This is a genomic window from Streptomyces sp. NBC_01283 (assembly GCF_041435335.1).
Taxonomy (GTDB): domain Bacteria; phylum Actinomycetota; class Actinomycetes; order Streptomycetales; family Streptomycetaceae; genus Streptomyces.
Genome location: NZ_CP108430.1, coordinates 2557332 through 2672674, shown reverse-complemented (window position 1 = coordinate 2672674; position 115343 = coordinate 2557332). Strand labels below are relative to the sequence as shown.

At 70.7% G+C, this 115343-nt stretch carries 99 protein-coding genes, 1 pseudogene and 1 riboswitch (2 of these 101 cut by a window edge); of the genes and pseudogenes, 65 read left to right on the top strand and 35 right to left on the bottom strand.

Annotated features, from left to right (window positions below):
• From OG302_RS12055 to OG302_RS12030, 6 genes are all read left to right on the top strand, one after another.
• Positions 1 to 733 carry the end of a glycogen debranching N-terminal domain-containing protein gene (locus OG302_RS12055; protein ID WP_371526795.1) on the top strand. It extends 1169 nt beyond the left edge of the window, so only the last 733 of its 1902 coding nucleotides appear in the window; its start codon lies beyond the left edge, outside the window; the stop codon is at positions 731 to 733.
• Positions 734 to 872: 139 nt separating this feature from the next.
• Positions 873 to 1634, top strand: coding sequence for an NUDIX domain-containing protein (locus OG302_RS12050; RefSeq protein WP_361843067.1), 762 nt, complete (start codon positions 873 to 875; stop codon positions 1632 to 1634).
• A 202-nt stretch (positions 1635 to 1836) separates the two neighbouring features.
• Positions 1837 to 3741 carry an ATP-binding cassette domain-containing protein gene (locus OG302_RS12045; RefSeq protein WP_371526794.1) on the top strand — a complete coding sequence of 635 codons (1905 nt, stop codon included), beginning with the start codon at positions 1837 to 1839 and terminating at the stop codon, positions 3739 to 3741.
• A gap of 161 nt (positions 3742 to 3902) precedes the next feature.
• Complete coding sequence (locus OG302_RS12040) at positions 3903 to 4790, top strand: FadR/GntR family transcriptional regulator (protein ID WP_361843063.1); 888 nt, start codon at positions 3903 to 3905, stop codon at positions 4788 to 4790.
• A 419-nt stretch (positions 4791 to 5209) separates the two neighbouring features.
• Positions 5210 to 6754 (top strand): RNA polymerase sigma factor, encoded by a 1545-nt coding sequence (locus OG302_RS12035; RefSeq protein ID WP_361843060.1) that lies wholly within the window; start codon positions 5210 to 5212, stop codon positions 6752 to 6754.
• 165 nt (positions 6755 to 6919) lie between these two features.
• Positions 6920 to 7750: a trypsin-like serine protease gene (locus OG302_RS12030; protein ID WP_371526793.1), complete on the top strand. Its 831-nt coding sequence runs from the start codon at positions 6920 to 6922 to the stop codon at positions 7748 to 7750.
• Positions 7751 to 7919: 169 nt separating this feature from the next.
• Here the strand turns inward: OG302_RS12030 and OG302_RS12025 are convergent, their stop codons facing one another.
• A complete protein-coding gene (locus OG302_RS12025; protein WP_351173659.1) occupies positions 7920 to 8147 on the bottom strand; it encodes a hypothetical protein in 228 nt (75 codons plus the stop codon).
• Between the two features lie 439 nt (positions 8148 to 8586).
• Between OG302_RS12025 and OG302_RS12020 the strand changes: the two genes are divergently transcribed.
• The 6 genes from OG302_RS12020 (at position 8587) to OG302_RS11995 (ending at position 15497) form a co-directional block, all read left to right on the top strand.
• Entirely contained in the window at positions 8587 to 10710 is a 2124-nt protein-coding gene (locus tag OG302_RS12020) for a type IIA DNA topoisomerase subunit B (RefSeq protein WP_371526792.1), read from the top strand.
• A 180-nt stretch (positions 10711 to 10890) separates the two neighbouring features.
• A complete protein-coding gene (locus tag OG302_RS12015) occupies positions 10891 to 11403 on the top strand; it encodes a DUF1453 domain-containing protein (protein ID WP_371526791.1) in 513 nt (170 codons plus the stop codon).
• Positions 11400 to 12542, top strand: coding sequence for a sensor histidine kinase (locus tag OG302_RS12010; RefSeq protein ID WP_371526790.1), 1143 nt, complete (start codon positions 11400 to 11402; stop codon positions 12540 to 12542). Before OG302_RS12015 ends, OG302_RS12010 begins: the two co-directional genes overlap by 4 nt.
• Positions 12539 to 13231, top strand: coding sequence for a response regulator (locus OG302_RS12005; protein WP_371526789.1), 693 nt, complete (start codon positions 12539 to 12541; stop codon positions 13229 to 13231). Before OG302_RS12010 ends, OG302_RS12005 begins: the two co-directional genes overlap by 4 nt.
• A gap of 125 nt (positions 13232 to 13356) precedes the next feature.
• Positions 13357 to 13908, top strand: a complete 552-nt coding sequence (locus tag OG302_RS12000) for a DUF485 domain-containing protein (protein WP_371526788.1) — start codon at positions 13357 to 13359, stop codon at positions 13906 to 13908.
• Positions 13905 to 15497 carry a cation acetate symporter gene (locus OG302_RS11995; protein WP_371526787.1) on the top strand — a complete coding sequence of 531 codons (1593 nt, stop codon included), beginning with the start codon at positions 13905 to 13907 and terminating at the stop codon, positions 15495 to 15497. Before OG302_RS12000 ends, OG302_RS11995 begins: the two co-directional genes overlap by 4 nt.
• 60 nt (positions 15498 to 15557) lie before the next feature.
• Here the strand turns inward: OG302_RS11995 and OG302_RS11990 are convergent, their stop codons facing one another.
• Genes OG302_RS11990 through OG302_RS11975 form a run of 4 tightly spaced genes read right to left on the bottom strand, consistent with a single transcriptional unit; the run spans position 15558 to position 20168 of the window.
• Positions 15558 to 16238: a response regulator gene (locus OG302_RS11990; RefSeq protein ID WP_371526786.1), complete on the bottom strand. Its 681-nt coding sequence runs from the start codon at positions 16236 to 16238 to the stop codon at positions 15558 to 15560.
• Positions 16235 to 17893, bottom strand: a complete 1659-nt coding sequence (locus tag OG302_RS11985) for an ATP-binding protein (RefSeq protein ID WP_371526785.1) — start codon at positions 17891 to 17893, stop codon at positions 16235 to 16237. Before OG302_RS11985 ends, OG302_RS11990 begins: the two co-directional genes overlap by 4 nt.
• Positions 17894 to 17920: 27 nt before the next feature.
• Positions 17921 to 18868 carry a sucrase ferredoxin gene (locus OG302_RS11980; RefSeq protein WP_371526784.1) on the bottom strand — a complete coding sequence of 316 codons (948 nt, stop codon included), beginning with the start codon at positions 18866 to 18868 and terminating at the stop codon, positions 17921 to 17923.
• A gap of 37 nt (positions 18869 to 18905) precedes the next feature.
• Complete coding sequence (locus OG302_RS11975) at positions 18906 to 20168, bottom strand: citrate synthase family protein (protein WP_371526783.1); 1263 nt, start codon at positions 20166 to 20168, stop codon at positions 18906 to 18908.
• Between the two features lie 109 nt (positions 20169 to 20277).
• Between OG302_RS11975 and OG302_RS11970 the strand changes: the two genes are divergently transcribed.
• Positions 20278 to 21468, top strand: a complete 1191-nt coding sequence (locus OG302_RS11970) for a citrate synthase/methylcitrate synthase (protein WP_371526782.1) — start codon at positions 20278 to 20280, stop codon at positions 21466 to 21468.
• Between the two features lie 213 nt (positions 21469 to 21681).
• Here the strand turns inward: OG302_RS11970 and OG302_RS11965 are convergent, their stop codons facing one another.
• Positions 21682 to 21918 (bottom strand): hypothetical protein, encoded by a 237-nt coding sequence (locus tag OG302_RS11965; RefSeq protein WP_371526781.1) that lies wholly within the window; start codon positions 21916 to 21918, stop codon positions 21682 to 21684.
• Between the two features lie 94 nt (positions 21919 to 22012).
• Positions 22013 to 22585 carry a DUF6082 family protein gene (locus tag OG302_RS11960; RefSeq protein ID WP_371526780.1) on the bottom strand — a complete coding sequence of 191 codons (573 nt, stop codon included), beginning with the start codon at positions 22583 to 22585 and terminating at the stop codon, positions 22013 to 22015.
• A 349-nt stretch (positions 22586 to 22934) separates the two neighbouring features.
• Here OG302_RS11960 and OG302_RS11955 point away from each other — a divergent pair, with 349 nt between their 5' ends.
• Positions 22935 to 24014 carry a GTP-binding protein gene (locus OG302_RS11955; RefSeq protein ID WP_371526779.1) on the top strand — a complete coding sequence of 360 codons (1080 nt, stop codon included), beginning with the start codon at positions 22935 to 22937 and terminating at the stop codon, positions 24012 to 24014.
• Here the strand turns inward: OG302_RS11955 and OG302_RS11950 are convergent, their stop codons facing one another.
• Entirely contained in the window at positions 24015 to 26468 is a 2454-nt protein-coding gene (locus OG302_RS11950; RefSeq protein WP_371526778.1) for a DNA topoisomerase (ATP-hydrolyzing) subunit A, read from the bottom strand. It lies immediately after the preceding gene.
• Positions 26469 to 26687: 219 nt separating this feature from the next.
• Here OG302_RS11950 and OG302_RS11945 point away from each other — a divergent pair, with 219 nt between their 5' ends.
• The 4 genes from OG302_RS11945 to OG302_RS11930 all read left to right on the top strand — a co-directional run bounded on the left by OG302_RS11945 (position 26688) and on the right by OG302_RS11930 (position 31513).
• Positions 26688 to 28028 (top strand): M16 family metallopeptidase, encoded by a 1341-nt coding sequence (locus OG302_RS11945; RefSeq protein WP_371750100.1) that lies wholly within the window; start codon positions 26688 to 26690, stop codon positions 28026 to 28028.
• Complete coding sequence (locus OG302_RS11940) at positions 28025 to 29410, top strand: M16 family metallopeptidase (RefSeq protein WP_371526777.1); 1386 nt, start codon at positions 28025 to 28027, stop codon at positions 29408 to 29410. Before OG302_RS11945 ends, OG302_RS11940 begins: the two co-directional genes overlap by 4 nt.
• A gap of 197 nt (positions 29411 to 29607) precedes the next feature.
• Positions 29608 to 29771: riboswitch (cyclic di-AMP (ydaO/yuaA leader) on the top strand.
• Between the two features lie 12 nt (positions 29772 to 29783).
• Entirely contained in the window at positions 29784 to 30587 is an 804-nt protein-coding gene (locus OG302_RS11935) for a M23 family metallopeptidase (protein WP_371526776.1), read from the top strand.
• A 233-nt stretch (positions 30588 to 30820) separates the two neighbouring features.
• Positions 30821 to 31513 carry a GntR family transcriptional regulator gene (locus OG302_RS11930; RefSeq protein WP_371526775.1) on the top strand — a complete coding sequence of 231 codons (693 nt, stop codon included), beginning with the start codon at positions 30821 to 30823 and terminating at the stop codon, positions 31511 to 31513.
• A gap of 158 nt (positions 31514 to 31671) precedes the next feature.
• Here OG302_RS11930 and OG302_RS11925 read toward each other — a convergent pair whose 3' ends face one another.
• A complete protein-coding gene (locus tag OG302_RS11925; protein WP_190085156.1) occupies positions 31672 to 31953 on the bottom strand; it encodes an HPr family phosphocarrier protein in 282 nt (93 codons plus the stop codon).
• A 232-nt stretch (positions 31954 to 32185) separates the two neighbouring features.
• Between OG302_RS11925 and OG302_RS11920 the strand changes: the two genes are divergently transcribed.
• Genes OG302_RS11920 through OG302_RS11905 form a run of 4 tightly spaced genes read left to right on the top strand, consistent with a single transcriptional unit; the run spans position 32186 to position 37582 of the window.
• Positions 32186 to 35035, top strand: coding sequence for a GNAT family N-acetyltransferase (locus tag OG302_RS11920; protein ID WP_371526774.1), 2850 nt, complete (start codon positions 32186 to 32188; stop codon positions 35033 to 35035).
• A 42-nt stretch (positions 35036 to 35077) separates the two neighbouring features.
• Complete coding sequence (locus OG302_RS11915) at positions 35078 to 35674, top strand: DUF5998 family protein (protein ID WP_361842999.1); 597 nt, start codon at positions 35078 to 35080, stop codon at positions 35672 to 35674.
• Positions 35674 to 36867, top strand: coding sequence for an alkaline phosphatase family protein (locus OG302_RS11910; RefSeq protein ID WP_371526773.1), 1194 nt, complete (start codon positions 35674 to 35676; stop codon positions 36865 to 36867). The genes OG302_RS11915 and OG302_RS11910 overlap by 1 nt, the downstream gene beginning before the upstream one ends.
• Before the next feature lie 55 nt (positions 36868 to 36922).
• A complete protein-coding gene (locus OG302_RS11905; protein WP_371526772.1) occupies positions 36923 to 37582 on the top strand; it encodes a thymidine kinase in 660 nt (219 codons plus the stop codon).
• A 1-nt stretch (position 37583) separates the two neighbouring features.
• Here the strand turns inward: OG302_RS11905 and OG302_RS11900 are convergent, their stop codons facing one another.
• The gene (locus OG302_RS11900; RefSeq protein ID WP_371526771.1) at positions 37584 to 38390 is read right to left on the bottom strand and encodes a VOC family protein; all 807 of its coding nucleotides are present in this window, start codon (positions 38388 to 38390) and stop codon (positions 37584 to 37586) included.
• 320 nt (positions 38391 to 38710) lie between these two features.
• Between OG302_RS11900 and OG302_RS11895 the strand changes: the two genes are divergently transcribed.
• A complete protein-coding gene (locus OG302_RS11895) occupies positions 38711 to 39565 on the top strand; it encodes a sulfurtransferase (RefSeq protein ID WP_371526770.1) in 855 nt (284 codons plus the stop codon).
• Positions 39566 to 39656: 91 nt separating this feature from the next.
• Here OG302_RS11895 and sepH read toward each other — a convergent pair whose 3' ends face one another.
• Complete coding sequence (sepH, locus tag OG302_RS11890; protein ID WP_371526769.1) at positions 39657 to 40754, bottom strand: septation protein SepH; 1098 nt, start codon at positions 40752 to 40754, stop codon at positions 39657 to 39659.
• A 462-nt stretch (positions 40755 to 41216) separates the two neighbouring features.
• Here sepH and OG302_RS11885 point away from each other — a divergent pair, with 462 nt between their 5' ends.
• A complete protein-coding gene (locus OG302_RS11885; RefSeq protein ID WP_371526768.1) occupies positions 41217 to 42470 on the top strand; it encodes a hypothetical protein in 1254 nt (417 codons plus the stop codon).
• A 41-nt stretch (positions 42471 to 42511) separates the two neighbouring features.
• On the opposite strand, the gene OG302_RS11880 is transcribed toward OG302_RS11885, so the two are convergent.
• Together OG302_RS11880 and OG302_RS11875 are read right to left on the bottom strand one after the other, a co-directional pair.
• Entirely contained in the window at positions 42512 to 43843 is a 1332-nt protein-coding gene (locus OG302_RS11880) for a D-arabinono-1,4-lactone oxidase (protein WP_371526767.1), read from the bottom strand.
• Positions 43791 to 45041 carry an MFS transporter gene (locus OG302_RS11875; RefSeq protein WP_371526766.1) on the bottom strand — a complete coding sequence of 417 codons (1251 nt, stop codon included), beginning with the start codon at positions 45039 to 45041 and terminating at the stop codon, positions 43791 to 43793. The genes OG302_RS11880 and OG302_RS11875 overlap by 53 nt, the downstream gene beginning before the upstream one ends.
• 144 nt (positions 45042 to 45185) lie before the next feature.
• On the opposite strand from OG302_RS11875, the gene OG302_RS11870 reads away from it, so the two are divergent.
• Together OG302_RS11870 and OG302_RS11865 are read left to right on the top strand one after the other, a co-directional pair.
• A complete protein-coding gene (locus OG302_RS11870; protein ID WP_371526765.1) occupies positions 45186 to 46313 on the top strand; it encodes a ferrochelatase in 1128 nt (375 codons plus the stop codon).
• A gap of 29 nt (positions 46314 to 46342) precedes the next feature.
• Positions 46343 to 47155, top strand: coding sequence for an inositol monophosphatase family protein (locus OG302_RS11865; protein WP_371526764.1), 813 nt, complete (start codon positions 46343 to 46345; stop codon positions 47153 to 47155).
• A gap of 78 nt (positions 47156 to 47233) precedes the next feature.
• Here the strand turns inward: OG302_RS11865 and OG302_RS11860 are convergent, their stop codons facing one another.
• The gene (locus tag OG302_RS11860) at positions 47234 to 47407 is read right to left on the bottom strand and encodes a hypothetical protein (protein WP_190082458.1); all 174 of its coding nucleotides are present in this window, start codon (positions 47405 to 47407) and stop codon (positions 47234 to 47236) included.
• A gap of 305 nt (positions 47408 to 47712) precedes the next feature.
• On the opposite strand from OG302_RS11860, the gene OG302_RS11855 reads away from it, so the two are divergent.
• The 4 genes from OG302_RS11855 to OG302_RS11840 all read left to right on the top strand — a co-directional run bounded on the left by OG302_RS11855 (position 47713) and on the right by OG302_RS11840 (position 51259).
• Positions 47713 to 48366: a response regulator transcription factor gene (locus OG302_RS11855; RefSeq protein ID WP_135331070.1), complete on the top strand. Its 654-nt coding sequence runs from the start codon at positions 47713 to 47715 to the stop codon at positions 48364 to 48366.
• Between the two features lie 6 nt (positions 48367 to 48372).
• Positions 48373 to 49605, top strand: coding sequence for a sensor histidine kinase (locus tag OG302_RS11850; protein WP_371526763.1), 1233 nt, complete (start codon positions 48373 to 48375; stop codon positions 49603 to 49605).
• Between the two features lie 393 nt (positions 49606 to 49998).
• On the top strand, positions 49999 to 50295 hold the full coding sequence (locus OG302_RS11845) for a DUF4193 domain-containing protein (RefSeq protein ID WP_055544889.1): 297 nt from the start codon (positions 49999 to 50001) through the stop codon (positions 50293 to 50295).
• A gap of 13 nt (positions 50296 to 50308) precedes the next feature.
• A complete protein-coding gene (locus OG302_RS11840; protein WP_371526762.1) occupies positions 50309 to 51259 on the top strand; it encodes a hypothetical protein in 951 nt (316 codons plus the stop codon).
• A 30-nt stretch (positions 51260 to 51289) separates the two neighbouring features.
• Here OG302_RS11840 and OG302_RS11835 read toward each other — a convergent pair whose 3' ends face one another.
• A complete protein-coding gene (locus tag OG302_RS11835) occupies positions 51290 to 51736 on the bottom strand; it encodes a DUF3093 domain-containing protein (protein ID WP_371526761.1) in 447 nt (148 codons plus the stop codon).
• A 58-nt stretch (positions 51737 to 51794) separates the two neighbouring features.
• Between OG302_RS11835 and OG302_RS11830 the strand changes: the two genes are divergently transcribed.
• The 12 genes from OG302_RS11830 to OG302_RS11775 all read left to right on the top strand — a co-directional run bounded on the left by OG302_RS11830 (position 51795) and on the right by OG302_RS11775 (position 64724).
• Positions 51795 to 52379 (top strand): PaaI family thioesterase, encoded by a 585-nt coding sequence (locus OG302_RS11830; protein WP_361842962.1) that lies wholly within the window; start codon positions 51795 to 51797, stop codon positions 52377 to 52379.
• Positions 52376 to 52912, top strand: coding sequence for a dUTP diphosphatase (gene dut, locus OG302_RS11825; RefSeq protein ID WP_371526760.1), 537 nt, complete (start codon positions 52376 to 52378; stop codon positions 52910 to 52912). Before OG302_RS11830 ends, dut begins: the two co-directional genes overlap by 4 nt.
• Position 52913: 1 nt before the next feature.
• Positions 52914 to 53687, top strand: a complete 774-nt coding sequence (locus OG302_RS11820) for a DUF3710 domain-containing protein (RefSeq protein ID WP_371526759.1) — start codon at positions 52914 to 52916, stop codon at positions 53685 to 53687.
• Positions 53688 to 54018: 331 nt separating this feature from the next.
• Entirely contained in the window at positions 54019 to 54108 is a 90-nt protein-coding gene (gene kdpF / locus OG302_RS11815) for a K(+)-transporting ATPase subunit F (protein ID WP_033264828.1), read from the top strand.
• Between the two features lie 8 nt (positions 54109 to 54116).
• Positions 54117 to 55781, top strand: a complete 1665-nt coding sequence (kdpA, locus tag OG302_RS11810; protein WP_371526758.1) for a potassium-transporting ATPase subunit KdpA — start codon at positions 54117 to 54119, stop codon at positions 55779 to 55781.
• On the top strand, positions 55778 to 57931 hold the full coding sequence (gene kdpB, locus OG302_RS11805) for a potassium-transporting ATPase subunit KdpB (protein ID WP_371526757.1): 2154 nt from the start codon (positions 55778 to 55780) through the stop codon (positions 57929 to 57931). Before kdpA ends, kdpB begins: the two co-directional genes overlap by 4 nt.
• A 24-nt stretch (positions 57932 to 57955) precedes the next feature.
• Positions 57956 to 58636, top strand: coding sequence for a potassium-transporting ATPase subunit C (locus tag OG302_RS11800; protein ID WP_371526756.1), 681 nt, complete (start codon positions 57956 to 57958; stop codon positions 58634 to 58636).
• 199 nt (positions 58637 to 58835) lie between these two features.
• Positions 58836 to 60062 (top strand): alginate lyase family protein, encoded by a 1227-nt coding sequence (locus tag OG302_RS11795; RefSeq protein ID WP_371526755.1) that lies wholly within the window; start codon positions 58836 to 58838, stop codon positions 60060 to 60062.
• 167 nt (positions 60063 to 60229) lie between these two features.
• The gene (locus OG302_RS11790; RefSeq protein ID WP_371526754.1) at positions 60230 to 62776 is read left to right on the top strand and encodes an ATP-binding protein; all 2547 of its coding nucleotides are present in this window, start codon (positions 60230 to 60232) and stop codon (positions 62774 to 62776) included.
• Between the two features lie 44 nt (positions 62777 to 62820).
• On the top strand, positions 62821 to 63504 hold the full coding sequence (locus tag OG302_RS11785) for a response regulator (protein WP_371750099.1): 684 nt from the start codon (positions 62821 to 62823) through the stop codon (positions 63502 to 63504).
• Positions 63505 to 63593: 89 nt separating this feature from the next.
• Positions 63594 to 63992, top strand: coding sequence for an OB-fold nucleic acid binding domain-containing protein (locus OG302_RS11780; protein WP_371526753.1), 399 nt, complete (start codon positions 63594 to 63596; stop codon positions 63990 to 63992).
• Positions 63993 to 63995: 3 nt separating this feature from the next.
• Entirely contained in the window at positions 63996 to 64724 is a 729-nt protein-coding gene (locus OG302_RS11775) for a DUF3159 domain-containing protein (protein ID WP_361842940.1), read from the top strand.
• Positions 64725 to 64808: 84 nt separating this feature from the next.
• Here OG302_RS11775 and OG302_RS11770 read toward each other — a convergent pair whose 3' ends face one another.
• The 4 genes from OG302_RS11770 to OG302_RS11755 all read right to left on the bottom strand — a co-directional run bounded on the left by OG302_RS11770 (position 64809) and on the right by OG302_RS11755 (position 66862).
• Positions 64809 to 65486, bottom strand: a complete 678-nt coding sequence (locus OG302_RS11770; protein WP_361842937.1) for a TrkA family potassium uptake protein — start codon at positions 65484 to 65486, stop codon at positions 64809 to 64811.
• Positions 65486 to 66154 carry a TrkA family potassium uptake protein gene (locus OG302_RS11765; RefSeq protein ID WP_351158081.1) on the bottom strand — a complete coding sequence of 223 codons (669 nt, stop codon included), beginning with the start codon at positions 66152 to 66154 and terminating at the stop codon, positions 65486 to 65488. The genes OG302_RS11770 and OG302_RS11765 overlap by 1 nt, the downstream gene beginning before the upstream one ends.
• Positions 66155 to 66293: 139 nt before the next feature.
• Positions 66294 to 66533: a hypothetical protein gene (locus OG302_RS11760; RefSeq protein ID WP_361842933.1), complete on the bottom strand. Its 240-nt coding sequence runs from the start codon at positions 66531 to 66533 to the stop codon at positions 66294 to 66296.
• Positions 66533 to 66862 (bottom strand): winged helix-turn-helix domain-containing protein, encoded by a 330-nt coding sequence (locus OG302_RS11755; protein ID WP_361842931.1) that lies wholly within the window; start codon positions 66860 to 66862, stop codon positions 66533 to 66535. Before OG302_RS11755 ends, OG302_RS11760 begins: the two co-directional genes overlap by 1 nt.
• Before the next feature lie 195 nt (positions 66863 to 67057).
• Here OG302_RS11755 and OG302_RS11750 point away from each other — a divergent pair, with 195 nt between their 5' ends.
• From OG302_RS11750 to OG302_RS11735, 4 genes are all read left to right on the top strand, one after another.
• On the top strand, positions 67058 to 69334 hold the full coding sequence (locus tag OG302_RS11750) for an MMPL family transporter (protein WP_371526752.1): 2277 nt from the start codon (positions 67058 to 67060) through the stop codon (positions 69332 to 69334).
• A gap of 61 nt (positions 69335 to 69395) precedes the next feature.
• Positions 69396 to 71480, top strand: a complete 2085-nt coding sequence (locus tag OG302_RS11745; RefSeq protein WP_371526751.1) for an APC family permease — start codon at positions 69396 to 69398, stop codon at positions 71478 to 71480.
• 123 nt (positions 71481 to 71603) lie between these two features.
• Positions 71604 to 72971 carry a class I SAM-dependent RNA methyltransferase gene (locus tag OG302_RS11740; protein ID WP_371526750.1) on the top strand — a complete coding sequence of 456 codons (1368 nt, stop codon included), beginning with the start codon at positions 71604 to 71606 and terminating at the stop codon, positions 72969 to 72971.
• Between the two features lie 41 nt (positions 72972 to 73012).
• Entirely contained in the window at positions 73013 to 74197 is a 1185-nt protein-coding gene (locus OG302_RS11735) for a spore photoproduct lyase family protein (RefSeq protein ID WP_371526749.1), read from the top strand.
• Here the strand turns inward: OG302_RS11735 and thrS are convergent.
• The 3 genes and pseudogenes from thrS to OG302_RS11720 form a co-directional block, all read right to left on the bottom strand.
• Positions 74174 to 75442 (bottom strand): annotated as a pseudogene (gene thrS, locus OG302_RS11730) (threonine--tRNA ligase); the annotation flags it as partial. The gene OG302_RS11735 and the pseudogene thrS sit on opposite strands and share 24 nt — an antisense overlap.
• A 243-nt stretch (positions 75443 to 75685) precedes the next feature.
• Positions 75686 to 77509, bottom strand: coding sequence for a discoidin domain-containing protein (locus OG302_RS11725; protein ID WP_371750098.1), 1824 nt, complete (start codon positions 77507 to 77509; stop codon positions 75686 to 75688).
• A 121-nt stretch (positions 77510 to 77630) separates the two neighbouring features.
• Complete coding sequence (locus OG302_RS11720; protein WP_371526748.1) at positions 77631 to 79445, bottom strand: coagulation factor 5/8 type domain-containing protein; 1815 nt, start codon at positions 79443 to 79445, stop codon at positions 77631 to 77633.
• 392 nt (positions 79446 to 79837) lie between these two features.
• Here OG302_RS11720 and OG302_RS11715 point away from each other — a divergent pair, with 392 nt between their 5' ends.
• Positions 79838 to 80890 carry a LacI family DNA-binding transcriptional regulator gene (locus OG302_RS11715; protein WP_371526747.1) on the top strand — a complete coding sequence of 351 codons (1053 nt, stop codon included), beginning with the start codon at positions 79838 to 79840 and terminating at the stop codon, positions 80888 to 80890.
• A gap of 25 nt (positions 80891 to 80915) precedes the next feature.
• On the opposite strand, the gene OG302_RS11710 is transcribed toward OG302_RS11715, so the two are convergent.
• Both OG302_RS11710 and OG302_RS11705 read right to left on the bottom strand, forming a co-directional pair.
• Positions 80916 to 81404 (bottom strand): ATP-binding protein, encoded by a 489-nt coding sequence (locus tag OG302_RS11710; protein WP_371526746.1) that lies wholly within the window; start codon positions 81402 to 81404, stop codon positions 80916 to 80918.
• Between the two features lie 8 nt (positions 81405 to 81412).
• Positions 81413 to 82276, bottom strand: coding sequence for an MEDS domain-containing protein (locus OG302_RS11705; RefSeq protein ID WP_371526745.1), 864 nt, complete (start codon positions 82274 to 82276; stop codon positions 81413 to 81415).
• A 128-nt stretch (positions 82277 to 82404) separates the two neighbouring features.
• On the opposite strand from OG302_RS11705, the gene OG302_RS11700 reads away from it, so the two are divergent.
• Positions 82405 to 83313, top strand: coding sequence for an aminoglycoside phosphotransferase family protein (locus OG302_RS11700; RefSeq protein ID WP_371526744.1), 909 nt, complete (start codon positions 82405 to 82407; stop codon positions 83311 to 83313).
• A 35-nt stretch (positions 83314 to 83348) separates the two neighbouring features.
• On the opposite strand, the gene OG302_RS11695 is transcribed toward OG302_RS11700, so the two are convergent.
• The 4 genes from OG302_RS11695 to OG302_RS11680 all read right to left on the bottom strand — a co-directional run bounded on the left by OG302_RS11695 (position 83349) and on the right by OG302_RS11680 (position 87752).
• The gene (locus OG302_RS11695) at positions 83349 to 85349 is read right to left on the bottom strand and encodes an ABC transporter permease (protein ID WP_371526743.1); all 2001 of its coding nucleotides are present in this window, start codon (positions 85347 to 85349) and stop codon (positions 83349 to 83351) included.
• 176 nt (positions 85350 to 85525) lie between these two features.
• Positions 85526 to 86344, bottom strand: a complete 819-nt coding sequence (gene modA / locus OG302_RS11690) for a molybdate ABC transporter substrate-binding protein (protein ID WP_371526742.1) — start codon at positions 86342 to 86344, stop codon at positions 85526 to 85528.
• Between the two features lie 82 nt (positions 86345 to 86426).
• Complete coding sequence (locus OG302_RS11685; RefSeq protein WP_371526741.1) at positions 86427 to 86834, bottom strand: molybdopterin-binding protein; 408 nt, start codon at positions 86832 to 86834, stop codon at positions 86427 to 86429.
• An 87-nt stretch (positions 86835 to 86921) separates the two neighbouring features.
• Positions 86922 to 87752 (bottom strand): arylamine N-acetyltransferase, encoded by an 831-nt coding sequence (locus OG302_RS11680; RefSeq protein WP_371526740.1) that lies wholly within the window; start codon positions 87750 to 87752, stop codon positions 86922 to 86924.
• 117 nt (positions 87753 to 87869) lie between these two features.
• Here OG302_RS11680 and OG302_RS11675 point away from each other — a divergent pair, with 117 nt between their 5' ends.
• From OG302_RS11675 to OG302_RS11650, 6 genes are all read left to right on the top strand, one after another.
• Positions 87870 to 89024, top strand: coding sequence for an epoxide hydrolase family protein (locus OG302_RS11675; protein ID WP_371526739.1), 1155 nt, complete (start codon positions 87870 to 87872; stop codon positions 89022 to 89024).
• A 138-nt stretch (positions 89025 to 89162) separates the two neighbouring features.
• Positions 89163 to 90401: an enterochelin esterase domain-containing protein gene (locus OG302_RS11670; protein ID WP_371526738.1), complete on the top strand. Its 1239-nt coding sequence runs from the start codon at positions 89163 to 89165 to the stop codon at positions 90399 to 90401.
• Positions 90402 to 90519: 118 nt separating this feature from the next.
• The gene (locus OG302_RS11665; protein ID WP_160507707.1) at positions 90520 to 90900 is read left to right on the top strand and encodes a cell division protein SepF; all 381 of its coding nucleotides are present in this window, start codon (positions 90520 to 90522) and stop codon (positions 90898 to 90900) included.
• A gap of 236 nt (positions 90901 to 91136) precedes the next feature.
• Complete coding sequence (locus tag OG302_RS11660; RefSeq protein WP_371526737.1) at positions 91137 to 92303, top strand: AAA family ATPase; 1167 nt, start codon at positions 91137 to 91139, stop codon at positions 92301 to 92303.
• Positions 92300 to 92623 (top strand): nucleotide pyrophosphohydrolase, encoded by a 324-nt coding sequence (locus OG302_RS11655; RefSeq protein ID WP_371526736.1) that lies wholly within the window; start codon positions 92300 to 92302, stop codon positions 92621 to 92623. Before OG302_RS11660 ends, OG302_RS11655 begins: the two co-directional genes overlap by 4 nt.
• 231 nt (positions 92624 to 92854) lie before the next feature.
• Positions 92855 to 93337 (top strand): DUF6099 family protein, encoded by a 483-nt coding sequence (locus OG302_RS11650; protein ID WP_371750097.1) that lies wholly within the window; start codon positions 92855 to 92857, stop codon positions 93335 to 93337.
• Positions 93338 to 93402: 65 nt separating this feature from the next.
• Here the strand turns inward: OG302_RS11650 and OG302_RS11645 are convergent, their stop codons facing one another.
• Positions 93403 to 93627 (bottom strand): hypothetical protein, encoded by a 225-nt coding sequence (locus OG302_RS11645; protein WP_361842495.1) that lies wholly within the window; start codon positions 93625 to 93627, stop codon positions 93403 to 93405.
• Between the two features lie 363 nt (positions 93628 to 93990).
• Complete coding sequence (locus OG302_RS11640) at positions 93991 to 94914, bottom strand: LLM class F420-dependent oxidoreductase (RefSeq protein ID WP_371526735.1); 924 nt, start codon at positions 94912 to 94914, stop codon at positions 93991 to 93993.
• A gap of 178 nt (positions 94915 to 95092) precedes the next feature.
• Between OG302_RS11640 and OG302_RS11635 the strand changes: the two genes are divergently transcribed.
• The 6 genes from OG302_RS11635 to OG302_RS11610 all read left to right on the top strand — a co-directional run bounded on the left by OG302_RS11635 (position 95093) and on the right by OG302_RS11610 (position 103732).
• Entirely contained in the window at positions 95093 to 95545 is a 453-nt protein-coding gene (locus tag OG302_RS11635; RefSeq protein ID WP_371526734.1) for a cold-shock protein, read from the top strand.
• 123 nt (positions 95546 to 95668) lie between these two features.
• Complete coding sequence (locus OG302_RS11630) at positions 95669 to 97222, top strand: 3' terminal RNA ribose 2'-O-methyltransferase Hen1 (RefSeq protein ID WP_371526733.1); 1554 nt, start codon at positions 95669 to 95671, stop codon at positions 97220 to 97222.
• Positions 97219 to 99789: a polynucleotide kinase-phosphatase gene (locus tag OG302_RS11625; RefSeq protein WP_371526732.1), complete on the top strand. Its 2571-nt coding sequence runs from the start codon at positions 97219 to 97221 to the stop codon at positions 99787 to 99789. Before OG302_RS11630 ends, OG302_RS11625 begins: the two co-directional genes overlap by 4 nt.
• 65 nt (positions 99790 to 99854) lie before the next feature.
• On the top strand, positions 99855 to 101081 hold the full coding sequence (locus OG302_RS11620; RefSeq protein WP_361842509.1) for an arginine deiminase: 1227 nt from the start codon (positions 99855 to 99857) through the stop codon (positions 101079 to 101081).
• A 97-nt stretch (positions 101082 to 101178) separates the two neighbouring features.
• Complete coding sequence (gene argF / locus OG302_RS11615; protein ID WP_371526731.1) at positions 101179 to 102177, top strand: ornithine carbamoyltransferase; 999 nt, start codon at positions 101179 to 101181, stop codon at positions 102175 to 102177.
• Between the two features lie 103 nt (positions 102178 to 102280).
• On the top strand, positions 102281 to 103732 hold the full coding sequence (locus tag OG302_RS11610; RefSeq protein WP_371526730.1) for an amino acid permease: 1452 nt from the start codon (positions 102281 to 102283) through the stop codon (positions 103730 to 103732).
• Here the strand turns inward: OG302_RS11610 and OG302_RS11605 are convergent.
• Complete coding sequence (locus tag OG302_RS11605; protein WP_371526729.1) at positions 103713 to 104129, bottom strand: ATP-binding protein; 417 nt, start codon at positions 104127 to 104129, stop codon at positions 103713 to 103715. The genes OG302_RS11610 and OG302_RS11605 overlap by 20 nt on opposite strands.
• 219 nt (positions 104130 to 104348) lie before the next feature.
• On the opposite strand from OG302_RS11605, the gene OG302_RS11600 reads away from it, so the two are divergent.
• Positions 104349 to 105176: an enoyl-CoA hydratase family protein gene (locus OG302_RS11600; RefSeq protein WP_371526728.1), complete on the top strand. Its 828-nt coding sequence runs from the start codon at positions 104349 to 104351 to the stop codon at positions 105174 to 105176.
• Positions 105161 to 107482, top strand: a complete 2322-nt coding sequence (locus OG302_RS11595) for a bifunctional salicylyl-CoA 5-hydroxylase/oxidoreductase (RefSeq protein WP_371526727.1) — start codon at positions 105161 to 105163, stop codon at positions 107480 to 107482. Before OG302_RS11600 ends, OG302_RS11595 begins: the two co-directional genes overlap by 16 nt.
• Here OG302_RS11595 and OG302_RS11590 read toward each other — a convergent pair.
• A complete protein-coding gene (locus OG302_RS11590; protein WP_371526726.1) occupies positions 107466 to 108287 on the bottom strand; it encodes a PaaX family transcriptional regulator C-terminal domain-containing protein in 822 nt (273 codons plus the stop codon). The two genes, OG302_RS11595 and OG302_RS11590, sit on opposite strands and share 17 nt — an antisense overlap.
• Positions 108288 to 108291: 4 nt before the next feature.
• Positions 108292 to 109932, bottom strand: a complete 1641-nt coding sequence (locus OG302_RS11585) for an AMP-binding protein (RefSeq protein ID WP_371526725.1) — start codon at positions 109930 to 109932, stop codon at positions 108292 to 108294.
• Positions 109933 to 110035: 103 nt separating this feature from the next.
• Here OG302_RS11585 and OG302_RS11580 point away from each other — a divergent pair, with 103 nt between their 5' ends.
• From OG302_RS11580 to OG302_RS11570, 3 genes are read left to right on the top strand one after another with little or no spacing between them, the layout of a single operon-like run.
• Positions 110036 to 111265 (top strand): acyl-CoA dehydrogenase family protein, encoded by a 1230-nt coding sequence (locus OG302_RS11580; RefSeq protein WP_371526724.1) that lies wholly within the window; start codon positions 110036 to 110038, stop codon positions 111263 to 111265.
• Positions 111262 to 111660 (top strand): RidA family protein, encoded by a 399-nt coding sequence (locus OG302_RS11575; protein WP_371526723.1) that lies wholly within the window; start codon positions 111262 to 111264, stop codon positions 111658 to 111660. Before OG302_RS11580 ends, OG302_RS11575 begins: the two co-directional genes overlap by 4 nt.
• 52 nt (positions 111661 to 111712) lie before the next feature.
• Positions 111713 to 112549 carry an alpha/beta fold hydrolase gene (locus OG302_RS11570; protein ID WP_371526722.1) on the top strand — a complete coding sequence of 279 codons (837 nt, stop codon included), beginning with the start codon at positions 111713 to 111715 and terminating at the stop codon, positions 112547 to 112549.
• Between the two features lie 28 nt (positions 112550 to 112577).
• Here the strand turns inward: OG302_RS11570 and OG302_RS11565 are convergent, their stop codons facing one another.
• Together OG302_RS11565 and OG302_RS11560 are read right to left on the bottom strand one after the other, a co-directional pair.
• Positions 112578 to 113945: an FG-GAP repeat domain-containing protein gene (locus OG302_RS11565; RefSeq protein WP_371526721.1), complete on the bottom strand. Its 1368-nt coding sequence runs from the start codon at positions 113943 to 113945 to the stop codon at positions 112578 to 112580.
• Positions 113946 to 114044: 99 nt separating this feature from the next.
• Positions 114045 to 115343 carry the 3' portion of a UDP-N-acetylglucosamine 1-carboxyvinyltransferase gene (locus tag OG302_RS11560; RefSeq protein WP_361842539.1) on the bottom strand. Its footprint extends 231 nt past the window's final position, so the window shows 1299 of its 1530 coding nt (coding positions 232-1530); its start codon lies off the right edge, out of view; its stop codon occupies positions 114045 to 114047.

Below are 115343 nucleotides of genomic sequence, written 5' to 3'. Positions count from 1 at the left end.
GCGGCACTGGGCGGAGCGGCTGCGGGGCGCGTTCCGGGAGGACTTCTGGGTGGAGGACCGGACGGGTGGGCGGCCGGCCGCGGCCTGCCTGGCCGACGGCCGTCCCGTGTCCCACCTCACCGGTGGAGCCGCGCACCTCCTCGACACGGGGTTGCTCGGGTCGGGCGTACTCGCGCCGGGACTGCTGGACAAGGTGCGGACCGAGCAGCTCGCCCGGCTCCTGGGCGGGCCCGACATGGACTCGGGATGGGGGCTGCGGAGCCTGGGCGCCAAGGAAGCCGCGTACAACCCTTACGGCCATCGTGGCGGGGCGGTGCGTGTCCATGAGACGGCGGTCGCCGTCGCGGGTCTGGCCGCCGCGGGCTACGAGAAGGAGGCGAGCGCGCTGCTGCGAGGGGTGCTGGCGGCGGCCGAGGCGTTCGACTGCCGGCTGCCTGAGATGTACGCGGGGGAGCAGCGCACGGAGGGCAGTGCTCCGTTGCCGCATCCCGCTTCCTGCCGCCCGGCGGCCACCGCCGCGGCTGCCGGGGTGCTGCTGCTCACGGCGCTCGCCGGGATCCGGCCCGACGCCCCGTCGGGCACGGTGACGTTGCGTCCCGTTCGCAGCGCGCCCCTGGGGGAGCTTGGGCTGACGGCGCTGCGCGTCGCGGGCGCCCCGTTCTCCGTGCGCGTCAGCAGGCTCGGCCTCGCCATGGTCGAGGAGGCTGCCGAAGGACTGCAGCTGGGGGTGTGACTGCGGAGGGAGGACCTGTGGGGAGGGCAGCACACCTGCGGCGGGTGTGGCTCAAATCCGACGCGGGGCACGGCGAATCCGACCGGGATCGGATGCCTGAGGAGCTGTTTATCGTCAGGCAGACGACTATGATCGCGGCATGTCGCCCTACGACCCGTCGGCCTTCCCGCCCTTTGCTGTCACTGTCGATCTGGTCGTGCTGACCGTGCGTCGCCATGCGCTCTGCGCGCTTGCGGTACGCCGGGGCGAGTCGCCGTTCCAAGGTCGTTGGGCGCTCCCCGGCGGTTTCGTGCGGGACGACGAGGACTTGTCGGCGGCCGCCGCGCGGGAGCTGGTCGAGGAGACGGGGCTGTGCGCCCACGATCCGGACTCTCCGGCGCAGGCGAACGGCGCGCACCTGGAGCAGCTCGCCACGTACGGCGATCCCAAGCGGGATCCTCGGATGCGGGTCGTCAGCGTCGCCCATCTCGCGCTCGCTCCCGACCTCCCCGCGCCGCGGGCCGGCGGTGATGCGAACAGTGCCCGCTGGGCGCCGGTCGAGGCACTGCTCAACCAGGGTGGGTACGGCCGTGAGGGCGAGCAGGCGGCGCCGCTCGCCTTCGACCACACGCAGATCCTGGCGGACGGCGTGGAGCGCGCCCGTTCGAAGATCGAGTACTCGTCGCTGGCGACGGCCTTCTGCCCGCCCGAGTTCACCGTCGGTGAGCTGCGACGGGTATACGAAGCCGTGTGGGGCGTCGTGCTCGATCCGCGCAACTTCCACCGCAAGGTGACCGGCACGCCGGGCTTCCTCGTCCCGACCGGCGGTACCACCACCCGCCAGGGCGGTCGCCCCGCCCAGCTCTTCCGCGCGGGCGGCGCGACCCTGCTCAACCCGCCGATGCTGCGCCCCGAGGTCTGAGAGTCGCACTGCGGGTTGCCCTGCTGGTCACCTGACGGTCTGGTGCCGGTCTGGCCGGGTGAGGGACACCCGCGGCCCACACCCTGACCGAAATGCCGGAAATATAGCGTTATCTTGCAGGAGTACCCACGGGGTTCGTCCGTCCCCGACCCGGCGGACGAACTCTGGCCGCCGAGCGGTCGCACATCCCGCGAGAGAAGCGATGATCCAGGCCATCGGACTGACAAGCAATCCCCGCCAGGAGCTGCCGCCCGCCGTCGACGACGTGTCCTTCGAGGCGCGAACAGGCCGTGTCACGGCGCTGCTCGGCGCGCAGGGCGCCGGCAAGACGACGGCGCTGAGGCTCATGCTCGAAATCCAACAGGGCCGAGGAGTCACCTACTTCCGGGGGCGTCCGCTGCACCGGATCACCCATCCGTCGCGCGAGGTGGGCGTCCTGCTGGGCGAGGTTCCGGGGCACCCCGGCCGCACGGTCCGCGGTCAGCTGCGCATGCTGTGCGCGGCCGCTGGCGTGCCCGTCCAGCGCGCCGACGACGTACTCGAGGTCGTCGGTCTCGTCAGCCTCCGAGATCAGCGGCTCGGCACGCTCTCGCGAGGTATGGACCGCCGTCTCGGGCTGGCCTGCGCGCTGCTCGCCGACCCGCACACGCTCGTCCTCGACGGGCCCGCAGACGGGCTCTCGGCCCGGGAGGGCGGCTGGCTGCACGGGATTCTGCGCGCGCACGCCACCCAGGGCGGGACCGTCCTGTTCTCCACGGCCGACCCCAAGGAGGCCGCGCGGATCGCCGACCGCGTCGTCACGCTGGAAGCGGGCCGGCTGGTGGCCGACCAGGAAGCCGGTGACTTCGCCCGCACCCGGCTGCGCCCCCGGGTCGCGGTGCGCAGTCCGCACGCGGCGCGGCTCGGCACGCTGCTGTCCAAGGAGGCCCGTGCCGGGCAACGCTCCATCGAGGTGGTCAAGGAGGACGGCAACCGGCTCTCGGTGTACGGCAGCACCTGTGCCGACATCGGAGAGACCGCCTTCCGTCACGGAATCCTCGTCCACCAACTTGCCGACGAGATCGGGGACGCGGGGCCTGCGGCAGAGGCTGCTGTGCCCGCTCCCGAGCCTGTCGGCGCAGTGCCTCCGGGTGACGCGGACGGGGGCCCGGCAGGAGACGACTCGACGGCCGGAGCCGAGGCCTCCACCCCGGCAGAGGCTGACCCCGTGCCCGCGCCCAAGAACCTCATTCCGCTCGCCACCACGGACCCGGTCACCGTCACGACTCCGATCGCCGCCGCCCAGCCGGTTCCTGCGGTGCCGTCCCCCTTGCCGCCCCCGATCTGCATCCGGCCTGCCCGTGGCCCCCTACGCCCCCTGCGCTACGAGCTGCGCCGCGCCACCGGTGTCGGCACCGGCTACCTCACCATGGCCGCTGTGCTCGCCGTCTCCGCGGTCCTGTGCGTCTTCCTCGCCAGGAGTGGTCACACGCCTCAGGCTCACCTACTGGCCGCCTGGCCCCAGGAACTCCCCTTGCCGCCCGCGGCGCTTGGCGCCGGACTGCTCGGCGCCCTCGCCTTCGGTGAGGAATTCCGTCATCCCGCCCTGGCTGCCGACCGGGGCACCGTCCCCCGCCGCTTGGGGCTGCTCAGCGCCAAGTTGATCGTCGCGGCCGCCACCGCGCTCCTGCTGTGCCTGCTCGTCATTGCCTCCGACGCCGCGCTCCTGCACCTGGTATACGGAGAAGAGGTCACCAGAGTTCCCGCCGACTGGGTCTCGTTGAGCGCGAGTTGGGTCGCCCTGGTTGCGGGATGCGCCTGGGCGGGGGTGCTCGCCGGCGGAGTCTTCCGGTCCACGACCGCCGGTCTCGCCGCGGTTCTCGCGGTGCCGATCCTCGTCGTACCGCTCGTACAAAAGGCCTTGGAGGGACCGTCTGTGCGATCGGCGGCGGGGCTTCCCGGGAGGTTGCGCGACCTCGCACTGGTGCAGTGGCCGTTCGGTGTCGAGCGATATCTGGCCGGCGGAGTCCGGATGGTCGCCCAACCTGTGGGTAGTGCGCTGATGTTGTCGGTGACCGCTCTGCTCTGCGCATATCTGCTCACAGGGATGCGCGGCAGGGCTCGATAACGACCGTCCGTCGCTTCCGTTCCCGTGCTGCGCACAACTCCCCGGAGAACGCCCATTTCTTTCCGATAAGGCGTCAATTGCGGCGGGGTAAGCGATCACCCTTTCGTGTGCTTTTCACCAAAGACCTCAAGGGACTTGGGAGCCACGCCGACAAAGGTTCCGTGAGTACCCTTGCGCACACCATGATGACCGCCGCCCGCTCCGCAGACTCCGGCCTCGCCGGCCCGGGCGAACTCGACCGCTACCCCTACGCCGAGGCCCCGGGTGCCGACCGCGTCGTCGCGCCCTCGTGGGACAGCGCCGACCAGGACCTCGGCCGCGTGGGACGACGCAGCGCCGGCAGCCGCGGCCGTGGCCTGCACGGCCAACTCGTCCAGCAGCTCGGCCAGATGATCGTCTCCGGCGACCTGGGAGCCGACCGTCCGCTGGTCCCCGAGGAGATCGGCCAGCGTTTCGAGGTCTCCCGCACCGTCGTCCGTGAATCGCTGCGTGTTCTCGAGGCCAAGGGCCTGGTCAGTGCCAGGCCGAATGTGGGCACGCGCGTGCGGCCCGTCAGTGACTGGAACCTGCTGGACCCGGACATCATCGAATGGCGCGCGTTCGGGCCGCAGCGTGACGACCAGCGCCGCGAACTCAGCGAGCTGCGCTGGACGATCGAGCCCCTCGCCGCCCGGCTCGCCGCGGGCCACGGCCGCGAGGAGGTGCAGCAGCGGCTCGCCGACATGGTCGAGATCATGGGCCACGCCCTGAGCCAGGGTGACGGGATCACCTTCTCCCGTGCCGACGCGGAGTTCCACTCGCTGCTCATCCAGCTCGCGAGCAACCGCATGCTGGAGCACCTGTCGGGCATCGTCTCGGCCGCGCTCCAGGTCTCGGGCGGCCCGGTCGTCGGCTGCGACCGCCCCACCGAGGCGTCGCTGGTGCACCACTCGCGCATCGTCGATGCCCTCGGGGCGGGCGACGGACCCGGCGCCGAGGCCGCCATGCGCCAGCTGCTCACCGTCCACCCGGAGGTCGAGCGCGTCGTGCCCGCCCCCCGCGAGCACTGACGGCCGGGCCTGCGTCCGTACGGCCGCCTCATGCGTCTCGCGGCCCCACCTCATCACTCCGTTGGCGCGGTGGCGTCGCCGGGACTCTGTGGGTTCCTCGGGGATCCGGCAGAGTCCCGGCGACGCGGTCGTTGCCGTCCGGAGGGCCCTCAGGGCTCGGGTCTGGACACCTCTGACCGTATCTGGCCGCTTTTGAGCGCTTACGGGGTGTGACTCGGGCCACGTAGATTGGGCGTAACGCTCGTCGGGGCAGCGCGATGACCTAAGAGGTGATAGCCGAGGAGGGAATGCAGCGGTCGTTCGCGACGCTGTACAGCTCCCCGGCCCCGCCTGCGCCGTCGGCCCATCCCCAGTCGTCGGTCGTCGGTCCTGGTCCACAATGGACGGGGCCGGAAGCCGTTTTCCAACGTTCCGAGAGGTTGTTCGTGTCGGCCAGCACATCCCGTACGCTCCCGCCGGAGATCGCCGAATCCGTCTCTGTCATGGCGCTCATCGAGCGGGGAAAGGCTGATGGGCAGATCGCCGGCGATGACGTGCGTCGTGCCTTCGAAGCTGACCAGATTCCGGCCACTCAGTGGAAGAACGTTCTGCGCAGCCTCAACCAGATCCTCGAGGAAGAGGGTGTGACGCTGATGGTCAGTGCCGCGGAGCCGAAACGCCCCCGCAAGAGCGTCGCAGCGAAGAGCCCGGCCAAGCGCACCGCGACCAAGACTGTCGCGGCCAAGACGGTCACGGCTAAGCAGGCCACCGCGACCGCCGCCCCCGAGGCGTCGGCCGTAGACGTCGCAGCTGAGGACGCGCCCGCGAAGAAGGTCGCAGCCAAGAAGACGACGGCCAAGAAGGCCGTCGCCAAGAAGACCGTCGCCAAGAAGGCGACGGCCAAGAAGAGTGCGTCCAAGCAGGACGACGAGATCCTGGACGACGAAGCCACCGAGGAGACGCCCGCCAAGGGCAAGCCCGGTGAGGGCGAGCCCGAGGAAGAGGGCGCAAAGGGCTTCGTACTGTCCGACGAGGACGAGGACGACGCGCCGGCCCAGCAGGTCGCCGCGGCCGGTGCCACCGCCGACCCCGTCAAGGACTACCTGAAGCAGATCGGCAAGGTCCCGCTGCTCAACGCCGAGCAGGAGGTCGAGCTCGCCAAGCGCATCGAGGCCGGCCTGTTCGCCGAGGACAAGCTGGCGAACGCCGACAAGCTCGCCCCCAAGCTCAAGCGCGAGCTGGAGATCATTGCCGAGGACGGGCGCCGCGCCAAGAACCACCTCCTGGAGGCCAACCTCCGCCTGGTGGTCTCCCTGGCCAAGCGCTACACCGGCCGCGGCATGCTCTTCCTGGACCTCATCCAGGAGGGCAACCTCGGTCTGATCCGCGCGGTCGAGAAGTTCGACTACACCAAGGGCTACAAGTTCTCCACGTACGCCACCTGGTGGATCCGGCAGGCGATCACTCGCGCCATGGCCGACCAGGCCCGCACCATCCGTATCCCGGTGCACATGGTCGAGGTCATCAACAAGCTCGCGCGCGTGCAGCGCCAGATGCTCCAGGACCTGGGCCGTGAGCCCACCCCGGAGGAGCTGGCCAAGGAACTCGACATGACCCCGGAGAAGGTCATCGAGGTCCAGAAGTACGGCCGTGAGCCGATCTCCCTCCACACCCCCCTGGGTGAGGACGGCGACAGCGAGTTCGGTGACCTCATCGAGGACTCCGAGGCGGTCGTTCCGGCCGACGCGGTCAGCTTCACGCTCCTCCAGGAGCAGCTGCACTCCGTGCTCGACACCCTGTCCGAGCGTGAGGCGGGCGTGGTCTCCATGCGCTTCGGTCTCACGGACGGCCAGCCGAAGACCCTCGACGAGATCGGCAAGGTCTACGGGGTGACGCGTGAGCGCATCCGCCAGATCGAGTCGAAGACGATGTCGAAGCTGCGTCACCCGTCGCGTTCGCAGGTCCTGCGCGACTACCTCGACTAGTCACCAGCGCTCCACAAGGAAGACCCGAGGCCTCATGCGAGGCCTCGGGTCTTCTGTTTGTCCGATGTGTGTCCGCCCTGACGCGGACGCGCGTGGCGCGGGTGCGGGGTGTGACGTGCTGGATCACTGTGGGTGTTTCACGAGAACCCAGAGTGAGGAGATCGCATGCCTCGTCCTTTCGCTCGCACCTTCACGGCGGCGTTGGCCCTTGTCGCCCCCACGGTGGCGCTGCCGCTGGCCTCTCCGGCCCCCGCGGCGGCCGACAGCATCGTCATCGGGGGCAGTCAGGTCCGGGTGGCCGACAGTCCCTGGGTGGTGGCGCTCTCCAGCCGTGACCGGTTCGGGGGTACGCGTTCGGGTCAGTTCTGCGGAGGAGTGGTGGTCGGCCGCTCGACGGTCCTCACCGCGGCGCACTGCATGGGAGAGGAAGTCCTGGGAGTACGGCTGAGCGAGATGAGTGACCTGAAGGTGATCGTCGGCCGGGACGACCTGGGTACGTCGCAGGGCCGGGAGATCTCGGTGCGCCGGGCGGAGGTCAATCCGGAGTACGACAGCTTCTCGAACTCGGGCGACGTCGCCGTGCTGTCGCTGGCGAGCCCGCTTCCACAGGGCCACGTGCTCCCCATGGCCGGTGCGGGCGACCAGGCGTACGAACCCGGGACGCAGGCCTCGGTCTACGGGTGGGGTGACACGACGGGGTCGGGTGATTACGCGCGGACGTTGCACGCCGCGCAGGTGCGCGTACTGCCCGACGCGACGTGCGAGAAGGCCTACCCGGGCAATTCTGACGGAACGTACGCGGCCGCATCCATGCTGTGCGCGGGGGAACTTCAGGGCGGGCGCGATGCCTGTCAGGGGGACAGCGGTGGTCCGCTCATCGCCCGTGGGCGGCTGATCGGCCTGGTGTCGTGGGGGAGCGGCTGCGGGCGGGCCGGGAGTCCCGGGGTCTACACGCGGATCTCGGGTGTCGCGCAGGACATGCCTCTGCGCGGCTGAAAACACGGGAGTTGTCCGTGAGGGGGGAGGGGGGCGCCGCCAGGGGCCGCCGAGGAGGCGCCTGGGTGCCCGTCTAACGCGAGCGGGCGGCCGTCCCTGGGGTTGGCAGGGACGGCCGCCCGTTCACCGGCCTGGCGTGCGCCGGATGGCTCGTCGTGGGTGCGAGGTGTCAGCGATCCTCGTCAGTGGTCTCCGGGACGGCTGTCAGCCGCTCCGTCTCGTCCTGTATCTCAGCGGCGATCTTCTTGAGTTCCGGCTCGAACTTGCGACCGTGGTGGGCGCAGAAGAGCAGTTCACCGCCGCTCAACAGGACGACGCGCAGGTATGCCTGGGCGCCGCAGCGGTCGCAGCGATCAGCGGCCGTCAGGGGGCTCGCGGGGGTCAGAACAGTAGTCACGTCGCCTCTTCTCTAGCTCGACGAGCTGTCGTACCAGGGTCAACATCCAACCAGGCCGAAAACGTTCCCGCTCGTGGCTTTTCCTCGAAGTTTTTTCCGAGGCGGCTGTCTGCTGCCGGTTGGCGGCGAATGTGCCGTATTACGTCTCTTACGTGTCGTACGGTTTCGCGCTGTCTGTCAGGTCGGTCGTCCGCCGGCTGGGTTGCCGGTTGTTCATGAGGACGTGCCCGGAGCCTAAATGGTTCATGCCTGGAAGGGAACGTGACGTGCGCTTCACTCAATCGAGGGATCGAACAAGCGTGCGGCACTGGACTAGTGTGAGTTGTGACGAGGGTGGCGTTACAACGGCTCTACCAGGCCTCGGTACCCTCTGAGCGGCAACCGAAGCCGGGTCCTTACCCCAAGGGGCCCTTTTGAAATTCAGCGAGGAGCGAACCGCGTGACCGCCGAGACGTCCGTGCCGTCCACAGCATTGCTGACCGGAGCAGACCGGGACGGTTCCAACTACACCGCGCGGCACCTGCTCGTCCTGGAGGGGCTTGAGGCCGTTCGCAAGCGTCCTGGCATGTACATCGGGTCGACGGACAGCCGTGGCCTGCTGCACTGCCTCTGGGAGATCATCGACAACTCCGTCGACGAGGCCTTGGGCGGCTACTGCGACCACATCGAAGTCATCCTCCACGACGACGCCTCCGTAGAGGTCCGGGACAACGGCCGAGGCATCCCGGTGGATGTCGAGCCCAAGACCGGTCTCTCCGGAGTCGAGGTCGTCATGACGAAGCTCCACGCGGGCGGCAAGTTCGGCGGTGGCTCCTACGCTGCCTCCGGCGGCCTGCACGGAGTGGGTGCCTCCGTGGTGAATGCCCTGTCCGCACGCCTCGACGTAGAGGTGGACCGCGCGGGGCACACCCACGCGATCAGCTTCCGTCGCGGTGTCCCCGGCGCCTTCGCCAAGCCCGGCCCCGACGCCGACTTCGACTCGTCGGCCAAGCTGCGCAAGGCCAAGAAGATCCCCAAGACCCGCACCGGCACGCGGGTGCGCTACTGGGCGGACCGCCAGATCTTCCTCAAGGACGCCAAGCTCAACCTGGAGACGCTGCACCAGCGTGCCCGGCAGACCGCGTTCCTGGTGCCGGGCCTGACCATCGTCGTACGCGACGAGTACGGCCTCGGCGACGGCGGCACCAAGGGCGAGGAGTCCTTCCGCTTCGACGGCGGCATCAGCGAGTTCTGTGAGTACCTCGCCCAGGACAAGGCCGTCTGCGACGTCCTGCGCCTCACCGGGCAGGGCAGCTTCAAGGAGACCGTCCCCGTCCTCGACGACCACGGCCAGATGACCCCCACCGAGGTCACCCGTGAGCTCGTCGTGGACGTCGCCATGCGCTGGGGCACGGGCTACGACACGACGCTGCGGTCCTTCGTCAACATCATCGCCACCCCCAAGGGCGGCACCCATGTGTCGGGCTTCGAGCGCTCCCTCACCAAGACGATGAACGAGGTGCTGCGGACCCAGAAGGTGCTCCGCGTCGCCGAGGACGACATCGTCAAGGACGACGCCCTGGAGGGGCTGACCGCGGTCGTCACGGTGCGTCTCGCCGAGCCGCAGTTCGAGGGCCAGACCAAGGAGGTGCTCGGCACCTCCGCGGCCAACCGCATCGTCTCCAACGTCGTCGCCAAGGAGCTCAAGGCGTTCCTGACGTCCACCAAGCGCGACGCCAAGGCTCAGGCGCGCGCCGTGATGGAGAAGGCCGTCGCCGCGGCCCGCACGCGCATCGCGGCCCGGCAGCACAAGGACGCCCAGCGCCGGAAGACGGCCCTGGAGTCCTCCTCGCTGCCCGCGAAGCTCGCCGACTGCCGCAGTGACGACGTGGAGCGCAGCGAGCTTTTCATCGTCGAGGGAGACTCGGCGCTCGGCACCGCCAAGCTGGCGCGGAACTCCGAGTTCCAGGCCCTCCTGCCCATCCGCGGCAAGATTCTCAACGTTCAGAAGGCGTCCGTGACGGACATGCTGAAGAACGCCGAGTGCGGCGCGATCATCCAGGTCATAGGGGCTGGTTCCGGCCGGACCTTCGACATCGACGCGGCGCGCTACGGGAAGATCATTCTTCTTGTCGACGCCGACGTCGACGGCGCTCACATCCGGATCCTGCTGCTCACCCTCTTCCAGCGCTACATGCGTCCGATGGTGGAGGCGGGCCGGGTCTTCGCGGCCGTGCCGCCCCTGCACCGGATCGAGCTGGTGCAGCCGAAGAAGGGCCAGGACAAGTACGTCTACACGTACTCGGACAACGAGCTGCGCGAGACGCTCCTGGAGTACCAGCGCAAGGGGATCCGCTTCAAGGACTCCATCCAGCGCTACAAGGGCCTCGGCGAGATGGACGCGGACCAGCTGGCGGAGACCACCATGGACCCCCGCTACCGCACGCTGCGGCGGGTCAACATCGGCGACCTGGACGCTGCCGAGCAGGTCTTCGATCTGCTGATGGGCAACGACGTCGCGCCCCGCAAGGAATTCATCACGAGCTCGGCGGCGACGCTGGACCGTTCGCGCATCGACGCGTAGCGCTCCCGCGAGGCTGGTGTGTTCCGCTCGCGCGAAACGCACTCCACCCGTGGGTGGAGCCCTTGGCTCCACCCACGTTCCACCCCTGCTCCGATGCCCTGACCAGGTCTTTTCCGTAGCGTCGAAGGTGTCGATCCCCATCGGATCGGCTCCGCTCTTCCTCGCCCCACGGAGGCCGTCATGTCTGGGCTCACCAATGGTCTGGTGGTCTGCGCAGTAGTCGCGCTCGTCATCGTGCGCCAGTTCAAGGCGCAGCAGATCACCGCGGACAGGCGCTGGTGGGTCATACCCGCCGTGCTGGTCTTCATGGCCGTGCGCGAGCCCGACGTGCTGGACCCCCACCACCGGACGGCGGCTGTCGTTCTGCTCGCCGCGGAGCTTCTCGTCGGTCTGGCCATCGGCTTCGGCTGGGCGCGGACCACGCACGTATGGACAGCGCCTGACGGTGCCGTGTGGGGCAAGGGGACCAAGGCCACCGCCATCGTCTGGGGCGCCGGTATCGCGCTGCGGCTCGGCCTGTTCGGCGTCGGCGCGCTGCTAGGGGTGCGGCAGGGCAGTGCCGCGCTGATGCTGGCGCTCGCGGCCACCCTCTTGGTGCGCAGCGGCATGCTGGCGCAGCGGGCCGGCCTGCTCCGCCCGGCGTACGGTGTTGCGGACGCGGCGTACGAGCCGATGCGGAAGGACCCCGTGTGATCTCGGACCGGTGGATGAGATGGCCCTCCCGGGAAGGGCTCACCCGGGAGGGGCAGAGCGTCGCCCGACTGTGGTTCGTCAGGGTCCTGCGGGTGGCGATCGGCGGCAGCCTGCTGTGGAACGCGTTCCATCACGACAGGGGCTGGCGCCTGGCGGCCGGGGTCGGTCTGGTCGTGCTGTGCGGCGGGCTCGTCTGGGCGTTCCTCCGTACGTCCTTCGACCATCGGCTGTGGCCTTCGGTCACTCTGCTGGCCCTCCTGGTGGGGTCGGGGTACGCCGCGCAGCTGGGCGGCTGGAGTGTGCTGGCTCTCGTCCTCTGGTGCGGCGCCGCCTTCCTGGCCCTGGAGCGACTGCCCCTTGTGGTGGCCGCGGGCTGCATGCCTTTGGCGCTGGCCGCGTTCGCGACACATAACGACGACAGCTGGCTCGTCACGGCCCTCATCGTCGTCGGCCTCGCGCTGGCCGGATACACGCTGCGGCTCGATGCCGACGCGCGGGGCAACGCCCATCGGTTGCTCGCCCAGGAGCGGGCCGCCCGCACCGCGGAGGCCGAGACGGCCGCCCTGGCGGAGCGGGCGCGCATCGCCAGGGAGATCCATGACGTGCTCGCGCACAGCCTTTCCGCGCAGCTCGTCCACTTGGAGGCGGCACGTCTGCTGATCGAAGGTGACGCGACGCGCGAGCAGATACTCGACCGGGTGGTGGCGGCGCGCTCCATGGCCCGAGAAGGGCTCGCGGAGACCCGGCAGGCGCTCTCCGCGCTGCGCGGCGAGATGACGCCCGTCGAGGACTTCCTGCGTGAGCTGGTCGTCTCGGACAGGGCTTCGGTGTCCGTGACGGGCTCGCGGCGGGCTCTGCCCGCAGAGGCGTCTCAGGCGGTGCGCCGGGTCGCGCAGGAGGCCCTGACGAATGTCCGCAAACACGCTCCGGGCGCCAAGGTGTTCGTGCGTCTCGCGTACGAAGAGGGGGAAGTGACGCTGGACATACGGGACTCCGGCGGACCGCCGGGCGAACTGGCGGCGTCCGGGGCCGGGTACGGTCTGATCGGCATGCGGGAGCGGGCGGAGCTGCTGGGCGGCTCACTGACGGCCGGGCCTGGCGAGGAGGGGTTCATCGTGACGCTGAAGGTGCCCACATGACGGGGGAGGGCGGCGCCAAGGCGCCGGCGCGGGTGGTCGTGGTCGACGACCAGACGGTGGTGCGCGAGGGCATCGTGATGCTGCTGGGGCTGTTGCCCGGTATCGAGGTCGTGGGCTCCGGGGGCGACGGCGAGGAGGCCGTGCGGCTCGTCGCGGAACTCGCCCCGGATGTCGTCCTGATGGACCTGCGCATGCCGCGGGTGGACGGTGCGGAGGCCACCCGCCGGATCCGCGCCGAGTACCCAGGGACGCAGGTCGTCGTGCTGACCACGTTCGCGGACGACGACTCGCTCTTCCCCGCGCTGAGAGCCGGTGCGCGCGGCTATCTCACCAAGGACGCCGGTGGGGACGAGATCGTGCGCGCCGTCGAGGACGTGCTCTCGGGCGACGCGGGCCTCTCGCCCCGGATCCAGCGGCGGTTGCTGGAGCGGCTGTCGGAGCCCGAGCAGCCCGCACCCGCACCGGAGCCGCCCGACGGCCTCACCACGCGCGAGACCGAAGTGCTGGTCCTGATCGCCGAAGGGATGACGAACCAGGAGATCGCCCGCGCGATGCAGGTCTCCACCGCGACGGTGAAGACACACATCAACAATCTCTTCGCCAAGACGGGCCTCAAGGACCGTGCGCAGGCGGTCCGTTACGCCTATGGCCACGGGCTCGCCAAGCCGCCGACGGTCAGGCCCGGCTGAGTGGGGTCTTCGATGCGGCCCTTCACCTGATGGGGTGAAGAGCAGAGAGAGAAGAGTCAGGGATCTTCCCGATCTGTCCATCCTTGGGCACGCGGCCGAACAAGGCTGCGGACAAGGAGAGTTCGGTGGAGAAGCACGACGGGCGCGATGCGGGGCAGGCGCGGACCGGTGATCCGAGGGATCCCTGGTACGACGCGCTTGCGTCCGGCTGGGGCGAGTTGGACGGCACGGGTGCGCCGGCGCCCGTGGCGCCGCCCCGAGCCGCGCCGGAGCGGCTCGCGACCGCGGCCGACATCTATCTGGAGGTCCAGCGCAGTGCTGCCTTCCAGGAGGTGCGCGGCCGGTACCGGCGGTTCGTCGTCCCCGGGGTGGCGCTCTTCTTCACCTGGTACGTCGCGTATGTGGTGACGGCGACGACGGCACCGGGGCTGATGGCGCGGCCCGTCGCCGGAGCCGTGAACGTCGCCATGCTCGCCGGGCTCGGACAGTTCCTCACGACTTTCCTGCTGACCTGGGCGTATGCCCGGCACGCCCGACTCAGGAGGGATCACGCGGCGCTCGATCTGCGGTGGGCCGTGTTCGAGCAGAAGCGCGAACAGGACCAGAGAAGGGTCCTCGCGCAACGGGAACACGACCGGCGGGGCGAGCAGGAGCCTGCCCGGGGGAGTGAGCGATGACCGCGGACCACCAGACGCTCGCACTGCTGCTCTTCGGCGTGTTCGTGGCCGTCACGCTCGCCATCACGACATGGGTGAGCCGGAACCGACACGGCTCGGCGGAGGAGTTCTATGCCGGCGGGCGGCTCTTCTCGCCCATGGAGAATGGATTCGCCATCGCGGGCGACTACATGTCGGCCGCCTCCTTCCTCGGCATCTCCGGACTGATCGCGCTCTTCGGGTACGACGGGCTGCTCTACTCGGTGGGCTTCCTCGTCGCCTGGCTGGTCGTGCTGTTCCTGGTGGCCGAACTGGTGCGCAACTGCGGCCGGTTCACGCTCGCCGATGTCGTCGCCTCCCGGATGAGGGAGCGGCCCGTGCGTATCGCGGCGGGAACTTCCTCCGTGACCGTGTCCGTTCTCTATCTGGTGGCGCAGATGGTGGGGGCGGGCTCACTGGTGGCGCTGTTGCTCGGCGGGACGAGCGGGGCGGCGCAGGCCTGGACGGTCATCGGCGTCGGCGCGCTCATGGTCATCTATGTGTCGTTGGGAGGGATGCGAGCCACCACCTGGATCCAGATCGTCAAGGCGGTCCTGCTGATGTGCGGTGCGATCGCGCTGACCGTGCTCGTGCTGGTGCGTTTCCACGGCGACTTCGACCACTTGCTGCGGACCGCGGCCGACCGCAGCGGACACGGCAGCAAGTTCCTCGCGCCCGGACTGAAGTACGGCGGTGACTGGACCTCGCGCCTGGACTTCATCAGCCTCGGGCTCGCGCTCGTCCTCGGCACGGCCGGGCTGCCGCACATCCTCTCCCGCTTCTACACGGTGCCGACCGCGCGGGCCGCCCGCCGCTCCGTCGTCTGGTCCATCGGTCTCATCGGCAGCTTCTACCTGATGACGATCGTGCTCGGCTTCGGCGCCGCCGCGATCGTGGGCTCCGACGCCGTACGGGGATCGAATGCCGCGGGGAACACGGCAGTTCCCCTGCTCGCGCTCGATCTGGGCGGCGGCGCGGACTCCACAGGCGGAACGGTTCTTTTTGCGGTCGTCGCCGCGATCGCCTTCGCCACGATCCTCGCCGTCGTCGCCGGGATCACGCTCGCCTCCTCGGCGTCCGTGGCCCACGACCTGTACGCGTCGCTGCGGCGCAAGCACGCGAAGCCGCGCAGCGAGGTGGCGGTGGCACGCCTCGCGGCTGCCGGGATCGGTGTGGTCGCGATCGGCCTGGGGCTGCTCGCCCGCGATCTCAACGTGGCGTTCCTGGTGGGTCTCGCCTTCGCGGTGGCCGCGTCCGCGAATCTGCCCGTGCTGCTCTACTCGCTGTTCTGGCGGAACTTCACCACGCGGGGCGCGGTCTGGTCCGTCTACGGCGGCCTGGTGCCCTCCCTGGCGCTCGTCGTGCTGTCACCCGTCGTCTCCGGAGGGCCGAGCTCCCTGTTCCCCGGGGTGGACTTCCAGTACTTCCCGCTGGAGAACCCGGGGCTCGTCTCCATCCCGCTGGGCTTCCTCGCCGGATGGCTGGGCACGGTCACCTCGGCGGAGCCCGCCGACGAGGCCAAGCACGCGGAGACCGAGGTGCGGTCGCTCACCGGGGCGGGAGCGGTGTGAGGGCCGCGGTGTGCAAGCCCTCCCGCGAGGGTCTCGCAAAGCCCTCCCGCGGAGGTTCCGCTAGGAAGCGCTCGACGCCCATTCGTAGCGGTGCTCCGGGCGGCCCGTGTCGCCGTACTTGAGGCTGAGCCGGACCCGGCCGGAGCGCTCCAGAAGCTTCAGATAGCGCTGGGCGGTCTGGCGGCTCAACCGGGTGCGGTCGGCCAGCTCCTGGGCGGACAGCGGCCCTTCCGCGCCCATCAGGGCCCTGCGGACCAGCTCGGCCGTGGTGGGGGAGTGCCCTTTGGGCAGCTCCGGTGCCGGAGTCGCCGACAGTGCGCCGAAGATGCGGTCGACTTCGGCCTGCTCGGCCTCACCCCCGCCGTCCAGCGTGCGGCGCAAGGTCGCGTACGCGTCGAGCTTCGCGCGAAGTCCCGCGTAGGAGAACGGCTTGACCAGGTACTGCAGGGCGCCGTGGCGCATCGCGGCCTGGACGGTGGCCACATCGCGCGCGGCGGTCACCATGATCACGTCGGTCTGGTGGCCGCGCTCACGCAGCGTACGGACCACCGCGAGACCCGTCTCGTCCGGCAGGTAGTGGTCGAGGAGCACCAGGTCGACGGGGAGCTCATCGACGAGCCGCAGCGCCTCGGCCGCGCTGTGGGCCTTCGCGGCCACCCGGAAGCCGGGGACCTTCGCCACGTAGGCGGCGTTGACGTCCGCGACCCGGACGTCGTCGTCCACGACGAGCACCTCGATCATCGTGTCTCCTCCGTGGGGGCCAGTTCGGACGTGGGGGCCAGCTCGGCCTGGGCGAGGGCTTCGGGCAGGACGACGGTGAACTCGGCGCCCCCGTCGGGCGACGCGTCGGCCCGTGCGCTGCCCCCTTGCCGCTCGGCGAGCCTGCGGACCAGGGCGAGCCCGATGCCGCGCTTGCCGTGTGCCGGAGGCTCCTTGGTGGACCAGCCCTCCATGAAGATCGTCTCGCGTTGCTCGGGCGGTACGCCAGGGCCCGTGTCGCTCACCCGAAGGACGACGGCGCGCCCCTCGGTGCGCACATCGACCTCCACGCGCGCGTGGGGCGTGCCCGCCGCCGCGTCGAGTGCGTTGTCTACGAGGTTGCCGACGATGGTGACCAGGCCGCCCGGGTCGATCAGCCGGTCGGGCAGCGCGGTCTCGCGCGGGACGGCGAGGGCGACCCCGCGCTCGGCGGCGACTGTGGCCTTGCCCACCAGGAGGGCGGCGAGCAGCGGATCGCCGATCTTCTCCGTGATCTGCTCGGCGGTCACCCGGTGCGCGCCCGCCACCTCGCCGACGAACTCCGCCGCCTCCTCGTACATCTCCAGCTCCAGGAGGCCGAGCAGGGTGTGCATGCGGTTGGCGTGTTCGTGGTCCTGGGCGCGCAGTGCGTCGATGAGGCCGCGGGTGGAGTCCAGTTCGCGGCCCAGCTGCTCCAGTTCGGTGCGGTCGCGCAGGGTGGCGACGGCGCCCCCGTCGTCCGTGGGCATGCGGTTGGCGACCAGGACGCGCTGGCCGCGCACGGTCAGGAGGTCGGTGCCGGTGACCCGTCCGGCGAGCACGTCGGTCGTACGTCCCGGGCCGAGCGCGGTGTCGAGCGGTTGCCCGATGGCTTCCGTTCCGATGCCGAGGAGGCGCTGGGCCTCGTCGTTGAGGAGTCGGACGCGACCGGCGCGATCCAGTGCCACCACGCCTTCGCGGATGCTGTGCAGCATGGCCTCGCGTTCGGCAAGGAGGGCCGAGATATCGGAGAAGGCCAGGTCACGGGTCTGCCGCTGTACCCTGCGTGAGATCAGATAGGCGGCGAGGGCACCGACGGCGAGCGCCCCGCCCGCGTAGGCGAAGAGCCCTGGGATCGCGTGGATCAACCGGGCGCGGACGCTGTCGTACTCGATGCCCACGGAGACGGCGCCCACGATGTCCCCGTCGATGTCCCGCAGCGGCACCTTGCCGCGGGCCGAGCGGCCCAGGGTGCCGTCGTCGATCTCCATGACCTCGTCCCCGGCGAGCGCGTCGCTGGGGTCGGTGGAGACGACCCGGCCGATCTCGTCGTGGTCGGTGTGGGACCAGCGCACGCCGTCCTTGTTCATGATCACGACGTACTCGGCGCCGCTGGCGCGCCGGATCCGTTCCGCTTCCGTCTGCACGGGCCCGTCGACGGCCGGCTTCGAGGAGCGCAGGTCATCGGCGATCTGCGGCTGGGCGGCCGTGGTCTGCGCGATGGCGAGCGCGCGGCGCATCGCCTGGTCGTCCAGCTGATCGCTGAGCGGCGCGAGGAAGAGCCCCGTGGCGAGCACGGCGACCCCGGCGGCGATCGCCAGCTGCATCAGCAGGACCTGCGAGAAGACGCGCCGCGGCAGGCCGAGGCGGAGTCGTCGGGCAGGGGAGGTCGGGCTCATGATGCGAACGGTACGGCGAGCGGAGGGCTACTCCGAAGTGACTGTGGCGGGGATCTCCCGCACGGTTCCGTACGCGATCGGCCGCACGGCCACGACATCCATGCGCGCCGGGGCCGCGAGTGCCGCGCCGCAGCTCTCCGGCCGTGGCGGCTGCGAGGCCTCCTGGGCGACGGTCACGCACCAGTTCCGTCCGTCGGTGTGGGCCACCGTCACGTTCCAGCGTGGGGCCGTGCCGTGCGTGTGGACGACGCTCAGGGCTCCCGCGGCGTCCTCGCCGGTGGCGGCGCGCACCGCGAGCTCGGCGGCCTGCCCCGGGCGATCCCAGGCGGAACTGCCCCGGCAGCCCTCGGTCACCACGCGGCCCGTACGCACGCCGTCGAGGATCTCCTTGACGGCGTCCGGACCAGAGCGGCCGTATGCGTAGCCGTGGGGCAGGACCAGCAGTGTGGGGGAGAAGCGGTGACCAACCAGATGAGTGACTTCCCAGGCGCCTTGTTCACCGGACGCGGCGAGTGCGGCGGCGAGCGGCCTGCCCAGGAGCGCGCAGCAGCGGTCACGCTTGCCGTTCGTGCAGACCAGGGCGAGCGGGTCGCCTGTGTACGGGGTGCCGAACCCGCCGTGGTCACCCGCTCCGAGAGCGGTGAAGTCCAGGCCGAGCAACTCCTCCGGCCGGTCCGTGACGCCGCCGCGCAGCCAGGTGTTGCCGGGCGCGGTGTGGGCCACGTACACCCGGCGCCGCGCTGAAGGGTGGCTGTCAGCGTGGCGGCCGGGGCGGCGGATGAGCGCGATGCGTACGCCCGTTCCCTCGGCGGCGGCCTCCAGGGCGCGGCCGACCTCCGGATCAAGGTGGCTCGAAGTGAGCGCTCTGGCGCCCCACGGGCCGGGCTGTTCCAGCAGCAGCCAGGTCCTGGCGGTGGCCGCGGTCCCCGCGAGAGGCTCGTCCAGATCCCGCGAAGCGGTGGCACACGTACTCACGGAGGCGAGCCTAACCCGGGGCCGGGTCCGGGGTGATTCAGCCGCCGTCGGGCACGGGCAGCGGCTGGGGCGGACGCAGCCCGACGTACTGCCCGCTGGGGCGCATACGCAACGGACGTTCCCCGTACTCCTCCAGGGCGTGTGCGATCCAGCCGGCCGTGCGCGCCACGGCGAAGATCGTCTCGCCTGCTTCGGCGGGCATCCCGGACGAGGCGGTCAGGACGGCGAGGGCCAGGTCGACATTGGCGTGCAGGTCCGTGTGGCGGGCCGTGGTGGCGACCACGTCGCGGGCCGCCGCCAGGGCGGGGCCCGCCTTGGGGATGACCTCCAAGAGGGCGAACAGGGCCTCCGCGCGTGGGTCGTCGCCGGGGTAGAGACGGTGGCCGAGGCCCGGGACGCGGCGGCCCGCGCGGAGCTCGTCGGCCACCACGGGGGCCGCGCTGCCGCGGTCCAGGACGTCCAGGAGCATGCGGTGCGCGAGGCCGCTCGCCGCGCCGTGCAGCGGGCCCTCCAGGACGCCGAGGCCGGCCGACACCGCCGCGTACGGGTGGGCGCGGGCGGAGGCGGCGACGCGGGCGGCGAGCGTGGAGGCGGCGAGGTCGTGGTCCACGAGCAGGGCGAGCGCGGTGTCCAGGGCGTGCAGGGACGCGTCGTGGGGCTGCTGGCCGCTGAGGCGTGCCCAGAGCCGGTGGGCCAGGGGGCCCTCGTCCTCGTGGGCGCGGCTGACCGGGGGCAGGGCCGTGACCAGGGTGGGGATGAGGGTGCGTGCGGTGCCGATGACGGCCTCTTCGGAGAGGTCGAAGCGGAGGGGGTCGGCTGCCGCGGCCGAGATGGCGGCCACCCGCAGACGGTCGGTCGGGCCGCTGTGCTCGGGCAGCGCGTTGATGGCGCGGCGGGCGGCGCGGGTGGTCTCCTCGGGGGCGGTGAAGCGGATTCCGGGGCGCATGACGCCGGTCCACAGCCACTCGGCGACCTCTTCGTAGGAGTGCGCCAGGCTCAGTTCCCGCGCGTCGACGCCCCGGTAGTAGTAGCGGTCCTTGTCGATGAGCGTGATGCGGGTGCGGACGGAGAGTTCGCCGCTCGCAGCAGTGGCGGCGGGTTCCCGGCGGTTCTTGCGGGCGAGCGACTCGACCTCCTTGGCGTCGAAGGTGCTGCCCCGGGCGCCGGGGCCGCGGCGGCTGGTGAGCTGGCCGCGGCTCACGTAGGCGTACACGGTCTCCGGCTTCACGCCGAGCAGCTCCGCGGCTTCCCGGGTGCTGAGGCGCCGGCCTTCCTTCGGGGTGGCCTCTTGATCCGTCATGGGCGACACCGTATCCAGCTAGACGCGACATTGACTCAATCAATATTGACAGAGATTTAGTCAAGCATGGACAGTCGAATCAAGTCCAGGGAGGAAGTCGAGGAAGAACATGCCGATCAATGGCTCCACCACCACCCCCACCGGCCCCGTGGAGGTTCCCCGCGGGCTCGCGGGCGTCGTCGTGACCGAGACCCGGCTCGGGGACGTCAGGGGATACGAGGGCTTCTACCACTACCGCCAGTACTCGGCCGTCGAGCTCGCGCAGACCCGCGGCTTCGAGGACATATGGCATCTGATGTTCCACGGCGAGCTCCCGGACGCGGGGCAGCGCACCGCCTTCGCCGCACGGACCGCGGCCCTGCGCAGGCTCCCGGACGAGGTGCGCGCCGCGCTGCCCGCCATAGCCCGCGCCAGCGCCCTGTCGGGGCCGCTCTCCGGGCTGCGTACGGCCCTGTCGCTCTTCGGCGCGGCGAAGGGCTTCCGCCCGGTGTACGACATCGACGCCGACCGGCGCCGCGCCGATGCCCTCGCCGCGTCCGCCGTAGTGCCGACGCTGCTCACGGCGCTGTACCGGCTGGGACAGGGGCTCGACCCCGTCGAGCCGCGCGACGACCTTTCGTACGCGGCCAACTACCTCTACATGCTGACGGGTTCGGAGCCGGACCCGGACCGTGCGAGGGCGATCGAGCAGTACCTCATCTCAACCATCGACCATGGATTCAACGCATCCACGTTCACGGCCAGGGTGATCACCTCGACCGGCGCGGACGTCGCGGCCTGTCTGGTGGGGGCCGTGGGCGCGCTGTCGGGTCCGCTGCACGGTGGGGCGCCGAGCCGTGCGCTCGACACGCTCGACGCCATCGGTACGCCCGACCGCATCGACGGATGGATCCGCGAGCGGGTGCTCGCGGGGGACCGGATCATGGGCTTCGGTCATCCCGTCTACCGCACGGAGGACCCGCGTTCGCGCATGCTGCGAGGCATCGCGCAGCAATTCGGCGGGCGGATGGTGGAGTTCGCGGTCGAGGTCGAGCGCCAGGTCGAGGCGATCCTCGCCGAACTGAAGCCGGGGCGCGAGCTGCACACCAACGTGGAGTTCTACGCGGGCGTCGTCATGGAACTGTGCGGCCTGCCGCGCGAGATGTTCACACCCACGTTCGCGGCGGCGAGGGTGGTGGGCTGGGGGGCCAACATCCTGGAGCAGGCGGAGGACTCGAAGATCATCCGGCCTGCGGCGCGCTATGTGGGGCCTGTCCCGCCGGCGCCCGTCCCACCGGTGCCGGTGCCGTCATTGCGCTGAGACACACAGCTGAGACACACGTGAGGTCCGGTGCCGATCAGGCGCCGGACCTCACGTGGTGAATGTGGGCGTAAAGGGGGACGGGTGAGGCCCCTTGTCCGCGGAGGGCGGGCCGTGCTTTCCGGAGGCGGGTCTCAACGGGGTGACCGGGGCCCCGGCCTCGACGGACAGGCGAAGGCGGGTGCCTGCCTGTCTCAGCACTGCGCCCCAGCCTCAGATGCTGGGGATGTCCGCTTTTGCGCGGATGAGCGTCTCCCTGCTGATGATCACGATGCGTTCGTGGTCGGCGCGAGCGGCGTCAGAGGGCAGCTCGCTGTCGAGAGATGCTGTGGCCTCTGTCCCGATGACGGCGAAGTTGCCGTCGCTGAGCTCGAAAATATCGGGGCAGGTGTCGCCGGTGAGACTGCCACGTTCGCGTGGAGACGCACCGATGCGGCGCACGATCTTCAAGAGGATCCCGCTCCTTAGGATTAAAGACGGTAAGAGCGGGGTAAGGGTAGCCTCCCGTTATCCCAGTACTGTGCGCGCCTCGACCAACTTGCCCCTAAGTGGTAGGTGGTTGACCCTCGGATGGCGGCTTGCCCTGGTGCGGCGGTTGGTCCTCGGACGGAGGTTCCCCCACCACCCACCACTCGTCGGACTCGGACTCCTCCAGCTCGCGGATGAGGATGTCCGTCATGTATCCCACCCGGGCCTCGTCCGACGAGTCCTGGAGACTGGCACGCTGATGACGTGTCGCCTGCCAGTACTGGCGGAAGATCGGGTTCGCGCACATCACGCGAACGTGCCCGTGCAGCTCCTCCCAATTGACCACGCCGACGCGGTAGGCCAGCAGGGCGTTCGTATAGAGCGCGTTGGCGAAGAGGAACTGCCGCTGCTGAGCGGGAGACTCCGCCTCGGCGATGCTGAACACGGCAGCCAGGTCCGGATCGTCGATTGCTTTCCGCAGCAGGTAGAGCTGCAGTTCGTGCTGTTCCGCCATCATGGTGCGGCGCCGGTCCGCCTGCTCGGCCTTGTCGACCTGCAGCCGGAGTTCGGTGTACCGGCGCTGTTGTGCGGCGAGCAGGGCGAAGGCGCCGAACGCGAAGGCGAGGCCTGCCCCGACGGCGGAACCCATTGCTCGTATTCCAAAAACCTGTGTGGCCATGTCTCCCCCGGATCAGCGACCGCCCGCCGGTCGTCGGTGCGGGTCGACAGGGTGAGGACCGGCGAGCGATGGGCGGCGCGCTTGCCGCCTTCCAGGATGCCGAGCGGCTCTGATCGGCAGGGAGGCGGAGAGGAGGCGCACGGAAGGCAGCTGTGGTCGCATGTCCCGGCGCCGTGCCAGATGTGTGCCCCGCCTGCGCCGCTAACAATCGTTCACTTCGCGGGGTTTCTACGCGCTCGTATCCTGGGGCGGCAGCCATTCGTCGTACGAGAGCCGGTGCCCGCGCCGGTGCACGCGTCAGTGTGAAAGGGGTCGCACGTTGACTCAGCCGAGCGCCCGGCAGATCCCGGTCGTCGTCCTCACAGGCTTCCTCGGTTCGGGCAAGACGACCTTGCTCAATCATCTGCTGCACCGCAGCGGCGGGAGCCGGATCGGGGCGATCGTCAATGACTTCGGGTCCATCGAGATCGACGCCATGGCCGTCGCCGGGCAGCTCGGTGACTCCACCGTCTCGCTCGGCAATGGATGTCTCTGCTGTGCCGTGGACGCCAGTGAGCTCGACGAGTACCTGGAGCGGCTCGCCCGGCCCGCCGCCCGTATCGACGTCATCGTCGTCGAGGCCAGCGGGCTCGCCGAGCCGCAGGAGCTCGTGAAGATGGTCCTGGCCAGCGAGAACCCGCACATCGTGTACGGGGGGCTCGTCGAGGTCGTCGACGCCGTCGAGTTCGACGCCACGCGTGAGCGGCATCCCGAGGTCGACCGGCACCTGGGGATCGCCGATCTTGTTGTCGTCAACAAGGTCGATCGCGTCCCCGAGGCGGAGCGGGAGCGGATCCTCGGCCTTGTCCGCGGGTTCACCGATCGTGCGGCCGTGGTCCCCGCCTCCTACGGGCGCGTCGACGTCGAGCTGCTTCTCGACCGGAAGCCCGTGGGGGAGCGCGTGGGGCAGTTGTCCTTCGACGACCTGCATCAGCATGAGCCCGAGGACGGGCACCACGGCCATCTGCACTCCGCCTACGAAAGCCTCTCCTTCTCCTCCGAAGTGCCCATGGCTCCCCGCCCGTTCATGGCCCTGCTCGACAGTCGGCCCGAGGGGCTCTACCGCATCAAGGGGTACGTCGATTTCGGCGCCGAAGACCCGCGCAACAAGTACGCCGTGCACGCCGTGGGGCGTTTTCTGCGCTTCTACCCCGAGCCGTGGGCAGCGGGCGAGCCCCGCCTCACCCAGCTCGTCCTCATCGGGTCCGGCATCGACGTACCGGGCCTGGAGAAGGAACTGGAGGCCTCGCGCGCGTACGCCCCACAGGCCGGTGCCGATGAGCACAGCATGTGGGGCGTACTTCGGTATGTGCAGGAGGTCCAGGAGCCGCAGGGGGTCCAGGAACCGCGGCGCGACTGACTACGCCGGGCCCGCCACCGCCGCCACCGGCTTCGACAGGGAGACGCCCGAGCCGTCGCGGCGCGGGTCGATCTCCGGCAGCTCCGCCGGCAGGCCGCTGCGCTGGGCCGCGAGCGGTGGCGTCGGGCCCGCCCACGCGAAGCTCAGGCAGTCCTCGCCCTTTAGGAAGCGCTGGACGCGTACGCCGCCCGTGGCCCGGCCCTTGCGGGGGTACTGGTCGAACGGCGTCACCTTGGCCGTCGTCTGCACCGAGTCGTCGAGCGTGCCGCGCGAACCCGCCACCGTGAAGACCACGGCGTCCACGGCCGGGTCCACCGCCACGAAGGAGATGACCTTGACGCCGTCCGCGAGCTTGATGCCCGTCATGCCGCCCGCGGGACGGCCCTGCGGGCGGACCTGCGAGGCCTGGTACCGGAGGAGCTGGGCGTCGTCCGTGATGAAGACCAGGTCCTCCTCGCCCGTGCGCAGCTCGGCCGCGCCGACGATCCGGTCACCGTCCTTGAGGGTGATGACCTCCAGCTCTTCCTTGTTCGAGGGATAGTCCGGGACCACGCGCTTGACCACGCCCTGCTCGGTGCCGAGCGCGAGGCCCGGTGAGGACTCGTCCAGGGTCATCAGGCAGATCAGCTTCTCGTCCGCCTCCAGGGAGAGCAGCTCCGAGACCGGCGCGCCTCCGGAGAGGTTCGGTGCCGCATGCGTCTCCGGGAGCTGCGGCAGGTCCACCACGGAGAGGCGGAGGAGCCGTCCCCCGGACGTCACCGCGCCCACCTCGCCCCGCGCGGTCGCGGGCACGGCGGAGATGATCACGTCGTGCTTGACGCGCTTGGTGTCGCTCTCGGCGAACGGCTCGCCGTTCGCCGTACGGGCGAGGAGGCCGGTCGAGGAGAGGAGCACGCGACACGGGTCGTCCGCCACCTGCAGCGACACCGTGGGCGCCGGGGTGCCCGACGACTCCAGGAGCACCGTGCGCCGATCCGTGCCGAACTTCTTGGCCACGGCGGCCAGTTCGGCGGAGACCAGCTTGCGCAGCTCGGCGTCCGACTCCAGGATCCGGGTCAGCTCCTCGATCTCGGCGTTGAGCTTGTCGCGCTCCGACTCCAGCTCGATGCGGTCGAACTTGGTGAGGCGGCGCAGCGGCGTGTCGAGGATGTACTGCGTCTGGATCTCGCTCAGCGAGAAGCGCTCCATCAGGCGCTCCTTGGCCTGTGCGGAGTTGTCGCTGGAGCGGATGAGGCGGATGACCTCGTCGATGTCCAGGAGGGCGACGAGGAGGCCCTCCACCAGGTGCAGCCGCGCCTGCTTCTTGCTGCGACGGAACTCGCTGCGGCGGCGCACGACGGTGAAGCGGTGGTCGAGATAGACCTCAAGGAGTTCCTTGAGGCCGAGGGTGAGCGGCTGGCCGTCCACCAGGGCCACGTTGTTGATGCCGAAGGACTCCTCCATCGGCGTCAGTTTGTAGAGCTGCTCCAGGACGGCCTCCGGGACGAAGCCGTTCTTGATCTCGATGACCAGGCGCAGGCCGTGCGAGCGGTCCGTGAGGTCCTTGACGTCGGCGATGCCCTGGAGCTTCTTCGAGCCGACCAGGTCCTTGATCTTGGAGATGACCTTCTCGGGGCCCACGGAGAAGGGCAGTTCGGTGACGACCAGGCCCTTGCGGCGCGCGGTCACGTTCTCGACGGCCACCGTCGCGCGGATCTTGAAGGTGCCACGCCCCGATTCGTACGCGTCCTTGACCCCGGTCAGGCCGACGATGCGGCCACCCGTGGGCAGGTCAGGGCCCGGCACGAAACGCATCAGCGTCTCCAGGTCGGCCCCGGGGTGCTTGATCAGGTGGCGGGCGGCGGCGATGACCTCGCCGAGGTTGTGCGGCGGCATGTTCGTCGCCATGCCGACGGCGATGCCGGACGAGCCGTTCACCAGAAGGTTCGGGTAGGCCGCCGGAAGGGTGACCGGCTCCTGCTCCTGGCCGTCGTAGTTCGACTCGAAGTCGACCGTGTTCTCTTCGATCGACTCCGTCATCAGGGACGTGGCGTCGGCCATCTTGCACTCGGTGTACCGCATGGCGGCCGGCGGGTCGTCGTTGCCGAGCGAGCCGAAGTTTCCGTGGCCGTCCACCAGCGGCAGGCGCATGGAGAAGGGCTGGGCCATGCGCACCAGGGCGTCGTAGATCGACGCGTCGCCGTGCGGGTGCAACTTACCCATGACCTCGCCGACGACGCGGGCGCACTTCACATAGCCGCGGTCGGGGCGCAGGCCCATCTCGTTCATCTGGTAGACGATGCGCCGGTGCACCGGCTTCATGCCGTCGCGGGCGTCCGGCAGGGCGCGCGAGTAGATGACCGAATACGCGTACTCGAGGAAGGAGCCCTGCATCTCGTCGACGACGTCGATGTCGAGGATCTTCTCCTCGAACGAGTCATCGGGCGGCGGGGTCTTCGTGCTGCGGCGGGCCATCGCTGCTGCGGCTCCTTCAATGTGTCTGCCAGGGCATCAACGGGATCTGACGCCGACCATTGTGGACTGTCCCACTGACAACGCCGACCACGACCCGGACTTCGGGGCCGGCTACGCCGAGCGCGGAGCGGGAACTTCACAGGTTGTCCGCACGCTTGCATACAGTGTCAGGACTGGCAGAATTTCCAGCTTTTCGCGATCGAAGGGACGTACATGCCCATGGGTCACACGGCCACAGCCGAGGCCGGTTCCGGCGGCCTGACAGCGACCGAGCACCGGCTGGCCAACGGCCTGCGCGTGGTGCTCTCCGAGGACCACCTGACCCCGGTCGCCGCGGTCTGCCTCTGGTACGACGTCGGCTCACGGCACGAGGTGAAGGGCCGTACGGGCCTCGCGCACCTCTTCGAGCACCTCATGTTCCAGGGTTCGAAGCAGGTGCACGGCAACGGGCACTTCGAGCTGGTGCAGGGAGCGGGCGGGTCGCTCAACGGCACCACGAGCTTCGAGCGCACCAACTACTTCGAGACCATGCCCACACACCAGCTCGAGCTGGCCCTGTGGCTGGAAGCCGACCGCATGGGCTCGCTGCTCTCCGCGCTCGACGAAGAATCCATGGAGAACCAGCGCGACGTCGTCAAGAACGAGCGCCGCCAGCGCTACGACAACGTTCCGTACGGCACGGCCTTCGAGAAGCTGACCGCCCTCTCGTACCCCGAGGGCCACCCTTACCACCACACCCCGATCGGCTCCATGGCCGACCTGGACGCGGCGACCTTGGAGGACGCGCGGGCGTTCTTCCGCACGTACTACGCGCCCAACAACGCTGTCCTTTCGATCGTCGGCGACATCGACCCGCAGGAGACCCTCGCCTGGGTCGAGAAGTACTTCGGATCCATCCCCTCGCACGACGGCAAGCAGCCGCCGCGCGACGGATCGCTGCCCGACACGATCGGCAAGGAGCTGCGCGAGGTCATCGAGGAGGAGGTCCCGGCCCGCGCCCTGATGGCCGCCTACCGCCTCCCGGAGGACGGCACGCGCGCGTGCGACGCCGCCGACCTGGCGCTCACGGTCCTCGGCAGCGGCGAGTCCTCCCGGCTCTACAACCGCCTCGTGCGCCGCGACCGCACCGCCGTGGCGGCCGGGTTCGGCCTGCTGCGGCTCGCCGGAGCCCCCTCGCTCGGCTGGCTCGACGTGAAGACGTCCGGTGACGTCGAGGTCCCCGTCATCGAGGCCGCCGTCGACGAGGAGCTCGCCCGCTTCGCGGAAGAGGGCCCCACCGAAGAGGAGATGGAGCGCGCCCAGGCACAGCTGGAGCGCGAGTGGCTGGACCGGCTCTCCACGGTGTCGGGCCGCGCGGACGAACTGTGCCGGTACGCCGTCCTGTTCGGCGACCCGCAGCTCGCCCTCACCGCCGTCGGGCGCGTCCTCGACGTCACCGCGGAAGAGGTCAGGGCGGCCGCGGCGGCCCGGCTGCGCCCGGACAACCGCGCGGTGCTCGTGTACGAGCCCATCGCGCCCGCCGAAGCCACCGACGAGGACGAAGAGGAGGCCGCGAAGTGAGCGAGGCCGCAACGATGCAGTTCCACCCGCAGCCCCAGGCGGGCACCGCACGGCCGTGGGCCTTCCCCGCGCCCGAGCGCGCCACCCTGGACAACGGCCTCACCGTGCTGCGCTGCCACCGCCCCGGCCAGCAGGTCGTCGCGGTGGAGATCCACCTCGAGGCACCGCTGGACGCCGAGCCCGAGGGCCTCGACGGCGTCGCCACGATCATGGCGAGGGCCTTCAACGAAGGCACCGACAAGCACTCCGCCGAGGACTTCGCCGCCGAACTCGACCGCTGCGGCGCCACCATGGACGCGCACGCCGACCACCCCGGCGTCCGCGTCTCCCTCGAAGTCCCGGTCTCCCGCCTCCCCAAGGCGATGGGCCTGCTCTCCGACGCCCTGCGCGCCCCCGCCTTCGCGGACAGCGAGATCGAACGCCTCGTGCGCAACCGCCTGGACGAGATCCCGCACGAGGCCGCCAACCCGGGGCGGCGCGCCGCCAAGGAGCTCTCCCGGCAGCTCTTCCCGGCGACCGCCCGCATGTCGCGCCCCCGCCAGGGCACGGAGGAGACGGTCACGGCCATCGACTCGGCGGCGGTGCGCACCTTCTACGAGAAGCACGTGCGTCCCGCCACGGCGACGGCCGTCATCGTGGGCGACCTGACCGGCGTCGACCTGGACGCCGTCCTCGCCGACACCGTCGGCGCCTGGACGGGCGGCACCGCCGAACCGCGTCCGGTGCCTCCGGTGACCGCGGACGACACCGGGCGTGTCGTCATCGTGGACCGCCCCGGAGCCGTGCAGACGCAGCTGCTCATCGGACGCGTGGGACCGGACCGGCACGACCGCGTCTGGCCCGCACAGGTGCTCGGCACGTACTGCCTGGGCGGCACCCTCACCTCGCGCCTGGACCGCGTCCTGCGCGAGGAGAAGGGATACACCTACGGCGTACGGTCGTTCGCCCAGGTCCTGCGTTCCACGCCGGACGGAAGCGGCGCCGCGATGCTCGCCATCAGCGGCTCCGTGGACACCGAGTCCACGGGCCCGGCGCTCGACGACCTGTGGAAGGTGCTGCGTACGCTCGCCGCCGAGGGCCTCACGGACGCCGAGCGCGACGTCGCCGTGCAGAACCTGGTGGGCGTCGCCCCGCTCAAGTACGAGATGGCGGCGTCCGTCGCGGCCACCCTCGCCGACCAGGTCGAGCAGCACCTGCCGGACGACTTCCAGGCTCAGCTGTACCGCCAGTTGGCCGCCACCGGCACCGTGGAGGCCACTGCTGCCGTCGTGAGCGCCTTCCCGGTGGACCGCCTGGTGACGGTGCTCGTCGGTGACGCCGCGCGGATCGAGGAGCCCGTCAGGGCGCTCGGCATCGGTGAAGTGAGTGTGGTCACCGGCTGAGTGGCAGTCAGGACATGTCGGGACCCCAGTGGCGGGAATTGGCTACTGGGGTCCTCATATGTCCGAATTGCTATGGAGGTTACGTGTCTGCCCTGTGGCGTGCGCTACAAAAACACTGATCCGTTTGTCGTTTGAAAGATGGCCCGCTTAGCGTCATCCCGGCTGTTCGTCATGCAGTACGCCGCACCCGCGGCACCGGACAGTCATCGCCGAGTCCCCGTACGGCGCGAGCCAGGGGAGCCGGGGACCCACATGTCCCCTTGGGGTGAATCGGGAACCTTGCCGTCAGGTGAGGGACTCGTAGGAGACCTTCCTGCTCCGAACCCGTCAGCTAACCCGGTAGGCGAGAAGGAAGGAAAGGATCAGCCGCTTCATGGCGTTCACCCGTGCCACCGGGAAGCACCGTCGCCCGAGCCGCCTCACGCGTACGACCGCGAACGTGGCGGGCGTCGCAGCCCTCACCACCACCGGTGTCATCGGAGGCCTGGCCGCTCCGGCGCTCGCCGCCGACGACGCTGCGGCCCTTGAGCACACCGGCCTCACCCAGGCCATCTCCGTGGGCGACTCGCTCGCCCAGAGCATCGACGCGCAGGCCGCTGCCCAGCAGCAGGCCGCCGACGACGCCGCAGCCGCCAAGAAGGCCGAAGAGGCCGCCAAGAAGAAGGCCGAAGAGGCGAAGCGCAAGGCCGAGGCCGAGGCGAAGGCCAAGGCCAAGAAGGAGCGCGAGGCCAAGGAGCGTGCCGCTCGCGAGGCCGAGCGCAAGCGCCTGAACACCTACGTGGCCCCGGTCAGCGGCTCGTACGTCTCCACGGGCTACCAGACCGGCGGCGCCATGTGGTCCTCCGGCAGCCACACCGGCATCGACTTCCACGCCGCGTCCGGTACCTCGGTCCACGCGGTCGGTTCCGGCACCGTCGTCGAGGCCGGCTGGGGCGGCGCCTACGGCAACAACGTGGTCATCAAGATGAACGACGGCACGTACACCCAGTACGGCCACATGTCGTCCCTCGGTGTCACGGTCGGTCAGGCGGTCACGCCGGGCCAGCAGATCGGCCTCTCCGGCTCCACGGGCAACTCCAGCGGCCCGCACCTCCACTTCGAGGCCCGCACCGGCGAGGAGTACGGCACGGACATCGACCCGATCTCGTACCTCCGCTCGCACGGCGTCAACGTCTGATTCCCGGACGTCTGATCCCCGGCGGTCGCGCGAAGCGCACCTGATTCACCGAAAGCCCCGGCTCGTCGAGAGCCGGGGCTTTCGCCGTTCCGCGTTCCTCGTGCCCCTATCGCCTTTGGCCAAAAGTATCCCTGGATTTCGGCCGACCGTCGGAAATTCGGCGGCTCTGCAATAGAGTCACAGAACAGGCGTCGATCGACCGCGTTTCGCGGGGATTAAGGCGGAGGTCAGTCATGCGCATTCCCGCGCACTCGGTATGCACGGCCATCCGGGACGACATCGTCTCCGGTGTCTACGAACGGGGCGGCCGGCTCACCGAGGAACTGCTCGCGCGCCGCTACGGAGTCTCCCGCGTCCCCGTGCGCGAGGCCCTGCGCACCCTGGAGGCCGAGGGCTTCGTCGTCACGCGCAGGCACGCGGGCGCGTGCGTGGCGGAACCGACCGAGGAGGAGGCCGCCGACCTCCTGGAGATCCGCGCGCTCCTGGAGCCGCTGGGCGCCGCCCGCGCCGCACAGCGCCGCACGGAGGCGCACCTGAAGGTCCTGCGCGGCCTTGTCAGGCTCGGCCAGGAGCGGTCGCGGCACGGCCGGAGCGAGGATCTGCGCTCACTCGGCGGCTGGTTCCACGAGACGCTCGCCCAGGCAGGCGGCAGTCCGGGCCTCACGGCACTGCTCACCCAGCTCCGGCACAAGATCGCCTGGATGTACGTGGTGGAGACGTCGGCGGCGCCCGCCGAGGCCTGGGCCGAGCATGCCGCGATCGTCGACGCGGTGGCGCGCGGCGACGCGGAGCGGGCCCGCGCGCTCACCGCGCAGCACACGGAACGGACCACCTCCGCGCACCGGCCGCGCTTCGTGCAGGGCCGCGGCATCCCCGGTGTGAGGGGTTCGCAACATCCCGTAAACGCAGTGGGCCTGCGGCATTAACAGAGGCGCCGTATACAAAGAAGAGTTATTCGGCGGGGGATTATTTCTGCTGCCCGAATTCAATGTCGACGACTGATATCCGGCAAGCGGAACCAGAAACGCCGAAGGGCCCGCCCCTATTTGGGGCGGGCCCTTCGGCGTATGAGTACCAGTCTTTACTAGACGGTCTCGGGGAGTTCCTCGAGGCCGTCCGCGACCAGCTTCGCCAGACGGTCGAGAGCGGCGTCCGCGCCCTCGGCGTCGGAGGCGAGCACGATCTCCTCGCCGCCCTGCGCGCCCAGACCGAGCACCGCGAGCATGGAGGCGGCGTTCACGGGGTTGCCGTCAGCCTTGGCGATCGTCACGGGGACGCCGGCGGCGGTGGCCGCGCGGACGAAGATGGAGGCGGGTCGGGCGTGAAGGCCCTCGGCCCAGCCGACGTTGACGCGGCGCTCAGCCATGTGTTGCTGCCCTTCCAGGTGTCTCACACTTGTCTAGACCAGTGTCTCATGCCGCCACGAGTGCTCCGCCGGCCGATGGTCCGTACGGCGCCGACCGGTGGTCCGTACGGCGGCGGCCGTAGGTCCCTGCTCCGTCGACCGTACGTCCTCCCGCCTCGGGTCCTCGTCCCGCCCTTCGACGTCTCCTAGCGTGCCCCGGCCGACGCGCCCCCGCGACCCGTACCCTGGGCCCATGCAGACCCCGTCGGACCGGCACGCATACCCCTCCCACTGGGAAGCCGATGTCGTCCTGCGTGACGGAGGCACCGCACGGATCAGGCCGATCACGGCCGAGGACGCGGACCGCCTGGTCAGCTTCTATGAACAGGTCTCGGACGAGTCGAAGTACTACCGCTTCTTCGCCCCCTACCCCCGCCTGTCCGCCAAGGACGTGCACCGCTTCACCCATCACGACCAGGTGGACCGGGTGGGCCTCGCGGCCACCGTGGGCGGCGAGTTCATCGCCACCGTGCGCTTCGACCGCATCGACTCGCGCGGCATGTCCGCGAGCGCGCCCGCCGACGAGGCCGAGGTCGCCTTCCTCGTGCAGGACGCCCACCAGGGCAGGGGCGTCGCCTCCACCCTCCTCGAACACATCGCCGCCGTCGCCAGGGAGCGCGGCATCCGCCGCTTCGCCGCCGAGGTGCTGCCCGCGAACACCAAGATGATCAAGGTGTTCACGGATGCGGGCTACCAGCAGAAGCGCAGCTTCGAGGACGGCGTCGTACGTCTCGAATTCGATCTGGAGCCCACCGACCGCTCGCTCGCCGTGCAGCGCGCGCGTGAGCAGCGGGCCGAGGCGCGGTCGGTGCAGCGGCTGCTCACGCCGAAGTCGGTCGCCGTGATCGGCGTCGGACGCACGCCCGGGGGAGTGGGGCGCAGCGTGCTCCGGAACCTTCGCGAGGCGGGCTTCACCGGGCGGCTGTACGCGGTGAACAGCGCGTTCGAGGAGGGTGGCGAGATCGACGGGGTGCCCGCGTACCGCTCCGTGCGCGACATCGAGGAGACCGTCGAGCTCGCCGTCGTCACCGTGCCCGCCGAGCGGGTGCCGCAAGCCGTCGACGAGTGCGGTGAGCGCGGGGTGCTCGGGCTCGTCGTGATCTCCGCCGGGTACGCGGAGAGCGGCCCCGAGGGGCGGGAGCGGCAGCGCGAACTGGTGCGCCAGGCGCGGTCGTACGGAACGCGCATCCTCGGCCCGAACGCCTTTGGGGTCATCAACACCTCACCGGAGGTACGGCTCAACGCCTCGCTGGCCCCGCATCCCCCCGAGCGCGGCAGGATCGGCCTCTTCACCCAGTCCGGCGCGATCGGCATCGCGCTGCTCTCCGGACTCCACCGGCGTGGCGCGGGCCTGTCGACCTTCGTGAGCGCGGGCAACCGCGCGGACGTGTCCGGCAACGACGTCCTTCAGTACTGGTACGAGGACCCCGACACCGATGTCGCCCTGATGTACCTCGAATCCATCGGCAACCCGCGCAAGTTCACCCGGCTCGCCCGGCGCGCGGCGACGGCGAAGCCGCTGGTCGTGGTGCAGGGCGCGCGGCACAGCGGGATCGCGCCAACGGGGCACGCGGTGCAGGCCACGCGGCTGCCGCACGCCACGGTGTCGGCGCTGCTCCGCCAGGCGGGGGTCATCCGGGTCGACACCGTCACCGAGATGGTGGACGCGGGACTGCTCCTCGCCGGGCAGCCGCTGCCCTCCGGGCCGCGGGTGGCGATTCTCGGGAACTCCGAGTCGCTCGGCCTTCTCACGTACGACGCGTGCGTCGCCGACGGGCTTCGGCCCCTCCCTCCGCGGGACCTCACCACGGCGGCGACCCCGGCGGACTTCCGTGCGGCGCTCGCCGAGGCCTTGTCGGACGATGCCTGCGACTCGGTGATCGTCACCGCCATCCCCTGGGTGGGCGAGGACGGGGCCACGGCGTCACCCGAAGGCGAGGTGCTCGCCACCGAGCTGCGGGCCGCGGCTGCCGGCTGCCCCGCCAAGCCCGTGGCCGTCGTCCACGTGGAGCTCGGCGGCCTCGCCGAAGCCTTGGCCGCCGCCACCCGTACTCGCCCTGACGCCCCCGTTCCGGCACCCGGCAGCGGAGGCTTTGCCGAGCAGTCCCCCCCTGCGGAACGCCTGCCCACAGCGGAGGCGGACGACCGCACCGTGACGACGGAGGACGACCGCACTGTCATCCCCGCCTACCCCGCCGCCGAACGCGCCGTCCGGGCGCTCGCCGAGGCCGTGAAGTACGCCCAGTGGCGGCGCGAGGCCAAGGAGCCCGGCAAGGTTCATGAGTACGAGGACATCGACGAGAGCGGCACCGCCCGGCGGATCGACGAGCTCCTCGCCGAGCAGGACGACCCGCGCGGCGCCACCCTCGCCCAGGACGACGCCCGCGAACTGCTCGGGCGGTACGGCATCGACGTACGGGATGCCCTGCCCGCGCCAGACCCGGACGCGGCCGTGGCGGCGGCCCGCGCGCTCGGCTATCCCGTGGCCCTGAAGACCACGGCCCCGCACCTGCGCCACCGCGCCGATCTCGGCGGTGTGCGCCTCGACCTGGCCGACGAAGAACAATTGCGCCGCGCCTACGTCGAATTGACCGACACCTTCGGCAAGCCCGCGGAGCTGCGACCCGTCGTGCAGGCGATGGCACCCCGCGGCGTCGACACCGTCGTCCGCGCGGTCATCGACCCGGCGGCCGGAGCGGTGCTCTCGTTCGGGCTCGCGGGAGCCGCCTCCGAGCTGCTCGGCGACACCGGGCACCGTCTCGTCCCGGTCACCGAGCGCGACGCGGGTTCCCTGGTCAGGTCCATCCGGACCGCTCCGCTCCTCTTCGGCTGGCGCGGTTCGGCGCCGGTCGACACCCCGGCCCTGGAGGAGCTGCTCCAGCGGGTCTCGCGCCTCGTGGACGATCACCCCGAGGTGGTCGCGGTGTCCCTGGAGCCCGTGGTCGTCGCCCAGCGCGGCCTCTCCGTGCTCGGTGCCTCCGTGCGGCTCGCGCCCCCGCCGGCCCGCAGCGACCTCGGCCCGCGGGCCCTGCCCGGGTACTGAGGCGGCCAGTGGGGCACCGCGCCCCCTCCGCCGGGTCGTAGGATGGACGGCATGGCAAAGACCGGTACGACGACCCAGGGGCTGCGCGCGGCGATCGAGCGCAGCGGCTACTACCCGGCCCTCGTGGCCGAGGCGGTGGAGGCCGCGATCGGCGGCGAGCCCATCGGGTCGTACCTGGTCCACCAGGAGACCACGTTCGACGCGAACGAAGTGCGCCGGCACGTGACGGTCCTCGTCCTGACCGGCACCCGCTTCATCGTCAGCCACACGGACGAGCAGGCGGCGGACAGTACCTCCCCGACGCCGTACGCGACGACCTCCACGGAGTCCGTGAAAATCGGCCGGATCTCGTCCGTGGTCGTCAGCCGCGTCGTCGCCAACCCCGAGAAGTACGTGCCGGGCTCGCTGCCCCGTGAGGTCGTCCTGACCATCGGCTGGGGCGCCGTGTCACGCATCGACCTGGAGCCCGCCGCCTGCGGCGACCCCAACTGCGAGGCGGACCACGGGTACACCGGCAGCTCCACCGCCGACGACCTCAGCCTCCGCGTCAGCGAGGCGGGCGACGGCCCGGACACCGTGCGCCAGACCCTGGCCTTCGCGCAGGCACTGTCCGAGGCGACCGCGGACACCGCCCGCTGATGTCCCTGCCCGCCTGGGACGACGTGCAGCCGCTCTCCCTCGACTCCGCACCCCTGCCCGAGTACGGCGTCGGCTCGCTCGCCGACCTGCTGCCCACGCTCGTCGCCCACCAGGGCGTCGAGGGCTTCGCGCCCGTCATCCCGGAACTCGCGCCGGCCGACCGGAACTGCGTCTTCCTGATCGACGGCCTGGGCTGGGAGCAGCTCCGGGCCCACCCGGACGAGGCGCCTTTCCTGACCTCGCTCATCGGCTCGTCCCGGGGCGGCACGGGACGCCCGATCACCTCGGGCTTCCCCGCGACCACCGCGACCTCCCTGGCCTCGGTCGGCACGGGCCTGCCGCCCGCCTCGCACGGCCTGCCCGGCTATACGGTCCGCAACCCGGCCACCGGCGAGCTGATGAACCAGCTCCGCTGGAACCCGTGGACGGACCCGCGCAAGTGGCAGCCGTACCCCACCGTCTTCCAGCAGGCCCACGCGGCGGGCGTGCACACCGCCCAGGTGTCGTCCCCGACGTTCCAGAACACCCCGCTCACCAAGATCGCGCTGAGCGGCGGCAGCTTCCGCGGCAAGCTCTCCGGCGAGGACCGCATGGACCTCGCGGCCGAGCAACTGGGCGCGGGCGACCGTTCGCTGGTCTACACGTACTACGCGGAGGTGGACGGCAAGGGCCACCGCTTCGGTGTCGACTCCGACGCCTGGCGCGGCCAGCTCATGTACGTCGACCGCCTGGTCCAGCGCCTGGCCGAGCAACTGCCGCCGCGCAGCGCCCTGTACGTCACCGCCGACCACGGCATGCTCGACATCCCCTTCGACGAGCAGTCGCGCATCGACTTCGACGAGGACTGGGAGCTGCGCGCCGGCGTCGCCCTCCTCGGCGGCGAGGGCCGCGCGCGCCATGTGTACGCGGTGCCGGGCGCCGAGAACGACGTCCTGACCGTCTGGCGCGAGGTGCTCGGCGAGCAGTTCTGGATCGCGAGCCGGGACGAGGCGATCGCCGCGGGCTGGTTCGGCCCGCCCGACGCCGTCGACGAGCGGGTGTACGCACGCTTCGGCGACGTCATCGCGGCGGCCCACGACGACGTGGCGATCATCGCCACCGAGAAGGAGCCGAAGGAGTCCGCCCTGGTCGGCATGCACGGCTCCATGACCGCCGTCGAGCAGCTCGTCCCGCTCATCGAAGTGCGCTCCTGACCGGACTCCCGGCCCACGCCGTCCCCCCGTACGTCTCGAAAGGCTGCAACTCCCCATGCCCGAGCTGGTGTTCTTCTCCGGAACGATGGACTGCGGAAAGAGCACCCTGGCTCTGCAGATCGAGCACAACCGCTCGGCCCGCGGACTGAAGGGGATGATCTTCACCCGTGACGACCGCGCGGGCGAGGGCAAGCTCTCCTCGCGGCTCGGCCTCGTCACGGACGCGATCGAGGCCGCCGACCACTTCGACTTCTACGCCCATCTCGTCGACCACCTCTCGAAGGGCGGCCGCGCGGACTATGTGATCGCGGACGAGGCGCAGTTCCTCGCGCCCGGCCAGATCGACCAGCTGGCGCGCGTCGTCGACGACCTGGGCCTGGACGTGTTCGCCTTCGGCATCACCACGGACTTCCGCTCCAAGCTCTTCCCGGGCTCGCAGCGCCTGGTCGAACTCGCCGACCGCGTCGAGGTGTTGCAGGTCGAGGCGCTGTGCTGGTGCGGCGCCCGCGCCACCCACAACGCCCGCACCATAGGCGGTGCGATGGTCGTCGAAGGCGCCCAGGTCGTCGTCGGCGACGTCAACCACGCGGCGGACGAGGTGGGTTACGAGGTGCTGTGCCGCCGTCACCACAGGCGCCGGATGACGGCGGCGACCTCGCAGGCGGGAGCCCTGTCGCCCGACGTGCTGCCGGTCGACACGTCCTCCGCCGTCTGAGTCAGTTCTCGGATCGCACCAGCGTGAAGACGGCGCCTTCCGGGTCGGCGACCGTGGCCACCCGCCCATGCGTGCCCGCCTCCGCGGGCTTCACGACGTGGCCGCCGAGTTCGACGACCCGTTCCACCGACTCGTCCACGTCGGCGACTTCGAAGTACGTCATCCAGTGCGCGCCGCGGTCCCGCGGCAGCGCCTGGCCCACACCGCGCACCGACGCCACGGGCCGCCCGTCGACCTGGAGCGTCACGTAGTCGAAGTCGGCCGGTGCGGCCGCCTCCTCGGTGTATCCGAAGACCGCCTCGTAGAACTTGACGACCCCTGCCGTCTCGTGGGTGACCAGCTCGTTCCACGCCGGTGCTCCGGGCTCCCCGACGAGGGCGGCGCCCAGATGCTCCGCCGCCTGCCAGATCCCGAACACCGCGCCCGCGGGGTCCACCGCGATGGCCATCCGCCCGGCCGGGCCCGCGTCCAGTGGGCCGACACCGATCGTGCCGCAGCAGTGCCGCACGGCCTCGGCCGTCGCGTCCACGTCGTCCGACGCCAGGTACGGAGTCCAGGCGATCGGCAGATGGTGGTCGGGCGGCAGCTGTCCGATCCCGGCGACCTCATGGCCGTCGAGCAGTGCCCGTACGTAGGGCCCGAGCTGGTCCGGGCCAGGCCGGAACTCCCAGCCGAACAACGCTCCGTAGAACTCCTGGGTCGCGGCCAGGCCATGCGCCATCAGGCTCACCCAGGTGGGTGTGCCGGGCGCGCGGCGGACGGCCCCCAAGCCGTCACGCTGACCCGTCGACCCCCATGCCTCCGTCATCGTCACTCTCTCCTCGGCCCGTCATGGTGGCCGCTCGGCTCCGCTTTCGAACGCACGTGCCTGTGCCGTGCGTTTGCCCGCCCGTGCAGATGCTCGCACCACCCGTGGCGCCGCGCGCCCCGGCCGCGCCGCTTGCCCCGGCTCCGCCCAGAGGATGCCCGGTTTGCCGTTTCTCATCCGTAAACGCGCGATTGCTCGGTGGTGTCGTTCGGCAGTACAGGGCGTGCCCGGTTCTGCACGCCACGTGTTCGTCGGACGTACGGCGGAGCAGGGTAGCCGGACCTGGCCGACGCGGCCACCCCGTGCGCGAGGATGGGCCCATGAATGCCATCATCTCCGCATCCGAACTCGCGAGCGACCTGGCGGGCGAGAACCCGCCGGCGCTCCTGGACATCCGCTGGCAGCTGAGCACCGCCAAGGCGGCGGGCGCCCCCGCCTTCGACGGGCGGGCCGAGTACGAGAAGGGGCACATCCCGGGCGCCGTCTTCGTCGATCTGGACGCCGATCTCGCGGGCCCGGCGGGCGCGGCCGGACGGCATCCCCTGCCGGATGTGGAGCACTTCGGAGCGGTGATGCGGGCGGCCGGGATCTCGGCCGGCCGGGACGTGGTCGTGTACGACGGCGGGCAGGGCTGGGCCGCCGCACGCGCCTGGTGGCTGCTGCGCTGGACGGGGCATCCCTCGGTGCGGGTGCTCGACGGAGGGCTCGCGGCGTGGGACGGTCCGCTGAAGTCGGGCGACGAGCGCCCGGCGGCCGAGGGCTCGTTCGTCCCCGAGACGAACACCACGGACCTCCTCGACGCCGACGCCGCGGCGGCTCTGGCCCGCTCCGGACTGCTCCTGGACGCCCGCGCGGCCGAGCGCTACCGCGGTGACGTCGAGCCCATCGACCGCGTCGGCGGACACATCCCGGGGGCGGTCTCCGCACCGACCACGGAGAACGTCGGGGCGGACGGCACCTTCAGGCCCGCCGCCGATCTCGCGGACCGCTTCAATTCCCTGGGCGCTTCCGACACTTCCGAGGTCGGCGTCTACTGCGGATCGGGCGTGTCCGGCGCCCACGAGGTGCTCGCCCTCGCGGTGGCTGGCATTCCGGCGTCGCTCTACGTCGGCTCGTGGTCGGAGTGGTCGTCGGACGAGTCCCGCCCGGTGGCCACGGGCCCGGACCCGCAGTAGCCGCCGGAACGCCGTCGGGGCCCCGCACCTGCACGGTGCGGGGCCCCGACGACGTACTGCGACGTATTGACGTACTGGGCAGTGCTACTCGCTACTCCTGCTTCTTGCGGCGCGTGCCGAAGACGATCTCGTCCCAGCTGGGCACCGCCGCGCGGCGTCCGGGACGGACGCCGTCGGCCTCCGCCTGGCGGTCGGTGGTGCCGACGAGACGGTCGCGGTGGCTGGCCACCGAGCGCGGCATCAGGACATCCGCGTACGCGGCACCCGCCCCGGCCGATGCCGCGGGCGGCTCCTCGGCGTCCGGGTCCTGCTCGGCCTCTTCGGCGGGCGGGAGATCCGTGGGCGGGAGCGCGGGGCGCTCCGGCACGATCATGTCGCCGCGGAAGCTCGGCACCGCCTCCAGGAGGCTGGTGAGCGAGTCCCGCTCCGACTCGGAGACGGAGGCGGTCGCGGCGGTGGCCGCGCCCTCCTCCAGGGGCTCCGGGGGCTGCGGCGCGCTCGGGCGCTCCAACTGCCGGTCCAGGGCGCGGTCCAGCGGCCGGTCGAGCGAGGGCCTGTCCCGGGGCAGCCGGGCGATGCGCGGCACGAACGGGAAGCTGGGCTCGGGCGCGGCGATGTCGTCCGTCTCGCCGATCAGCGAGCGGGCCTCGTCGTCCACGGCCTGCACGAGCCGCCGCGGCGGGTCGTACGTCCAGCTCGCGGAGTGCGGTTCGGTCGCGACGCGGTAGACGAGCAGGACCTCCCAGGTGCCGTCGTCGCGGCGCCAGGAGTCCCACTGGACGGTTTCCTTGTCGGCGCCGCGCAGGAGCAGTCGCTCCGAGACGGCCTCGCCGAGCTGGGGTCCGGTGTTCTCGCCGGGACGGCGCACGGGGGTCTTCCGGGCCCGCTCGGCCATGAAGGCGCGCTCGGCGAGCACGGGTCCCTCGAAGCGGCGGACGCGATCGACGGGGATTCCGGCGAGCGAGGCGACTTCCTCCGCGCTGGCACCGGCACGTATACGCGCCTGGATGTCGCGGGGGCGGAGGTGGCTCTCCACCTCGATCTCGATCTGGCCGAGACGCGGACGATCGCCGCGCACGGCGGCGCGCAGCCGCTCGTCGATCGGAAGCGTGTACTCCGTGCTGTCCGCAGCTTTGAGCACCAGCCGTGTGCCGTCGTTGCTGACGGCCACGACACGCAGTTCGGGCATGGGGACCTCCCGGGTGGTGCCTGCCGACGTCACGTGCGTCGCTGCTTCCGCTAGTCGAGTGTGGCCTGCCCGGGTGCAGCCTGCCACAACCTTGCCGAGTTGCCCGGCGTGTCGGGCATGGGCCCAAGGTCGCCGTTATGGCACGGTTACCTCTTCGCAACTCTCAGTGACCAATTTGGTCACCCTGTGCAGCGAGCCCCCTCCCGGCGGTCCTGGAAGGCCCCGGGCACCCAGGTGGGAGACCGGACCCAGGGCTCGCAACAGTACTCCATTCGGGCCACGCGGGTGGTCCGCCGCGCCGCCGAACTTCTCGTGGGGGACGGGAGTTGGCGCCCCGGGATACCCGGGCAGGGTGGTGCATGAGTGGCACACTTCACGGAATCTCCAGAAACGGAACTATCCACTTCACCCATACGTCCCTTTCTCGTGCAGACAGTCGAGAAAGGCAGGCAAGGGTCGGAGATGCGTGAAAAGCCGGATTCCGGCAAGGAGTCGAGGGACCAGGCGGAGCCGGACGACTCGACGGAGCCGAAGGAGAAGCGCCTCGACCTGAGTGTGCCGCAGGTGGCGGGGAGCGCCGTGGCTGCGGTCGTGGCGGCGAAGCTCGCGTCGAGCTTCGGCGTCTACGGCACGATCCTCGGTGCCGGTGTGGTCAGTGCGGTCGCGACCTGCGGCGGCACGGTCTTCCAGCACTTCTTCCGGCGCACGGGCGAGCAGATACGTGACGTCACCGTGCAGGCCAAGCCGAGGGCGCGGCAGGTTCCGCTGACCGACGGCTCGGGTGCGCCGGTGGCGGAGACGTTCAGGGCGACGGCGTACACGGGTGCGGCGGCGCACACCGGGGCGGGGCCCGTGACGACGACATGGGGGAGAGCGGTCGAGCCCGACGCGGCCTCCGTGCTGCCTCCGGCCATTGATGAAGCGGATCGCACGAACGTGCTGCCGGTGGCGGATGCCGACGCGGACCGCACGACTCTGCTGCCGGTGACCGGCGTCGACGCGGACCGGACGACCTTGCTGCCCACGGTCGACACCGGCACGGGTACCGACGCCGACCCCGACAGGACGCAGCTGCTCGGTTCGGTCGACGCCACGCAGCTGGTGCCCCGGGACGACGCGACCCGCGTCCTGCGGCAGGCGGCCCCGGTCGTTCCGGAGGAGCCGGCGGTGCCACCGCTTCCCTCGGACGAGTTCACCCACGGCACCACGCACCGCACCCGGGTCAAGAGCTGGAAACGGCCGCTGATCGCGGCCGCGGTCGTCTTCGGCGTCGCCATGGCCGGCATCACGACGTACGAGGTCGTCTCCGGCGAGGACTTCAGCGGGGGCCACGGCACCACGATCGGCAACGGCTTCTCCGGCCGGAACAGCTCGCCGGACCAGCAGCCCACGCCCTCGACCGATCCCTCCGGGGAGCCGTCCGACGGTTCTTCCACGGGCACGGACGACGGTTCGCAGCAAGGCGGCGACGCGTCGCAGGACCCGGACGGATCGCAGCCGCAGACTCCGGACAACGGCGATGACTCGGATTCCGGTTCGAAGGACGACCCCGACAAGGGATCGGACTCCGGCACGGGCTCCGGGGACGACGACGGTTCGAAGACGGACCCGACCCCGACGCCGACCCCCACCCCGACTCCGACGCCGACCCCGTCGAGCGGCGACGACACCGGAAACGGAAACGACGTACAGCGGGGAGAGACCGCCACTCCGTAGGCGTCCATCCCCGTGGACGCCCACCCCGCGGGCGGCGGTCCTCAGTCGCCCAGGACGCGGCGCAAGTAGGCGTTGCCGAACATGCGGTCCGGGTCCAGGCGGTCGCGCAGCTCCGTGAACTCGGCGAAGCGCGGATAGGCCCGCGCGAAGTAGTCGGCGTCACGGGTGTGGATCTTGCCCCAGTGGGGCCGGCCCTCGTGCGCGGTGAAGATCCGCTCGGCGGCGGTGAAGTACGCCTGGTAGGGCGTGCCCCGGTACATGTGGACGGCGATGTACGCGCTCTCCCGGCCCGAGGCCGTGGAGAGCGTGATGTCGTCCGCGGGGGCCGTACGGACCTCCACGGGGAAGCTGATCCGCAGGTTCGAGCGCTCCACCATCGCCTTCAGCTCGCGCAGCGTCTCGACGAGGGCCGCCCGCGGAACGGCGTACTCCATCTCCATGAAGCGCACGCGGCGCGGGCTCGTGAAGACCTTGTAGGGAATGTCCGTGTAGGTGCGGGCGGAGAGCGCCCTGCTGGAGATCCTGGCGATACCGGGGATGGTCGCGGGGACGGCCCTGCCGATCGTGTTGACCACCTGGAAGAGGCCGTTGGAGAGGACTTCGTCCTCCACGAAGGCGCTGACCCTGCCGGGCGGGTCGGCGGGGCCCGCGCTGCGGTTGTTGCGTTTGGTGGTGCAGTTGCCGGTGTGCGGGAACCAGTAGAACTCGAAGTGCTCGTTCTCGGCGTAGAGCGCGTCGAACTCGCTCGTGACCTTGTCGAAGGTCATCGGTTCCTCGCGGGCGGTGAGGAAGAAGACGGGCTCCACGGCGAAGGTGATCGCGCTGATCACGCCGAGTGCGCCGAGGCCGATCCGGGCCGCCGCGAAGACCTCGGGATTCTCCTTCTCCGAGCAGGTGAGGACCGTGCCGTCCGCGGTGACCAGCTCAAGTGCCTTGATCTGCGCGGAGATCGACGCCGAATCGCGGCCCGTGCCGTGCGTCCCGGTGCTGGTCGCGCCGGAGACCGTCTGCTCCATGATGTCGCCCATGTTCGTGAGCGAGAGGCCCTCGCGGGCGAGTGCCGCGTTCAGGCGCTTCAGCGGAGTGCCCGCTTCCACCGTGACGGTGCCGGCCTCGCGGTCGATCCTGCGGATGCCGGTGAGGAGTTCGGGGCGTATCAGGAGGCCGTCGGTCGCCGCGGCGGCGGTGAAGGAGTGGCCCGTGCCGACCGGCTTCACCTTGAGGCCGTCCTCCTTGGCCTGCCGCAGCGCGGCGGTGAGCTCGTCGACCGACGCGGGGGTGACCTCCCTGACCGGACGGGCGGTGACGTTGCCCGCCCAGTTACGCCATGCTGCCGCGCTCTTCCCGCTGCCCGTGCCCGCTGCCGTGCTCATGGGTCCCTCCCCGTTGCGGAACCGGCCTCTTCAGCCGGCGATACCCAAGGAACCCGATCGCCACCGCGACGGCCCCGGACAGACCGGGGACCGCGTACCCGGCGTCCGATCCGGCCGCGTCGATGACCCAGCCGGCCGCGGAGGAGCCGAGCGCGACGCCGACCGCGAGTCCGGTGCTCACCCAGGTCATGCCCTCGGTCAGCTTCGCGCGTGGTACGTGCTGTTCGACGAGGGCCATCGTCGTGATCATGGTCGGCGCTATGGAGAGGCCCGCGATGAACAACGCCACGGCCAGCAACGAAAGGTTCCCGACCAGTTGAAGCGGGATCATACTCACGGCCATCGCACAGACGCCCAGCAGCCACCTCGGTGCGGGAGCGCCCTTGAAGTGCATGAGCCCGAAGGCCGCCCCGGCCACACAGGAGCCGAGCGCGTACACCGCGAGGACCAGGCTGGCCATCGCCTTGTGACCGTGGTCCTCGGCGTACGCGACGGTCACCACGTCGATCGAGCCGAAGATCGCACCCGTCGCCGCGAAGGTCGCGACCAGGACCTGCAGCCCTCCGGAGCGCAACGCCGAGCCCTTGGTGTGGTGTTCACGGCCGTGCGGCACGGGCTCGGTGGCCCGCTGGGACGTCAGCCAGAAGACGCCCACGGCGAGGAAGACGCCGGCGAGCAGCGGCCCTGCCTCCGGGAACCACACCGTGGAGAGACCGATCGAGATGATCGGCCCGAAGATGAAGCAGATCTCGTCCACCACGGATTCGAAGGAGTACGCGGTGTGCAACTGCGGGGTGTCCCGGTAGAGCACCGCCCAGCGAGCCCTGATCATCGAGCCCACGCTCGGCACGCAGCCGACGAGGGCGGCGAAGGCGAAGAGCGTCCAGTCCGGGAGCCCGTACTTCGCGCAGAGCAGCAGACCGGCGACCGCCACCAGGGACGCCAGGGTCGCGGGCCGCAGCACCCGGCGCTGGCCGTACCGGTCGACGAGACGCGAGATCTGCGGGCCGATCGCGGCGGCCGAGAGCGCGACGGTCGCGGAGAGTGCGCCCGCGAGTCCGTACCGCCCCGTGAGCTGGGACACCATCGTCACGATGCCGATGCCCATCATCGACAGCGGCATCCGCCCGAGGAAGCCCGCCGTCGAGAACCCCTTGGTGCCGGGGGCGGCGAAGATGGCGCGGTAGGGGCTTGGCACGTGGGACTCCGCTGAGGCGCCGAGGCGGCTTCCTACGAAGGGGCCCCGGTAAGGCGTAAAGATGGCCCATACAGCTTACGTTCGCGACAGGGCCGGACGCACCATGATTTTCGGCTGTCAGTGACGGGTGGCAGGATCGGATGCATGTCCGATGCGCTTGATGCCTCTCCCTATGACGCCCTGCTGCTGCTCTCGTTCGGCGGCCCCGAAGGCCCGGACGACGTGGTCCCGTTCCTGGAGAACGTGACGCGGGGCCGCGGCATCCCCAAGGAGCGGCTCAAGGAGGTGGGGCAGCACTACTTCCGATTCGGCGGGGTCAGCCCGATCAACGACCAGAACCGCGCCCTGCTCGACGCCCTGCGCAAGGACTTCGCGGAGCACGGCCTCGACCTGCCGGTCTACTGGGGCAACCGCAACTGGGCGCCCTATCTGACCGACACCCTGCGCGAGCTCGTCCGGGACGGCCACCGCCGGGTGATCGTCCTCGCGACCAGCGCGTACGCCTCGTACTCGGGCTGCCGGCAGTACCGCGAGAACCTGGCCGACTCCCTCGCCGTGCTCGCCTCCGAGGGACTTGAGGTGCCGCGCGTCGACAAGCTGCGGCACTACTTCAACCACCCCGGCTTCGTCCGCCCCATGATCGACGGGGTCCTGAAGTCCCTGGCCGACCTCCCCGGTGACGTACGGGACGGGGCACACCTCGCCTTCACGACGCACTCCATCCCGACCGCCGCCGCCGACACCTCGGGCCGCGTCGAGGACCACGGGGACGGCGGCGCGTACGTCGCGGAGCATCTGGACGTGGCCGAGCTCATCGCCGAGGCGGTGCGCGAGGAGACCGGCGTCGAACACCCCTGGCAGCTCGTCTACCAGTCGCGCAGCGGCGCCCCGCACATCCCGTGGCTGGAGCCGGACATCTGCGACCACCTGGAGGAGCGGCAGGCGGCGGGCGCGCCCGCGGTGGTGATGGTCCCGATCGGCTTCGTCTCGGACCACATGGAGGTCCTGTACGACCTCGACACCGAGGCCGAGGCGAAGGCCGCCGAACTGGGCCTCCCGGTCCGCCGCTCCGCCACGGTCGGCGCCGACCCGCGGTTCGCCGCCGCGGTGCGGGACCTCGTCCTGGAGCGGGCCGGTGCGGAGAGCGGGCGCGCGGTCACGCCCTGCGCCCTGGGCGCGCTCGGCGCGAGCCACGACCTGTGCCCGGTGGGCTGCTGCCCGGCCCGCGCGCCCAAGCCCGCGGCCGCGGGCGCCGACAGCCCGTACGCGTGACCGCCGACAGCGAAGGCACAAGGAGCACCGTGACCGACCCCGCAGACCAGCAGCTGAAGGCCGAACTCCTCGGCGTCGCCCTGGAGGCCGCGCACCGCGCCGGAGCCTTCCTGCGTGACGGGCGCCCCGACGACCTGGGCGTGGCCGCCACGAAGACCAGCGCGGTCGATGTCGTCACCGAGATGGACATCGCCTCCGAGAAGCTGATCACCGGCTTCCTCGCCGAGCGCAGGCCGGACGACGGCGTGCTCGGCGAGGAGGGCGCGAGCTCCGAGGGCAGCAGCGGCGTCCAGTGGGTGATCGACCCGATCGACGGCACCGTCAACTACCTGTACGGACGCCCGGACTGGTCGGTGTCCATCGCGGCCCGCAAGGACGGCGAGACGCTGGTCGGCGTGGTGCACGCCCCGATGCGCGGCGAGACCTACCGGGCCGTCCTCGGGGAGGGCGCCTTCGTCAACGACGATCCGGCGCACACCCGCCCCGCGCCCCCGTTCGAACAAGCCCTCGTCGGCACGGGGTTCGGGTACATCGCCGAGCGCCGCGCCCACCAGGCCGAGGTGGCCCGGCAGCTGATCCCGCTGGTCCGGGACATCCGCCGGGGCGGCTCGGCGGCGATCGACCTGTGCGACGTCGCGCTCGGCCGGCTGGACGCGTACTACGAGCGCGGCCTCAACCCGTGGGACTTCGCGGCCGGTGACCTCGTCGCGCGGGAAGCGGGCGCGCTGACCGGTGGACGCCCCGGAGAGGCGCCCACGGGCGAGCTGGCCATCGCGGCCCCACCCGGCCTCTTCGAGGACCTGCAGGGCCGCCTGGAGGAGCTCGGCGCCTGGCACGACTGACCGGCCGCACGGATCCGCACGCAGAGGGGCCCCGGCATCTCGTCCACGGATGCCGGGGCCCCTCTGCGTACGAATGGATCAGGCGTGCAGCACGCCGACCTCCACGCCGTGCTCGGCGGCCAGCCGGTGCAGATCCTCCAGCTCGGCCTGCTCGACCTCGGCAAGGAAGTCGTCGCCCGTCTCACGGGCCATCGTGAGGTCGGACTCCGTGGCCTTTATGCGCTGCAGCAGTCCTGCGGTAAAAGCGTCCATGGTTGCGCCCCCTCGGCTGGGTCGTGGGTCGATGGCACGGGGGTGTGCCGTTCAAGAAGGGGCGATCACGTCTCAAGCCGCCCTGGAGAAAGCGGGTTGTGGCGCGCCACATACAAAGCGTGATCGCGGGGTGTGAGGTCGTCCTCCCCTCGCTCTCTTCCACGGAAACCTCAACCGCCGGAGAAAATCCCGCATTCCCCGGCCAGGACACCGCCTTACAGCCGGTTTATGGCCGAAAGGGGCAGGATGGAGGCCACACCCCAGGAACAGACCTGCCCGCAGGGGCACAGAGGAAGGACAGCGCCGTGCGCGTACTCGTCGTCGAGGACGAGCAGCTGCTCGCCGATGCGGTGGCCACCGGACTGCGCCGGGAGGCCATGGCCGTCGACGTCGTGTACGACGGAGCGGCCGCCCTGGAACGCATCGGGGTCAATGACTACGACGTCGTGGTGCTCGACCGGGACCTCCCGCTCGTGCACGGGGACGACGTCTGCCGCAAGATCGTCGAGCTCGGCATGCCGACCCGCGTCCTGATGCTCACCGCGTCGGGCGACGTCAGCGACCGTGTCGAGGGCCTGGAGATCGGCGCCGACGACTATCTCCCCAAGCCGTTCGCGTTCAGCGAGCTCACGGCACGCGTGCGTGCCCTCGGCAGGCGTACGAGCGTGCCGCTCCCGCCCGTCCTGGAGCGCGCCGGGATCAAGCTCGACCCGAACCGCCGCGAGATCTTCCGCGACGGCAAGGAGATCCAGCTCGCCCCCAAGGAGTTCGCCGTCCTCGAGGTGCTGCTGCGCAGCGAGGGTGCCGTCGTCTCCGCCGAGCAACTGCTCGAAAAGGCCTGGGACGAGAACACCGACCCGTTCACGAACGTGGTCCGGGTGACCGTCATGACCCTGCGGCGAAAGCTCGGCGAGCCCGCCGTCATCGTGACGGTGCCCGGCTCCGGCTACCGGATCTGATCCCCGGTGGCCGCGACCCCGGCGCCACCGACGGCGCCCCCGAAACCCACCTGGGACCCCAGGAAGGCCGAACCGCCCTTCCCGTGGCTGCGCCCCACGATCCGCATACGGCTCACGCTGCTGTACGGCGGCATGTTCCTGATCGCGGGCATCCTGCTGCTCTCGATCATCTATCTGCTCGCCGCGCAGGCCCTGAACGTGGGCAGCGACCTGCCGTTCAAGATCGTCTCTGGCCAGGTGGCCAGCACCACCTGCAACTTCCCGCACGAGCCGTCCGCCGGCGAGCTCAACAGCGCCATGAACCACTGCGTCAACGAACAGCGCCAGGACGCCCTGGACAACCTCCTGAGCCGCTCGCTGCTCGCCCTCCTGGGGCTCGCGGTGATCGCCTTCGCCTTCGGCTACGCGATGGCGGGCCGCGTCCTGTCGCCGCTCGGCCGCATCACGCGCACCGCGCGCAGGGTGGCCGGCACGGACCTGTCCCGGCGCATCGAACTGGACGGGCCGGACGACGAGTTGAAGGAGCTCTCGGACACCTTCGACGAGATGCTGGACCGTCTGGAGCGGGCCTTCACCGCCCAGCAGCGGTTCGTCGGCAATGCCTCGCACGAGCTGCGCACCCCGCTCGCGATCAACCGCACGCTGCTCGAGGTGCACCTCTCCGACCCGGGGGCGCCCCCCGAGCTCCAGCAGCTCGGCAAGACGCTCCTGGCGACCAACGAACGCAGCGAGCAGCTCGTGGAGGGCTTGCTGCTGCTCGCCCGCAGCGACAACCAGATCGTGGAGCGCAAGCCTGTCGACCTCGCCGAGGTCGCCGACCGCGCCGTCGACCAGGTGCTCGCCGAGGCGGACGCGAAGGGCGTGGAGGTCCGCGGGAGCCGGGGCGCGGCCGTCGTCCAGGGCAACGGCGTCCTCCTGGAACGGATCGCCCTGAACCTCGTCCAGAACGCCGTCAGGTACAACGTGCCGGACGGGGGCTGGGTCGAGGTCACGACGGAGGCCCAGCACGGCCAGGCGGTCCTGGTGGTGTCGAACACGGGCCCCGTGGTGCCCGCGTACGAGATCGACAACCTCTTCGAGCCGTTCCGGCGGCTCAGGACCGAGCGCACGGGCAGCGACAAGGGCGTGGGACTCGGCCTGTCGATCGCCCGGTCGGTGGCGCGGGCCCACGGGGGCCGTATCATCGCGGAGCCGCGCGAGGGGGGAGGGCTCGTGATGCGAGTCACCCTTCCTCTCTGAGATGCTGCCGCGGACGCGCCGCGATGTTCGCTTTGCGCGGAATTTTCGGGACCTGTTCCTGGATATTTCGTGTGCGATCGATCACACGGGCGAATTTTCGGCCATCTACTCTCCGTGATCGTGAAAGTCGTCGGAAAGCCGGGAAAATCCGGGTTTTCAGGGGTCTTGATCACGGGAAGTACACGGGGTGGCGCCTGTGAAGTGCGACATTCGGACCGTGTACGGTCCCGATCGCCATCCAAACCGATCACCTCTTGAGGGGTGCGGTTGGGTGTCGATTGAGTAACAGACCTTGATGTGAGGCAAAATCTCCGCCTCAGGTCGGGCACAAGTCCGGCCTCTCACGCGTTACGTGCGCTGAGACACCGCAGACACCCAGAGGGGGAGAGCGACATGGCAACGGACTACGACACCCCACGTAAGACCGACGATGACGTCAACGAGGACAGCATCGAGGAACTCAAGGCACGTCGGAACGACAAGTCGACGTCAGCCGTAGACGTCGACGAGTTCGAGGCCGCAGAGGGCCTCGAACTGCCCGGCGCGGATCTTTCGAACGAGGAGCTCGCCGTTCGGGTGCTCCCGAAGCAGCAGGACGAGTTCACCTGCATGAGCTGCTTCCTGGTGCACCACCGCAGCCAGCTGGCCAGGGAGAAGAACGGCCAGCCGATCTGCCGCGACTGCGACTAGGGCAGGGTCGGCCGTGACAGGCTCGACCCCGCCGAGGAAGCGCCGCTTCCGCAAGCGCGGAGCGGACCAAGAAAGCGCCGTCCCGGACGGCGTGCGTGACGACGAGCGGGGCTTTTCCCCCACAGGAACGGCCTCGCTCGGACCGGCGAACGTCCCAGAGGTGGCACCAGAGGTGGCACACGACGAGACGGCGGCCGACAAGGCGTCCTGGACCCATGTGTCCATGGGCCGCGTTGCCGCCGTCACGGACGGAGTCAAGGCGGGCGTACGCAAGAGCGGACGCGGCGCCAAGGCCGGCATCGGCTATCTCGCCGACCGGATCATCGAGAACGCCCCGCGGGTCCCGATCCGCGACCTGAACACCCTTCGCAGACAGTTCCCGGGCCTGGACGCCGAGCGGCTCGCGGACAAACTCATCTCCGGCGCGGCCAACGCGACCTCGACGGTCGGTGCCGGGGTCGGCGCCGCCGCGATGATGCCCGTGCCGCCCGCGATGCCCGCGGAGATGGCCGCCGAGATCACCGGGGTCGCGGCGATCGAGCTGAAGCTGATCGCCGAACTCCACGAGGTCTACGGCCGGCGCCCGCCGGGCAACCTCAAGGAGCGAAGCTCCGCCTACCTCACCGCGTGGACCGAGGAGCGCGGCATCGACGTGGTGAAGCCCGCGTCGATCAACGCGGCGCTCGGCGGCCAGATGAAGCGCGAGCTGCGCCAGCAGATCATGAAGCGCATGGTGCGGAACCTGCCGAACCTGATGCCCTTCATGGTGGGCGCCGCGGTCGGGGCGGTGATGAACCGCCGGGACACCAGGAAGCTCGCTGAGCGGGTCCGTGCGGACCTGCGGAGGGCGCAGGTGTCCTGGGACGCCCTGCCGGAGCTGCCGCCCCTTGAGCAGCCCGTGAAGCCTCTCGACCCCCTGCACCCGCTGCGCGCCGCCAAGCCGTCCAAGGAACTGGGGCGCTGACGCGGCAGGCCCCCGGTACGACCCCGGAACCTACGAGGTCCGGACCGCCGTGAGCGCCGCCGCCAGCGCCTCGGGGTTCCGCGTCGACACGTACACGTACGGAGTCGGGTCCTGCGGGTCCGTGATCTCGACGCGCAGCGCCGTGGGGATGTAGGCGCGCAGCAGCATGAAGGCGCGCGGGTCGGCCTTCGGACCGCGCCAGGCGCGCGCCTCCTCCGCGTCGAGCACCTGGGGCTCACCCAGGGCGGAGACCGGGATCTTCGCGTCGCCGGCCACGAGCGAGCCCGCCACCACGCGGATCCGGGGGGAGCCGTACGAACTGGTGACGACCGCGGCGACCGCTGTCCCGGCGACCAGGCCGCCGAGCAGGGGCAGGGTGCCGAAGGGGAGCATGATCAGCGCCATCGCGATGCCGACCAGGAGCGAGACAAGCCACCAGGAACGGGGCGCCGTCAGGCGTTCTTCGTAAGGCTGCATGTATGCAAGCTTGGCACGATGAGCTGAGTGAGCGGACTCGCGGGTAAGGTCTGCGGCTGTGAGTGGTACTTCAGCAGCTCTGACGCCCCCGGCCGACGCAATAGCGCCCGTCCGCCACCCCGACGCGCCCGCCCCCGGCGAGCTCATCGGAGCCCACTACGAGCACTGCTTCGGCTGTGGCGAAGGACAGGCCCACGGGCTGCACCTCGCGGCACGTGCCGGTGAAGGCGTGGGCGTCACCGCCGAGTTCACCGTCCGGGAGGCTCACCAGGGTGCCCCGGGCCTCGCCCACGGCGGGGTGCTCGCGACGGCGCTGGACGAGACGCTCGGCTCGCTGAACTGGCTGCTGCGGGTGATCGCCGTGACCGGCCGGCTGGAGACCGACTTCGTGCGGCCCGTCCCGCTGGGCACCGTGCTCTTTCTCGAGGCAGAGGTGACCGCCGTCGCCGGACGCAAGATCTACTCCCGGGCCACCGGGCGGATCGGCGGCCCCGAGGGGCCCGTGGCCGTCCGTGCCGAGGCCCTCTTCATCGAGGTCAAGGTCGACCACTTCATCGACAACGGCCGTCCGGAGGAGATCCGGGCCGCCATGGACGACCCGGACCAGCTCCGCCGCGCACGTGCCTTCGAGGTGAACCCGTGATCCCCGCATCCCGTCCGGAGCTCGACGTGCTGATCCGCCGCGTCGACCCCGAGGTACCGCTGCCGTCGTACGCGCAGCCCGGTGACGCCGGAGCGGATCTGCGGACCACCGAAGGGTGCGAACTCGCCCCGGGTGAACGGGCGGTACTGCCCACCGGCGTGTCTATCGCGCTGCCGGAGGGGTACGCGGCCTTCGTGCACCCGCGATCCGGTCTCGCCGCCCGCTGCGGTGTCGCCCTGGTGAATGCCCCAGGGACGGTGGATGCCGGGTACCGTGGAGAGATCAAGGTGATCGTGGTGAATCTCGACCCGCGCGAGCGCGTGCGGTTCGAGCGCTTCGACCGGATTGCCCAACTGGTCGTCCAGCAGGTCGAGAAGGTGCGCTTCCACGAGGTGGCGGAGCTTCCCGGCTCGGCGCGGGCCGAGGGGGGCTTCGGGTCCACCGGCGGCCATGCCGCCGTGGGCGCAGGCTCGGGTGACAAAACGGGTGGGAATCGATACGCATCGGTCGTATCTGACCGGGAAGGACAGTGACGTGTTCGGACGTCGCAAGAAGGACAGTGCCGCCGAGGACGCGGCGGGCGAGGCCGAGCAGGGCGTCGAGGACCGTAACGGTGCAGGCACCGACGACTCGGCCGCGGCGCCGTCGCGCGTGAGGCTCGAGCCCGAGCCCCGTCCCGACGGTCCCTGGGACGTATCGGAAGTCCGCGAGCCCGGCGAGGGCCGTGTCGACCTGGGCGGCCTCTTCGTGCCCGGCGTCGAGGGCATGGAACTGCGCGTGGAGGTCGCGGGTGACGCGATCGTCGCCGCGACGGTCGTGCTCCAGGACAGTGCCATCCAGCTCCAGGGCTTCGCCGCCCCCAAGAAGGCGGGCATCTGGGGCGAGGTCCGCGAGGAGATCGCCTCGGGCATCACCCAGCAGGGCGGTGTCATCGACGAGGTCGAGGGTCCCCTCGGCTGGGAGCTGCGTGCGCAGGTGCCGGTGCAGCTGCCGGACGGCACGGGCGGCGTGCAGGTCGTGCGCTTCATCGGTGTCGACGGTCCGCGGTGGTTCCTGCGCGGGGTCATCTCCGGCCAGGGCGCGGTGCAGCCGCAGGCCGCGGGTCTCCTGGAGCAGATCTTCCGCGACACCGTCATCGTGCGCGGCGATGGCCCGATGGCGCCCCGTGACCCGATCGTCCTGAAGCTGCCGGACGACGCGCAGATGGTCGCCGAGGGCACCGTCCAGCAGGAGCAGCAGGAGGGCTCGCGCTTCTCGGGCGGCATGGGCCAGCTCCAGCGCGGACCTGAGATCACCGAGGTGCGCTAGACGCCCCCAGACGTGCTGAGGCGCCCCGGGCGCCCTGACCACGAGTTGCAGGCCGGTGGGCCGTACTCCCTCACGGGAGTGCGGCCCATCGGCGTTTTCGCAGGTCGGAGCGGTGCCGAGCGGACAGACGTAAGAGAGTCGTCAAGGGAGCGCCAGCGGACGTAAGGGAGCCGTCAACGGTGGTCGTTTCCAGCCACGGAGGAGGTTTGCTCAAGAGGTCAGATCATTCGCATCTCATCTAGGAGCACACGATGGCCGACGTGGCCTTCGTCGTCACCACGATCGCGGTATTCGCGCTGGTGGCGTTCATCGCCAAGGGGGTGGCGAAGCTGTGACTGCCGAGAACATCGTCGGTCTCGTCGTGGCCGTCGCCCTGCTGGGCTATCTCGTCCTCGCTCTCGTGTTCCCGGAGAGGTTCTGAGTACGGATATGAGCCCTGTTCTTGCTGGTGCGCTCCAGTTCCTGGCGCTGATCGTGGCGCTCGCCCTGGCCTACCGTCCGCTCGGTGACCACATGGCCAAGGTCTACTCCTCCGACAAGCATCTGCGCGTGGAGAAGTGGATCTACAAGGGCATCGGCGCCAACCCGGACGCCGAGATGCGCTGGCCCGCCTATCTGCGCGGAGTGCTCGCCTTCTCCGCCGTGAGCGTGCTGTTCCTGTACCTCCTGCAGCGGCTCCAGGGCACGCTGCCCGGGTCGCTCGGCTTCAAGTCGATCGACCCGGACCAGGCCTTCAACACCGCCGCGTCGTTCGTGGCGAACACCAACTGGCAGTCGTACTACGGCGAGCAGGCCATGGGCCACGTCGTGCAGACCGGCGGCCTCGCGGTGCAGAACTTCGTGTCCGCGGCCGTGGGCATCGCCGTAGCGGTGGCCCTGGTGCGGGGCTTCGCCCGGTCGCGGACGGGGGAGCTGGGGAACTTCTGGTCCGACCTGGTGCGCGGTGTCGTCCGCATTCTCGTTCCGATCTCGGTGATCGGCGCGATCGTCCTCGTCGCCTGTGGTGCGATGCAGAACTTCTCCGGCATCCACGGCGTCGGCCAGTTCCTCGGCGGCAGCCAGGAGTGGAACGGCGGGGCGGTGGCCTCCCAGGAGGTCATCAAGGAACTGGGCACCAACGGAGGCGGCTACTTCAACGCCAACTCCGCCCACCCCTTCGAGAATCCGAACGGGCTCTCCAACCTGTTCGAGGTCTTCCTCATCCTGGTGATCCCGTTCGCCCTGACCCGTACCTTCGGCCGCATGGTCGGCAGAGTGCGGCAGGGCTACGCGATCCTGGCGACGATGGTGACGATCTGGGTCGGGTTCACCGCCCTGATGATGTGGACGGAGTTCCACCACGGGGCTCCCGCCTTCGATGTCGCGGGCGGGGCGATGGAGGGCAAGGAGACGCGGTTCGGGATCGCGGGGTCGGCGATCTTCTCGGTCGCCACCACGCTTACCTCCACGGGCGCGGTCAACTCCTTCCACTCCTCCAACACCGGCTTCGGCGGCGGACTCGACCTCCTGGGCATGCAGTTGGGCGAGATCGCACCCGGCGGTACGGGGTCGGGTCTGTACGGCATGCTGATCATGGCCATCATCGCGGTGTTCATCGCCGGGCTCATGGTGGGCCGTACGCCCGAGTACCTGGGCAAGAAGATCGGCACCCGCGAGATCAAGCTGGCGGCCTGCTACATCCTCATCACCCCCGCCCTGGTGCTCGGCTTCACGGCGGTGTCGATGGCCCTGCCGACGCCCAAGGACTCGATGCTCAACTCCGGGGCGCACGGCTTCTCCGAGATCCTCTACGCCTACACCTCGGGCGCCAACAACAACGGTTCGGCGTTCGCCGGACTGAGCGCGGACACGAACTGGTTCAACACCACGATCGGACTCGCGATGCTGCTCGGCCGCTTCCTGCCGATGGTCTTCGTTCTCGCGCTCGCGGGTTCGCTGGCGGAGCAGAAGCCGATCCCGGCGACGGCGGGCACCCTGCGCACCGAGAAGCCGCTGTTCACCGGTCTGCTGGTCGGCACCATCATGATCATCACCGGGCTGACCTACTTCCCCGCGCTCGCCCTCGGGCCGCTCGCTGAGGGGCTGGCGTCATGACCACCGATATAAAGAAGCCAGAGGAGCCCGGCTCCATGTCCACCGCTACTCCCACCCGTGCGCCGCACCAGGACGTGCCCGGCGGGCACAAGGACGCCAAGGACGCCAGCCGTGTCGGCGGGGGTCTGTTCGACCCCAAGCAGCTCCTGAAGTCCTTCCCGGACGCCGTGCGGAAGCTCGATCCGCGGGTGATGGTCAAGTCGCCCGTGATGTTCGTGGTACTCGTCGGTTCGGTGATCACCACCGTCCTCGCGGTCAAGGACCCGGCGGACTGGTTCGGCTGGGCGATCGCGGTCTGGCTCTGGCTGACCACGATCTTCGCCAACCTGGCGGAGGCGGTGGCCGAGGGCCGCGGAAAGGCGCAGGCGGACACCCTGCGCAAGGCCAAGACCGACACGGTCGCGCGGCGCCTGAACGGCACGAACGAGGAGCAGGTGCCCGGCACCGGCCTGCGCATCGGCGACCTCGTGGTCTGCGAGGCGGGCGATGTGATCCCCGGCGACGGAGACGTCGTCGAGGGGGTCGCGAGCGTCGACGAGTCGGCGATCACCGGTGAATCGGCCCCGGTCATCCGGGAGTCGGGCGGTGACAGGTCCGCCGTCACCGGCGGCACGAAGGTCCTCTCCGACCGCATCGTCATCAAGATCACGACCAAGCCGGGTGAGACGTTCATCGACCGGATGATCAACCTGGTCGAGGGCGCAGCCCGCCAGAAGACGCCCAACGAGATCGCGCTCAACATCCTGCTCGCGTCCCTCACCATCGTCTTCCTGCTCGCCGTCGTCACGCTGCAGCCGTTCGCCGTATACGCCGGTGCCGAGCAGTCCATGATCGTGCTGGCCGCGCTCCTGGTGTGCCTGATCCCGACGACCATCGGTGCGCTGCTCTCCGCGATCGGCATCGCGGGCATGGACCGCCTGGTCCAGCGCAACGTCCTGGCGATGTCGGGGCGGGCCGTCGAGGCCGCGGGTGATGTCTCGACGCTGCTGCTCGACAAGACGGGCACCATCACGCTCGGCAACCGGCAGGCCGCCGAGTTCGTGCCGGTGCGCGGGACGACCGAGGCCGAGCTCGCGGACGCCGCCCAGCTCTCGTCGCTGGCCGACGAGACGCCCGAGGGCCGCTCCATCGTCGTCCTGGCGAAGGCGAAGTACGGGCTTCGTGAGCGCCACCAGGGCGAGTTGGAGGGGGCCGAGTGGGTCGCCTTCACCGCGCAGACGCGGATGTCGGGCGTCGACCTCGTCGAGGGCGGCGGTGGACGCAAGGTCCGCAAGGGCGCGACCGGTTCGGTCGTCGCCTGGGTCACCGAGAACGGCGGCACCGTCTCGGAGGACGCCCGGTCCCTGACCGACAGGATCTCGCAGGCCGGAGGCACGCCGCTGCTTGTCGCCGTCGAGGACGACAGGGGTGCGCGCGTACTCGGCGTCATCCACCTCAAGGACGTCGTCAAGGAAGGCATGCGGGAGCGGTTCGACGAGCTGCGGCGCATGGGCATCAAGACGGTCATGATCACGGGTGACAACCCGCTGACCGCCAAGGCGATCGCGGACGAGGCGGGCGTGGATGACTTCCTCGCCGAGGCCACGCCCGAGGACAAGATGGCGCTGATCAAGCGCGAGCAGGCCGGCGGCAAGCTCGTCGCGATGACCGGTGACGGCACCAACGACGCGCCCGCGCTTGCCCAGGCGGACGTGGGCGTGGCGATGAACACCGGGACCTCGGCCGCCAAGGAGGCCGGGAACATGGTGGACCTGGACTCCAACCCCACCAAGCTCATCGAGATCGTCGAGATCGGCAAGCAACTCCTGATCACCCGGGGTGCGTTGACGACCTTCTCGATCGCCAACGACGTCGCGAAGTACTTCGCGATCATCCCCGCCATGTTCGCGGTGGTCTACCCGGGCCTCGACAAGCTCAACATCATGAACCTGTCGTCCCCGGAGTCGGCGATCCTCTCCGCCGTCATCTTCAACGCGCTCATCATCATCGCCCTGGTGCCGCTGGCCCTGAAGGGCGTGCGCTACCGGCCGATGAGCGCCGACAAGATGCTGCGGCGCAACCTCGGGATCTACGGGCTCGGCGGTCTCGTCGCCCCGTTCATCGGCATCAAGATCATCGATCTGGTCATCTCCCTCATCCCCGGGCTGTAGTTTCTGGAAAGCGTGCTGATCGTCATGAACAACTCAGTTGGAAGTACGGCGCGGTTGCTGGGGGCGGGCCTGCGTGCCCTGCTCGTGCTGACCGTGATCTGCGGTGTCATCTACCCGCTCGCCGTGACGGGCATCGCCCAGGGGCTCTTCAACGACAAGGCCAACGGGTCCGAGATCAAGAGCGAGGGCAAGGTCGTCGGCTCCGAGCTCATCGGGCAGCGCTACGACCTGCCCCTGAAGAAGGGCCAGGAGGCGGCGGCGCCCGACCTGAAGTGGTTCCAGCCCCGGCCGTCCAACGGCCTCGGCTCCAACCAGGACGCGGGCGTGAACACCCGGTACAACCTGATCCTCTCGGGTGCGACGAACCTGGCCGGCGACAACAAGGACCTGATCGCGAACGTCAGGGCCGCCAAGGCCGCCGTGGTCAAGGACAACTCCACGGCCGACTACGAGGTCAAGCCGTCGGACGTGCCGGCGGAGGCCGTCACCTCGTCCGGCTCGGGCCTGGACCCGCACATCTCCCCGGCGTACGCGGAGCTGCAGGCGCACCGGGTGGCCGCGAAGAACGGCCTCGCCGTGAACAAGGTCGTGAAACTGGTCGACGAGCACACCGACGGCCGGATCCTCGGTTTCGTGGGCGAGCCCCGCGTCAACGTCCTCCAGCTCAACATCGCGCTGAAGGAGCTCGTGGCGGAAAGCCGCTGACGCCGTCCCTTCGCCGCCCCTTCTGAGCAGGGCCTCTGCCTTTCCCGGCAGAGGCCCTGCGCTTTCGCGTGCACGGCACCGGCGACTTCACGCCTTGACGGAAGGCTGGTCCGTACTTATGGTCTCGGCCCAACACGCGTGTTCAGAAAGGTACTTGAAGTTCACATACGAGAACATTCGAGAATGGATGGCCCTTCGCATGGCTGACGCCCCCACACCCGTGCGCCACCGCCGCAGATCCCGCACGACAGTCCTCGCGACCCTCGCCCCCGTGGTGACCGCCCTGGTTGCCGCTTTCCTCGCCTGGCCCGGCGCCGAGCGCGCGGACGCCGCGCCCAGCACCTTCGCGCACCCCGGAGTCACCGTCTCGCGCGGCCAGCTCGACTTCACCCGGGAGAAGGTCAACGCGGGCGCCCAGCCCTGGAAGGGCGCCTACGACCAGATGATGGGGAGCAAGTACGCCTCCCTGTCCCGCACGCCCAAGCCCCGCGCGGTCGTCGAGTGCGGCTCCTACTCCGACCCCAACTACGGGTGCACGGACGAGCGCGAGGACGCGATAGCCGCGTACACCACGGCACTCGCCTGGTACATCACCCGTGACGACCGCTACGCCAAGAAGTCCATCGAGCTGATGGACGCCTGGTCCGGCACCATCAAGGACCACACCAACAGCAACGCGCCCCTGCAGACCGGCTGGGCGGGTTCCTCCTGGCCCAGGGCCGCCGAGATCATCAAGCACACGTACACCGGCGGCTGGGGCGACTCGGGCCGCTTCGCGACGATGCTGCGCAATGTCTACCTGCCCGAGATCATCAACGGCTCCAACTCCAACGGCAACTGGGAGCTGTCGATGATGGAGGCCGCCATCGGCATCTCCGTCTTCATCGAGGACAAGGCGTCGTACGACAAGGCGATGGCGAAGTTCCGTACGCGCACCGCCGCGTACGTCTATCTCGCCTCCGACGGCGCCCTGCCCAAGACCGTGCCGAGCCAGAACCTGGACACCCGCGCGAAGATCGTCAAGTACTGGCAGGGGCAGGACACCTTCACCACCGGGCTCACCCAGGAGACGTGCCGCGACTTCACCCATACCGGGTACGGACTCTCCGCGATCTCCCACGTCGCCGAGATCAGCCGCATCCAGGGCGAGGACCTCTACAAGACCGACGTCGGCGAGCGGCTGCGCCAGGGCCTCGGCTTCCAGGCCAAGTACGAGCTGGGCGAGGCCCCGCCGAGCTCACTCTGCGGCGGCTCGCTCGACCGGGGCCTCGGGCCCGTCACCGAGGTCGGCTACAACGCGCTCCACAACCGCCTCGGCCAGGCCATGAGCAACACCCAGAAGCTCACCGAGAAGAACCGCCCGGCCGGCTCCAACAACCTGTTCGTCGCCTGGGAGACCCTGACCCACGCCGACAACCCCAGCTGATCCACACCTTTCGGCCGGGCGCCCGGTGACGATACCGGCGCCCGGCCTCTGCCCCATCAGGGTTGTGTCAAGGAGCGCACCCGGATGCCCCCTGGTCCGTTTTGTCGGAATTGCTGGCCGTAAGGTCGACACTGCGTACAGAGCGGATTCGGGAAGACAATGGGGCCATGGCACGCGGCAAGCTTCGGATATACCTCGGTTCGGCACCGGGCGTCGGCAAGACGTACGCCATGCTGTCCGAGGCGCACCGCCGCATCGAGCGCGGCACCGACTGCGTCGTGGCCTTCGTGGAGCACCACGGCAGGCCACGTACCGAGGTGATGCTGCACGGCCTGGAGCAGGTGCCCCGCAAGGACCTGGACTACCGCGGCACCCTCTTCACCGAGATGGACGTCGACGCCGTCCTGGAGCGCGCCCCCGCCGTCGCCCTCGTGGACGAACTGGCGCACACGAACGTCCCCGGCTCCCGCAACGCCAAGCGCTGGCAGGACGTCGAGGAACTCCTCGCGGCGGGCATCGACGTCGTCTCGACCGTGAACATCCAGCACCTGGAGTCCCTCGGCGACGTCGTCGAGTCGATCACCGGCGTACGCCAGCGCGAGACCGTGCCGGACGAGGTGGTGCGGCGCGCGGACCAGATCGAGCTGGTCGACATGTCGCCCCAGGCGCTGCGCCGCCGCATGGCGCACGGCAACATCTACAAGCCCGACCGGGTCGACGCGGCCCTGTCCAACTACTTCCGGCCCGGCAACCTCACCGCCCTGCGCGAGCTCGCGCTGCTCTGGGTCGCCGACCGGGTCGACGAGTACCTCCAGCAGTACCGCGGAGAGCACGGCATCCGCTCCACCTGGCAGGCCCGCGAGCGCATCGCCGTCGGCCTCACCGGCGGCCCCGAGGGCCGCACGCTGATCCGCCGCGCCTCCCGGATGGCCGCCAAGGGCTCGGGCAGCGAGATCCTCGCCGTCTACATCGCCCGCAGCGACGGCCTCACCGCGGCATCGCCCAAGGAGCTCGCGGTCCAGCGCACGCTCGTCGAGGACCTGGGCGGCACCTTCCACCACGTCATCGGCGACGACATACCGGCCGCGCTCCTCGACTTCGCCCGCGGCGTGAACGCCACCCAGATCGTCCTCGGCTCCTCGCGCCGCAAGACCTGGCAGTACATCTTCGGGCCCGGTGTCGGCGCCACGGTGGCCCGCGACTCGGGCCCCGACCTGGACGTCCACATCGTCACGCACGGCGAGGTCGCCAAGGGGCGCGGCCTGCCCGTGGCGCGCGGGGCCCGGCTGGGGCGCTCCCGCAGCATCTGGGGCTGGCTGGTGGGCGTGGGCGGCCCGGCGCTCCTGACGCTGCTCCTGACCCATGTGGACGCGAACCTGGGTCTCGCCAACGACATGCTGCTGTTCCTGACGCTCACGGTCGCCGCCGCACTGCTGGGCGGGCTCCTGCCGGCCCTGGCGTCGGCGGCGTTCGGCTCGCTGCTCCTGAACTACTACTTCACGCCGCCGCTGCACCTGTGGACGATCTCCGACTCCAAGAACATCGTCGCGATCATCGTCTTCGTGGGCGTCGCGATCTCCGTGGCCTCCGTCGTGGACCTCGCCGCCCGCCGCACCCACCAGGCAGCCAGGCTCCGTGCGGAGTCGGAGATACTCTCCTTCCTCGCGGGCAGCGTGCTGCGCGGCGAGACCTCGCTGGACGCCCTGCTCGAACGCGTACGCGAGACCTTCAGCATGGACTCGGTGGCCCTCCTGGAGCGCGCGAGCGACGTCGCCCCCTGGACCTGCGCGGGCCGGGTCGGTGAGGGCCGCATGCTCGACCGCCCCGAGGACGCCGACGTGGACATGCCGGTGGGCGACCACATGGCGCTCGCCCTGTCCGGCCGGGTGCTGCCCGCCGAGGACCGCCGGGTGCTCGCCGCGTTCGCCGCGCAGGCCGCCGTCGTCCTGGACCGCCAGCGCCTGAAGTCCGAGGCGGACCAGGCCCGCACCCTCGCCGAGGGCAACCGCATCCGCACGGCGCTGCTCGCCGCCGTCAGCCATGACTTGCGGACGCCCCTGGCCGGCATCAAGGCCGCCGTCTCGTCCCTGCGCTCCGACGACGTGTCCTGGTCCGAGGAGGACCAGGCCGAGCTCCTCGAAGGCATCGAGGACGGCGCCGACCGCCTGGACCACCTGGTCGGCAACCTCCTGGACATGTCCCGCCTGCAGACCGGCACCGTCACCCCGCTGATCCGCGCGATCGACCTCGACGAGGTCGTCCCGATGGCGCTCGGCGGTGTCCCCGACGGCAGCGCGGACCTCGACATCCCCGAGACGCTGCCCATGGTCTCCGTCGACAAGGGCCTCCTGGAGCGCGCCGTCGCCAACATCGTCGAGAACGCGGTCAAGTACAGCCTCGACGCCGAGCCGGTCCTGGTCTCCGCGAGCACGCTCGGCGACCGCGTCGAGCTGCGCGTCGTGGACCGCGGCCCCGGCGTCCCGGATGCCGCCAAGGACCGCATCTTCGAGCCGTTCCAGCGCTACGGTGACGCTCCGCGCGGCGCGGGCGTCGGCCTGGGCCTAGCGGTCGCACGCGGCTTCGTCGAGTCCATGGGAGGCACGCTGGAGGCCGAGGACACCCCCGGAGGGGGACTCACCATGGTCCTCACGCTGCGGGCGGCTGCGGGCGGACCACAGGCCCTGCCGGACCTCTCCGCGCACATGACCTCATGACCGCCACCACCGACAAGACCCAGAAGCCCGAAAGGCAGGTACGGATGACCCGGGTGCTCGTGGTCGACGACGAGCCGCAGATCGTACGCGCCCTCGTGATCAACCTGAAGGCGCGCAAGTACGACGTGGACGCGGCCCCGGACGGAGCCACCGCGCTCCAGCTCGCCGCCGCTCGCCACCCCGACGTGATCGTGCTCGACCTCGGTCTGCCCGACATGGACGGGGTCGAGGTCATCAAGGGCCTGCGCGGCTGGACCCGCGTCCCGATCCTGGTGCTCTCCGCGCGGCACAGCTCGGACGAGAAGGTCGAGGCGCTCGACGCGGGCGCCGACGACTACGTCACCAAGCCCTTCGGCATGGACGAGCTCCTGGCCCGGCTGCGGGCCTCCATCCGCAGGGCGGAGCCCACCGGAGCGGGCGAGGACGACGTGCTGGTGGACACCGAGGACTTCACGGTCGACCTGGCCGCCAAGAAGGTGCACCGCGACGGGCGGGACGTACGCCTGACGCCCACCGAGTGGCACCTCCTCGAAGTCCTGGTGCGCAACACCGGGCGCCTGGTCAGCCAGAAGCAGCTGCTCCAGGAGGTGTGGGGCCCTTCGTACGGTACGGAGACGAACTACCTGCGCGTCTACATGGCGCAGCTGCGCCGCAAGCTGGAGGCGGACCCCGCGCATCCGCGGCACTTCATCACCGAGCCGGGAATGGGTTACAGGTTCGAACGATGAGTCAAGGGTCAAGGCCGTGCTGAGCGGGCATAAGCACAGATGAGCGCACCCATTGCGGCGCTGTCGGCGACCCCCGGTACGCTTCCTGTATGAGTGCTGTTCCTGGTTCCGAGAAGCCGGCAGGCCGTTTCCGGCGCATGCTCGACCGGCTGTCCTCCTCCCAGGAGGATCTGGAGTCGGAGGAGCTGCGCGAGGATGCCGCGACGGCTGGATGCACCCGCATCGGAGACTGCCACGACCGCCAGATAGTCACGGTTACTGGTACCTTGCGCACGGTCACCCTGCGACCACGCGCCGGCGTCCCCGCCCTGGAGGCGGAGCTGTTCGACGGTTCCGCGGCTCTGGACGTGGTGTGGCTCGGCAGGCGCTCCATCGTGGGGATAGAGCCGGGGCGCAGGCTGATCGCGTCCGGCCGGGTCTCGATGAGCCGGGGCCGCCGGGTGCTCTTCAACCCGAAATACGAACTCAGACCCCTCGGACGGGAGTAGCCGGTGACGTCCCTCGACAAGCCTGCGGACCAAGGAAGCACGGATCAGGAAGCTGATTCCAGGGCCGTGACCGAGGCCGCGCTCTTCGAGGCCTTCGGCGGCTTGCGGGGCATGGTGGAGACCGTCGTCCCGGGCCTCCTCTTCGTGACGATCTTCACGATCAACAAGGACCTGCACATGTCGGCCATCGCGGCCCTCGCGGTGTCCCTGGTTCTCGTGGCGGTCCGTCTGATCACGAAGGACACCGTCAAGCACGCCTTCAGCGGCGTCTTCGGTGTCGCCTTCGGCGTGGTCTTCGCGATGATGACCGGCAACGCCAAGGACTTCTATCTGCCGGGCATGCTCTACACCCTGGGCCTCGCCCTCGCCTACATCGTCACGGCCATCGCGGGCGTCCCGCTGATCGGCCTGATCCTCGGCCCGGTCTTCAAGGAGAACCTCTCCTGGCGGACCCGCAACCCGGGCCGCAAGAAGGCGTACACGAAGGCCAGTTGGGCCTGGGGTCTGATCCTGCTCGCCAAGTGCGCGATCCTTTTCCCGCTCTACTGGTGGGCGGACACCACCCAGTTCGGCTGGGTCCTGATCGCCCTGAAGATCCCGCCCTTCCTGCTCGCCGTCTGGCTGACCTGGGTCTTCCTCGCGAAGGCGCCCGCGCCGATCGACGTCTTCGCCGAGATGGAAGCAGCGGAGAAGGCGGAGAAGGAGCGCGAGGCGGAGCGCCGCGAGGTCTGAGAGAGCAGATGTGAGCAGCAGATGTACGAGATGGGGGGCGCCCGGTAGACACCGGGCGCCCCCCATCCGCGTAGAAGCGCGGAGCTAGCTCGCCGCGTCCTCCCGGCGTACCGACAGGAGGTCCTCCAGCTGCTCCTCGCGGGCCTGGGCGGCCACGAAGAGGAGCTCGTCGCCCGCCTCCAGGGAATCGTCCGGGGTGGGCGCCAGGACGCGCGTGCCGCGGATGATCGTGACCAGTGAGGTGTCCTCGGGCCACTGCACGTCGCCGACCGTCGTGCCGGCGAGCGCCGACTCGGGCGGCAGCGTCAGCTCGACGAGGTTCGCGTCGCCGTGGCTGAAGCGCAGCAGGCGTACGAGATCGCCGACGCTCACCGCCTCCTCGACGAGCGCGGACATCAGGCGCGGGGTCGAGACGGCGACGTCGACGCCCCAGGACTCGTTGAAGAGCCATTCGTTCTTGGGGTTGTTCACGCGGGCCACGACCCGCGGGACGCCGTACTCGGTCTTGGCGAGCAGCGAGACGACGAGGTTGACCTTGTCGTCGCCGGTCGCGGCGATCACCACGTTGCAGCGCTGGAGCGCCGCCTCGTCGAGCGAGGTGATCTCACAGGCGTCGGCGAGCAGCCACTCCGCCTGCGGGACGCGCTCGACCGAGATGGCGGTCGGCGCCTTGTCGATGAGCAGGATCTCGTGCCCGTTCTCCAGGAGCTCACCGGCGATGGAACGTCCCACCGCGCCTGCTCCGGCAATGGCGACCCTCATCACTGACCGCCTTCCTCGGGGCCTTCGGCGAACGCCGCTTCGACCTTCTCGACCTCGTCGGTGCGCATCATCACGTGCACCAGGTCACCCTCCTGGAGCACCGTCTGCGAGGTCGGCAGGACCGCCTCGCCCAGCCGGGTGAGGAAGGCCACGCGTACGCCGGTCTCCTCCTGGAGCTCACTGATCTTGTGGCCGATCCAGGACGCGGACGCGTGCACCTCGGCGAGCTGCACGCCGCCGGTGGGGTCGCGCCACAGCGGTTCGGCCCCGGAGGGCAGCAGCCTGCGCAGCATCTGGTCGGCGGTCCAGCGGACCGTGGCGACGGTGGGGATGCCCAGGCGCTGGTAGACCTCGGCGCGGCGCGGGTCGTAGATGCGCGCGGCGACGTTCTCGATGCCGAACATCTCGCGGGCCACGCGGGCGGCGATGATGTTCGAGTTGTCGCCGCTGCTGACCGCGGCGAAGGCGCCCGCCTCCTCGATGCCGGCCTCGCGCAGGGTGTCCTGGTCGAAGCCGATGCCGGTGACGCGACGGCCGCCGAAGCCGGAGCCCAGACGGCGGAAGGCGGTGGGGTCCTGGTCGATCACGGCGACCGTGTGCCCCTGTTGTTCCAGGGTTTGCGCGAGAGCCGATCCGACTCTCCCGCAGCCCATGATGACGATGTGCACGCCCGTCCTTCCGGCTGTGTCAATACTTTTTGCTCAGGCTGAACGGTAAAAGCGTCTCAGACCGACGCCCAAGCTACACACGCACGGTCCGCCGATGGCACCCCCGTGCACCTGTCGGTGCTCGGTCCTCGCCGCATTCTCAGTCCACGCTGCGCAGCAGGCTCTCGACGGACTTGAGCCGGTAGCCCATCTCGACGAGCTGCAGGCGCGCCGCCTCCTGCTCGGACCTGGCGCGTTCGACGACCTCGCGGTACTGCTCCATCGCCTCGGCGTACTGCCGGTCGCGCTCGCGGTTGCGCTGCGTCTGGAAGTAGGCGACGGCCACGATCGCGCCGGCGAGTATCAGGAAGAAGGCGACCGGGATGATCACGTCGTCCATTAAGACCCCTCAGGTGAGTGCTGTCCGTCCTCGTCCGACGCGTCCTGCCGGACGGCCGCGAGGATCGTGTCCACGTTCAATCGCACGTCGAACGGCGCCAGTTCGAAGTACTTGAGCGCCTTGCCGTCGTCGGAGAGCTCCAGGCGGCCGACGACGAGACCGGCCTTCTCCAGACGTTCGAGGTGCATGTAGAGCAGGGGGCGGGAGACGCCGAGCCGCCGCGCCAGTTCGCTGACGTACAGCTGCCCCGGGGCGAGCTCGGTGATGATCCTGATCCGCTGGGCGTGGCCGACGGCGGAGAGGAAGGCGAGCAGCTCTTCGCTGTCCATGGCCCGCCTTCTCGTGGTCTGCCAGCTGGTCTTCCCGCTGGTCCCGAAACCTGTCAGCCAAGGCTTACGCATGACGGGATCCACTGTCAATCCGCCTTCTCGCATCCTCGAATGACAGTTGACGGTTCGTTCCTTCACCTGTCAGTCTCGACTTACATATGAAGGACTGGGGATCGTGAAGGGGTGGGGATGGTCATGAGGAAGCGATCGGTCACGGTGCGCGTGGCCAGATGGAGCGCGCTGCATCCAGGGCGGGCGATCGTCGGCTGGCTGGTGTTCGTGGTGCTCTGCCTGGGAGGCGGCATCGCCGCCGGCATGAACAGCGCGACCTCGGAGGACTTCCGCGTCGGCGAGGCCGGCCGTGCCGAGGCCCTGGCGACCGAGGGCGGTGTCCAGCTGCGGCCCACCGAACAGGTGCTGATCCGCGCCGAGTCGGGGGCGCTCGACAAGAAGGCCGCCGCTGCCGCCGTCAAGGACGTCACCGCCCGGATGAAGTCGCTGCCCGAGGTCGCATCGGTGGCGCCGCCGGTGCCGTCGGCCGACGGCAGGGTCCTGCGGGTCCAGGTGGAGCTGAACGGCTCCGAGCAGGAGGACCAGGAGTCGGTCCCGCCGCTCCAGGCGCAGACCGAGGAGGCCGCGAAGGCGCACCCGGGGCTGGTGATCGAGGAGACCGGCGACGCCTCCGTGAGCAAGGGCGTCGACGACCAGCGCGACGAGGACCTGCAGTTCTCCGAGGCGATCACGCTGCCGGTCACGCTGATCACACTCGCCCTGGTGTTCGGCTCGGTGGTCATGGTCGGCGTACCGCTGCTGCTCGCCGTCACCTCGATCATGGCGACGATGGGCCTGGCGATGCTGGCCTCGCACCTGCTGCCCGACACCGGCGTCGGCATGAGCATGATCCTGCTCATCGGCATGGCCGTCGGGGTCGACTACACGCTCTTCTACCTCAAGCGCGAGCGCGAGGAACGGGCCCGCGCGGGCGGCCGCCTCACCTCGGAGGCCCTGGTCGAGGCCGCCGCCGCGACGGCGGGCCGCGCGATCGTGGTCTCCGGGCTCGCGGTGATCGTCTCCACCACCGCGCTCTTCCTGGCACGTGACGTCATCTTCGACTCCCTCGCCACCGGCACCATCCTGGTGGTCGCCGTCGCCGTGGTCAGCTCCGTGACGGTGCTGCCCGCCCTCCTGGTCAAGCTCGGCCGGCGCACCGAGCGCCGCGCCGCCAAGCGCCTCGCCCAGGGCAAGTCCGTCCGGACGTACGGCGAGAAGAAGCCGGGCCGCGCCTGGAGCGCCCTGCTCACGCCCGCCCGCAAGCACCCCGCGCTCACCCTGTGCCTCTCGGTCCTCGTCATGCTGGGGCTCGCGCTGCCCGCCCTGGACATGAAGCTCAAGAACCCGGCCCGCGACAGCTTCTCGCGCGACATCGAGGCCATGAAGGGGTACGACAGGCTGCTCGAAGTCTTCCCCGAGCAGCGCGTCCGGCACCTGGTCGTGGTGCGGGCCGATGCGGCGCAGGCCGCCGACGTACGCGAGGCGCTCACGCGGCTGGACCGCAGGGCGCAGACCGACCCGCTGTTCTCACACCCCTCCGGAGCGCCGATCCTGCGCGCCTCGAAGGACCGCAGGACCACCACCCTGGAGCTGAACACCGCACACCCGACGTACTCCGATAAGGCCGAGGCCTCGCTCGACCACCTCCGCCACGACCATCTCCCCGCGACCGTCGGCACACTGCCCGGCGTCGAGACGGCCGTCACCGGCGAGGTGCCGCGCGGCACGGACTACGTGGACCACCAGAACCAGAAGCTGCCGCTCGTCCTCGGCTTCCTGCTCCTGATGACCTTCGCCATGACGGTCTTCGCGTTCCGCTCGGTCGTCCTCGGACTGCTCGGCATCGTGCTCAACCTGCTCTCCGCCGCGTCCGCGCTCGGACTCCTCGTCCTGGTCTTCCAGGGGGAGTGGGCCGAGGAACTGCTCTCGTTCATCTCGCTCGGCGGGATCTCCTCGCGGGTGCCGCTCTTCCTCTTCGTGATCCTCTTCGGGCTCTCGATGGACTACCAGGTGTTCGTGGTCAGCCGGATCCGCGAGGCCGCACTGGACGGCGTACCCACCCGGCAGGCGGTCATCGAGGGCATCGGCTCCTCCGCCAAGGTCGTCACCAGCGCCGCGATCGTCATGGTCACCGTCTTCGCGAGCTTCGTGATGCTGCACATCCTGGAGATGAAGCAGATGGGCTTCGTCCTCGCGGCGGCCGTCCTGCTGGACGCGTTCGTGATCCGCATCATGATCCTTCCGGCGGCGCTGCTCCTCCTCGGGCGTGCCACCTGGTGGCCGTCCCGCGCGATCCGCCGCGCCGAGCAGCGGACCGCCGAGCGGTACGGGGCGCGGGAGGTGCCGCATGCCCCGGAGAGTGCCGAACAGCGTCCGCTTTCCGGGCATTGGGCGGAGTCCCCGGCGGCGCGTCGTGGCTAACCGGCGCCGTTAGGGGGTGGTGGGTGGGCGGGCACCCATTCGAACGCTTACGATCCTCTGCGTGTCCAAACTGACCGACGTGCCCAAACGGATCCTCATCGGGCGCGCACTGCGCAGCGACCGGCTCGGAGAAACCCTCCTGCCGAAGCGCATCGCTCTACCCGTGTTCGCGTCCGACCCGCTCTCCTCCGTGGCCTATGCACCGGGCGAAGTGCTCCTAGTCCTCTCGATCGCGGGTGTGTCGGCGTACCACTTCAGCCCCTGGATCGCCGTCGCGGTCGTCGTGCTGATGTTCACCGTCGTCGCGTCGTACCGGCAGAACGTGCACGCCTACCCGAGCGGTGGCGGCGACTACGAGGTCGCCAACACCAACCTCGGGCCCAAGGCGGGACTCACCGTCGCGAGCGCGCTGCTCGTCGACTACGTCCTGACCGTGGCGGTGTCGATCTCCTCGGGCATCGAGAACCTCGGCTCGGCGGTCCCGTTCGTCGTCGAGCACAAGGTCCTCTGCGCCGTCGCCGTCATCGTGCTCCTCACGGTGATGAACCTGCGCGGTGTGAAGGAGTCCGGGAAGCTCTTCGCCATCCCGACGTACGTCTTCGTGGCCGGCGTCTTCATCATGATCGCGTGGGGTGCCTTCCGGGGCATCGTCCTCGACGAGACGATGAAGGCGCCCACCGCGGACTACGAGATCAAGCCCGAGCACGGCGGCCTCGCGGGCTTCGCCCTGGTCTTCCTGCTCCTGCGGGCGTTCTCGTCCGGCTGTGCCGCGCTCACCGGTGTCGAGGCGATCAGCAATGGCGTCCCGGCCTTCCGCAAGCCCAAGAGCAAGAACGCGGCGAGCACCCTGGCCCTGATGGGCGCCCTCGCCGTCACCATGTTCTGCGGCATCATCGCGCTCGCCATGACGACCAAGGTCCGCATGGCCGAGTACCCGGGCAAGGACCTCTTCCACAACGGGGTGCCGGTCGGCTCCGACTACGTCCAGAACCCGGTGATCTCCCAGGTCGCCGAGGCCGTCTTCGGCAACGGCAGCTTCCTGTTCATCGTGCTGGCGGCCGCCACCGCGCTGGTCCTCTTCCTCGCGGCCAACACGGCCTACAACGGCTTCCCGCTGCTCGGCTCGATCCTCGCCCAGGACCGATACCTGCCGCGTCAGCTGCACACCCGCGGCGACCGGCTCGCGTTCTCCAACGGCATCGTGCTCCTCGCGGGGGCCGCGGCGCTCCTCGTCGTGATCTACGGCGCGGACTCGACCCGCCTGATCCAGCTCTACATCGTCGGCGTCTTCGTCTCCTTCACGCTCAGTCAGATCGGCATGGTCCGGCACTGGAACCGCCATCTGGCCAAGGAGAGGGACCAGGCCAAGCGGCGCCACATGATCCGCTCGCGGGCGATCAACACCTTCGGCGCCTTCTTCACCGGCATGGTCCTGATCGTCGTGCTCGTCACGAAGTTCACGCACGGCGCGTGGGTGGCGCTGCTCGGCATGGTGATCTTCTACGCGACGATGTCCGCGATCCGCCGGCACTACGACCGCGTCGCCGAGGAGATCGCCGCCCCGGACACCCCGTCCGAGGACAGCGTGCGCCCCTCGCGCGTGCACTCCATCGTGCTTGTCTCCAAGATCCACCGCCCGACGCTGCGCGCCCTTGCCTACGCCAAGCTGATGCGCTCGGACACGCTCGAAGCGCTGAGCATCAACGTCGACCCGGCGGAGACCAAGGCCCTCAGGACCGAGTGGGAGCGGCGCGGCATCCACGTCCCGCTGAAGATCCTCGACTCGCCCTACCGCGAGATCACCCGGCCGATCATCGAGTACGTCAAGGGCCTCCGCAAGGAGAGCCCGCGCGACGTGGTCAGCGTGATCATCCCGGAGTATGTGGTGGGCCACTGGTACGAGCACCTGCTGCACAACCAGAGCGCGCTCCGGCTCAAGGGCCGCCTGCTCTTCACCCCCGGCGTGATGGTCACCTCCGTGCCCTACCAGCTCGACTCCTCCGAGGCCGCCAAGAAGCGGGCCAGGAAGCGGTCGGAGTGGAACGCGCCGGGTGCGGTGCGGCGGGGGCCGGTGGAGAAGCGTGCGAAGGAGCCGAGCAACGGGAACGGCGCACGGAACGGTGGCGGGAACGGCAAGAAGTCCTGACCGTCACGGTTCCTGACCCTCTGCGGTTGGTGAGCGGCCGGACAACACCCACGTAGACTGGTGGGCTGTTGTCCGGCCGTTTCTCTCGGCCGATGCCCCCTTACGTAGTGGAGTCACCCCGCCATGCAGGCAGAACCGAAGAAATCGCAGGCGGGGAACTCGAAGGAGGGTTCGCAGGCGGCCTCCCTCATCGGGCAGGAGTACGAGGTCGAGGTGGGCCCGGTCGCGCACGGCGGCCACTGCGTAGCCCGCACAGCGGAGGGACGCGTCCTTTTCGTCCGTCACACGCTCCCCGGCGAGAAGGTCGTCGCGCGTGTGACCGACGGTGACGAGGAGTCCCGCTTCCTGCGCGCGGACGCCGTGACCGTCATCGAGGCGTCGAAGGACCGCGTCGAGGCCCCCTGCCCCTACGCGGGCCCCGGCCGCTGCGGAGGCTGCGACTGGCAGCACGCGAAGCCGGGCGCGCAGCGCCGGCTCAAGGGCGAAGTCATCACCGAGCAGCTCCAGCGCCTCGCGGGCCTCACCCCCGAGGAGGCGGGCTGGGACGGCACCGTCGTACCGGCCGAGGGCGACAAGCTGCCCCCGGGCGAGGTCCCGGCGTGGCGCACGCGCGTCCAGTACGCGGTCGACCCCGACGGCAACGCGGGCCTGCGCCGCCACCGCTCGCACGAGGTCGAGCCCGTCGAGCACTGCATGATCGCGGCTCCCGGGATCTCCGAGCTGGGCATCGAGAAGCACGACTGGTCCGGCATGGAGTCCGTCGAGGCGATCGCCGCCACGGGCTCCCAGGACCGCCAGGTCATCCTGGAACCGAAGCCGGGCGCGCGCCTGCCCCTCGTGGAGCTGGACAAGCCGGTCTCGGTCCTGCGCATCGCCGAACAGGACGGCGGCGTCCACCGCGTGCACGGCCGCCCCTTCGTCCGCGAGCGCGCCGACGGCCGCACGTACCGCGTCGGCAACGGCGGCTTCTGGCAGGTCCACCCGAAGGCCGCGGAGACGCTGATGCTCGCGGTCATGCAGGGCCTGACGCCCCGCAAGGGCGACACGGCCCTCGACCTCTACTGCGGCGTCGGCCTCTTCGCGGGCGCGATCGCGGACCGGGTCGGCGACAAGGGCGCGGTCCTCGGCATCGAGTCCGGCAAGCGGGCCGTCGAGGACGCCCGCCACAACCTGGCCGCCTTCGACCGCGTCCGCATCGAACAGGGCAAGGTCGAGGCCACCCTGCCGCGCACCGGCATCACGGAGGTCGACCTGATCGTCCTCGACCCGCCGCGCGCGGGCGCGGGCAAGCAGACGGTGAAGCACCTCACGGGCCTGGGCGCCCGAAGGATCGCCTACGTGGCCTGCGACCCGGCCGCGCTGGCCCGGGACCTGGGGTACTTCCGCGACGGCGGCTACCGGGTGCGGTCGCTGCGGGCGTTCGATCTGTTCCCGATGACGCATCACGTGGAGTGCGTCGCGATTCTGGAGCCTGCTGAGAAGGGCCGCTGACCCGCGGGTTCACCCGGTACGCACGCGGAAAGGGCCAGTACGTGGAGCGGTCGGCGGCAGGGGCTGCCTCGGAAGAGCCTGAGCAGCAGGCTCTCTTCGGGTGGACGGACAGCTCGCCGGCCCCGGCCGCCGCGCCCGGGGGCGGAGCCTTCCGGGACAGTCCGCGGGCCCGGCGGATGCTCGACGTGCGGGAGGTGTACGCCGAGCCCGCGGCCCTCGACTCGCCGCGCGGCCAGCAGATCATGGCCCGGCTGCCGGGAGTGCGCGTGACCGAGGTCGAGAGCCACTGGCGCATCCCCGCCCTTCACGGCAACGACGGCAACGTCGCCCGGTGGGTCCGCATCAAGACCGAGACGCTCGTCCTCGGCGTCAAGCACACCCTCGCCACCCGCCCCAACGGCAGATCCGCCGACTGGATCGCGCCGGGCCCCTCCAACGGCTGCGCGATGGCCTGCGCCTACTGCTACGTCCCGCGCCGCAAGGGCTTCGCGAACCCCATCACGCTGTTCACCAACATCGAGGCGATCGTCGCCCACGTCCGACGGCACGTGCGCGCCCAGGGCCCCAAGACGGAACCCAACCAGTGCGACCCCCGGGCCTGGGTCTACGACATCGGCGAGAACGGTGACTGCTCCGTCGACGCCCTGGTCTGTGACAACACGGCCGATCTGGTCGCCGCGTTCCGCGGCCTGCCGACGGCGAAGGCCTCCTTCGCGACCAAGTTCGTCAACCCCGACCTGCTCGCGCTCGACCCGCAGGGGCGCACCCGGGTGCGCTTCTCCCTCATGCCCGCCGCCGACGTCCGGCTGCTGGACATCCGCACCAGCCCCGTCGAGGAGCGCATCGCCGCCGCGCCCGACTTCCTCGACGCCGGGTACGAGGTCCACTTCAACCTCTCGCCCGTCGTGCTGCGCCCGGGGTGGCAGCGCGACTGGGCCGACCTGCTGACCCACCTCGACGACGTCCTGCCCGCCCGCGTGAAGGAGCAGGCGGCGGCCGAGGTCATCATGCTGACCCACAACGAGGCGCTCCACGAGGTCAATCTGGGATGGCACCCCCGCGCCGAGGACATGCTGTGGCAGCCGGAGGCCCAGGAGACCAAGCGCTCACGGAACGGGGTACTCAATGTCCGCTACGCCCATGACATCAAGCAGCAGTCACTGACGCGCATCCAGCAACTGCTCGCGGCGCACGCGCCGTGGCTACGCGTCAGATACGCCTTCTGAGCCCCCTCGGCGGTGCGGGCGCCCGTGTTCCCACAGGTCGGTGCTGTGGGCCTCGACGAGCGCGCCGATGCGGGCGAGGGCGTCGTCGGCGGGCAGCGGGTCGAGCCGGCGCCCGTCTCGCAGCCGCAGGGCGACACGGTCGTCGGCGGCCTCCTTGGCGCCGATGACCGCCTGGTAGGGCACCAGGCGGGCCTCCCTGACGCGGGCGCCCAGGGTGCCGCGCTCCGGCCCCGCGATCTCGGCCCGCAGCCCGAGCTCCCCGCAGCGCCGCGCGAACGCCACGGCGTTCGGCAGTTCGGCGTCGGAGATGGGCAGGACGGCCAGCTGGGTGGGGGCGAGCCAGGCCGGGAAGGCGCCGCCGTGCTGTTCGATGAGGTGGGCGACGGCTCGCTCCACGCTGCCGATGATGCTGCGGTGGACCATGACCGGGCGGTGCTTCGCGCCGTCCGCGCCGATGTAGTGCAGGTCGAAGCGGTCGGGCTGGTGGAAGTCGACCTGGACGGTGGAGAGAGTGGACTCCCGGCCCGCTCCGTCGGTGACCTGGACGTCGATCTTGGGTCCGTAGAACGCGGCTTCCCCCTCCACCGCCTCGTAGGGCAGGCCGGAGCGGTCGAGGACGTCGGTCAGCAGGGCGGTGGACCGCTGCCACATCCCGGGAGCGGCGACGTACTTGCCGCCGGGACCCGGCAGGGAGAGCCGGTAGCGGGCCGGGGTGATGCCGAGGGCCTCATACGCGCGGCGGATCATCTCCAGGGCGGAGCGTGCCTCGTCGGCGACCTGGTCCAGGGTGCAGAAGATGTGCGCGTCGTTGAGGTGGATGGCGCGGACCCGGGTCAGGCCGCCCAGCACGCCCGAGAGTTCGGAGCGGTACATTCCGCCCAACTCGGCCATGCGCAGGGGGAGTTCGCGGTAGCTGTGCGGACGCGAGCGGTAGATCACCGCGTGGTGGGGGCAGAGGCTCGGCCGCAGGACGACCTGCTCGCCGCCGAGGTCCATCGGCGGGAACATGTCCTCGCTGTAGTGGGACCAGTGCCCCGAGATCTCGTACAGCTCCCGCTTGCCGAGGACCGGTGAGTACACGTGCCGGTAGCCCGCCTTGCGCTCGGCGGCGCGGATGTACTCCTCCAGGGTGTGCCGGACGGCCGCGCCGTCCGGCAGCCAGTACGGCAGTCCCGCGCCGATCAGCGGGTCGGTGTCGAACAGGTCGAGCTCGCGGCCGAGCCTGCGGTGGTCATGCATGGCGGTCTCCTCGCGTACGTAGGGCGTACATCGGGCGAGTGACCATGGCGAAGCCCCGGGGCACTCGCCCCGGGGCTTTCGACTGGAACATCGGTCAGCGCGCCGGGACACTCTCCGGCGTCGTCGTCATCGCAGCGCGCTTCATGCGGGGGACGCTAACAGAGGAGCGACGGTGTCCGCCCGGTATTTTTTCGCGGGAGCCGCATCGCCGACGACGCGGCTCCTGCCAGGTAAGCGACGAGGGCAGGGTCACCCCTTCTGTTCCACCCGAACCCAGTCGATCTCCGCCTTGGCCCCGCCCGCCGCGACCTTGTCGACGCTGGACTGCGGGAGGCCCCAGTACGGCTGGGTGACCTTGTTCCAGCCCGCCGGGTAGGCGCCGCCGAGGGCGAGGTTGAGGATGACGTACTGGTGGTGGTCGAAGACCCATTCGCCGCGCGTGGACTCCAGCTTGTTGCGCGTCGTCTCCTGGACGAGGCGGTCGTCGACAGAGAAGCGCATGCCCGTCGGCGTCCACTCCACGGCGTACGTGTGCCACTGGTCGGCGGTGCCGCCGTTCGGATACGTCTGGCGGGCGCCGACGTTGCCGTCCGCCGAGTAGCCGGGGCCGTGCAGGGCGGAGCTCGTCCAGTCCGCGTAGCCGATGTTCTCCATGATGTCGGTCTCGCCGGAGGCGGGCCATGAGACGTCCGGGTCGTCCACGTCGCTGCCCAGCATCCAGAACGCGGGCCAGAACCCGTCCCCGACGGGCAGCTTCATGCGGGCACTGACCTTGCCGTACGTGAAGTCGAACGTGGTGTTGGTGTCGATGCGGCCCGAGGTGAAGTCATAGGTGCCGCCGCCCGCGGTGGTGCAGTTGTCGCAGTACTTGGCCTGGAGGACGAGATTTCCGTTCTCCGTACGGATGTTGTTCGTGGAGTCGACGTACGCCTGCGACTCGCCGTTGACCGAACCCATCTCCGTGCCGGTGCGCACCACCCGCCACTTGGAGCGGTCCAGGCTCCCCGCGGTGAAGTCGTCGAAGAACGTCGTCCGGTACGCCCCCGACTGCTCGCCCGGCAGCGCCGGATACGCGGCGGACGCGCTGCCGCCCGTGCCCCACACCTGGAACTCGTAGAGGGAGTAGCCGAATTGGGCGGTGGCCGGGGCCGGGTTGTAGAAGGACTGGCGTTCCTTGCCGAGCATCCGTACGTAGCGGCCTGTCGCGGGCTGCGAGAGCCGCACGCTGTCGTGCCGGCCCACCGCGTCGCCGGGCGACTTGACGTCCGCCCGGCGCGCGGCGACCTCCGCGGCGGAGGGTTTGTGGACCGTGCGCCAGGTCTGGTTGTCGTCGGATACCTGGAGTTCGTAGTCGACCGCGTAGGCCGCCTCCCAGTACAGGTCCACGGTGTCGATGGTGGAGCGCGCGCCCAGGTCGACCGCGATCCAGCGGTTGGCGTTCCAGTCGCTTGACCAGCGGGTCTGATCGGCCTTGAGGTCGGCGGGCCAGCCGCCGTCGGTCGCGAAGGACGGTGAATTCCCCGCGTGCTGATAGCGGTTGGAGTAGGCGGGGTGGTTCAGGGCGAGGTTCGAGCGGGTCGTCGAGGCCGGGGCGGGCGCCCCGCCGTAGACCTTGAAGGCGTGCAGCGAGTAGCCCCAGGGGGTGGCGCGTTCGACGCCGCGCATCCGTACGTAGCGGCCCGTCACTTCCTGCGGGTAGGTGTGGGCGGTGACGGAGCCGCCCGTGCCCGCCGTCTCGGTGTAGAAGGGGGTCCAGTCGGTGCCGTTCCCGGACACCTCAAGGACGTACTTCTTGCCGTACGCGGCTTCCCAGTCCAGTACGACGCGATCGACCCGGAGGCTGGCGCCGAGGTCGACGCGTATCCACGCGTCGTCGGCGAACTGGCTGGACCAGCGGGTCGAGGCGTTGCCGTCGAAGGTGGCGCCAGGACCGGCGCTGCCCGCCTCGTTGCCGGACGCGGTCGCCGAACCCGGGTTCGCGGTGTACGCCTCGGCGGCGCGGTCGGTGTCCCAGGCCGCGGCGGCGACCGCGCCGGGAGGGTCGGCCGGCTCCGCGGACGCGAGGCCGGCCATCAGGGTCAGGACGCAGGCCGTCGCCAGCGCGACGACCGGGGTGAGTCTCTTTCCTCGGGAGGTGCCGGAGCGCATGCTGCTCTCCTTGCGGTGGGTGAACTGGCTGAAGGGGGAGGGTGGTTCAGGGGAAGGAGACCACCGTGGACGGCACCGTGTTGGACCCCGACGTGGGAGCACCGGTCGAGTTGATGACGTGCGCGTACTGACCCTTGCCGCCGAGCGAGACGACGAGCAGGTGATGGAACTTCACCCCTGACTTGTTCGGTGCGGCGAAGCCGTGTTCCTGCACGATCGTCGGGTCGACGTTGTAGTAGCAGTAGCTGCCGAGTCCCCAGCCCTCATGGGTGTTGACGGAGTCGGCGACCTTGTACGAGGCGAAGCCCCTGATGCCGCCGTTCTGGATGGCGGCCTGGTTGGGGGCGTCGTACGCCTTCTCGTTCTGGTAGAAGATCGTGCGCCCGCGCTCGCCGTTCCACTGCACGTCGTACTTGTTGAAGTGCTCCACGAACAGGCCGGTGGCCAGCACGTCCGCGCCGTTGACGACGACTCCGTAGTCGGCCCGGTTGGTCTCCCAGCCGACGCCGTCCCCGTGGTCGGCGCGCCAGATCCAGGTGTGGTCGACGATGGTGTGGCGGCTGTTGACCACCATGCTGGTGGTGGCCTTGCCCGCGCCCGCACCGCCGATGCGGATGAACACGTCCTGCACGGTGGTCGGGTTGCCGACGTGCGAGGCGCCCGCGCCCGACGGGCCGATCTCGACGAGCGTCCGGGAGTTCTGCGGCCCGGCGTCGACCAGGAACCCGGCCAGCCGCACCCCGTCGACGTCGGCGGTCTTCACCGCGGTGACCCCGCCGTCCGGTATGAGGGTGGCGTAACCGAGCCCGAGGACGACGGTGTTCGCCTTCTTGACCTCGATCGGCCGGTCGAGGTGGTAGATGCCGGGGGTGAGCAGGAGGTGGAGCCCCCGGTCGAGTGCGGCGTTGAGGGTGGCCGCGCTGTCGCCCGGCTTGGCGAGGTAGAAGGCGGAGAGGGAGAGGGACTGGCCCTGCGGGGTGCCGTGGCCCCAGCTGGTGCCCCGGGCGTTGGTGCGCAGGGCGGGAAGGAAGACCTTGTACTCCGCGCCGTCGAGGTAGAGGAAGGGCTTCTCGCGGGAGTACGGGGTGTTGTTCAGGGTGGTGTAGGGAGGGTTGGGGAAGGAGTCGCCGGGCGCGCCCTCCACCCCGGAGAAGACCATGTTCCACACCGCGTTGAGCCAGCCGCCGATCGAGCTGTCGCGGGTGTACCACTGCTGCTGGGAGTAGGGCTGGACGGTGCCGTCGATCCGGCTGTCGGCGATGTAGCCGCCGCTGGCCCAGCCGTAGCCGTTGGGCGCGAGGTTCAGGTCGCCGCGCACGTGCATGCGGCGGAACGGCGCGGCCTGGGAGACGGCCCAGCGGTTGGCTCCGCTGACCGGGGAGAGGGAGAGGTTCTCCGCCGAGCGCCAGAAGTTCTGCGTGGCGTTTCCGTTGAACCAGCCCGCGTCGACGGTGACGTCGCCGTTGAAGTGGGTGTCGTCGGGGGAGAGGCCCAGGCCCATGATCGAGGTGTAGAAGCCGATCTGGGCGTTGAGGCCGTTGTAGGTCCCCGGCTTGAACAGCAGGGCGTAGCGGCCGGCGGCGAACTGCGCCGACTCCTGCTTCTTGAAGATCTCGTCGAGCTTCCCCTGGATGCCGCCGGTGGAGGGGCCGAAGACGATGACGTTCGGACCGAAGTCGGGGGCGAGGGCGTTCGCCGGCTGCGGGCGGCGCGCGGCGGGGACCCGCGCCGGGGGCGAGTCGGGAGCGGCGACCGCCTGGGAGGCGAGCAGACCGGTGGCCGGGACCGCCAGAGCGGCGGCCAGGGCGGAGCGACGGGAGAGCGTGGATTTCGCGGCGGGCGAGGGCTGGTGCTCGGACATGGCAAGTCTCCCTGGTGGCTGCGTGACGGGTGCGGGAAGTGCTGGTGGTGGGGGTGGGCGCCGCTCCGGAGTCAGTGGGGCAGAGCGGTGCCGCATGCGTTCGGCTTACGTTCAGAACCTGAACGGTGATCGATGAGAGAGCGCTCTCTCGCGTTGGATAGTTGTGTCTGGGACAAGGCGCGTCAAGGGGGTGCGCACGATGTCGCGCTGGCTGGGTGGGGAGAAGTCAACTAGGTGCCCCTGTGGGCAAGTTGGCGTCAATCGCGCTGGCCTGGGCGTTATGTCCGACAGTTGGGAGGGGTTGACCAACAGCACGCGCCGCACCCCGAGTTGATGGGCCGTCAGGCGCCGGGACCCGAACGCCCGCCCGGCCCGGTTGCTATAAAGACCCAGTGACTGCCGACGCCCTGCGCCCCGCACGCCCCGTGACCCTGGAGGACGTGGCCCGGACGGCCGGAGTGTCGCGCGCCACCGTCTCCCGGGTCGTGAACGGCGCGCCCACCGTCGACCCGGTGCTGCGCCGCAAGGTGGAGGAGGCGGTCGAGGCCACCGGCTACGTCCCCAATCAGGCCGCCCGCTCCCTGGTGACCCAGCGGACCGACTCCATCGCCCTGGTGGTGTCCGAGCGTGAGCGCAGGCCGGTCGAGGCTCCCTTCGTCGGCCGGATGTTCACCGACCCCCACTTCGGCCGGGTGGTCGGCGGGCTCCTCGACGTGCTGCGCCCGGCCGGGGTCCAGATGGTCCTGATGCTGGTGGACGACGACACCTCGCGCCGGCAGCTGCTGTCGTATCTGCGCCAAGGTCATGTGGACGGCACGGTGCTCGTCTCCTCGCACGCCTCCGACCCGCTGCCCCGGCTGCTCGCGGAGACCGGCCTGCCCGCCGTGCTCGCCGGGCGCCCGGCCCAGACGGTCCCGCTGCCGTATGTGGAGGTGGACCAGCGGGCGGGGGCGCGGATGGCCGTCGACCGGCTGGTCGCCGGAGGCCGCCGCAGGATCGGCAGCATCGCGGGGCCGCAGGACATGCCGGCCGCCCAGGAACGCCTCGCAGGGTTCCGTGACGCGCTGGCCGCGCACGGCATCACCGACGCGCCCTGGGCGGAGGCCGACTTCACCCGGGTGGGCGGTGCGGAGGCGACACGGCGCCTGCTGGACCAACTCCCCGACCTGGACGGCGTGTTCGTGGCATCGGACCTGATGGCGCAGGGTGCGCTGCAGACCCTGTTGCGGGCGGGCAGGCGGCTGCCGCGGGACGTCGCGGTGGTCGGCTTCGACGACAGCGAGGCCGCCGGGGCCTGTGAGCCCGCCCTGACCACGGTCCGGCAGCCGGTGGAGGAGATGGCCGCCGAGATGGCCCGGCTGCTGCTGGGGCGGATCAAGCGGCCGGGAGTGGTGCCGCTGTCGATGGTGTTCCGTCCGGCGCTGGTCGAGCGGGCCTCGGCGTGAGCGGAGCCGGGCCGCGCGGCCCGGCTCAGGACAGCAGCGCCACCAGCGTGACCTTGGTCCCGGCCGGGCAGACCGAGACGTCGAAGTGGTCCGTGAGGGCCTGGGCCAGCCACAGGCCCCGGCCGCTCTCGGCCTCGTCGCCGTCGGGCAGGGTGGCCGCCTCGCAGGGCTTCGCCCGGGTCAGCCCCGGGCCGCTGTCCGCGATGACGCACCGCAACCCCTGGGCCGTGTGTGCGAGTTGGATGCGGCCCTTGCCGCCGCCGTGCACGACGGCGTTGCTCGCGACCTCGTGCACGGCGAGCACGAAGTCGCTGAGTCGGGGGTCGCAGAGGCCCGCGTCCTCGGCGCGACGGGTGACCTGAAGCCGCAGCCGTGCCAAGTCGGCCATGGTGAAGGGGAGTTCGAGGAGCGGCGCCCTCCCCGGTGTGGGGGAGAGGGTGATGTCGATGTGCTCCCGGTGCAGGGCGGGGTCACCGCCGTTGTCGTCGTTGCCGATACCGCGGTTGAGGATCACTTCGCGGATCACCCTTCGCCCAGGCCGAGTTGAGGTACATCGACGGCTCCGCAGAGCCGTATCACTTTGTCCTGCTCGGGCCGGGAGCGAACCGCGAGGAGGTGGTCGCGGGGCAGCCGGCCCGCGAGCCGCACCAGCGTCGATGCGGCGTGTACGTCCATGAAGCACAACTCGGAGAGATCGAGCACGCGGGGGCGGTCCGGTCCGGTCAGGGCCTGCGCGAGCGCCGAGTCGAACTCCTCGCGCGTGGCGAGGTCGACGTCTCCGGCGACCCGCAGTTCGGTGCCGGTCCGGGTGATGTCCAGGGCGCCGAGGTGTCGCAGGATCTGTTTGGGGTGCGCGTGGCGGACCCGGTCCATGAGGTCGTCGCCGAATTTCCGCCGGTCGTACTCGCAGATGGCGGTGAACCCGATCTCGGCGAAGAGCGGCGAGAGCCCGGTCTCGTAGTCGACCAGGAGTTCCTGGTCGACGCCCGGTTCGGCGGCCCAGCCCATGTCGCCGACCACCCGGATGCCGGAGAAGCCGTCGTGGCGTGCTCTGTCCGTCAACTCGACCCAGGTCTTGGCCCGTTCGTCCGGGTCGAAGCCGGTGTCCGGGTCGAACCCGGGAACTTCGTTGACCACGGCGAGCCGTCCGTCCATCAGAGCGGGGCCCAGCGGGAAGCCGCCGCCGCTCAGCCGCTCGGCCGCGAGGGCGGGAGTGGTGGTCCGGTCGGTGAAGAACACCACCTGCTCGCCGCGCGACAGACCGATGTCGGCGTACGCGGCTCGGAGTTCCCAGCGGGTTTCGTCGTCGTCGAATCCGAGGCAGGCGTGGTCCCCGGAGTTCATACGGGTGACGGAGACCGTCCTGGTCACAGAACTGGCATCCATGGGGCAGAGCCTAGGGTCCGCGCGAGGCACCACGGCCGTCGTGATCACTGTTGACTGAAGTCGTTCCAATCGCTCGACAACTCGATAATTCGTTGCGGGACGCGATCGCAGGAGGTGATGATCCCCGCATGGTTCCGACTCCTCCCGACGGCCGCGCCGGAATCGACGCAGCGCTGGTGAAGCGTTTGATCGCAGAGCAGTTCCCGCAGTGGCGCGACCTTCCGGTCAGGCCGGTGGAGGTCGACGGCTGGGACAACCGGACCTACCGCCTCGGCGACAGCCTGACGGCCCGGCTGCCCACCGCCGCCGGTTATGTGCCCGCGGTGGCCAAGGAGAACGAGTGGCTGCCCCGGCTCGCGCCGTCCCTGCCGTTCGCCGTCCCGCCGATCCTGGGCGAGGGCGCACCGGGCGAGGGCTATCCCTACCCGTGGTCCGTCCGCGGCTGGCTGGCCGGTGAGACGGCCGCGCGCGGACGCATCGACGACATGGCCCGGTTCGCTCTCTCCGTCGCCGAGTTCATCCTCGCCCTCCAGCGCTGCGACGCCACCGGCGGCCCGCTCGCGGGCGAGCACAGCTGGTACCGAGGGGCGTCACCGGCGTACTACGACGACGAGACCCGGCGGTGCCTCGCCGCACTGGAGGGATACGTCGACACCGGCAGGGCGGCGACCGTCTGGGAAGCCGCCCTCGCCGCCGAGTGGCGCGGGACGCCCGTGTGGTTCCACGGCGACATCGCGCCGGGCAATCTCCTGGTCGCCGACGGCAGGCTCACCGCCGTCATCGACTTCGGCACGTCGGGCGTCGGAGACCCGGCCTGCGACCTGGTCATCGCGTGGGGGATGTTCTCGGGGGAGAGCCGGGAGGCGTTCCGGCGCGCGGTCGGCCACGACGAGGGCACCTGGGCGCGGGCCCGCGGCTGGCTGCTGTGGAAGTGCCTGCTGACCCTGACCGGGAACATCGACACCGATCCGGAGCGGGCGGCCGTCGACCGGCGGCTGATCGCCGAGGTCCTGGCCGACCACGAGCTCTTCGGCTGACGCCACCTCGGTGACGGGGTGCGGAGCCGGGCGGCTCAGGTGGGCACGACCGTGGTCTCCGTCGCCTTCACGCTGGTCCATACCCGCGTCCCGTCGGTGAGGCCGAGTTCGGCCGCCGCCTGCGGGGTGATCTCGGCGACCAGGTCGGGTGCCTGGGGCGAGGTGATCAGCAGGCGGAGCCGGCTGCCGCTGGTGGTGATCTCGCGGATGGTGCCGGGCCAGACGTTGCGGGGGCTGCCGGTGGGCCTGTCGCGGTGCACGGAGACCGCCTCCGGCGCGATGATCGCCAACGCCTCGGTGCCCGGCGGGAGCGGGTCGGCGATCACGAGGGTCCCGCCGCCGGGCAGGGCGAGCCCCTCGGGCACCGCGGTGCCGGACCAGGCGTTGCGGCCCAGCATCCTGGCCACCCATGGAGAGCGGGGGTGCCGGGTCACTTCGGCGGGTGCCTCGTCCTGCAGGGCGAGCCCCTGGTCGAGTACGAGCACCCGGTCGGCGAGGGACACCGCCTCGACGGGGTCGTGCGTGACGATCAGGCAGACGCCGCCGAAGGTGTCGAGGTGCGTGCGCAGGGTGTGGCGCACATGGGCCCGGGTCGTCTGGTCGAGTGCGGCGAGCGGTTCGTCGAGCAGGAGCAGCCGGGGCTGGGCCGCCAACGCCCGTGCCAGCGCCACTCGTTGGGCCTGGCCGCCGGAGACCTGGGCCGGCCTGCGGTGCGCGAGGTGCCCGACGTCGAGCCGGTCGAGCCACTCCTGCGCGTGCCGCCGGGCCTCGGCCCGCGGGACACCCAGCGCACGCGGCCCGTACGCCGTGTTGGCGAGGGCGCTCATGTGCGGGAAGAGGGCGCCGTCCTGCGGCACCCAGGCGACGTGGCGGCGGTGCGGCGGCAGGTCGGAGACGTCGGTGTCGCCCAGCCGGAGTTCGGCGTGGGCGCGCGGGGTGAGCCCGAGGAGCGCGCGCAACAGCGTGGTCTTGCCGGCGCCGTTGGGTCCGACGACGGCGATCGTGGTGCCCGGTTCGGCGTCCAGGGTGAGCTGGTTGAAGCCGGTGACCTCGGCGTGCAGGGACCAGCGCTCCGTGGACGGCGGCACGGGCCCGGCGTCGGCGGGCGCGGCATCAACAGGACCGGCGTCAATGGGCCCCGCATCGGCAGGCCCCGCATAGGCGGCTCCGGGGAGCGCGGGCGGGTCCGTCTCGTCCGGCAGCCGCTCGGACCGCCCCTGGCGCCGGGTGCCCGGAGTGCTCATCCAGCGGCCGCGCAGGGCGACGAGCACCGCCATGGCGATGGCGAGCAGCAGCAGCGACACGGAGGTCGCGGCCTCGGGGGAGTCCTGGAGCAGCAGGTACACCTGGAGGGGCAGGGTCTGCGTGGTGCCGGGGAGGTTCCCGGCGAAGGTGATGGTCGCGCCGAACTCGCCCAGGGCCCGCGCCCAGGTCAGGGCGGCTCCCGCGATGAGCCCGGGGGCGACCATGGGCAGCGTGACGGTGCGGAACACCCGTACCGGCGAGGCGCCCAGGGACGCCGCGGTCTCCTCGTAACGGGGGCGGAGGCCGCCGAGCGCGCCCTCCAGGCTGATGACGAGGAACGGCATCGCGACGAAGGTCGCGGCGAGCACCGCGCCGGACGTGTGGAACGGCAGGGTGATCCCGAACGTGCCCTCCAGCCACGGGCCGAGCAGTCCGCGCCGCCCGAAGGCGAGCAGCAGGGCGACGCCGCCCACGGTGGGCGGAAGCACCATCGGCAGCAGCACGAGGGAACGTACGACCGCCTTGCCGGGAAAGTCGACGCGGGCGAGCAGCCAGGCGAGCGGCACCCCGAGCAGCAGGGAGAGCCCCAGCGCCCAGAAGGAGACGACGAGGGACAGCTTCAGCGCCTGCGTGGTCCCTTCGCTGGCCAGATGGGACCCGAGCGCGCTCCACTCGGTCCGCAGGAGGATCCCGAGCAGCGGCAGCATCAGGAACGCGATGGCGAGCAGCGCGGGGACCGCGAGGGCGATCGGGGTGCGGGGGCCGGCGGTGCGGCCACGCAGGCGTTTCATCGTGGTCCCTGGGGTGCGCTCGGTGCGGTGCTACGAGGTGAGGGGGCGCCCGGGGCGTTCCGGGAGACGACCGGTACGCCCCCGACCGGGGAGGCGGTCGGCCCCCTCACCCCGGCGGGTGTGGCCACGTCCGGCCGGAAGAGGGCGGGCCTCCACCGGAAGGGCGGGCCGACGGGCTACGGCTTCTCGAAGCCCGCGTCCTGGAGGATCTTCTGGGCCTCGGGCGTGGCCAGCCACTTCACGAACGCCGCCGCTGCCTCACCGTGCTTCGACGTCTTCAGGGTGGCCGCGGGGTACTCGGCGATCGCGTTCTCGCCGTCCGGGATCTTGATCGCGTCGACCTTCTTGGGGGAGGTGGCGGCATCGGTCTTGTAGACCAGACCCGCGTCCGCCTCGCCCAGCTCGACCTTGCTGAGGACCGCGCGGACGTTGGGCTCCTGCGAGACCGGCTGCACGTCGATCTTCTGGGCGTCCAGGATCTGCTCGCTGTAGCGGCCGACCGGCACCTCGGGTGCGGCGAGGACGACCTTCAGCTTGCTGTCGGAGAGGTCCTTCAGCGCGTCGATCTTCTTTGGGTTGCCCTCGCCGGCGGCGATGACCAGGCGGTTCTTGGCGATGACGGACGGGCTGCCGGTGTCCGGCCTCAGGCCGTCCATGGTCTTGGTGTCGGCGGTGACCAGGGCGTCGGCAGGGGCGCCCTGCTTGACCTGGGCGGCCAGTTCCTGCGAACCGGCGAAGGAGAAGTTGACCTTCGTCCCCGGGTTCTCCTTCTCGTACGCGGCGCCCGCGGTCTTGAAGACGTCGGTGAGCGAGGAGGCGGCGAGGACGGTGAGGTCGGCCTTCGGGGCGGCGGAGCCCGAGGACTTCTTGCCGCTGTCGTCCTTCTTGCCGTCGTTGCCGTCGTCGTTGCCGCAGGCGGCGAGCGGGACGAGCAGCGCCGCCGTCAGCACGGCGGCTGCGGCACGGCGCTTGGTGGGACCAAGAGTGAGGGACATGAGCGTGGAACTCCTTGGGGGACACGGCGGCCGGCGGCACGGACCGGCCCTTGGCTGAGGACCTTGGGCACGGACCTGAAGGTCAGGTCCGATCGATGTGCACGCTGGTGGACTTCACGCGGGCGGTTGCCTGCATGCCGACCTCCAGGCCGAGCTCTTCCACGGCCTCCCGGGTCAGGAGCGAGACGAGCCGGTGCGGGCCTGCCTGGATCTCGACCTGGGCCGCGACGTCACCGAGCTTCACGGCGGTGACGATGCCGGGAAAGGCGTTGCGGGCAGAGGTGTAAGGGACGTCGTCCTCGCCGTTGCCCCCCTGGCCCTGACCTTGTGCGACCTCAATGGAGAACGCGGCGAGAGCGCGGCCGTCGATGAGCCGACGGCCGCCTTCGTCCCGGTGGGTGGCGACCCGTCCGGCGTCGGCCCAGCGACGAGCGGTGTCGGGGCTGACGCCGAGCAGGCGTGCCGCCTGTCCGATGGTGTAGGACTGCATACGCGTCACGATATGCCGCCCCACCTGGCATTTACAACACGTCTGGGTCTTTCTCCATGGCAGATGCCACCCCCTTTGGAGGAAAGGTCAAGAGGTGGCATCGCCTCCGGGGGACACGGCCTTCCGCACCTGCGGCACCTGCTTCAGGGCGATGCCGAAGTGCGTGGCGTATGCGTCGAGCACCTCGGCGTCCGTGGCCAGTTCGGCGGTGTGACGCTCACCGTCCTTCGTCGTGGTGAGGGTGCGGCCGCTGAGGGTGATCCGTCCGGTCCCGGTGAGCATCGAGCAGACCAGGGACCGCGTGAAGTGGGACGTGGGCGAGGTGCGGTGCCACCAGGCGCCGGACGTGAAGTCGCCGAGGGCGCGCGGGCGCCGGTCGACCACGTACTGGGCCCTGCCGTCCCTGCTGACGTCCAGGTCGCCTTCGGGGGTCTCGGTGATGCGGAAGGTGCCGCCGGGGTCCTGCTGCTCGCCGCGTTCGCCGTAGGCCAGCGGGAAGTGGCTGTGGGTGCCGAAGCCGACGTCCGCGAGCCAGTCGCCGCCATCGGAGGTGCGCACGCGCAACGCCAGGTGGTCGTAGGGGATTCCGGGGTTTCCGGTGTCGTCGTACACGCGGGCCTGCAACAGCGTCACCTCGAAGCCGAGCGAGGTGAGCAACGCGGCGAAGGCGCCGTTGAGTTCGTAGCAGAAGCCGCCGCGGTGGGCGTCGACGACCTTCGCCACCAAGGCGTCATCGGTGAGTTCGATGTTCTCGCCGAGGTGGATGGAGAGGTTCTCGAAGGGGACGGCGCGCAGGTGCGCGAGATGCAGATCGCGCAGGGCGCGCGTGGTGGGCGCGGCGGGCCGTTCGGCGCCGATGCGCCGCAGGTAGGCATCCGTACGGTCAGCGGTCTGGTCAGAGGTCCGGTCAAAATCCATGGGCAGATTCTTGCGCGTCGCGCATCATGGGCCTGCCCGTCGCATGCCGCCGCCCGCGTAGCCGCGGTTCGGCGCTGTGATGCTGTGGCGCCCCCTGCCTCTCGTACCGAAGGAACCATGACAGCCGAACCCGCTCCTTTCCGGACCTCCGTCTCCGACGACGTACTGGACGACCTGCGTACGCGCCTGCGGCGCACCCTCTTCACCCAGCCCTCCGACTCCGCGTACTGGGCGGCGGGCGTCGACCCCGGCTATCTGCGCGAACTCGTCGCGTACTGGGCGGACGGCTTCGACTGGCGCGCCGCCGAGGCCGCGCTCAACGTCTTCCCGCAGTACGTCGCCGAAGTCGCCGGACGGCGCGTGCACTTCGTCCATCTGCGGGGCCGCCGCCCCGAAGGCGCCCCCGCACCGCTGCCGCTGGTCCTGAGCCACGGCTGGCCGAGCAGCTTCGTGGAGATGCTGCGGGTCGCCGAACGCCTGGCCGACCCGGCGGCGCACGGCGGTGACCCGGCCGACGCCTTCGACGTGGTGATCCCCTCGCTGCCCGGCTTCATCCACTCCGAGTTGCCGCGCGAGCCGTTCACGCGCAGGGGCGTCGCCGAGATCTGGCACGAGCTGATGACCGGGACCCTGGGCTACGAACGCTTCGGGGCCTTCGGCGGGGACATCGGGGGCGGGGTGACGCAGTGGCTCGGCGCGCTCTACCCGCGGGAGGTGGCCGGGGTGCACGTCACGTCCGCTGTGATCACGGAGCAGTTCGACGCGGAGCCGCCGACCCCCGAGGAGCAGACGTTCCTCGACGCCTTGGACGCGTATGACGCGACCGACCAGGGCTACAGCGAGATCATGTGCACCCGCCCGGACACCGTCGCCGCCGCCCTGATGGACTCCCCGGCGGGGCTCGTCGCCTGGATCGCCGACAAGTATCGCGACTGGAGCGACTGCGGCGGCGAGCTGGAGGCCCGCTGGGACAAGGACACCCTGCTCACGGTCGCGACGCTCTACTGGGCCACCGGCAGCATCGGCTCGTCCTTCCGGCAGTACTACGACTACCCCCGGAACAAGCCCGTCCCGCCCATCACCGTCCCCGCAGCCGTCACCCTCAGCCATGAACCGGCGTTCGCGGACTTCCCCAGGAGCCTGGCCGAGCGCACCTTCAGGGATCTGCGCCACTGGAGCACCCCGAAGCGGGGCGGGCACTTCATGGCGCACGAGGAGCCGGAGCAGGTGGCGCGGGAGCTGCGGACGTTCTTCCGGCCGCTGAGGGGCTGATCGGGCGGCGCGGCGGGGCGCGGTGGGACTGGCTCTCCACAATAACGGTTGACTTAGGTTAGGCTAAGCTAAGTTGATGTTGTTGTCGTGTGCTGGACCAGGAAGGCGGGGAACGATGCGGGTCCTCTTCGTGTGCGGATGAGTGTGACCACGGGGGTGCTCGCGGCCGACGCGGCGCCCCGCAGGATCGCGGGCGCCGTGCGCCGCGTCGAACGCGCCGCGACTCGCGCCGCCGGCGCCCCCGAAGCCGAACGCGCCGTCATCCTGGAGGAGTTCTGGGCGGATGCCGCACGCCACGGCACCCCGCTGGTCGAGGCCATCGAAGGCGACCCGGACCACTGCGCCGTGACATTCCTGTGGCGCGGCCACCGCGCCACCCGGCAGGTCCTGCTGCTCGCCGAGGGCATCGCGGACCCCGCCGACCCCGCCGCGTCGCTGCTGACCCCGCTGCCCGGCACGGACATCTGGCACCTCACCTACCGGCTGCGCGCCGACCACCGAGCCTCGTACCGGATGGCCGCCGACATCTCGCCCGGCGAACCGCCCGCATCCGCCGATCTCCTCCGGCGACGGCTGCTCTCCCTCTCCGCGCACGCCGCTCCCGACCCGCTCAACCACCTTCGGACACCCGGCCGCCGGCCGGACCGCGACACCTCCGTGCTCGAACTCCCGCAGGCGCCCGCACCCGCGCGTTCGTGGGCCGAGCGGCGTACCGGGGCGTCCCGGGGGAGGGTCGAGCGGCACCGGCTGCCCGCGGGGGTGCTCGGCGCCGAGCGGGACGTCTGGGCGTATCTCCCGCCGGGTGGCCGCGCAGGCGACTTGCCGGTGCTCGTGCTGAACGATGGCGACATGTGGTTCGGGCGGCTCGCCTTCCAGGACACCCTGGACGCCCTCATCGCCGACGGCGCCCTGCCGCCGCTCGCCGTCCTGGCCCCGGACGCCGTCGACAGGGCCACGCGCAGCCGGGAGCTGGGCGCGTACCACAGCCATGTCGGTTTCCTCGCCGACGAACTGCTGCCGTGGGCGGCGGGCCGCTGGCCCCTCACCACCGACCCCGCGCGCACGCTCGTCGCGGGCCAGGGCCTGGGCGGACTGGCCTCCCTGTACGCGGGTTTCCTGCGGCCGGAACGGTTCGGCAACGTCCTGGCCCAGTCCGCGCCCGTCTCCCGGTTCGACGGCCGCGGGACCGGGTCCGTCACCGTGCGCATGGATGTCGGACTGCGTGAGGAGGAAATTCTTGATCACCATCGCGACCTGTACGAGATGCTGCGTTCGCACGGCTGCCCGGTGACCCTGAACGAGTACAACGGCGGTCACGACTGGGCCTGTTGGCACGCCTGTCTCATCGAAGGGCTTGTGGGACTCCTGGGACACTGACCCGCCGGCCCTGGCACACTGGTCGGCTCGCCCCGTGTCGCTGTTGGGCCGAACGGGTGAGGTCGCGTAAGAATGAGCCGGTGCAGATATCGAGTGCGAGCCAGGACGGGGTGGAGCGTTGAACAGCCACGACGTCACCGATGAACAGTGGGAAGGGCTCGCCCAGGTCGTACCGCTGCGCAGCCGCAACGAATGGCCATCCTGGCCCGGCCACCGCGCGATGCCCGACGCGGAGACCGAGGCGCGGCGGCGCTTTGTGGTGATGCGGGTGAACATCTTCGCGGACGCCCGCGAGGTCGCCGAAACCGTGATGGCGCAGATTCCGGTCCTGCTCGACCTGACCGGGGCGGAGACGGAAGTCGCCAAGCGCGTCCTGGACTTCAGCAGCGGTGTGGTCCTCGGCCTCGGCTGCGGGATGCACCGGGTCGACAAGAACGTCTTCCTGCTGGCCCCGCCCGGCACCGAGGTGCAGGGACTTGTCGCGGCGGCGCAGTCGTAGCGTCGTAGCGGGGGCAGTGGTGCGGGGCGGGGGCCCGGCCAGTGGTGCGAGATGGGGGCCCGGCGGTTCGGCGTCGGGTCCTCAGTGATTTTGTACGGTGCCGCAGTCGGGCATAGGCCAGGTGCATAGCCGCTCGCGATGCGGCGCCTGGGCGCCTCCTGCGGGAATCCCTCATTCGTAGGAAGGTCACTTGGGCGGAACGGTTCGCCGGATCCGTCGCCGCCTACCGTCCGGACATGACTGTGCACCTTCCGGCGGCGGACGCCGAGCCACCGCCGGGTCCGGACCGGAGCCGCGTCACCGAACTGCGGCTCTCGGCGTTCGCCTCGCACCGGGGCGCCGTGTTCCCGCTCGGTCCGCTGACCCTCGTCACGGGGCCCAGCGGGAGCGGCAAGTCCACGGCGCTCGCCGCGTACGAGGCACTGGCGCGGCTCGGTGCGGGCGAGGAACTCGTCGACGTCTTCGCCGATCCCGCGGCCTGCGTGCCCGATCGCGCACGGGGTGACGGGCAGCAGCGGCGCGGGTTCCGCATCGGCTGCACGGTCGACGGCCCCGTCGGGGCGGTGCGGCTCGACGTCGCCGTACAGGCGGAGCCCGAACTGCGGGTCGTGGGCGAGCGGCTGACCTGGGGCGGGCTCGCCCTCCTGGAGACGGCGCTGCGTGACCCGGGGCGCCGCGCGGTGCAGGCGGCCTGGCACACGGCGGGCTCCACGCCGGTGACGCGCGGCCCTCTGCCGGACGACCGGCTCGGCACGGCGCTGCTCCCGCTGCGCGTCGCGGGGAAGACCGAGGGCCAGCGCCTGGTGCTCGCGGCGGCCGAACAGGTGGTGGTCGCGCTGCGTTCGGTGTTCCCGTGCGCGCCGCGGCCCGGGCTCATGCGGCGGCCCGTGCCTCCCGGGATGATCGGCGCGGGCCGCCTGCTGGGCGGCTGTGACAACCTCGCGGAGGTCCTTCTCCGTACGAGGGAGGAGTGCGGGCAGCGTCACGCGCGGCTGGTGGCCGCGGTGCGGGCGGGGTGCGCGGGGCCGGTCGCCGACGTGGTCTCGGAGGTGGCCGACGACGGATCGGTCCACGCGTTCATCGACCGGGGCGGCGGGATCAGAACACCCGTCGGGCGGCTCGGGGACGGCGAGTTGAGGTATCTGGCGCTCGCTCTGGTGCTGCTCACCGGCCCTGGAGTCCTTGAGGTGGACCCGGTGGCCGAGGTGCCGTCGGCCTACCAGAACCTCACCGTGCTCGCCGACGGCCTCGACCACTTCCTCGACCAGCGGCAGAAGCGCGCACTGGCCGAACTGGCGGCACGCACCTGCGAACGCGGGCACATCCGCCTCGTCGGGACGGTGAGCGACGCGTCGTGGGCGGATCTGGTCGGCGGGGCCGCGATGGTAGACCTGGAGACGTGACGGAACTTGATGTAGCGGGACTGCAGCGCAGGCTGGCCGATTTCGCGGCGAAGCGGGACTGGGAGCAGTACCACACGCCGAAGAACCTGGCCGCCGCGCTCAGCGTGGAGGCGTCCGAACTGGTCGAGATCTTCCAGTGGTTGACCCCCGAGCAGTCGGCACGGGTGATGGAGGACCCCGGCTCGGCGCATCGGGTGACCGACGAGGTCGCCGATGTGCTCGCTTACTTGCTGCAGTTCTGCGAGGTACTCGGCATCGACGCGCTCGCGGCGCTCGCCGCGAAGATCGACCGGAACGAACAGCGCTTTCCGGCGAAGTGACATCGCCTGTCCACCACTTGCCCCACATCGGTCCACCACCCCTACCCAACGCCTATCTATGGCGCGTAGATTTATCACTCTCCGGAGTGGACGCGTTGTCCACAGTCGATAGCTTGTCCACAGATTTCCTGGTTGCTCTGGCTTTTCTTCCCGCTGGCGCTCACTCTGGGTAGTGGGCAAGGGGAGTTCGGGCGATCGTGCGGCGGATGCGCGGGATGGGTGGGGGTGAGCATGGAGGCGATGCGGCTCATCGAGGCGAGCAGGCACGCGCTGGCGCGGAGCCAGGAGCCGTCGGAGATCGTGGCCGAGGTGTGGCAGTCCCAGGCCCTCGCGCAGGCGATCGGCAGCCGTCTCGCGATCGCCGGACCTCCGGAGTTACGGGGCGAGGCGCTGGGCCTGAGCGAAGTCGGCGGCAGGGGCTGCGGAGTCCTCGACGCCCTGGGTCTCGGGACGGAGGGCATCCGGGCGGCGCGGCTGACCGGCATCGGCGGGGCGCACGAGGTGCTGCGGGGGCTCGATGAACTGCTCGGCGAGGTGGGGTTCGCGCTCGTCGCCGTGGCCATGGGCGCGGACGACGAGGGGGTGTACTGGCAGTGCATGGAAGCGATCGACGCCGCCGATGAGGCGCGGGACCGGGTGCTTGAGATGTTGCGCAGACTCGCGGTGCGCGAACAGAGCCTGCCCGAGCCGGACTCGACTGCGGGGGCGCCATGACCCGGCGCCGTGACGGGGGCCGCGGGCGGCCGGGCGGCACTGGCGCCGGGGGAGTGCCGGCGCCGTCAGAAGCGGGTGGGCTCGTCGCCGGCGGGGGGACGAGGGGCGGGGGGTGCGGTGTCGCCGGCCGTCGTCGACTGCTGCAGATCCGCGTCGAGCTGGGTCAGGTCCGCGTTGAGCGCGGCCATCAGCTCCTCCATCTGCTGGAGCAGGCCCTTGGGTGGGCCCTGCTGCTCGGGCACGGACGGTTCGCGCGCGGCCTCCTGATCGGGTACGGCTTCCTGGGACATGACGGCCTCCTCGGCCCTCGCCCTCCCGGTGGTGGAGGGCTGCTGGTGCGAGCGACGCACCAGCAGCGGCCGCCGGCGCGGGTGCCGGGCGGTCCGGCTCCGCCCGAGCCAACGATCACCTGCGGCGGCGGGTCACTGGGGCGGGGCCACACCGGATGCGGGGTTGACGGAATTTCACCCGGCCGGGGCCGCGCGGAACCGGCGGCACCGGTGGAGTTGACGGGAGCGCGACCGGTTCCGAATCCACGGAGGCGGCATGCACCGAGGCCTACTCCACCGGGGCCACCAGCCGCCCCAGGGCCAGCCGCCCCAGGGTCACCCCACCCAGGGCCGCTCGGTGGCCGAGGGGCGGTCGCGCCGCGGTCAGCTCAGCTGCGACATGACCTGCGAGGAGATCAGCTCCAGGTGGTCGAGGTCGTCCAGGTCGAGCATCTGGAGGTACATGCGCTGCGAGCCGACGGCCTGGTAGGCGGCGATCTTCTCGACGACCTCGGCGGGGGAGCCGGCGAGTCCGTTCGCCTTCAGGTCCTCCACCTCGCGCCCGATCGCGTCGGCGCGGCGCTTCACCTCCGCGTCCGTCTTGCCGACGCAGGCCACCAGCGCGTTGGAGTAGGTGAGGTCGTCGGCCTTGCGGCCGACCTCTTCGGCGGCGGCGCGGACCCGCTTGAACTGCTGCTCGGTGTCGGAAAGAGAGGCAAAGGGGATGTTGAACTCGCTCGCGTAGCGGGCCGCGAGGGCGGGCGTCCGCTTGGCGCCGTGGCCGCCGATGAGGACGGGCACCTTGGGCTGCGCGGGCTTGGGCAGGGCGGGGGAATCGGAGAGTTGGTAGTAGGTGCCGTCAAAGGTGAACCGTTCGCCGACCGGGGTCTCCCACAGGCCGGTGACGATGGCGAGTTGTTCCTCCAGGCGACCGAACTTCTCCTTCGGGAAGGGGATTCCGTACGCGGAGTGCTCCGCCTCGTACCACCCCGATCCGAGGCCGAGCTCGATGCGGCCGCCCGACATCTGGTCGACCTGCGCGACCTGGATGGCGAGCACGCCGGGCAGCCGGAAGGTGCCCGCGGTCATCAGGGTGCCGAGCCGGATCCGCCGGGTCTCACGGGCCAGGCCCGCGAGGGTGATCCAGGCGTCCGTGGGGCCGGGGAGACCGTCGGAGGAGCCCATCACGAGGTAGTGGTCGGATCGGAAGAAGGCGCTGTAGCCGAGGTCCTCGGTGGCCTTGGCGACGCGGAGGAGCGTCTCGTAGGTCGCACCCTGCTGCGGTTCGGTGAAGATTCGAAGGTCCATGCAGCTATCTTGCCCGGATGCCCGTTCCACTTTCAGTCCCGCACAGGCCGTGTTGCCGCCGCCTGCGGGCGGGACCTGGGAGGGCGCTCGGCCGTACGGCGCCGGGGTGCGGAGGTTAGGCTTCGGCACTGGCTGTCCGGGCGAGGGGCCCGGAGACGGTGTGGGGGTTGGGGTCGAGATGGTCGCTGGCAGGGTTGTCCGGTTCGACGGCGCGCGGGGCTATGGGTTCATCGCCCCGGAGCATGGTGGGGAGGACGTGTTCCTGCACGCCAACGACCTGCTGATCCCGGAGCCTCTGGTGCACACGGGGGCGCTGGTCGAGTTCGAGATCGAGGAGGGTGAGCGCGGACCCAAGGCGTCGTCCGTCCGTCTCCCCGAGAGGGCGCAGGCGTCGGCGGCAGTGCCGTTCGTCGGTGGCAGGGCGCAGATGCCCCCGTCGATCCGGGCGTCCGCCGCGGGGTTCGACGACGGTGAGGAGCCGACCTGCGATGTGCTCAGCGTCGCGGAGTACTCGTTCGAGGTGACCGAGCTGCTGCTCGGCGCGGCTCCGTGGATGACCGGTGAGCAGATCAAGCACCTCCGCGAACAACTGGTGCAGCACGGCAAGAGCCACGGCTGGGTCGAGGGCTGAAGGGCCCCCGAGGGGGAGCGAAAACCCCTGAGTGAGTCCCTGATGTTCGCTGTACGGTCTAGAGGCGCGCTGGAGCCGCAACCGTAAGTTTCCGCAGTTCAGATTGCGTTTCGAGGCATACCCGTGTTCCTGTCGATCAGTACTTCCGGTACCCCTGAGAGCCCTGCTACCGACCTCGGTTTCCTGCTGCACAAGCATCCCGAGAAGGCGCAGGCGTTCTCCACTTCCTACGGCACCGCGCACGTCCTCTACCCCGAGGCGTCCGTGGAGCGTTGCACCGCCGCGCTGCTGCTAGAGGTGGATCCCGTGGCGCTGGTGCGGCGGGGGAAGGGAAAGGGCCGGGGCGGGGCGCCCGATGCCGCGCTCGCGCAGTATGTGAACGACCGGCCCTACGCCGCTTCGTCGCTGCTCGCCGTGGCGCTGAGCGCGGTGTTCTCCAGCGCGATGCGCGGGGTGTGCAACGCGCGGCCCGAGCGGGCTCGGCAGCCGCTGCCGCTGCGCATCGAGGTGCCCGCGCTGCCCGCGCGGGGCGGCGCCGACCTGGTGCGCAAGCTGTTCGAGCCGCTGGGCTGGACGGTCGCGGCGACGCGAATTCCGCTGGACGAGCAGTTCCCGGAGTGGGGCCACTCGCGGTATGTCCACCTCGTACTCGACGTTCCGGACGGGAAGTTGACCCTGGGCGAGGCGCTTCGGCACCTCTATGTCCTGCTCCCCGTGCTCGACGACGCCAAGCACTACTGGGTCTCGCCGGACGAGGTCGACAAGCTGTTGCGTGCCGGTGTGGGCTGGCTCGCGGACCACCCGGAGCAGAAGGTCATCACCAGCCGCTATCTCGCGCGGCGCTGGTCGCTGACCCAGGAGGCCATGCAGCGGCTGGAACTGGTGCGGCTCGCCGACGCGGACGACACGGTTGTCGAGGACATCGACAACGCGGTCGCCGAGGAGAGCGCTGATCCCGATGGTGAGGAGAGCGAGGAGAGCACGGACAAGCCCGTCCCGCTCGCCGTGCTGCGGCGGGAGGCGATCCTTGCGGCGCTGGCCGGCGCCGGTGCCGGGCGCGTGCTCGATCTCGGGTGCGGGCAGGGCCAGTTGGTGCAGGAGCTGCTCAAGGACACCCGGTTCACCGAGATAGCCGGTGTCGACGTGTCGATGCGGGCGCTGACCATCGCGTCGCGGCGGCTGAAGCTCGACCGCATGGGCGAGCGGCAGGCCGAGCGCGTCAAGCTCTTCCAGGGCTCGCTCGCGTACACGGACAAGCGGCTCAAGGGGTACGACGCGGCGGTGCTCAGCGAGGTCATCGAGCACCTCGACGAGGAACGTCTGCCCGCCCTGGAGTACGCGGTGTTCGGCTCCGCCCGCCCGCGCACCGTGCTCGTGACGACGCCGAACGTCGAGTACAACGTCCGCTGGGAGACGCTCGCCGCCGGGCACGTCCGGCACGGCGACCACCGGTTCGAGTGGACGCGCGAGGAGTTCCGGGGCTGGGCCGGGAAGGTGGCCGAACGGCACGGGTACGGCGTGGAGTTCGTGCCCGTGGGGGACGACGACCCCGAGGTGGGTCCGCCGACCCAGATGGCCGTGTTCACGCAGGCCGACAAGACGGACGACAAGGCCACCCTCAAGACCGACAAGACCGACAAGACCGACACGAAGGCGAAGGAGGTGCGGGCGGCATGACGAATGAAACCAGCACCGGCTCCGGCACGGAAGCCACTCACGCGGGGCGCGTGCTGCCCGTCACCGACCTCTCCCTCGTCGTCCTCGTCGGCGCCACCGGCTCCGGCAAGTCGACCTTCGGCCGCAAGCACTTCAAGCCCACCGAGGTTCTTTCCAGCGACTTCTGCCGCGGCCTCGTCGCCGACGACGAGAACGACCAGGGTGCGAGCGGCGACGCCTTCGACGTGCTGCACTACATCGCGGGCAAGCGCCTCGCGGCGGGCCGCCGCACCGTCGTCGACGCGACGAACGTGCAGAGCGAGAGCCGCAAGCAGCTCATCGAGCTGGCCAGGCAGCACGACGTCCTGCCCATCGCCATCGTCCTGGACGTGCCCGAGGAGGTCTGCGCCGCGCGCAACGCCGGGCGCGCCGACCGGGCCGGCATGCCCCGCCGTGTCATCCAGCGCCACCAGCGCGAACTGCGGCGCTCGCTCAAGCACTTGGAGCGCGAGGGGTTCAGGAAGGTGCACGTCCTCAAGGGCGTGGAGGAGGTCGACCACGCCACCGTCGTCACCGAGAAGCGCTACAACGACCTCTCGCACCTCACAGGACCCTTCGACATCATCGGCGACATCCACGGCTGCGCCGCCGAGCTGGAGACGCTGCTCGGCAAGCTCGGATACGTGGACGGCGCGCACCCCGACGGGCGTACGGCCGTGTTCGTGGGTGACCTCGTCGACCGCGGACCGGACTCGCCGGGCGTGCTGCGCCGCGTGATGTCGATGGTCGGCGACGGCAGCGCCCTGTGCGTGCCGGGCAATCACGAGAACAAGCTCAGCCGTTATCTCAAGGGCCGCAAGGTCCAGCACACCCACGGACTCGCCGAGACCGTCGAGCAGTTGGAGGCCGAGAGCGAGGAGTTCCGCGCGAGCGTGCGGGAGTTCGTGGACGGCCTCGTCTCGCACTACGTCCTCGACGGCGGCAAGCTCGTCGTCTGTCACGCGGGCCTGCCCGAGAAGTACCACGGGCGGACGTCGGGCCGGGTGCGCTCGCACGCGCTGTACGGCGACACCACCGGCGAGACCGACGAGTTCGGCCTGCCCGTGCGCTACCCGTGGGCGGAGGACTACCGGGGCAGCGCCGCCGTGGTCTACGGCCACACCCCCGTGCCGACGGCGACCTGGCTGAACAACACCATCTGCCTGGACACCGGTGCCGTGTTCGGCGGCAGGCTCACCGCCCTGCGCTGGCCGGAGCGCGAACTGGTCGACGTACCGGCGGAGCAGGTCTGGTACGAGCCGGCCAGGCCGCTGCGTACGGAGGCCCCCGGCGGCCACGACGGCCGTCCGCTCGACCTGAACGACGTGCACGGCCGCCGCGCCGTGGAGACCGGTCACGCCGGCCGCGTCGCGGTGCGCGAGGAGAACGCGGCGGCGGCCCTTGAGGTCATGAGCCGTTTCGCCGTGGACCCGCGGCTCCTTCCCTACCTCCCGCCGACGATGGCCCCGACCGCGACATCGCAGCGTGAGGGCTATTTGGAGCACCCGGCCGAGGCCTTCGCCTCGTACGCCAAGGACGGGGTGGGCCGGGTCGTGTGCGAGGAGAAGCACATGGGCTCGCGCGCCGTGGCCCTGGTGTGCCGTGACGCGGACGTGGCCCGCGAGCGCTTCGGCGTGGACGGCCCGACCGGCTCGCTCTGCACCCGTACGGGGCGTCCCTTCTTCGACGACCCGGAGATCACCGAGGAGATACTCGGCCGGGTGCGCGACGCCGTCACCGAGGCGGGCCTGTGGCAGGAGCTGGACACCGACTGGCTGCTGCTCGACGCCGAGTTGATGCCCTGGTCGCTGAAGGCCTCCGGCCTGCTCCGCACGCAGTACGCGGCCGTGGGCGCCGCGGCCGGAGCCGTCTTCCCCGGTGCGATCGCCGCCCTGGAAGCGGCGACGGCGCGCGGCGTGGACACCGGGGGACTCCTGGCCAAGCAGCGCGAACGAGCCGTGGACGCCGCCGCGTTCACGGACGCCTACCGCCGCTACTGCTGGCCGACCGAGGGCCTGGAGGGCGTGCGTCTCGCGCCGTTCCAGATCCTGGCCGTCCAGGGCCGCAGCCTCGCCGCGCTCCCGCACGACGGACAGCTCGCCCTGATCGACCGCATGGTGGAGCACGACGGCACCGGCCTGCTGCAGACCACCCGGCGGCTCTACGTCGACACGGGCGACGAGGCGTCGGTCCAGGCGGGCATCGACTGGTGGCTGGAGATGACCAGCCGCGGCGGCGAGGGCATGGTCGTCAAGCCGGTCGAGGCGCTGGTCAGGGACGCGAAGGGCCGGATCGTGCAGCCCGGCATCAAGTGCCGCGGACGCGAGTACCTCCGGATCATCTACGGCCCGGAGTACACACGGCCCGACCACCTCGACAAGCTGCGCGACCGCTTCCTCGGGCACAAGCGCTCGCTCGCCGTCCGTGAGTACGCGCTCGGCCTCGAGGCCCTCGACCGTCTCGCGGCGGGTGAGCCGTTGTGGCGCGTGCACGAGGCGGTGTTCGCGGTCCTTGCCCTGGAGTCGGAGCCGGTGGACCCGCGGCTCTAGGCAACAAGAACCGGGCTTTGGCCAACGGCGGGCGTCGGCCGCCCGGCCGGGGAAAGATGGACTCCATGGGATTCCATGTCGACTCCGAGGCCGGGCGGCTGCGCCGCGTGATCCTGCACCGACCTGATCTGGAGCTCAAGCGGCTCACCCCGAGCAACAAGGACGCGTTGCTCTTCGACGACGTCCTGTGGGTCCGCAGGGCCCGCCAGGAGCACGACGGATTCGCCGACGTGCTGCGCGATCGCGGGGTGGCCGTCCATCTCTTCGGGGACCTCCTCACCGAGGCCATGGACGTGCCCGGCGCGCGCCTGCTCGTCCTGGACCGGGTCTTCGACGAGAAGGAGTACGGCCCGCTGGCGACCGACCATCTGCGGGCCGCGTTCGAGACGTTGCCGTCCGCGGAGCTCGCCGACGCGCTGATCGGCGGGATGACCAAGCGGGAGTTCCTGGAGCGGCACCCCGAGCCGACGTCCGTGCGCTTCCACTGCATGGACCTGGACGACTTCCTGCTCGGCCCGCTGCCCAACCACCTCTTCACGCGCGACACCTCGGCGTGGATCTACGACGGCGTCTCCATCAACGCGATGCGCTGGCCCGCGCGGCAGCGCGAGACCGTGCACTTCGAGGCGATCTACCGGCACCACCCGCTCTTCCGCGGCGAGGACTTCCACGTCTGGTCCCAGGGACAGGCGGACTATCCCTCCACCATCGAGGGCGGCGACGTCCTGGTGATCGGCCGGGGCGCGGTCCTCATCGGCATGAGCGAGCGCACCACACCGCAGGCCGTCGAGATGCTCGCGCACAAGCTCTTCGCGGCGGGCTCCGCGCAGACGATCGTGGCCCTGGACATGCCGAAGAGACGCGCGTTCATGCATCTCGACACGGTGATGACGATGGTCGACAGCGACACCTTCACGCAGTACGCGGGCCTGGGCATGCTGCGCTCGTACACCATCGAGCCCGGCGTCGACGGGCGGGAGCTGAAGGTCACCGACCATCCGCCCGAGCACATGCACCGGGCCATAGCGGCGGCCCTCGGGATGAGCGGCATCCGGGTCCTCACGGCGACCCAGGACGTGCACGCGGCCGAGCGCGAGCAGTGGGACGACGGCTGCAACGTGCTGGCGGTCGAGCCGGGCGTCGTCGTGGCGTACGAACGGAACTCGACCACGAACACGCATCTGCGCAAGGAGGGCATCGAGGTGATCGAGATCCTGGGCAGCGAGCTGGGGCGCGGCCGGGGCGGTCCGCGGTGCATGAGCTGTCCGGTGCAGCGGGACGCCATCGACTGACAGCCATCGACCCATAGCCATCCATCGAGCTGTATAGAAATGTGGAGCGTCGTATAGACTTCCAGTATCCCCGTACGCGTACCCCTGGAGCGCCATCATGGCCATCGACCTCACCGGCCGCCACTTCCTCAAGGAGCTGGACTTCACCGCCGAGGAGTTCCGCGGCCTGATCGAGCTTGCCGCCGAGCTGAAGGCGGCCAAGAAGGCGGGGACCGAGACGCAGCGGCTGCGCGGCAGGAACATCGCGCTGATCTTCGAGAAGTCCTCCACGCGGACCCGCTGCTCCTTCGAGGTCGCCGCCGCTGACCAGGGTGCCTCGACGACGTACATAGACCCGGCCGGATCGCACATCGGCAGCAAGGAGTCCGCCAAGGACACCGCCCGGGTGCTCGGCCGGATGTTCGACGCCATCGAGTTCCGCGGCGACGCCCAGTCGACCGTCGAGGAGCTCGGCGCGTACGCGGGCGTGCCCGTCTACAACGGCCTGACCGACGACTGGCACCCCACCCAGATGCTCGCCGACGTGCTCACGATGACCGAGCACAGCACGAAGCCGCTCACCGAGATCACGTTCGCCTATCTCGGTGACGCTCGTTTCAACATGGGCAACTCGTACCTGATCACCGCGGCGCTCCTCGGCATGGACGTACGCATCGTGGCGCCCAAGGCCTACTGGCCCGCCGACGAGATCGTCGCCCGGGCCCGCGAGCTCGCCGGGACCAGCGGCGCCCGGATCACGCTCAGCGAGGACGTCACCGAGGCCGTCGCGGGCGCCGACTTCGTCGTGACCGACGTCTGGGTCTCCATGGGTGAGCCCAAGGAGGTCTGGGACGAGCGCATCGCGGCCCTCGCGCCGTACGCCGTGACCATGGACGTCCTGCGCGCCACGGGCAACGCCGACGTGAAGTTCCTGCACTGCCTCCCGGCCTTCCACGACCTGGGCACGAAGGTCGGCCGTGAGATCCACGCCCGGCACGGTCTAAGCTCTCTCGAGGTCACCGACGAGGTCTTCGAGTCCGCGCACTCCGTCGTCTTCGACGAGGCGGAGAACCGGCTCCACACGATCAAGGCGATTCTCGTCGCGACACTCGCCTGACAGAAGCTCACACGGGCGGGGCCGGGGAACACCTTCCCCCGGCCCCGCTTCTATGCGGCCCCACCCCCGCCGCGCCCAGCACCACCGAAATGAGAACCACCGCATGCGCTCGACCGGTCCGGCAGGACTCCGCATCAAGTCCCCCGAACTCCTAGTCGCCGAATCGGGTGCCGACCTCGAAGGCCACGGCCTGAAGCGCACTATGGGCCTGTTCCAGCTGGTGTGCTTCGGCGTCGGCGCGATCGTCGGCACCGGCATCTTCGTCGGCCTCTCCGACAGCGTCGCCGAGGCGGGCCCCGCGGTCGCCGTCTCGTACCTCCTGGCCGCCGTGACCTGCATCTTCACCGCGTTCTCGTTCGCCGAGCTGGGCGGTGCGATCCCGGTCTCCGGCAGCTCCTACTCCTTCGCGTACGCCTCGCTCGGCGAGCGCACCGCGTTCCTCGTCGGCTGGTGCCTGCTCCTGGAGTACGGCGTCTCCGTCTCCGCCGTGGCGGTCGGCTGGAGCCAGTACCTGAACGAGCTGCTCGAAAGCCTCACGGGCTGGCACCTGCCCGACGCGCTCTCCGCCGGTCCCGGCGAGGGCGGAGCCGTGAACCTGCCCGCCGTGGTCGTGATCCTGCTGGCCGCCGTGCTGCTCGTACGCGGCATCCGCGAGAGCGCGCGGGCGACGGCCGCCATGGCCATGCTCAAGATCGGGATCCTGCTGCTGTTCCTCGCGATCGCGTTCACCGCGTTCAAGGCCGGCAACCTCACCCCCTTCGCGGGCGCCGGAGCCTCCGGCATCACCGCGGGCGCCTCGCTCGCCTTCTTCTCCTTCATCGGCTTCGACGCGATCACCACGGCGGGCGAAGAGGTCAAGAACCCCCGCAGGAACATCCCGATCGCCATCCTGATCTGCATCGGCGTCGCCACCCTGCTGTACGTCGCCGTCGCCCTCGGGGCGATCGGCGCGCTGGGCGCGGACGCGGTGGCCGACAAGCCCGCCGCGCTCTCGCTGGTCGTCAACCAGGTCACCGACTCCTCGGTCGGCGGCGGGATCATCGCCTTCGGCGCGGTCGTGGCCATCGCGTCCGTCGTGCTCGCCGTGATGTACGGGCAGACCCGCATCCTGATGTCGATGTCCCGCGACGGGCTCGTCCCGCGCGTCTTCGAGCGCGTCTCGCCCAAGACCTCGACGCCGGTCGCCAACACCTGGATCGTCGCCGCGGTCTTCGCCGTCCCGGCGGCTTTCTCGTCGCTCGACGTGGTGGTGAACCTGACGACGATCGGCACGCTGGCCATCATGGTCGTGGTGAACGTCGCGGTGCTCGCGCTGCGCCGCTCGGCGCCGGAGCTGAGGCGCACCTTCCGGGTGCCGCTGTACCCGGTGAGCCCGATCCTGGGCGTGGGCTTCTGCCTCTACCTGATCTGGGGCACGGGCTGGACGACGTGGGTGCAGTTCGCCGTGTTCCTGGTCGTGGGCTCCCTGGTGTACGCGCTGTACGGGCGCCGTCACTCGCGGCTCGGCAAGGCCGAGGCGGCCGGTTCCGCGACGCCTACGCCGCGGGCAGGGTGAACCAGACCGCCTTGCCGGAGCCGGTGGGGCGGTGACCGCAGGAAGAGCTGAGGGTGCGGATCAGGAGCAGGCCGCGCCCGTGCTCCTGCCAGGGGTCCGGCTCGTTCATCGGCCCCGGGTCGGTGAGATCGCCGGGCGGCAGCGGGTTCGAGTCGTGGACCTCGACCTGGCAGCCGGTCGGCAGGAGCTCGATCACGAGCTCTATCGGGTCCTGCCCCGAGGTGTGCTCCACCGCGTTGGCCACCAGCTCGGCCGTGAGGAGCTCGGCGGTGTCGCTGTCGGCGGGCGTGTCGATCTCCATGAGCGCCGTACGCACCAGTGCGCGGGCGATCGGCACCGCGGCAGTGGCGTGCGGCAGCGCGATGCGCCACGAGGTGGGAGCGGGAGATTCGTGCAAGGCGGGTCCGTTCAGGGCAGCAGGCGATCCTGCTTTCAACCGTACGAAGCTTAAGCGCTATGCCGACAGGGTCGACGGTCGGGCAGAACCGGGACGTCTGGCCCTTGAGGGGTATCGCGTACTCGTGACGACAGTCACGGACAGGTGATAGCTTCGAAGAGTAGAGAGAACGTCACGAGATGGACCGCCGCCGCCCGACCGAGGAGGCCGCACGTCGTCATGAGTCCCTTCACCGGCTCCGCCCCCCGCACCCCCGACTGGCAGCACCTCCGCTTCGAGGTGGACGACGGGGTCGCCACGGTCACCCTCGCCCGCCCCGACAAGCTGAACGCGCTCACCTTCGGCGCCTACGCCGACCTGCGCGACCTCCTGGCCGAACTGTCCCGCGACAAGTCCGTGCGCGCCCTGGTGCTCGGTGGGGAGGGGCGCGGCTTCTGCTCGGGCGGTGACGTCGACGAGATCATCGGCGCGACCCTCGGCATGGACACCGCCCAGCTGCTCGACTTCAACCGCATGACGGGCCAGGTCGTCCGCGCCATCCGCGAGTGCCCCTTCCCGGTGATCACCGCCGTGCACGGAGTGGCCGCGGGTGCGGGTGCGGTGCTCGCCCTCGCCTCGGACTTCCGGGTGGCGGATCCCTCGGCGCGGTTCTCCTTCCTCTTCACCCGGGTCGGCCTCTCGGGCGGTGACATGGGGGCCGCTTACCTCCTGCCCCGCGTCGTCGGCCTCGGTCACGCCACCCGCATCCTGATGCTGGGCGACCCGGTGCGCGCCCCCGAGGCCGAACGGATCGGCCTGATCAGCGAGCTGACGGACGAGGGCAAGGTCCCCGAGGCCGCACAGACCCTCGCGCGCCGCCTCGCCGACGGCCCCGCCCTCGCGTACGCGCAGACCAAGGCGCTGCTGACCTCGGAACTGGACATGCCGCTCGCCGCGGCCGTGGAGCTGGACGCGGCGACGCAGGCACTCTTGATGACCGGCGAGGACTACAAGGAATTCCACGCGGCGTTCACGGAGAAGCGCGCGCCCAAGTGGCAGGGGCGCTGACGGTGACGGCCCCCGACCGCGGCTCCGCCCACCGCATCGCCGTCATCGGCGGCGGCCCCGGCGGGCTCTACGCCGCCGCCCTCCTCAAGCGGCTCGACCCGGAGCGCGAGATCACCGTCTGGGAGCGCAACGCCCCGGACGACACGTTCGGCTTCGGAGTCGTCCTCTCGGACGAGACGCTCGGCGGCATCGAGCACGCCGATCCCGTCGTCTACCGCGCCCTCCAGGCCGAGTTCGTCCGCTGGGACGACATCGACATCGTGCACCGGGGGAGCCGGCACACCTCCGGCGGGCACGGCTTCGCGGCCCTCGGTCGGCGCAGGCTGCTGGGCATCCTGCACGAGCGGTGCCGTGAACTCGGCGTCGACCTGCGCTTCCGGTCCGAGGCCCCGCCCGCCGCCGAGCTCTCCGCCGCGTACGACCTGGTGATCGCGGCGGACGGCGTGCACAGTCTCACGCGCGAGGCGCACGCCGAAGCGTTCGGGCCGAGCGTCGAGACGCACCGCTGTCGCTACATCTGGCTCGCCGCCGACTTCGCCTTCGATGCCTTCCGTTTCGAGATCGCCGAGACCGAGCACGGCGTGATGCAGCTGCACGGCTACCCCTTCTCCACGGCCGGCACGGGCGAGTCCACGGTCATCGTCGAGATGCGCGAAGAGGTGTGGGAGGCGGCCGGGTTCGCGGAGCTCGACGAGCGGGAGTCGTCCGAGCGCTGCGCCAAGATCTTCGCCGACGCGCTCGACGGCCGGACGCTGCGCGGCAACAAGTCCGCCTGGATCAACTTCCGCACGGTCGTCAACAAGCGCTGGTCCCACGGCAATACGGTGCTTCTCGGCGACGCGGCCCACACCGCGCACTTCTCCATCGGCTCCGGCACCAAGCTCGCCGTCGAGGACGCGCTCGCGCTCGCCGCCTGCCTGGAGGAGCAGCCGGACATCGCCGACGCACTCGCCGCGTACGAGACGGAGCGCCGTCCCGTCGTCGAGTCCACGCAGCGCGCGGCCCGCGCGAGCCTGGAGTGGTTCGAGCGGCTCCCGGACCATCTCGGCCAGCCGCCGCGCCAGTTCGCGTTCAACCTGCTCACCCGCAGCCGCCGCGTCACCCACGACAACCTGCGCCTGCGCGACGCCCACTTCACCGAGTCCGTCGAGCGCGACTTCGGCTGTCCGGCCGGTACACCGCCGATGTTCACGCCCTTCCGGCTGCGCGGCCTCACCCTGCGCAACCGCGTGGTCGTGTCCCCCATGGACATGTACTCCGCGGTGGACGGCGTCCCCGGCGACTTCCACCTCGTCCACCTGGGCGCACGGGCGCTCGGTGGCGCGGGCCTGGTCATGACCGAGATGGTGTGCGTCAGCGACCGGGGCCGCATCACGCCGGGCTGCGCCGGGCTCTACACCGAAGGACAGGCCGACGCCTGGCGCCGCATCACCGACTTCGTGCACGCGCAGGCGCCCGGCACCGCGATCGGCGTGCAGCTCGGCCACGCGGGACGCAAGGGCTCGACGAAGCTGATGTGGGAGGGCATCGACGAACCCCTGGAGGAGGGGAACTGGCCGCTGGTGGCGCCCTCGCCCCTCCCGTACAAGGCGGGCAGCCAGCGCCCGCATGAGCTGGACCGGACCGGGCTCGCCGAGATCCGCGAACAGTTCACGGAGGCGGCCCGGCGGGCCGAGCGGAGCGGCTTCGACCTCCTCGAACTGCACTGCGCCCACGGCTATCTGCTGTCCGGCTTCCTCTCGCCGCTGACCAACCGACGGACCGACGAATACGGTGGCTCGCTGGCCAACCGCATGCGTTTCCCCCTCGAAGTCTTCGACGCGGTAAGGGAGTTGTGGCCGGACGGCAAACCCATGACCGTCCGCGTCTCGGCCACCGACTGGGCCGACGGCGGCACCACCGCGGACGACGCCGTCGAGATCGCCCGCTCCTTCGCCGCGCACGGAGCCGACGCGATCGACGTCTCGACCGGCCAGGTCGTCTCTGACGAACGCCCCGCGTACGGCCGCTCCTACCAGACGCCGTTCGCCGACCGCATCCGCAACGAAACCGGCGTCCCCGTCCTCACCGTCGGAGCCATCTCCTCCTGGGACGACGTCAACTCGCTGATTCTGGCGGGCCGAACGGACCTGTGCGCGCTCGCGCGCCCGCATCTGTACGACCCGCACTGGACCCTCCACGCGGCGGCCGAGCAGGGGTACGCCGGACCGGGCGTCAGCTGGCCCGTGCAGTACGGGGCGGGCAGCCGCCGGCCTCAGACCGGTCGCACGGATGCCCCCAAGCCCCGTCTCAAGCTGGGGAGTTGAGCGTCACGAAGTACGCTCCCGCGTCCCGCAGTCGTCCGTCGAGGGCCGTGAACACCTCGGCGGACCGGTCTCCGGGCCACCCCTCGGGGAGGAGTTCCCCCGGCAGCCCCGGATCGGCGTAGGGCAGCCGGCGCCAGGAGTCCAGGGCCAGGAGATAGTCGCGGTACGCCTCCTCCGGCGGGGTGTCCGCGCGCCCCTGCCAGGCCCTGAGCACCGGCTCGTGCCGGTCGAGGAACACCTCGTGCTCCTTGGCGATGGAGGACAGGTCCCACCAGCGGGCCACCGCGTCGGCCGTCGCCGCGAAGCCCAGGTGCTCGCCGCGGAACAGGTCCACGTACGAGGACAGTTGGAGCCGCTCCAGGGTGTGCCGGGTCTCTTCGTAGAGGTGCGCCGGGGCGATCCACACCCCCGGGGCGGCCGTTCCGAAGCCGAGCCCGGCAAGGCGGGAGCGCAGCACGTGCCGCTTCTGGCGTTCCGACTCCGGCACGGAGAACACGGCGAGCACCCAGCCGCCGCCCTGCCGCGCCGCCGGGGGAGAGGCGTAGATGCGCCGGTCGCCGTCGTCCAGGAGCTGGCGCGCGTCCGGCGAGAGGGCGTACCCCGCAGCGCCCGCCGCCGTCCGGGCGGGGACGAGGAGACCGCGCCGCTTGAGCCGGGACACGGAAGAGCGCACGGACGGGGCGTCCACGCCGACCGGGGCGAGGAGCCTGACCAGCTCGGCGACGGGCACCGGGCCGGGGGCCGCGCGCCCGTAGGCGCCGTAGAAGGTGACGATCAGGGACCGTGGAGTGTGCTGCTCGGACACGTGATCACTCTACGGGCCCGGGCTCGCGCAGCCGGAACCGTTGCAGCTTGCCTGTCGCGGTGCGCGGCAGGGCGTCCAGATAGACGATCTCGCGCGGACACTTGTACGGCACCAGCTCGCCCTTCACGAACTCGCGCAGCCGGTCCGGGTCCCGCTCCGTGCCGGGGCGCTGCACGACGTACGCGACGACGCTCTGCCCGCGCAGCTCGTCCGGGCGCCCCACGACGGCGGTCTCCAGGACGTCCGGGTGGCGCAGGAGCGCCTCCTCGACCTCAGGGCCCGCGATGTTGTACCCGGCCGAGATGATCATGTCGTCCGCGCGGGCCACGTAGGTGAAATAGCCGTCGGCGTCGCGGACGTAGGTGTCGCCGGTGACGTTCCAGCCGTGGCGCACGTACTGGAGCTGCCGTTCGTCGCCCAGATACCGGCAGCCGACGGGACCGCGCACGGCGAGCAGTCCCGGCTCCCCGTCCGGCACCGGGGCGCCCGAGCCGTCGACCACGCGCGCGTGCCACCCCGGGACGGGGCGGCCCGTGGTGCCGGGGCGGATCGCCTCGTCCGCGGCGGAGATGAAGATGTGCAGGAGCTCCGTCGCGCCGATGCCGTTGATGATGCGGTGCCCGGTGCGCTCGTGCCAGGCCCGCCAGGTGGCGGCGGGCAGGTTCTCGCCCGCGGAGACGCACCGCCGCAGGGTGGAGACGTCCGGCGCGTCCGGCTTGCCCAGCTCGTCGAGCATCGTGCGGTAGGCGGTCGGCGCCGTGAACAGCACCGTCACGCCGTGCTCGGCGATCGCGGGCAGCAGCTGCCTGGGGCCCGCCTGTTCGAGCAGGACCGAGGAGGCGCCGACCCGCAGCGGGAAGATGACGAGCCCGCCGAGCCCGAAGGTGAAACCGAGCGGCGGGCTGCCCGTGAACACGTCGTCGGGCCCCGGTTTCAGGACGTGGCGCGCGAAGGTGTCGGCGATGGCGAGCACGTCACGGTGGAAGTGCATGCAGCCCTTGGGGCGGCCCGTGGTGCCGGACGTGAAGGCGATGAGGGCGACGTCGTCGGAGGCGGTGTCGACGGGTTCGTAGACATCCGGCTGCCGGGCGGCGCGCGCCAGCAGGTCGTCGTCCGCGTCCCCGCCGAAGGGGGTGACATCGAGGCCGGGGATCCCGGCCTTGATCAGGTCGTCCACGGCGCGGACATCGCACAGCGCGTGGCCGACCTCGGCGATCTCGCAGATCGTGGCCAGCTCGTGCGGGCGCTGCTGGGCCAGGACGGTGACCGCGACCGCGCCCGCCTTCATCACCGCGAGCCAGCAGGCCGCGAGCCAGGGGGTGGTGGGTCCGCGCAGCAGGACGCGCTCACCGGGCCGTACGCCGAGTTCCGCGGTCAGGACGTGGGCGGTCCGGTCGACGTGCCGCCGCAGCTCGCCGTACGTCCATGCGTCGCCGGATCCCGTACGGAAGGCGGGCCGGTCGCCGCCGAGCCGTTCCACCGTCCGGTCCAGGAGCTCGGCGCCGCAGTTGAGGCGATCGGCGTAATGCAGTTCGGGCCGGTCGCGGACGAACGCGGGCCACTGCTCCGGCGGCGGGAGATGATCCCGGGCGAAGGTGTCCACGTGGGCCGATGGGTGGAGTCGCAGTGCACTCTTGGCGTCCACAGCGGGTCGCCCCCTTGCCGTTCGGGCTTGTGGTGAGCTCGCGGAACGAGCGTATCGTGATGGTGACGACAGTCAACGGTGCGCGATAAAGGAGGGGCCCGGGATGACGGCATTCTCGCTCAATCCGGAACAAATCGCCTGGTGTGCGGAGTTGCGCACCCTCGCCGACAAGCGATTGCGTCCGCTGGCCGAGAAGGGTGAGCCGGGCCGCGTGAACCGCCCGCTGGTGGAGGCGCTGGGGGAACTCGGCCTCCTGGACCGCCTGTTCGCGGGGGAGGGGGCGGCCGGCTCCACTGCCTCACGGGCGGCCTCGCATGCCACGTCGGGCGCCCTGGGTCTCTGCCTCCTGCGCGAGTCCCTCGCCCACGCCTGCACGGAGGCCGAGACCGCCCTCGCCCTGCAGGGGCTCGGGGCGCACCCCGTCGCCGCGTACGGCTCCGCGCGGCAGCGTGAACAGTGGCTCGCCCCCGCCCGCGCGGGCCGTGCCGTCGCCGCCTTCGCGCTCTCCGAACCCGGGGCGGGCTCGGACGCCGCGGCCCTGGCCCTGGCCGCCGCACCGGACGGCCCCTCCTCCTGGCGGCTCACCGGAGAGAAGTGCTGGATCTCGAACGCCCCCGAAGCCGACTTCTACACCGTCTTCGCCCGTACGACCCCCGGCGCGGGCGCCCGCGGAGTCACCGCCTTCCTCGTGCCCGCCGACCGCGCGGGCCTCACCGGCACGCCCCTGGACATGCTCTCCCCGCACCCCATCGGCGCCCTCGCCTTCGACGGCGTGACCGTCACCGCCGATGACGTCCTGGGTGAGCCCGACCGCGGTTTCCGCGTGGCCATGACCACCCTCAACCGTTTCCGCCCCAGCGTCGGCGCCTTCGCGGTCGGCATGGCCGCCGCGGCCCTGGACGCGACGCTCGCGCACACCGCCGAACGGGACGCGTTCGGAGGCAAGTTGAAGGACCTCCAGGCGGTCGCGCACCAGGTCGCGGAGATGGCCACCCGGACCGAGGCGGCCCGCCTCATGGTCCACGCGGCAGCAGCGGCCTACGACCGTGGTGAGCCGGACATCGCCCAACGGGCCGCGATGGCCAAGCTGATGGCCACGGAAACGGCGCAGTACGTCGTCGACGCCGCGGTCCAGCTGCACGGCGCGCGCGCCCTGCGGCGGGGGCACCTCATGGAGCACCTCTACCGCGAGGTGCGGGCACCTCGCATCTACGAAGGGGCCAGCGAGGTTCAACGGACCATCATCGCCAAGGAGTTGTACGCCGCTCAGGCCGCCACCGAGTCCGCCGCCCCGTCCGTCCCGTCCGTCAGCCACGAGGAGTCCTCCGCATGAGCCTCGAACGCGTCAACCCCGACGAACTCTCCCCGCCCACCGGCTTCTCGCACGCCGTCACCGCGACCGGCGGCCGTCTCGTCTTCCTCGCGGGCCAGACCGCGCTCGACGCCGACGGCAAGGTCACCGGCACGACCCTGGCCGAGCAGTTCGAGCGGGCGCTGACCAACCTCCTCACCGCCCTGCGCCACGCGGGAGGCGTCCCCGCCGACCTCGCCCGCGTCACCGTCTACGCCACGGACGTCGCGGACTACCGGGCCCAGGCACCCCAACTGGGCCGCATCTGGAAGCGGTTGGCGGGCCGCGACTACCCCGCCATGGCGGTGATCGGTGCGGTCCGCCTCTGGGACGAAGAGTGCCTGGTGGAGCTGGACGGGGTGGCGGTCGTCGACTGATCCGCATAGCGTCGGGCCGACGATCACGCGAGGATACGGGGGCGGGGCGGCCATGGCACGGATCGAGCTCACTGCGGGACCGATCGAGTACGAGGACACCGGCGGGACGGGCACACCGCTCGTCCTCCTGCACGGCCTCGTCCAGGACGGCAGCGTATGGCGTCATGTCGTCGACGAACTGGGCGGCGAGTTCCGCTGCCTGGTGCCGACCCTCCCGTACGGCAGTCACCGCGTGCCGCTGAGGCCGGGCGCCGAGCTGACGCCGCGGGGCATGGCACGGCTGATCGGCGAGTTCGCCGACGCGCTGGAACTCGGCGACGACGCGGTCTTCGTCGAGAACGACGCCGGGCGGCTCCAGCAGCTGGCGGCCGAGCGCCCCGACCGCGTCGGCCGGATGGTCATCGCGGGCTGCGAGGCCTTCGACAACTACCCGCCGCGCGCCGGCGGCAAGATGATGGACGCCGCCGCGCGTGTCCCCGGCGGTATCGCGCTCCTGATCCGCATCCTGTCCGTGCGCGCCCTGCGCCGCGTCCCCGGCACGGGATACGCGGTCATGGCGCACCGCCCCGTCCCGCACGACCTCACCGACCGCTGGCTGAAGCCCCTGCGCACCGACCCGGCGGCCCGCGGCGTCCTGGTCCGCTATCTGCGCTCCGTGCACAGGTCGGAGATGATGGAAGCGGCGGAAGGCCTGCGCACCTACGACCGGCCCGCCCTGGTCGTCTGGGGCCGGCAGGACAAGATGATGCCGCCCGCACACGGCCGCAGGCTGGCCGAACTGCTGCCCAAGGGCCGACTGGTGGAGCTCGATGACTGCCGCACCCTGATCCCGCTGGACCGCCCCGACGGGCTCGCTGCCGCGATCCGTGAGTTCGTGGCGGCCACCTAGGGAGTTCGTGGCGGCCCCTTGGGGCCTCTCAGCCGCGGCGCCGCCCCGCGAACGACGTCGTGGTGAACGCGGTCTTGTCCCGCGACGACGTGCCGTCCGTGATCCACCAGTGCGTCGGCTGCTCGCCGTACAGAGCGAAGAGCACATCTATCGCCCAGTGCAGGATCAGCTCCTCCTTGCCGTCGCCGTCGAAATCGGCCGCGGCGAACGGGCGGGCGTGGCGCCACCGCGCCTGGGTCTTCCTGTCCTTCACCCGGGCGGGCCCCTCCCGGAGCACCTCGGTGCGGTCCTTCTCGCCGTCGATCAGCAGCGCGCCGGTGTCCGTGGCGACGAGGAGGCTGTCCTTGCCGTCGCCGTCGGGGTCGGCGGACGTGTAACCGCCGGGCCCGAACTCGGAGTTGCGGCTCTGCGGGATCTTGTACGTGAGCGGGTCGCCGCCCTTGCCGGGGTAGACCGCGAGCGAGGCGATCACCTCCGGGCTCTCGTCCGTGTCCGGCTCGTCGTTGCGGCCTCCGTCGTCGCCGATGGCCAGGTCGGTGGCGCCGTCACCGTCGTAGTCGCCGAACGCCGCCCCATTGCCTTCGCGCAAGGTGATGGGGGTGCGGGAGAGGCCGCTCCCCGTGCGCGCCCAATAGAGCACCCCACCGCTCTGCTCGCCGTCGTCGCCCTCATGGATGAGCAGTGCGGTCGCGTGCGCCTTGCCCGACGGATCGATGTCGTCCGCGGCGAGCCAGTTTCCCCGGCCGGGCCGGGTATCGGTGCGGGCCGGGACACCGGAACGGGTGACGGGGCCGTACACCAGGGTCACCGACCCGTCCTGTCGGACCGCCGCGATGTCGTGGTGCCCGTCCCCGTCGAAGTCGCCCCGCACCGGCCCGTGCAGGCCGGAGCCCAACCCGCCGTCCGGTGCCTGGATCCGGGTCGCACCCACGCCCGGCTTCGGCCCGCTCGGGCCGCCCCAGTCCACGGTCAGCCGCTCCGGCCGCCGGGGCTCGTCGGTGGCGACGAAGTCGGGGTAGCCGTCGCCGTCCAGGTCGGCGGTGGTGACGGTGCCCGAGCGGTAGTCGTACACGGCGTGTGTCGACGGGTCGAGCCCCTTGGCGGAGCCGAAGACGACGGCGGTCCGCCCGACTTCCTTCTTGCTGTCGCGAGAAGCCAGGGGAAGAAGCAGATCGCGGTGCCCGTCCCCGTTGATGTCGTCCGGGTCCTTGGAGCCCTTGCCGTCGGCGGGCACGGGACGCGAAGCGGTCGGCGTCGACACGGGGTTTCCGCCGTCCTTGGACGGCGACGGTCTGCCGTGGTCGCCCTGCTCGCCGCACCCCGCCGCGAGCAGGGCCAGCGAGGCACAGAACACGACGAGGGCGCGTGTGCCGGGGACGAGGGTGCGATCTGCCATGCACCCACCCCAGCACCGCGCCCTCGTACATCTCCAGGTACGGCTGCCGATCGTTGCCCAGCCGTAGCGGGAGGATCCGGTTTCGTGGCCCGTTCGCTCTTAGATGTCCCGGAACGTCTCGATCTGCGCGCCCACGGAGTTGAGCCGCTCGGCCAGCTCCTCGTAGCCACGGTTGATCACGTACACGTTGCGCAGCACCGACGTGCCCTCGGCGGCCATCATCGCGAGCAGCACGACCACGGCGGGCCGCAGCGCGGGCGGGCACATCATCTCGGCGGCACGCCAGCGGGTCGGGCCCTCCACCAGGACCCGGTGCGGGTCGAGGAGTTGGAGCCGCCCGCCGAGGCGGTTCAGGTCGGTCAGATAGATCGCGCGGTTGTCGTACACCCAGTCGTGGATCAGCGTCTTGCCCTGCGCCGCCGCCGCGATGGCCGCGAAGAAGGGGACGTTGTCGATGTTCAGGCCGGGGAACGGCATCGGGTGGATCTTGTCGATCGGCGCCTCCAGCTTGGAGGGCCTGACGGTGAGGTCGATCAGGCGCGTACGGCCGTTGTCGGCGAAGTACTCCGCCGTGCGGTCGTGGTCGAGCCCCATCTCCTCCAGGACCGCGAGCTCGATCTCCAGGAACTCGATCGGGACGCGGTTCACGGTCAGTTCGGACTCCGTGACGACTGCCGCGGCGAGCAGGCTCATCGCCTCGACCGGGTCCTCGGAGGGCGAGTAGTCGACGTCGACGTCGATGTCCGGGACGCCGTGCACGGTGAGGGTCGTCGTGCCGATGCCCTCGACCTTCACGCCGAGCGCCTCCAGGAAGAAGCACAGGTCCTGGACCATGTAGTTCGACGAGGCGTTGCGGATGACGGTCGTGCAGTCGCTGCGCGCCGCGGCGAGCAGGGCGTTCTCGGTCACGGTGTCGCCGCGCTCGGTCAGCACGATCGGGCGGTCCGGGACGACGTCACGCGCGACCTCCGCGTGGTAGAGCCCCTCGGTCGCCGCGATGTCGAGCCCGAAGCGGCGCAGCGCGATCATGTGCGGCTCGATCGTGCGGGTGCCGAGGTCGCAACCGCCCGCGTACGGCAGCTTGAAGCGGTCCATGCGGTGAAGGAGCGGACCCAGGAACATGATGATCGAGCGGGTCCGGATCGCGGCCTCCGCGTCGATCGCCTCCATGTCGAGCTTGGCCGGCGGCACGATCTCCAGGTCGACCCCGTCGTTGATCCACCGGGTGCGGACGCCGATCGAGCCGAGCACCTCCAGGAGGCGGTAGACCTCCTCGATGCGCGCCACGCGGCGCAGCACCGTGCGCCCCTTGTTGAGGAGGGAGGCACAGAGCAGCGCCACGCAGGCGTTCTTGCTCGTCTTGACGTCGATGGAGCCGGAGAGCCGTCGGTTGCCGAC

Excerpts from the sequence above, each read along its gene's own strand:
- OG302_RS11675 (WP_371526739.1), top strand. The coding sequence starts at position 87,870 with ATGACAGCCGAACCCGCTCCTTTCCGGACCTCCGTCTCCGACGACGTA.
- OG302_RS11970 (WP_371526782.1), top strand. The coding sequence starts at position 20,278 with ATGCCGATCAATGGCTCCACCACCACCCCCACCGGCCCCGTGGAGGTT.
- kdpA (WP_371526758.1), top strand. The coding sequence starts at position 54,117 with ATGAGCCCTGTTCTTGCTGGTGCGCTCCAGTTCCTGGCGCTGATCGTG.
- OG302_RS11845 (WP_055544889.1), top strand. The coding sequence starts at position 49,999 with ATGGCAACGGACTACGACACCCCACGTAAGACCGACGATGACGTCAAC.
- OG302_RS11930 (WP_371526775.1), top strand. The coding sequence starts at position 30,821 with ATGCGCATTCCCGCGCACTCGGTATGCACGGCCATCCGGGACGACATC.
- OG302_RS12050 (WP_361843067.1), top strand. The coding sequence starts at position 873 with ATGTCGCCCTACGACCCGTCGGCCTTCCCGCCCTTTGCTGTCACTGTC.
- OG302_RS11780 (WP_371526753.1), top strand. The coding sequence starts at position 63,594 with ATGAGTGCTGTTCCTGGTTCCGAGAAGCCGGCAGGCCGTTTCCGGCGC.
- OG302_RS11990 (WP_371526786.1), bottom strand. The coding sequence starts at position 16,238 with ATGATCGAGGTGCTCGTCGTGGACGACGACGTCCGGGTCGCGGACGTC.
- modA (WP_371526742.1), bottom strand. The coding sequence starts at position 86,344 with ATGTCCCTCACTCTTGGTCCCACCAAGCGCCGTGCCGCAGCCGCCGTG.
- OG302_RS11660 (WP_371526737.1), top strand. The coding sequence starts at position 91,137 with ATGACTGTGCACCTTCCGGCGGCGGACGCCGAGCCACCGCCGGGTCCG.
- OG302_RS11750 (WP_371526752.1), top strand. The coding sequence starts at position 67,058 with ATGAGGAAGCGATCGGTCACGGTGCGCGTGGCCAGATGGAGCGCGCTG.
- OG302_RS11570 (WP_371526722.1), top strand. The coding sequence starts at position 111,713 with ATGGCACGGATCGAGCTCACTGCGGGACCGATCGAGTACGAGGACACC.
- OG302_RS11945 (WP_371750100.1), top strand. The coding sequence starts at position 26,688 with ATGGGTCACACGGCCACAGCCGAGGCCGGTTCCGGCGGCCTGACAGCG.
- OG302_RS11915 (WP_361842999.1), top strand. The coding sequence starts at position 35,078 with ATGGACGGCATGGCAAAGACCGGTACGACGACCCAGGGGCTGCGCGCG.
- OG302_RS11635 (WP_371526734.1), top strand. The coding sequence starts at position 95,093 with ATGGTCGCTGGCAGGGTTGTCCGGTTCGACGGCGCGCGGGGCTATGGG.
- OG302_RS11835 (WP_371526761.1), bottom strand. The coding sequence starts at position 51,736 with ATGCAGCCTTACGAAGAACGCCTGACGGCGCCCCGTTCCTGGTGGCTT.
- OG302_RS11620 (WP_361842509.1), top strand. The coding sequence starts at position 99,855 with ATGGGATTCCATGTCGACTCCGAGGCCGGGCGGCTGCGCCGCGTGATC.
- OG302_RS11870 (WP_371526765.1), top strand. The coding sequence starts at position 45,186 with ATGTCCGATGCGCTTGATGCCTCTCCCTATGACGCCCTGCTGCTGCTC.
- OG302_RS11640 (WP_371526735.1), bottom strand. The coding sequence starts at position 94,914 with ATGGACCTTCGAATCTTCACCGAACCGCAGCAGGGTGCGACCTACGAG.
- OG302_RS11960 (WP_371526780.1), bottom strand. The coding sequence starts at position 22,585 with ATGGGTTCCGCCGTCGGGGCAGGCCTCGCCTTCGCGTTCGGCGCCTTC.
- OG302_RS11770 (WP_361842937.1), bottom strand. The coding sequence starts at position 65,486 with ATGAGGGTCGCCATTGCCGGAGCAGGCGCGGTGGGACGTTCCATCGCC.
- OG302_RS11985 (WP_371526785.1), bottom strand. The coding sequence starts at position 17,893 with ATGAGCCCGACCTCCCCTGCCCGACGACTCCGCCTCGGCCTGCCGCGG.
- OG302_RS11795 (WP_371526755.1), top strand. The coding sequence starts at position 58,836 with ATGGCTGACGCCCCCACACCCGTGCGCCACCGCCGCAGATCCCGCACG.
- OG302_RS11925 (WP_190085156.1), bottom strand. The coding sequence starts at position 31,953 with ATGGCTGAGCGCCGCGTCAACGTCGGCTGGGCCGAGGGCCTTCACGCC.
- OG302_RS12015 (WP_371526791.1), top strand. The coding sequence starts at position 10,891 with ATGTCTGGGCTCACCAATGGTCTGGTGGTCTGCGCAGTAGTCGCGCTC.
- OG302_RS11705 (WP_371526745.1), bottom strand. The coding sequence starts at position 82,276 with ATGGATGCCAGTTCTGTGACCAGGACGGTCTCCGTCACCCGTATGAAC.
- kdpB (WP_371526757.1), top strand. The coding sequence starts at position 55,778 with ATGACCACCGATATAAAGAAGCCAGAGGAGCCCGGCTCCATGTCCACC.
- OG302_RS11755 (WP_361842931.1), bottom strand. The coding sequence starts at position 66,862 with ATGGACAGCGAAGAGCTGCTCGCCTTCCTCTCCGCCGTCGGCCACGCC.
- OG302_RS11895 (WP_371526770.1), top strand. The coding sequence starts at position 38,711 with ATGAATGCCATCATCTCCGCATCCGAACTCGCGAGCGACCTGGCGGGC.
- OG302_RS11600 (WP_371526728.1), top strand. The coding sequence starts at position 104,349 with ATGAGTCCCTTCACCGGCTCCGCCCCCCGCACCCCCGACTGGCAGCAC.
- OG302_RS11740 (WP_371526750.1), top strand. The coding sequence starts at position 71,604 with ATGCAGGCAGAACCGAAGAAATCGCAGGCGGGGAACTCGAAGGAGGGT.
- OG302_RS11910 (WP_371526773.1), top strand. The coding sequence starts at position 35,674 with ATGTCCCTGCCCGCCTGGGACGACGTGCAGCCGCTCTCCCTCGACTCC.
- OG302_RS11935 (WP_371526776.1), top strand. The coding sequence starts at position 29,784 with ATGGCGTTCACCCGTGCCACCGGGAAGCACCGTCGCCCGAGCCGCCTC.
- OG302_RS11680 (WP_371526740.1), bottom strand. The coding sequence starts at position 87,752 with ATGGATTTTGACCGGACCTCTGACCAGACCGCTGACCGTACGGATGCC.
- OG302_RS11760 (WP_361842933.1), bottom strand. The coding sequence starts at position 66,533 with ATGGACGACGTGATCATCCCGGTCGCCTTCTTCCTGATACTCGCCGGC.
- OG302_RS12045 (WP_371526794.1), top strand. The coding sequence starts at position 1,837 with ATGATCCAGGCCATCGGACTGACAAGCAATCCCCGCCAGGAGCTGCCG.
- OG302_RS11695 (WP_371526743.1), bottom strand. The coding sequence starts at position 85,349 with ATGAAACGCCTGCGTGGCCGCACCGCCGGCCCCCGCACCCCGATCGCC.
- sepH (WP_371526769.1), bottom strand. The coding sequence starts at position 40,754 with ATGCCCGAACTGCGTGTCGTGGCCGTCAGCAACGACGGCACACGGCTG.
- OG302_RS11975 (WP_371526783.1), bottom strand. The coding sequence starts at position 20,168 with ATGACGGATCAAGAGGCCACCCCGAAGGAAGGCCGGCGCCTCAGCACC.
- OG302_RS12005 (WP_371526789.1), top strand. The coding sequence starts at position 12,539 with ATGACGGGGGAGGGCGGCGCCAAGGCGCCGGCGCGGGTGGTCGTGGTC.
- OG302_RS11580 (WP_371526724.1), top strand. The coding sequence starts at position 110,036 with ATGACGGCATTCTCGCTCAATCCGGAACAAATCGCCTGGTGTGCGGAG.
- OG302_RS11625 (WP_371526732.1), top strand. The coding sequence starts at position 97,219 with ATGACGAATGAAACCAGCACCGGCTCCGGCACGGAAGCCACTCACGCG.
- OG302_RS11790 (WP_371526754.1), top strand. The coding sequence starts at position 60,230 with ATGGCACGCGGCAAGCTTCGGATATACCTCGGTTCGGCACCGGGCGTC.
- OG302_RS11645 (WP_361842495.1), bottom strand. The coding sequence starts at position 93,627 with ATGTCCCAGGAAGCCGTACCCGATCAGGAGGCCGCGCGCGAACCGTCC.
- OG302_RS11725 (WP_371750098.1), bottom strand. The coding sequence starts at position 77,509 with ATGGCCGGCCTCGCGTCCGCGGAGCCGGCCGACCCTCCCGGCGCGGTC.
- OG302_RS11920 (WP_371526774.1), top strand. The coding sequence starts at position 32,186 with ATGCAGACCCCGTCGGACCGGCACGCATACCCCTCCCACTGGGAAGCC.
- OG302_RS11900 (WP_371526771.1), bottom strand. The coding sequence starts at position 38,390 with ATGACGGAGGCATGGGGGTCGACGGGTCAGCGTGACGGCTTGGGGGCC.
- OG302_RS11800 (WP_371526756.1), top strand. The coding sequence starts at position 57,956 with ATGAACAACTCAGTTGGAAGTACGGCGCGGTTGCTGGGGGCGGGCCTG.
- OG302_RS11670 (WP_371526738.1), top strand. The coding sequence starts at position 89,163 with ATGAGTGTGACCACGGGGGTGCTCGCGGCCGACGCGGCGCCCCGCAGG.
- OG302_RS12030 (WP_371526793.1), top strand. The coding sequence starts at position 6,920 with ATGCCTCGTCCTTTCGCTCGCACCTTCACGGCGGCGTTGGCCCTTGTC.
- OG302_RS11685 (WP_371526741.1), bottom strand. The coding sequence starts at position 86,834 with ATGCAGTCCTACACCATCGGACAGGCGGCACGCCTGCTCGGCGTCAGC.
- OG302_RS11885 (WP_371526768.1), top strand. The coding sequence starts at position 41,217 with ATGCGTGAAAAGCCGGATTCCGGCAAGGAGTCGAGGGACCAGGCGGAG.
- argF (WP_371526731.1), top strand. The coding sequence starts at position 101,179 with ATGGCCATCGACCTCACCGGCCGCCACTTCCTCAAGGAGCTGGACTTC.
- OG302_RS11720 (WP_371526748.1), bottom strand. The coding sequence starts at position 79,445 with ATGTCCGAGCACCAGCCCTCGCCCGCCGCGAAATCCACGCTCTCCCGT.
- OG302_RS11650 (WP_371750097.1), top strand. The coding sequence starts at position 92,855 with ATGGAGGCGATGCGGCTCATCGAGGCGAGCAGGCACGCGCTGGCGCGG.
- OG302_RS11905 (WP_371526772.1), top strand. The coding sequence starts at position 36,923 with ATGCCCGAGCTGGTGTTCTTCTCCGGAACGATGGACTGCGGAAAGAGC.
- OG302_RS11700 (WP_371526744.1), top strand. The coding sequence starts at position 82,405 with ATGGTTCCGACTCCTCCCGACGGCCGCGCCGGAATCGACGCAGCGCTG.
- OG302_RS11575 (WP_371526723.1), top strand. The coding sequence starts at position 111,262 with ATGAGCCTCGAACGCGTCAACCCCGACGAACTCTCCCCGCCCACCGGC.
- OG302_RS11880 (WP_371526767.1), bottom strand. The coding sequence starts at position 43,843 with ATGAGCACGGCAGCGGGCACGGGCAGCGGGAAGAGCGCGGCAGCATGG.
- OG302_RS11565 (WP_371526721.1), bottom strand. The coding sequence starts at position 113,945 with ATGGCAGATCGCACCCTCGTCCCCGGCACACGCGCCCTCGTCGTGTTC.
- OG302_RS11785 (WP_371750099.1), top strand. The coding sequence starts at position 62,821 with ATGACCCGGGTGCTCGTGGTCGACGACGAGCCGCAGATCGTACGCGCC.
- OG302_RS11860 (WP_190082458.1), bottom strand. The coding sequence starts at position 47,407 with ATGGACGCTTTTACCGCAGGACTGCTGCAGCGCATAAAGGCCACGGAG.
- OG302_RS11610 (WP_371526730.1), top strand. The coding sequence starts at position 102,281 with ATGCGCTCGACCGGTCCGGCAGGACTCCGCATCAAGTCCCCCGAACTC.
- OG302_RS11950 (WP_371526778.1), bottom strand. The coding sequence starts at position 26,468 with ATGGCCCGCCGCAGCACGAAGACCCCGCCGCCCGATGACTCGTTCGAG.
- OG302_RS11995 (WP_371526787.1), top strand. The coding sequence starts at position 13,905 with ATGACCGCGGACCACCAGACGCTCGCACTGCTGCTCTTCGGCGTGTTC.